Origin of the sequence: Achromobacter sp. ACM02 (genome assembly GCF_014851605.1) — a bacterium.
Taxonomy (GTDB): Bacteria; Pseudomonadota; Gammaproteobacteria; order Burkholderiales; family Burkholderiaceae_B; genus Achromobacter; species Achromobacter aegrifaciens.
This window is the reverse complement of sequence record NZ_JACUZY010000001.1, coordinates 228,533-339,344: the sequence shown is the minus strand read 5'-3', so window position 1 is coordinate 339,344 and position 110,812 is coordinate 228,533. Positions and strand designations below refer to the sequence as shown.

Sequence of the window (110,812 nt, the reverse complement as noted above, 5' to 3'; positions counted from 1 at the left end):
AACCGCGGCGGCGCTGACCGGAACAACGCGGACCACGGCGACATGCAACGCGGACGCGATATGTCTGCCGGGCAGACAGGCCGCCCCCAGCAGCCGCAGGGGCAACAGGCGCGAGAGCAACAGCAGCGCGATCAGCAGGCGCGTCAGCAACAGCAACGTGACCAACAGGCCCAGCAGCAGGAACGCCAGCAACAGCAACGCGACCAGCAGGCCCAGCAACAGGCGCGTCAGCAACAGCAACGTGACCAACAGGCCCAGCAGCAGGAACGCCAGCAGCAGCAACGCGACCAGCAGGCCCAGCAACAGGCGCGTCAGCAACAGCAGCGCGACCAGCAGGCTCAGCAGCAGGCGCGTCAACAACAGCAGCGCGACCAGCAGGCCCAGCAGCAGGCGCGTCAACAACAGCAGCGCGACCAGCAGGCCCAGCAGCAGGCGCGTCAACAGCAGCAGCGCGACCAGCAGGCCCAGCAGCAGGCGCGTCAACAACAGCAGCGCGACCAGCAGGCCCAGCAGCAGGCGCGTCAACAACAGCAGCGCGACCAGCAGGCCCAGCAGCAGGCGCGTCAACAGCAGCAGCGCGACCAGCAGGCCCAGCAGCAGGCGCGTCAACAACAGCAGCGCGACCAACCGCGCGGAGACGGCAATGGCAACGGGAATGGCCGCGGCGGCTCCGGACGCGACTAGAACGGGCGACGCCGCCGCGCCGCTTACTGGACCCTCGCCTCCTGCACGGCTACAGTAGACCCGTTGCCGCGCGGCCCCTGAAATTCCTGGAGATTCCGATGAAGCGCATTGCCCCCTGGTTACTCCTCTGCGGCCTGCTGGCCGGTCCCTCGGCCCAGGCCGCGCTGGACGTGGGCGCGCCCGCCCCGGACTTCAGCACCCAGGCATCGCTGGGCGGCAAGGTCTACACGTTCTCGCTGAGCGAGGCGCTCAAGCAAGGTCCGGTGGTCTTGTATTTCTTCCCCGCCGCGTTCACCCAGGGCTGCACGATAGAGGCGCACAACTTCGCCGAAGCCACCGATGATTACAAGTCCCTGGGCGCTACCGTCATCGGTGTGTCGACCGACAATATCGACACCTTGAACAAGTTCTCGGTCAGCGAATGCCGCGGCAAGTTCGCGGTAGCGGCCGACGGCGATGGCAAGATCATGAAGGCCTACGACGCGGTCCACGACAAGCGTCCCGAGTACGCGCAGCGCATCTCCTACGTGATCTCGCCGCAAGGCAAGATCCTGTATGAATACACCGACATGAATCCGGACTCCCACGTGGCCAACACCATGCGCGCACTGCGCGACTGGAAGGCCAAGCAGTAGGCGGCGCTGGCGGGCATGCGCCGCTACTGTTCGGCCGCAAGTCCGTCCATGACGGCAGTCCCGCATTTATCCGCGCACATGCCTGCTCATTGCCATGGCCGCGGCGGGATCGTACTCGACGATATGAACTCCACGCGCACGGTCTTGCCCCCGTCCGCCGCGATTGCCCTCGCGGTAAGCACGGCGATACCTGGAGCGCCTGGCGCGCGCAGTTCCATCGTGGCAACGCCATTGCTATCCGTACTGCTGGTTGCCGAGGCCAGCGTGCCGAGGTTGGTCCGCCAGTTGACCGTGACGCCCGCGACCTCCAGATTGCCGTTGGCATCCTTCACGGTCGCCTTAAGGATCAGCTTTTCCTGACCGTCAGCCCGGGCAGAGGTCTTGCTGCTGGCCAGGGAAGCGACGCGGGCGGTTATCGGATCAGCGGTCAATGCCACGCGGAAGGCACGGCCCGAATCGTCTGCGCCCGTCTTGGCAGTCACCGTGGCCTGCCCCGCGAGCTTTCCCGCCGTCAGCACAACCGTGGCCTCGCCCTTGGCGTTGGTCCTGGTGGATGACGCCTCCAGCGTGCCGAGATCGGTGCTCCAGTTGACCACGTGGCCTGCGCCTCCTGAATTGCCGTTGCCGTCCAGCACTACCGCCGTGAAGATCACGGTATCGCGGGCATTGGCCACGATGCTGGTCTTGCTGGCCGAAGCGCTGCCGACGCGGGTGCGGGGCGTGGCGGCCGCAAAGGTCACGCTGGCTGTCCGGCCCGCATCCCGCCCAGGGGCCATGGCGGTGACATTCACGCTGCCGGCAACCTTCGGCGCGGTCAATACCATTGTGGCCTTGCCGGTCTCATCGGTGCTGCTGGCAGTTGCGGCCAGCCTGCCGCCGGAAGTGGTCCAATTGACGGGAATGTCGAGCGGCCTCGGCGTGCCGTTGACGTCCCACCTCATCATCGCATTGCCGTGTGCGTCCTGTACCGTGGCCGTAAATCTCACCGTATCTGCGCCATCGGCGACGCCATTGGTCTTGTTTTGCGTAAGCACGACCACGCGGGCGGTGGCGGGATCGGCCACGAAGGGACCCACGCGCAAGATCTTGCCCGGATCCGCCGCCCCTGCCTTGGCCGTGGCGACAACTTCACCGGCGGTGGTGGACACCAGCTTGACAAGAGCCTCGCCAGTGACGTCGCTAACGCTTGTCGCGCTAGCAAGGCTGCCCAGGCTGGTGGTCCAGTCGACCGTCGCCCCGGCCACGCGATTGCCCATGGCGTCTTTCACGTGGGCCCTGAGGATAATGGCGTCTACGCCATTGGCCCGTACCGGCGAGCTATTGCTACTGAACGCCCAACTAACCACTCGGGCGCTGGAAGCGTCGGCCGTAAAGGCTATCGTGGCAGTCTGGCCCGCGTCGCCGCCCGCGGCCCGGGCGTTGACGGTCGACGTGCCCACCGCAGTCGGCGCGGTCAATACAGCCGAGGCCTGGCTGTTGGCGTCGGTCTTGCTGACCGTCGCAGCCAGCGTGCCCAGACTGGCGCCCCAGTTGACCGGGACGCCCGCGCCCACCGGATTGCCCTTGGCGTCCGCAACCGTGGCCGTGAAGGTCACGGTATCCGTGCCATCGGCCAAGCCGCTCGTCTTGCTCGCCGCGACTGTCGCCACACGGGCGGTCGACGCGTCGGCCATGAAGGTGATAGACACCACCTGCCCCGCATCGCCGCCCGCAGCCTTGGCGGTAACCGTCGCGACGCCCGTGGAAGTCGGCGCGATCAGGACGGCCGAGGTTTCGCTCTTGCTATCGGTCGTGGTGGCCGCCGGGAGCTGGCCCAGACTTGTACTCCAGTTGACGGTAACACCTGCGCCCACCCGATTGCCTTGCTTGTCGACGACGACGGCCCGGAGGGTCACGGTATCGGCGCCGTTAGCCACCGCGTCGGTCTTGCTCGCGGCCAGCTCGATGACGTGGGCGCTGGAGTCGTCAGCGATGAAATCGACGGCGGCGGTCTTGCCGGGATCTCCGCCGGCGCTCTTCGCCTGGCGGGCCGGCGCGCACTTGGCGGTAACAGTCGCCGCTCCGGTCGCGGTAGGCGCGGTCAGGACGACGGTGGCCTGGCTGCTGGCATTGGTGATACTGGAAGCGCCTATCGAGCCCCGATCGGCGCTCCAGTTGACGACGATGCCCGCCCCCAACGGATTGCCTCTGCCATCATCGATCGTGGCCGTGAGTGTGACGGTGTCAGTGCCGTTGGCCAGGCCGGTGGTCTTGCTTGGGCTTAGCGCGGCCACGCGGGCCCTCAGTTCGTCTGCCGTGAAGACGGCTGACGCGGTCTTGCCGGCATCGCCACCCGCCGCCCGGGCCGTGACGGTTGCCGTGCCGGGAACGATCGGCGCGGTCAGCAAGGCGGAAGCCTGGCCGCTGGCGTTGGTGACACTGGTAGCGGCGAGCGTCCCAAGACTGGCGCTCCAGTTGACGGTGACGCCTGCCCCCACCGGATTGCCGCGGCCGTCTTCAACCATGGCGGTGAAAACCACGGCATCCGCGCCATTGGCCGTGCCCCTGGCCTGGCTGGGCGTGAGCTGGACGACGCGCGCGTTAGCGACATCCGCGACGAACGCGACCGCGGCGGTCTTACCCGGATCGCCGCTTGCGGCCCTGGCGGTGACGGTCGCCGCGCCAGCCGCGGTCGGCGCGGTCAGTACGACCGTGGCCTGGCTGCTCGCGTCCGTGTTGCTGGAAGCGGCGCCCAGCGTGCCCAGGCTGGCGCCCCAGTTGACGGCGACGCCCGCTCCCACCGGATTGCCGCGGCCATCCGCGACGGTGGCGGTGAAGGTCACCGTGTCCAGGCCATCGGCCAGGGCGGTGGTCTTGCTTGGCGTGAGCCGCAACACCTGGGCATCGGACGCATCGAGCAGGAATGCAACGGATCCCGTCTTGCCCGGATCCTCGGCTCCGGCCCTGGCGGTGATGGCCGCAAGGCCTGGAACAGTGGCGGACAGCAATTCCGCCACGGCAATGCCGCTCGCGTCGGTATTGCTGCTGTTGCTGGAAAGCCGCCCGCCGGTGGCGGTCCAGTTCACCGCAACGCCCGCGCCCACTGCGTTGCCCTTGCCGTCCTTGACTGTCGCCTTCAATACGGTCTTGTCCCTGCCGTTTGCAAGAATGGACGCGGGCTGCGCAACGAGCAGCGCCACGCTGGCCGTGCCCGGCGCGTCAAGGAACTCTGCCTCGCTCCTGCCCTTGAACCCGTGCGCCTCCATTGCCTCGACCCCGATCGTGCCCGAGACAGTGCTGCTGACCAGGGCGTACGCCACGCCATCGGCATCGGTACGGTCCGAAGACTCCCGGATCGTGCCGGCCCCCTGCAGTACCCATGTGACGGTGCGCCCCCCCATGGGTTCGGCCTGGACGCCGCGAACCTGGGCCGTGAATCTGACGTTGTCCACGCCGTCCGCCATGGCGGCGGCCTTGGAACGCGCGACGCTGACGCTGAGCGGGTTGACGCTCACGGTCATGACGTTGGACCTGATCTTGCGGCCGTGCACATCCGTAGCGGACGCCATCAGCTGATAGCTGTTGATGCCGCCGCTGCGGTAATCGGGCAGCATCAGCGATGCGGACGCGCCGCCGCTGTATGGCATCGCAAACGGCGCCGCGGAACCGGACCATTCGATCCGAGGCGCGGCATCCGCGCCCGTCAGCGTTACCGGAAAGCTGAGGGCCGTCCGAGGATATCCGGAAGCAGCCGCCGGCAGCTGTATCGTCATGGGATCGTTCTTCTTGTATTCCAGGACGATTTCGTTGTTGCGTTCGACCAGATCCATGCGCATGCCGGCCAGCTTGCGGCTGCGCGCGACTTCACCCGGCTGCAACTGCTTGGCCAAAGGCACGCCAAGCGCGTACTTCAGGCCCAGCTTGAAGCTGGTGTCGGACTGCCCGCCCTGCCCCATGCGATGGTCCAGGCCCAGCGTGACCAGCGGCGCCGGCGTATAGGAAACACCCAGGGTCCAGGCGCTGGGATTTCTTTGCCGGTTGCTGGCGCCGAACAGCCCGACCTCGTCGCCGTAGTACTTCTCGAACATCAGCTTGCCGCCCAACTGCGGATACTGCGGCAGATAGCCTTCGGTCCGGATGTCCCAGCCGCTGGCCGGGCGTTCCTGATAGTCCCGCGCATCGGGCGAACGCTTCCAGCCGCTCAGCCGGAAATAGCCGTTCACGCTGAGCTTCAGATAATCCGCCCACCATTCGCCGCCCAGACCCAGACGCCGATGGCCGCGCGACACGTCCTGGTCCAGGAATGCGTTGACGCCAGCCATGTAGCCATCGCCGAAATGGCGGTAGCCCAGCCCGAGGTTGACCGTGGTCCGATATGACTCTTGCAGCAGATTGGTCCGGCGCGCGCCGAATTGGGAAAAAATCAGACTCGTCCCGGAATCGCGCAGCGGGAACAACATATCCAGAGCGCCGCCATGGAAGCTGCCCAGCAGGTCCAGCCTGGCCGTGCCGAACTGGCGCAGCCAGCTTTCCGCCGCTTGCTGGGCTGCACCGATGGCCTTGCCGCTGGCCGTCGACCTGGCGTCCGCGCTCGCCATTTGGTTGGGATTGGCGGGCAAGGGGCGTCCCTCCAGATCGGGCGCGGGATCCATGCCGCCGGGGATAGGCGCGCTGGCCGCGGCCGCGCTTGGATCCATCGCCCGCGCCCGGTCCTGAACGGCAATGCTGGCGGATGCGGCTCGGCCTTCGGCGTCGGGGAGCGGCTTGCGGTGTTCGCCGGCTAGCGGCGCGGCGCAGCCCTGGAACAGGAGCAAACTGGAAAGCGCCACGCACAGCGCCTTTCTGACTTGGCGCGCAGCCGCTATGCACCAAGCGTGTGCCTTGGATGGCTTCAGCATCGTCATGACCTTGTCTGAAAGGAATCCCGCGGGCGGGAGATGCGCCGGCCAGGCAAAGTCGCCAAGCTACTGAACTGCGGCGTCGGCGGATCCGTTCTGAGCCACATCCAGGACGAAGTCCTGCGCGCACTCCCAGCGACTACACCCGGGGATTCTGGTTGTTACTTAAAAATGACAAAATATGACGACATGCTATTTATATGACTGTTGATATCAATATGTAATTTATTGATTCCATAACAGAAAACCCGATAGCTGCGCATGGCGGTATCGGGCGGACTTGCGTGGGAAGAGATGGAAGCGCCTCAGCCATGGCTGGACGCAAGAAGTGCAGGCAGAGCGCCGGCCGCAGGCTCCGGGGCCGTGCTGAGGCGCTTACATGAAAATCAGACAGAACCGCAGATAAAACCGCGGCCCTTGCTTGGAAACGCGCTGCTTCCAGCCAGACGCCGGCGGCGCGCAGGCTTGAGCGGGTGTTCCTAGTTGAAAGGCCAGACCGGCGGATGCGTGCCGGGCGGGCTGGACGGACGCGTCCAGCGGGCCGGCGTATCGGAGAACTGCGCGGCGTGGCGCAGAGCCACCAGTTCGCCAAAGCCGGAGGGCTCGGTTTCCAGCAGGCCGTCGAAACCCGGCATCGGACAGGCCAGGCCGCCCTCGACACGGCCCAGGCCGCGCAGCCAATGCGCGGTCTGCGCCAGCGACACGCGCACATGCCAGCTGCCGCCTTCGGTCATTTGGCGCGCCAGCGCGGCTTGCGCGCCAAACGCCATCAGGTAGCCCGAGGCATGGTCCAGGATCTGCATGGGCATGGGCTTGGGCGTGTCCTGGCCCGCGGCCTGCGCCTCGGCGTGGTTGAAGCCCGTAGCGGTCTGCACCAGGGAATCGAAGCCGCGGCGGCCGGCCCAGGGACCTTTGTCGCCATAGGCGGTCAAGGACACGTAGACAATGCCCGGACGGATGCGCGCCGCGTCCTGCGGGCCGAAGCCCAGCGCGGCCAGGCCGCCGGGGCGGTAGCCCTGCACGAACACGTGCGCGCTGCGCAGCAGGTTGCCCAGCGCGATGCGGCCGTCGGCCGTATCCAGATCGGCCAGCACCGACAGCTTGCCGCGGCTGGTATCGATGATGTTGTCGATGTTGGGCAGATGCGGGGAATTGAGCAGCATCACATCGGCGCCGTACGCCGCCAGCGCCCGTCCGCAGACCGGGCCGGCGATGATGCGGGTCAGGTCCAGCACGCGGATGTCCTTGAGCGGCCGGGCGCCATTGCCGTACTTGGGCAAGGGACGCGGATCGGCTTCGCCGATGCGCTCGATGGTCAGCAGGGGCTGCGCGGCCACCGCCAGGGCTTGGGGGTGGCGGTCCCATTCGTCGAAGCTGCGCATGGCGGCCACGGGCAGGCCCGCGTCGGCGGCCACCTGTTCGAAGTCCAGGGCCTTCCAGCGGCTCAAGGCGCGCTCGACCATCGCGCGGGTGGTGTCTTCGCCGGCCGGACAGCCCAGCAGCGCCAGCGCGCCATCGCGGTGATGAGCGAAATTGGCATGGATGCGGACCCAGCCGCCGTCGCCGCAGCGGTACAGCCCGGTGATGGGGTCCCAGGGATTGGGCGTGATGCCGTTGATGGTGTAGTGGCTGCGGCATTCCTGCGCGGCGTGCAGCATGTCGACGCCGACCTGCTGCCTGGCGCCGCCGCGCAGATTCCAGATCTCCGCGGCGGCCAGCGCGGCCGCGGCCATGCTGGTCTGCGCCGCCATGCCGACAGCGAAGGACGATGGGAGTACCGGATCGGCGCCAGTCAACACCACATGGTCCAGCGATTCGCCGGGCAGATCCACCGAGCGCCAGAGCTTTTGCAAGACGTCGCGGGACGCGTTGCCTGCGGGTGTGCGGCCCCTCAGAAAAGACGGGCGTAGGTCCATCAGATTTCCCATAGCGTTCATCTTGCTCTAGTCGTTTATCTGAATTACAGGGCGGGGACCAGGCGGCGTCAATATCCGCGGCGCGCCAGCGTGTTTCATGGTTTGACCGCAAAGCGGCGCAATCCGGCCGCGCCGGCCGCTTTCCCCCGCGAGGCCCGCGGCGCCAGCCGGCGCAAGCCAGGACACATCTACTCGTAGTTTTTACATCGTCTTCCAAGGCCGGTCTGCCGGCGCGTCCGCGCGGCGGGCGCAATATAGAATGCCAGCCTCGCCGCCCCTGCCCTGGACCACCCATGAACACGCTGCTTTGGCTGCGCACCGACCTGCGCGCGCATGACAACCCTGCCCTGGCCGCGGCCGCCGAAGCCGGCACGGTCACCGCCCTGTTCCTGGCCGCGCCCGGCCAATGGCGGCAGCACGGCGACGCGCCGGCCAAGGTGGATTTCTGGCTGCGCAATCTGCGCGAACTGTCTCGCGAACTCGGCCGCCTGGGCATTCCGTTGCGGCTGCTGACGGTGCCTGACTGGAGCGAGGCGCCGGACGCGCTGGCCGCTTTCTGCCGCGACCACGCCATCGGCCAGGTCCACGCCAACGCCGAATGGGCCGTCAACGAACGCCGCCGCGATGCCGCGGTCGCCGCCAGCCTGCGAGCCCTGGGCGTGGACTGGACCCTGCATCATGGCGCTTCGCTGCTGCGGCCCGGCACGGTGCTGACCGGCAAGGGCGAGTGCTACCGCGTCTATACCCCATACGCGCGGGCCTGCCGCGAACGGCTGCGCACGGCGCCGCTGCGCGCCCTGCCCGCCCCGCGCGCGCAGACCCCGCCGCCCTGGCCGGCGGATCCGCTGCCCGCGGCCTTCGAGGGTTTCGATGCGCCCGCCGAGCCTGTGCGCGCGCTCTGGCCCGCTGGCGAGGACGCGGCCAGCGAACGCCTCGAAGCCTTTGCCGACGGCGTCATCGACGCCTACCAGGAAGAACGCGATTTTCCCTCGCTGCCCGCCACCAGCTGCCTGTCGCCCTATCTGGCGGCGGGGGTGCTGTCGCCGGGCCAGGCCTTGCGCGCGGCGCAGGCCGCAAACCACGGGGAAATAGAGGGCGGGAAGCGCGGCGCCGCCACCTGGATCAACGAATTGCTGTGGCGCGAGTTCTATCAGCATCTATTGGCCGCCTACCCGGCGCTGTCCATGCACCAGCCCATGAAGCCGGAGACCGCCGCGGTGCCCTGGCGCGACGCGCCTGAGGACCTGCATGCCTGGCAGCAGGGCCAGACCGGCATTCCCATCGTCGACGCGGCCATGCGGCAGTTGCTGGCGCTGGGCTGGATGCACAACCGCCTGCGCATGGTGACGGCCATGTTCCTGTCCAAGAACCTGCTGATCGATTGGCGGCTGGGCGAAGCCTGGTTCATGGCGCAGCTGGTGGACGGCGATCTCGCCGCCAACAACGGCGGCTGGCAATGGAGCGCGTCCACGGGCGCGGACGCCGTGCCCTACTTCCGCATCTTCAATCCGCTGTCGCAGTCGCGCAAGTTCGATCCGGACGGCGTGTTCCTGCGCGAATGGCTGCCGGAACTGGCGCATCTGGACGGCCGCGCCATCCATGATCCCAGCCCGATGGAGCGCGCCGCCGCCGGCTATCCGCTGCCCATTGTCGACCTGGCCCAGAGCCGGTTGCGCGCGCTGGAGGCGTTCAGCGGGCTGCCGCCGGCCTGAGACGCTGGCCGCGGGCGGGAACGACGTCGGCCCCGCTTGACCTAGGTCAACGCCGCTTCCGTCCGCGTCCCGGATGATCGGTCTACGACATTCCGCCAACGCCGATCGCAGGACGACACAGCCATGCGCGACCATCCGCAGGTCCACGACCAGGAATACACGCTGCACGACGAGCAGTGCCTCATCACCCGCACCGACGCGCGCGGCCGCATCATCTACGCCAATCCGGCGTTCCTGGAGGTCAGCGGCTACACGCAGGCGGATCTGATGGGCAAGGGCCATGACACCATGCGGCATCCCGACATGCCGCTGGCCGCCTACGACGACTTGTGGCGCACGATACAGCGGGGCCAGTCATGGACGGGCGTGATCAAGAACCGGCGCAAGCATGGCGGCCACTATTGGTCGCTGGCCAGCATCACCCCGGTGGTGGAGCGAGGCGTCACCGTCTGCTATGCCTGCGTGCGCGTCAAACCAACGCGCGCCCAGATCGACACCGCGGACAGCGCCTACCGGCGCCTGCGCACCGGCATTACCGGCGGCTTGCGGTTGCGCGCGGGGCGGATCCTGCCGGGAGGCCCGCTGGCGCGTCTGCGCGACTGGCGGGCGTCGGGCATACGCGCGCGCATGCTGGCCTGGGCGGGACTTTCGTCCGCGCTGTTCCTGGCCGCCGGCGGCTTCGCGCTGCATGGCATGGCGGCCAATCTGAATATCGAGCAACTGGCCTTGGCCACGGCAGTGCTGGCCGCTGGCGTCTGCCTGATCTTCGCATCGGGTTGGGCCTATGGCCGCTCCCTGTCCGGCCTGTTGGCCACGGCCACCGACTTCACGCGGCAGATCGCGGCCGGCAATCTGGGCACGCCGCTGGCGCCGGGCAATCCGGACGATGAGATCGGCGCATTAAGATTTTCGCTGGAGGCCACGCGCAGGAATCTGGTCGGCCTGGCCCGCGACGTGCACACCGGCATCGCGGATGCGCCTGGGACGGTTGCGCAGCGGGCCGAAACCGAGGAGCTGCGCCACGCCATCGAGGTATTCCGGCTCACGCGTGCCCAGCCGCAGCCTCCTTGTCCAAGCGCTTGATGAACACCTGCAACTCCTTCACCACCTGCTGATCGCCGCGCGCCTGCGCGGCCTGCAGGCCCGATTCCCAGGCGGCGCGCGCGCCGCTCTTGTCGCCCTGTCCCAGGCAAGCCTTGCCCAGCCATTTCCAGGCCACCGAATAGGCGGGATCGAACGCCAGCGCCGCGCGCAGATGGGGCTCGGCATCGGCGAAGCAATCCTGCTCCGCGTAGGCCTTTCCCAGCGAAAAACGCAGCAGCATGTTGTCCGTGCCCTTGGCCAGCATCGCCTCCAGGCGTTCAATCATTCCTTCCATTGCCGATTTCTCCTACAGCGCGCGCATTTGGATCTGATGGACATGATAGGACGGCTGCGGCGAAACCCGCCCAATGGCCCCGCGCCGCGCAAGCCCTTGGCGACGTCGCGGCCGGTCCGGACCAAAGGCCCGCGTCGCGTCAATTTAAGGGTATACCCTTATTCAGAATAGGGCTTTCCCCCGACGCTTGCGCGGCGCTGCCCTAGAATTCCGCCCTTGCCTTCTCTTTGCGCCGGCGCCTTCCTTTCGTCCCGGCCCTGTCCCATGCCCCTGCACCTTATCGCGCTGGCCGCCGCCGCTTTCGGCATCGGCACCAGCGAGTTCGTCATCATGGGCCTGCTGCCCAACGTCGCCGCCGACCTGCAAGTCAGCATTGACGTCGCAGGCCTGCTGATCACCGGTTACGCCATGGGCGTGGTGATCGGCGCGCCCATCATGGCCATCCTCACCGCCAGGCTGCCGCGCAAGGCCACGCTGATCGGCCTGGCCAGCACCTTCGTGGTGGGCAACCTGCTGTGCGCGCTGGCGCCGAACTACGCGCTGCTGATGGCGGCGCGCGTGTTCACCGCCTTCTGCCATGGCGCTTTCTTCGGCCTGGGCGCTGTGGTGGCCGCGGACCTGGTGCCGCGCAACCAGCGCGCCAGCGCCATTGCGCTGATGTTCACCGGCCTGACGCTGGCCAACGTGCTGGGCGTGCCGTTGGGCACGGCGCTGGGCCAGGTGGCCGGATGGCGCTCGACTTTCTGGGTGGTCAGCGGCATCGGTTTGCTGGCCGTGGCCGCGCTGGCCGCCTGGCTGCCGGCCCGCATCCCCATGCAGCCCGGCAACATCCTGCGCGAATTCAAGGTGCTGCGCGACGTGCGCGTGGTCTGGCCGCTGGCCGCCAGCGTGCTGGCCTCCGCGGCGCTGTTCTGTGTGCTGACGTACATCGCGCCGCTCTTGCGCGAAGTGACCGGCGTGTCCGAACGCGGCGTCACCGGCGTGCTGCTGCTCTTCGGCGTGGCGCTGACCGTGGGCAGCACCCTGGGTGGCAAGCTGGGCGACCGCAACCTGGAAGTGTCGCTGCGCCGCATTTTCATCGGCCTGCTGCTGGTCTTCCTGGCGCTCAGCCAGGCCATCCACGCGCTGGCGCCCATGCTGGTCATGACCTTCATCTGGGGCGTGCTGGGCTTTGCCGTCGTGCCTTTGCTGCAGACGCTGATCGTGGACCAGGCGGCCGACGCGCCCAACCTGGCGTCGACCCTCAATCAGGGCGCCTTCAACCTGGGCAATGCGGGCGGCGCCTGGCTGGGCAGCGTGGCCCTGGGCCACGGCCTGCCGCTGACGGACCTGCCCTGGATGTCGGCCGGCATCACCGCCGCCGTCCTGCTGCTGACCTTGTGGGGTACGCGCTACTACGGCCGCGATGCCGGGGCTACACTCGCTGGACAACAAGCCGGCGCGCTGACGCCCTCGCGTTCGGACGCCTAAGGAGCCCGCATGAGCACCCTCTACGATTTTTCCGCCCGCGCCATCGACGGCACGGAACAGTCCCTGGACACGTACCGCGGCCGCGTGCTGCTGGTGGTGAACGTGGCCTCCAAATGCGGCTTCACGCCGCAGTACGCCGGCCTGGAAGAACTCTACCGCTCGTTCCACGACGATGGTTTCGCGGTGCTGGGTTTTCCTTGCGACCAGTTCGGCCACCAGGAACCCGGCGACGAAGCCGAAATCCGCAATTTCTGCAGCACGCAGTACGACATCACCTTTCCGCTCTACGCCAAGATCAACGTCAACGGCGAGGACGCCCACCCGCTCTACCGCTGGCTCAAGGGCGAGAAGCCCGGCGTCTTCGGCACCGAGGGCATCAAGTGGAACTTCACCAAGTTCCTGGTGGGCCGCGACGGCCAGGTCATCAAGCGCTACGCGCCCACCGATACCCCGGCCGGCATCAAGGACGACATCGAAAAGGCGCTGTCCGCGCCGGTCTGAGCCGCGCGTCAGCGCAGCGGCGGCAGCCGGCGGCGCACCGTGTGGGACTTGACGATGGCGGTATTGGTTTCCGCAAATTCGGTCACGCGCTCCAGGATGCCGTCCAGATGCGAGATCGAGCGCAGCACCACGCGGGCGATGAAGCAATCGTCGCCCGTCACCTTGTCGCATTCCACGAATTCCGGAATCTGCTGGATCAGGCCTTCCACGTGGCGCAGCTGCCCGGGCAAGGGGCGGATGCGGACGATGGCCTCCAGCGCGTAGCCCAACGCGACCGGGTCCACGTCCAGGGTGTAGGCCCGGATCACGCCCGATTCTTCCAGCCGCCGCAGGCGGTCCGCGACGCTGGGCGCGGACATCCCGACCTGGCGCGCCAGGTCGGCCGTGGTGGTGCGCGCATTGGTGGTCAGCATCTCCACCAGGCGGCGGTCGATACCGTCCAGGACCGGGTTTTCACTTTTTAGGTCGTTTTGCATAAATTCCACCTAAACAAAGGTTTCGGAATCGATTCACCACATCAACATCATATAACCAGCTTGATCCGCCTGGGATAATTTCTCCATCGAATATCGTGGCCGCAAGGCCCTGGAGAACCCTCATGAATCCCTCATCAGAACGCGTGGGCCTGGCCCAGATGGCCGCGGCGATGACCCTGTCCGGCACCCTGGGCGTGTTTGTGCTGGAGTCGGGGCAAAGCGCCTGGAACGTGGTCTTCTTCCGCTGCGTGTTCGGCGCCCTCTCCCTGTTTGTGTATTGCTGGGCGCGCGGCCTGCTCAAGCCGGGCCTGTTCACCGCCCGCACGCTGATGCTGGCCCTGGCCGCGGGCGCTGCGCTGGTGCTGAACTGGGTGCTGCTGTTTTCCGCCTATCGGCTGGCGTCCATTTCGCTGGCCACCGCGGTCTACAACGTGCAGCCCTTCTTCCTGATCGGCCTGGGCGTGCTGTTCCTGGGCGAGCGGCCCACGCGCGGCAAGCTGGCCTGGTCGGTGCTGGCCTTCGCCGGCCTGATGCTGGTGCTGCGCCTGTCCGAAGCTGGCGGCGCGGACGGCCGCGCCTATCTGTCGGGGCTGATGCTGGGGCTGGGCGCGGCGGCGCTCTATGGCGTCACCGCCATCATCGTCAAGCGGCTCAAGCACATTCCGCCGCAGGTGCTGGCGCTGGTGCAGGTGACGCTGGGCGCGGTGATGCTGCTGCCCATGGCGGACTTCAACGCCCTGCCCGCCGCGCCCCTGCAATGGGGCTACCTGGTGGCCCTGGGGCTGATCCACACCTGCCTGATGTACATCCTGATGTATTCGGCCATCCAGAAGCTGCCTACCACGTCCACCGCCGCATTGAGCTTCATCTATCCTGCCGTCGCGATCCTGCTGGACTTCATGGTCTACGGCCACCGCATGGACGCCACGCAGATCGCGGGCGTGGCCATGATCTTCCTGGCGGCGGCGGGCGTAAGCCTGAACTGGAGCTGGCGCCTGCCGGGGCGGCCGCGCGCGGGCACGGCCTGAACGCGGGCCGCTGCCAGGGCAAGCCCCCGGGGCAAACCCGTACCCGCCCCCCGGTTATTGGGGCCGGCGCGAAGCCGGCCCCGCTATCATGGCCTTTCCCTGCGCCGGCCGCCGCCGGCGCGACGCACAGGACATCCCATGATCGATCTCTACTACTGGACCACCCCCAACGGCCACAAGATCACGCTGTTCCTCGAAGAAACCGGCCTGCCCTACAAGATCCATCCGGTGAACATCAGCCGCGGCGATCAGTTCAAGCCCGAGTTCCTAGCCATTGCCCCGAACAACCGCATTCCCGCCATCGTCGACCAGGCCCCGGCCGGCGGCGGCGCGCCGATCTCGCTGTTCGAGTCGGGCGCCATCCTGCTGTATCTGGCCGAGAAAACCGGCCGATTCCTGCCCGCCGACGTGCGCGGCCGCGCTGAAGTGTCGCAGTGGCTCTTCTGGCAGATGGGCGGCCTGGGTCCCATGGCCGGCCAGAACCACCACTTTTCCGGCTACGCGCAAGAGCGCATCCCTTACGCCATCGACCGCTACGTCAAGGAAACGAACCGCCTCTACGGCGTGCTGAACAAGCGCCTGGCGGACCGCGAGTTCGTCGCCGGCGACTATTCCATCGCCGACATGGCGGCCTATCCCTGGATCGTGCCGCACGCCAAGCAGGGGCAGGACCTGAACGAGTTCCCGCACCTCAAGCGCTGGTTCGACGCCATCGCGGCCCGCCCCGCCACGCAGCGCGCCTATGCCCTGGCCGACACCATCAACACGGCGCCGTCCATCAGCGACGAGGAATCGCGCCGCATCCTGTTCGGCCAGACCGCCCAGAACACCACCCGCTGAAGGAGCCGCCATGCCCGACCCGCAACTGGTTTTCCGCCGCGCGCGCCTGGGGGATCTGCCGGCCATCGTCGCCCTGCTGGCCGACGATGAACTCGGCGCCACGCGCGAGAATCCCGCGCTGCCGCTGGACCCGCGCTATGCTGCCGCCTTTGCCGCAATCGGCCAGGACCCCAATCAATTCCTGGCCGTGGTCGAGCAGGACTCGAACCTGGTCGGCTGTTTGCAGTTATCGTTCATACCCGGCCTGTCGCGGCTGGGCCAATGGCGCGGACAGATCGAGAGCGTGCGCATCGCCTCGTCGTCGCGCGGCGCGGGCCTCGGACGCAAGATGTTCGAATGGGCGATCGAGCAATGCCGCATCCAGGGCTGCAGCCTGGTGCAGCTGACCACGGACCGCGCCCGGCCCGACGCGCGCAGGTTCTATGAAAGCCTGGGCTTCAAAGCCAGCCATGACGGCATGAAGCTCAGCCTGTAGTTTTTGGTACTGATACAGCAAGGAGCGCCCATGCATGGCGAATACAAAGTCCCCGGCGGCAAACTGGTCGTCGCGGATCTGGAAGTGCGCGACGGCCGCCTGGCCGACGTGCGCATCAGCGGCGACTTTTTTCTTGAGCCGCCCGAGGCGCTGGACGCCATCAATAGCGGCCTGAACGGCCTGCCGGCCGACGCCGGCGAACTGGAACTGGCGCTGGCCGTGCAATCGGCCCTGCCCGCCGATGCCGAAATGTTCGGCTTCTCGGCCGAGGCCGTTGCCGTGGTGCTGCGGAGGGCGCTGGCATGACGCGCACCGACTGGAACGACTACGACTGGCAGCTGATCCATGAAGGGCCGCAGGACCCGGTGCTGCACATGGCGCTGGACGCCGTCATCACCGACGAGGTCGGCGCCGGCCTGCGTCCGCCCACGCTGCGCATCTGGGAATGGGCCGCACCCGCGGTCGTGATCGGCCGCTTCCAATCCTTGAAGAACGAAGTCGACCCCGAAGGCGCGCGCCGCCATGGCATCCAGGTCGTGCGGCGCGTGAGCGGCGGCGGCGCGATGTTCATGGAACCCGGCAACTCCATCACCTATTCGCTCAGCGCCCCCCAGGCGCTGGTGCATGGCATGAGCTTCCAGGAGTCCTACGCCTTCCTGGACGCCTGGGTGCTGACCGCCCTGCAGGGCCTGGGCATCAAGGCCTGGTACCAGCCGCTCAACGACATCGCCTCGGACATCGGCAAGATCGGCGGCGCGGCGCAGGCCCGCCGCGGCGGCGCAGTGCTGCACCACGTCACCATGTCCTACGACATCGACGCGGATAAAATGGTCGAGGTCCTGCGCATCGGCCGCGAAAAACTGTCCGACAAAGGCACCACCAGCGCCAAGAAGCGCGTCGATCCCCTGCGCACCCAGACCGGGCTGGCGCGGGAAGTGATCATCGACCGCATGGTGGAAACTTTTGCCGGCCTGCACCGTCTGACCCCCGGGCAGATAGGCAGCGACACGCTGGCTCGCGCGCAGGCGCAGGCGGCCGAGAAGTTCGCCACGCCCGAGTGGACCGGCGTGGTGCCCTGAACGGCCGCGCCCCGATTTTCTGGAGGTAGTTTCAATGCGTCGCACATTCACGCCGCAAGGCGCGATAAGCGGTCTCATCCTGGGCGCGGCCCTGCTGGCTTTGGCGGGCTGCGGCAGTACGCCGCCCGCGGACATCACCCTGGCCACGCAGGCTCCGGCCTCGGCGTCCACGCCGGAAAAAGTCGGCGACCTGTCCACCGAGCGCATCAAGTGGGCGTCCAGCAAGCCAGGCTGCGAGGGCGATTGCCCCCGCATCGAAATCGACAGCGTCGCGTTTCCCGGCATCCCCAAGCTGACCGCGCTGGTAGACCACGTGCTGGCCTACATGACCGGCACCGATGCCAACCGCCGCGGGCCCTATGACACGCTGTCCGAATACACGCAGTATTTCTGGTCGGTGGCTCGCGCGCGCGACGCCACCTATTTCAAGGCCAGCGTGAAGGACACGGTAGGCGACATCGTGGCCGTCGAACTGCACACCGAGCAATTCCTTACTGGCGCGGCGCACGGCATTCCGGCCACCCAGTACCTGAACTGGGAGCGCAGCCACGGCCGCGTGATGAGCCTGGAAGAAGCCTTGATACCGGGCCGCCATCCGCAGTACGTGGCGGCGCTGCGCCAGGCGCATGCCAAGTGGCTGGCCGGCAATCCGGATGCGCGCCGCGATCCGACGGCTTACAACAAGATGTGGCCGTTCCAGGAAAGCGATAACTATGCGCTGACGCGCGAGGGCATCGTGGTCAAGTACGACGCCTATTCCATCGCGCCGTACTCGCATGGCGAACCCGAGCTGAACATTCCGTATTCGGAACTGCGCGGGATCCTGAAGCCTGAGCTGCTGCCGGCTTCATAAGCCGCCCCTGGAAACGCCCGCGGCCTGCGCGGGCGCTCCCTGCGGCAGCAAGCCGGGGTTCGGTTGAGCGGACTGAGGATGGAGCTAGGGAGGTGGCCGCTTTTTTCGCGTCTGTGGCCGGGTAAGACGCCCAGTCCGCTCAGTGCAACCGCGGCGGCAGGGCGGCGCCCAAGCGCCGCCCATGCGCGCCTCTCGTCTTAGAAGCGGTGACGCACGCCCACCATGGCCACGGTGCTCTTCACGCCGTCGGTGAACGCGAAGTTGGTGGCATACGAACCCAAGGCGTACAGGTTGGTGCGCTTGGACAGGTTGTAGGTGTAGCCCAGGCTGTAGATGTTCATGGTGGCGTCGTCGCCGGTCAGCTTGGTGCTGTCGGTGTCGGCGCGCTGCCACGAAGCCAGGATGTTGCTGGCGCCGCCGATCGGCACGCTCAGGCCCACCAGGTAGGAATTGGCCTTGAAGCCCGACACCGCAACGTTGGTGCCAAAGCCCTTGGCCGTGGGGCTGCCGCTGCCGAAGGCATTGGCGCCCTGGCCGGTGAACCAGCCGTCACGCGTCTGGCCGTAGGCCAGCGCCAGCTTCAGCACTTCGAAGTCGTACGAACCGCCGATCATCCACGACTTGGGCGTGGCGTCGGTGTTCAACTGGTTCGCGGGGTTCAGCTGGTCATACGTCAGCGCCACGTTCACCGGGCCGCTGACATAGCGCAGGCCGGTCGTGATGGCGCGGGTGTTGTCGGCGGTCTTGAAGCCGGTCTGCGCGGTGGTCGTGTCGGAGGCATTGAACGAGTAGCCGATGCCGAACTGCAGGCCGCTGAACGACGGCGTCGAGTACTGCACCATGTTGTCGTAGCGGACCGTGTTGGCGGCGCTGAAGGCCACGCCGACGTTGGCCTGGCCGTAGCTGCCGCCGAACGGATCGATCGCGGCGAAGTACTTCGAGGCGATGTTGGTCTGACGACCCAGTTCCAGAAGGCCCCACGAGGTGCTCTTCAGGCCGATGGTGGCTTGGCGGCCGAACAGGCGGCTGTTCTGGCCCGACGTGCCGTTGGCCGAGTTGAAGCCGCTTTCCAGCGTGAACACGGCGCTCAGGCCGTCGCCCAGGTCCTCGGCGCCGCGCAGGCCCCAACGCGAACCGCTGGACACGCCATTGACCATGCCAACCTTGGACTCATGGTAACCATCGCCCTTGATGCGCTGGTAGCCGATACCCGTATCGATCAGGCCATAGAGCGTCACCGAGGTTTCCGCTTGCGCCGTTGCGCCGAACGCGGCCAGCATGGCGGTGACGAACAAAGTCTTTTTCATTGCAAATTCCCATTGATTGAACAGACATGCGCATCCGGGCTGGCACGCATCGCGTGCGGCGCGCTCGGCGCATGGCAGGAACGAATTCTAGGGACGCAATGTGTCAGTTCTTGTAACGCAAGCTGGGAAATTCCCTAGGCCGCAAAAAAGTGAGGGGGATGTGGCGTCCTGCCGACAGCCCCCACGTAGGGCGCGGCGCCCGCAGGCCTGCAATGTCGGTGTGCTATCCATGCGCGCAACGTGATGCGCTTGCAGCCACGCAAATGGAAATCGCCCCTTGCGGGGCGATTTCCGTTTTTGTCTCCTGCCCTCCTCGGCGTGACGTCCGGGGACGCCCCGCCGTATCGGGTATCAGGGGTACAGGCCGCGCACCTGGCGCGCTTGCAGGATGCGCGTGCAAGCGACGATGAACGCCGCCGTGCGCAGGGTGACCTTGTGTTCCTTGGCCACTTGCGACACCGACGCGTAGGCTTCGCGCATCAGGCGCTCCAGGCGCTGGTTGATCTCGTCCTCGCTCCAGAAGAAGCTGGAGAAGTCCTGCACCCATTCGAAGTAGCTGACCGTCACGCCGCCGGCATTGGCCAGCACGTCCGGCACCACGTAGACGCCATGTTCGGCCAGGATGTCGTCGGCTTCCGGCGTGGTCGGGCCGTTGGCGCCTTCCACGACGATCTTCGCGCGCACCTTGGCGGCGTTGTCGACGGTGATCTGGCTTTCCAGGGCGGCCGGGATCAGGAATTCGGTTTCCAGCGTCCAGAACTCGTTCTTGTCCATCGCCTGGCCGCCGGAGAAGCCGCCCACGCCGCCATGTTGCGACACGTAGGACAGCAGCTTGTGCACGTCCAGGCCCGCGGGATTGTGGACGGTACCGGTGTGGTCCTGCGCGGCGATGACCTTGGCGCCGGCTTCATGGAACAGGCGGGCGGCGGTGCCGCCCACGTTGCCGAAGCCCTGCACCACCACGCGCGCCTTGGACACGTCGATATTGAGATCGCGCGCGGCTTCGCAGCCCACCACGAACACGCCGCGGCCGGTGGCTTCCACGCGGCCCAGGCTGCCGCCCAGCGCGATCGGCTTGCCGGTGACCACGCCGGTGGCGGTGGCGCCTTCGTTCATGGAGTACGTGTCCATCATCCAGGCCATGGTCTGGGCGTTGGTGTTCACGTCAGGCGCCGGGATGTCCTTGGACGGTCCGATGATGACGCCGATTTCCGAGGTGTAGCGGCGCGTCATGCGCTCGAGTTCGGAGGCCGACAGCTTGCGCGGATCGACGCGCACGCCGCCCTTGGCGCCGCCGTAAGGCAGGTTCACCGCAGCGTTCTTGATCGACATCCAGGCTGCCAGCGCCATCACTTCGGAGAGCGTGACGTCCTGGTGGAAACGCACGCCGCCCTTGCCGGGGCCGCGCGAGGTGTTGTGCTGGACGCGGTAGCCCTCGAAGTGGGCAATGCTGCCGTTGTCGAGTTCGATCGGCACATCGACGATCAGGGAACGCTTCGGGCGCTTCAGGGTCTCGACCCAACGCGCCAGCGAACCAAGATACGGGGTTACCCGGTCGACTTGTTGCAGATAGTTGCCCCAGGGGCCGAGGTCCTCGGCGTTCAGATAAGACGGCAATGCGTGGGTGGGAGTTTGAGACATGAGCTGGCTCTCCTGACAAAGTTGCGCCATTTTATCCACGAAAGTTATAGCGTCCCCATTTAAAACGAAAATATTTTAATTGGGGACACATAACTGTTGCGGCGGTTGAACGGGCCGCAAACCCAAGCCTGATGCTGCCCTTATCCTAAGCCGCCAAATCGGCAGCGTCCAGCCTGCCAGCCATAAGCTGCAAGCCCTGCCGCCCGCCATAAGGAGGACGAAAAACGGGGCGGTTTCCTCCCAGGAAACCGCCCCGTATGGTCCTGCCCCCATCCGAAGGATGAGACGTCGGTCCGCTCAATCGTTCAACAACTGCCAGGCCAGGCGGGCAGCCGCCCGCGCGCCGTGGCCGTCCACGTCAAACCGCGGGTTGAACTCCGCCATGTCCGCCAGGCGCAGCTTGCCGCTGGCCTTGACCCGCAGCACGATTTCCTCGATCACCGCCAGCGGCACCCCATAGGGCGCCGGCGCCGACACCCCGGGCATGACCGCCGCGGGCAGCACGTCCAGGTCTATGGTCAGGTAGACGTGCCGGGCCCGGGCCAGCAAGGCGTCGACGTTGGCCAGGCGCGCGGCCAGATGGCGCTCCTGCATGTCGCGGTCCTCGACCCAGACCGCGCCGACTTCGGCGGCGCGCGCGTACAGCGCCGGCGTATTGGCCAGCCGCGATACGCCCAGGCAGGCGTATTGCAGGGCCCGGCCGCGTTCCTCGCAATAGCGCGAGATCTGGTCGAAGGGCGTGCCGGAACTGCCGGGCCGCCCGGTACGCAGGTCGAAGTGCGCGTCCAGGTTCAGCACCAGCACGGGTTCCGTGTCGCCGCGGGCGTCCAGCCAGCGCGCCAGGCCCTGGAAGCTGCCCCAGGCGATCTCATGGCCGCCGCCCAGCACCAGCGGGCGTGCGCCCTGCTCCATCAGTTCCGCCACGCGCAGGCCGAGTTGCTCCTGTGCGTCCTCCAGCCGGTCGCCCTCGCAGGCCACGTCGCCCGCGTCCAGCAAGCGCGTGAGGCCGTGGGCCGGCAGGCCCGCCAGGAACTTGCGGATGGCCGACGGGCCTTCGGCCGCGCCGATGCGGCCCTGGTTGCGGGCCACGCCGGCGTCGCAGGCAAAGCCCAGCAGCACCGCCTCGCCCTTGCGGGCTTGGCCACTGGCCGCTTCGACGATATGCGCCAGGCGGCGCGTGTCGCCCTGTTCGGCGCTGTCGTCGCGGGCCTTCCAGAGACTTGGGTCGAATTGCGCCACGCTCATGCCGCCCCCTGCCCCGCGTTCAGCACCGCCTGCAGGAACTCGCGGGTGCGCGGCTCCCGCGGCTGCGTGAAGATCACGTCGGGCGAACCGGATTCCAGGATCACGCCGCCGTCCATCACCGCCACCACGTCGGCCACGTCACGGGCGAAGCCCATTTCGTGCGTGACCACCATCATGGTCATGCCTTCCTTGGCCAGCAGCTTCATGACCTGCAGCACTTCGCCCACCAGCTCCGGATCCAGCGCCGAGGTCGGCTCGTCGAACAGCATGACCTTGGGCTGCATGGCCAGCGCGCGGGCGATGGCCACGCGCTGCTTCTGCCCGCCGGACAGGCTGGCCGGCATAGCCGACATCTTCTGGCCCAGGCCGACCTTGTCCAGCAGGTCCGCCGCCAGCGCATGCGCTTCTTCGCGGCCCATGCCGCGCAGCTTGCGCGGACCGACCGTCACGTTGTCCAGCACCGACAGGTGCGGGAACAGGTTGAAGCCCTGGAACACCATGCCCACCTGCATGCGCAGCTGGTTCAGCTCGGCCTCGGGCAACAGCTCGCCGTGGTCCAGCAGGGTCTGGCCGCAGATGTCGATGGTGCCGGTCTGCGCCACTTCCAGGCCGTTGCAGCAGCGCAGCAAGGTGCTCTTGCCCGAGCCGCTGGGCCCGATCACCACCACCACCTGGGACGGCAGCACGTCGAAGTCGATGCCGCGCAAGACCTCGTGGTCGCCGTAGGACTTGCGCAGGCCGCGGATGCGGATCATTTCTTGCGGATCCGCGGCCCGGGTCGTAGCGGAGTTCATTGCGGAGTTCATTGCACCATCCCTCCCGCGCGCAGGCGGTGTTCAACCTTGCGCAGCACCAGCATGGTGGCCGTGGTCAGGATCAGATAAATCAGCGCCACCACCAGATAGGTTTCCAGCGAGCGATAGGACACGCTGATGATCTTCTGGCCTTCATGCATCAGGTCATGGATCGTCAAGAGCGACACCAGGGCCGAGTTCTTGATCAGCGCGATGAATTCATTGCCCAGCGGCGGGATCATGCGCACCACGGCCTGCGGCAGCACGATGATGCGCATGGCCTGGCCGGACGACATGCCCAGCGAGCGCGCCGCTTCGGTCTGGCCGCGGTCCACCGACTGGATCGCGCCGCGCACGATTTCGGACACGTAGGCGCCCGAGTACATGCCCAGGCCCAGCACGCCGCAGGCGAACGCCGGCAGGGTGATGCCGAAATGCGGCAGGCCGAAGAACCAGATGAACAGCTGCACCAGCAAGGGCGTGCCGCGGAACAGCAGCAAATAAACGCTGCACAGGTTGTAGATGACGTAGCGCTTGGGGTTCAGGCGTCCCACGCCCACCAGCAGGCCGATGACGCAGGCCAGCAGCAAGGCGCCCGCGGTCACCTCGACGGTGACCACGGCGCCATTGATCAGCGCGCCGAAGTCGGCAAAGACGGGAGAAAAATCCAGGTTCATTTCGCGGGGGCCTCGAACCACTTGTTGACGATGGCCTGGTAGCTGCCGTCGGCCTTGAGCTTCTGCAGCGCGGCGTTCAGCTCACGGGTCAGCTCCGGCTTGTTCTTGGGCACGGCGATGCCGTAGTCCTCGGTGGTGATCTGGTCGTTCAGCACCGTCAGGTCCGGCGTGCTCTGGGCGAACAGCTTGGCGGCAGGCTTGCCGGTCACGGCGGCTTCGGCGCGTCCGATCTGCACCAGGTTGAACATCTCCTGGTTCTTCTCGACTTCCACGCGCTGCACCGCCGGGTAGTGTTCCTTCAGGTAGTTGACCGACTTGGTGCCCACCTGCACCGACACCTTGCGGCCGTCCAAGTCCTTCAGGGTCTTGACCGGGCCGTCCTTCTTGGTCATCACGACCAGGCCGCCCGCGTAGTACGGATCGGTGAAGTCCACCACCTTGGCGCGTTCGGGCGTGATGTAGATGGCGGACACGGCAATGTCGGCGCGGCCGGCCTGCAGCGCGGGAATCAGGCCCTTGAAGTCGATGTCGATCCATTCGACCTTCTTGCCCATGGCGCCGGCCAGGGCTTCCACCAGTTCGATGTCGAAGCCGGTGCGCTTGCCGTCCTTGACGAACTCCATCGGCGGGAAGGTCGCGTCGGTGACGGCGCGGATGGTGTCCTGGGCAAACGCCGGGGCGGCGCTCCAGGCGAGGCCCAGCGTCAGGGCGGCGGTCAGCAGTGTGCGGCGAGTGGTCATGGTGGGTCCTCTATGGAATATGGATACGGCAGTCGGGTGTCTACGGGTACGGCGTGGAATGGAAGAATGCGGTCTTAATGAGCTTGCAGCTTCGCCGAGATGCGCCGGGCCGCGGCCACGGTCATTTCGGTCAATGCCTCGGGCCGCTGGGCGGCCCGGGTCGACGGCGCCATCAGCGTGATCGAGGCCACGGCCTGGTTGGCGCGTTGAAAAATGGGGACGCTGACGCCCCAGACGCCGGCATCGACTTCGCTGTCGGTGACGGCATAGCCCTGGGTGCGGATGGCTTCCAGTTCGTGGCCCAGCCGGCCGGCGTCCACGTCGGCCTCGGCCGCCAGATACGCCAACGCGGCCTGCTGTCGGGCAAGCGGCATGAAAGCCAGCAGCGACTTGGCCGAGGCGCCGCGCGCCAGCGGCAGGCCGCGCCCCTTGGTGAAGGAACAGCGCAGCGGATGCTGGCTCTCGATCATGTCCAGGCACACGGCCTGATCCTTGACCGCCACCAGCAAGCCTATGGTTTCGCCAGAAGCGGCGGCCAGCGCGGCCATGTCGGGCTGCGCTTCATGGATCAGGAACGAGGATTGGTCAAAGCCCCAGGCCAACTGCACGCACAGCGGGCCGGGACCGTACTCGCCATCGTGCTCGGCGACGAAGCCCCAGCGCTTGAGCAGCGCCACCTGGCGGTAGAGGGTGCTTTGCGCCAGGCCGGTCTGTTCGGCCAGCGCGGCGATGCTGAGGGGGCCGTCGTGCCTGGCCAGGGTGGCCAGCACATACAGCACGCGATCCGCGCCTGCCCCCACTGATAGATCCGCTTTCAACATTTGGCTCCAAGCTAACGGAGCGCAGATTATCAATTTATGGCTCTTACCCTGCTTTTTATTCCCGAATACTGAGAATGAATAGGGAAAACCCCAGAGCCCAGACGCAAAAAAGGCGCCCGAAGGCGCCAAAGCATCCGCCGCGCCCCGGCGGCGCACGGCGGCGCAAGCCGCGGCCAGAGGCCGGTCAGGGCTGGTGCGCGGTCGACCCCAGGATGCGCTCGGCGCAACGCGCCCAGTACAGCAGCCGCGCGTCCTCCTTCACGAAGCCGACCATCTGGAAGCCCAGCGGCAGGCCATTGGGGCCGCGCGCCACCGGCAAGGTGATGGACGGGTTGTGCAGCAGCGACCAGATGCGGATGAAGGCGGAGCTGCCGGTGGAGCTGGCCGGCGGCGCCTCGCCCAGCGTGGACGGCATGGCCACTGCGTCGACTTCGCGCGCAACGTCGTAGAACGCCCGGCGGCATGCGTCGGCGGCATCCAGCGCCCCCGCGTACTCGGCCGCGGACAGGCCCTCGCCCATCGTCAGGTACGCGATCAGCCCGGGATCGCACAGCGCCGCATGATCGCGCTTGATGGCGGCGTACTCGCGCGCCAGGTCGTAGGCCATGATCACGTCCTGCGCCTCGCCCATGGTGTCGAAGGCTGCGGGCATGGCCAGTTCCGTGACCTTGACGCCTGCGGCCGACAAGGCGCGCAGATTGGCCTCGAAGCTTTCGCGCATGCAGGGCTCGGTGTCGGCCCAGTCCTTCGGCCGCCAAACGCCCAGGCGGAAATCGCTGCGCAATGTGGAGGCCGGATCGAACCGGGGATCGCCGGTAAACGCCCGCATGAACAAGGCCGCGTCGTCGACCGAACGCGAGATCGGTCCGATCACGTCCAGCACCCGCGAATAGCGCCGGATCGCCACGTAGGGAATGGCGTCCAGCGTGGGCTTGAAGCCCACCGCGCCGCAGAACGCCGAGGGCCGCAGAATCGAACCCGCCGTCTGCGTGCCGATGGACAGCGGCGCCATGAAATCGGCAACGGCCGCCGCCGAACCGGCCGAGGACGCGGCCGGTGTGCGGGTCAGGTCATGCGGATTACGCGCAGGCCCCGGCAGCATGATGGCGTGGCGCGACACGGTGTTCTTGCCCAGCACGTTGAACCCCAGCTCATGCGCCTGCGTCACCACGGGCGCGTCGGCCTCGGGCTGGCGGCCGGGGAAGATCTCGGGGTCGCCCAATTCGGTGGGCATGGCCGCCGTGTCGATGGTGTCCTTGATGCCCAGCGGCACGCCGTCCAGCGCGCGCCGCCGGCCGTGGCGGTCCCATTCACGGGCGCGGGCCAGCGCGCCCTCGGCGTCCACCCGGACCCAGGCCTTGACGCCGCCGTTGCGCTCTTCGATGCGGTCCAGGCAGGCGCGCGCCCAGGCTTCGCAGGTCAGCGTGCCCTGCTCCAGCGCGGCCAGGCCCTGGGTGGCGGTCAAGGCGGCGATGGCGTCGGGCGCCGGGCGGCGCGCAACGGACGCCGGGGAAACCATGGTTTCGGAAGTGGGCAAGATACGGCTCCTGCAAAGGGATATGGAAATATGGATTTGCCATCCGCGACGGCGGCTGCCGGCGGGATGGCTCTGGCGGTTTCAAGCGGGGATGCTGCCGCCGGGCGGACGGTCCGCGCCCGCGTGGCCGCCCCGTCCTATGTACAGGTCGCTCATATGCTGGTTGGCCAGCAGCGCCTGCCCCGTGTCGGTCAGCACGATGCGGCCGGAATCCAGGATGTAGCCGCGATCGCTGAACGCCAGCGCCTGGCGCGCGCGCTGCTCCACCATCAGCACGCCCACGCCGATCTGCGGCAACCGCCGCACTTCGGCGAACACCTGCTCGGTCAGCGCCGGCGACAAGGCGGCGGACGGTTCGTCCAGCACCATCAGGCGCGGCGAGGACATCAGCGCCCGGGCGAAGGCCAGTTGCTGGCGTTCGCCGCCGGACAGGTTCTCGGCGTGGGTCTTGCGCCGCCCGGCCAGCGCCGGGAACAGCTCGAACATGTCGCGAATGCGCTTTTCACGCGCCTGCACGTGTTCCACCACCTGCAGGTTCTCCAGCACGGTCAGCGCGCCGAACACATTGCGCACCTGCGGCACATAGGAGATACCGATGCGCACGCGCTCCTCGACCGGCAGCGTGAGCAGGTCGCGGCCGTCAAAGGCCATGGTGCCGGCGATGCGCGGCAACAGGCCCATCACCGCCTTGACCAGCGTGGACTTGCCTGCGCCGTTGGTGCCGGCGATGGTAACGATCTCGCGCGGCGCCACGTGCATGTCGATGCCGGACACGATATCGACCTCGCCGTAGCCGCCGGACAGGCCTTGCATGACGAGCTGGCTCATATCACTCCCCCCATGTACGCCTCGCGCACCTGTTCATTGGCCAGGACGCTGTCGGGCGTGCCTTCGGCGATGACGCGGCCGCGGTCCATGACGTACATGCGCGGCACGATGCGCGACAGCTCTTCCAGGTTGTGTTCGATGATGGCGACGGTCAGGCCGCGCTGGTTGAGTTCCACGATGCGCGCCGACAGCTCCTCGATCAGCACCGGGTTGACGCCGGCGAACGGCTCGTCCAGCAGGATGCAGCGCGGCTCCAGCATCAAGAGCCGTCCCAGCTCCAGCAGCTTCTTCTGGCCGCCCGACAGTTTCCCGGCGGGCTCGTCCGCGACCCGCGACAGGTTCAGGAAGGCCAGCAGTTCATGCACGCGCTCGGCGTTGCGCGCCTCTTCGCGGGCCACCTCACGGCGGGCGAACACCAGCGCCGCCAGCTTTTCGCCGCGCTGGTCCGGCGCCGCCGCCATCATGTTGTCGAAGACCGTCAGCTGGCTGAACTCGCGCGGCACCTGGAAGGTGCGGGCCAGGCCCCGGCGCACGCGCTGGTGCACGGCCACACCCGTGATGTCCTCGTCCGCGAAGCGCACGGACCCGGAACTGGGCGGAATGTAGCCCGTGACCACCGAGAACAGCGTGCTCTTGCCCGCGCCGTTGGTGCCTATCACCCCCACCATTTCACCCTTGCGCACTTCCAGCGACACGTCGTCCAGCGCCTTGAAGCCGCCGAAGCTGGCGCTCAGCCCTTTGATGCAAAGCAGCGTCATGCCTTTCTCCTGCGGGTAGCGGCAGCATTGCCGAAAATGCCCTGGGGCCGGTAAAGCACCACGCAGATGAGCGCCAGGCCGATGACGCCGATGCGCACGCTGGCCATCTGCACCTCCGAGATGCCGCCGACGAAGTCCCGCACGAAGCGCGAACCTTCCAGGAATCCGACCAGCAGCACCGTGCCGGCCACCACGCCGCTCAAGCGCCCCACTCCGCCCAGGATGATGGCGATCCAGATGTAGAAGGTGATCAGCGGCACGAACTGCTCGGGGCTGATGAAGGTCAGGTAGTGCGCCTGGAAGGCGCCCGCCAGGCCGGCCAGGCCCGCGCCCAGCATCAGCGAACGGGTCTTGAAGCGGGCCGGGTCCTTGCCCAGCGCCCGCACCGCGACTTCGTTGTCCCGCACCGCCTCGATCACGCGGCCAAACGGGCTGCGTATCACCAGATGGATGAGGAACAACGCGCCGGCGTTGACCGCCAGAAGCAGCAGCATGATCCACAGGTCCACCGTCTGCGGCGAGGCCCAGCCCGCGAACAGCCGCGGGATGCCTGGCAGGCCGTGCATCCCGCGCGTCAGCCATTCCTCGGTCTGCAGCATCATGCGCACCGACTCGGAGAAGCCCAGCGTCACGATGGCAAGGTAGTCGCTGCCCAGCCGCAAGGCGATCATGCCCAGCGGCCACGCGGCCAACGCCGCGAAGGCCGCGGCCGCCGCCATGGAGATGGGGATGGGCACGCCCTTGAGCGACAGCAGGGCCGAGGTATAGGCGCCGATGGCGAAGAAGCCGACGTGGCCGAAGTTGATCAGTCCGGTGAACCCGTAATGCAGCGACAGACCGAAGGCCAGCAGCATGTAGATCAGGATCCCGATGGCGATAGCAATCAGATAGGCTTCCATGATTTCACCTCGCCGCCATCGGACGGCCGAAGATGCCCTGGGGACGCAGCAGCAGCACGCACAGCAGCACCGCGAAGGCGAACACGATCTTGTAGGCAGGTCCCACCACGAGGCTGGCGATTTCCTGCGCAATGCTGAACACCATGATCCCGACGATGGCGCCCACCGGATTGCCGATGCCGCCCAGGATCACGGCCGCGAACATGGGCATCAACAGTTCCCAGCCCAGTTCGGGGATCACCACTGCCTTGATGCCCAGCAGCACGCCGCCCAGCCCGCAATAGGCGCCCGCGATGCTCCACAGCGTGATCATCACGCGCCGTCCGCGTATGCCGCTGGCCGCGGCCAGCTCCGGGTTGTCGGCCACCGCCCGCATGCGCCGCCCAGTGGGCGTCATGTGCATCAGCGCGAACACCAGCGCCAGCGCCGCCACCGCCGTGCCGACGATGTAGAGATCGGTAGGCAAAATGCGCACGCCGCCGAAATTCCAGGCGCGCGTAAGCGGCAGGTCGAAGGTGTACTGGTCCTGCCCGGCGAAGAAAGTGATCGTGCTGCGCAGCGCGAACGCCACGCCGATGGACGCGATCAGGCGCGACACGTTGGAGCGCGACTCCAGCGGCCGGAACACCCAGGCATAGAAGAACAGGCTGACCAGGGTGGTGCCGGCGACGGCGGCCAGGCCGCCCGCCAGCATCGAGCCGCCGGCCAGCGCCTGCGTGAAGACGGCGGCGTAGGCGCCCAACGTCATGTAGTCGCCGCTGGCGGCATTGGGAAAGCGGGCGATGCCGAACACCAGCGTGATCGCCAGTGCCGGCAAGGCCAGCAGCATCCCGATCACAACGCCGTTGATCCCGGCGTTGATGACGGTGATTGCATCCATACTTGTGTTCCCCTAGTGTTTTTATCGTCAGACTTTGCCGGCGATGACTTCATTGAGCACCAGCTTGCCGTCGCGGATGTCGAAGACGCCAAAGTCCGGCACGGTCTCGCCCTGCTTGCCGAAGTCCAGGCGCGAGGACGCGCCGTCGTAGTCCACCGGCTTGCCTGCGCGCAGCAACGCCTGGCCTTGCGCAAAGCCGCTGACCTTTTCACCGCCGCCCTGCGCGGTCACGGCGCGGATCTTGCCGTTGATGGCGGCCACGTCCGCGGTGGCCCCTGCCGCCTCGATCGCCAGCGCCAGCGTGATCACCATGTCGTAGGACTGCGAAGCAAAGATGTCCGGCTCGCGCTTGGTGCGCTTGCGGAATTCGGCGGCGAAGGTCTTGTACGCCTGGTGCTCGTGGGCCGCGACGTTGGAGATCGAGATGATGCCCTCGGTGGCTTCCTTGCCCAGCGCCTTCACCAGGTCTTCGTTGGCGGTCCAGCCGGGCATGATGAACTTGCAGTCCTGGCCGGTCTGGAACCACTCCTTCAGGATGATGGTGGCGTCGGGCCGGTAGGCGCTCAGCGAGATCACGTCGGGCTTGGACGCCAGCACCTTGGTCAGCTCGGTGCGGTAGGTGGTCTGGTTGGGTTCGTAGATGGTGAAGGCGCTGACCTTGCCGCCCTTCTCCTGCCAGGCATCACGAAAGTAGTTGGCCTGCCCCACGAAGGTGGAGTTATTGAAAGCCATGACCGCCGGCCGCTTGAAGCCGCGCTGGCGCGCCACTTCCGCAAAGGCGCGGCCGAACACGGCGTTGGACGCCTGGAACATCCAGGCCAGCCCCTGCTTGTTCTCGGTCAGCATTTCCGGCGCGCCGCAGGTGTTCATGGTGATGAGGCCCGCGGCATTGGTGATGGGCATGGCGGCCAGGCCCACCGACGACGGCCAGATGCCGACCACCGCCTCGACCTTGTTGATCTCGATCAGCTTCTTCACGGCCAGCACGGCGGCGTCGGGCTTGGTCTGGTCGTCTTCGGCGTAGAGCTGGATCTTGCGGCCGGCGGCGCCGCCGGCGGCGTTGACCTCGTCGATGGCGATCTTGATGGCTTCCAGCATGGCCGGCCCGTAGGGGCCGCCGACGCCGGTGATGGAATTGAGCGCCCCCAGGCGGAACGGCTGGGCCGACTGCGCCCGGACCAGGGAGGGCGCGGCGGCGCAGGCGGCCAGCGCGGCGCTGGCCGCGATAAAGCCGCGGCGGGAGAGATGGATGGGCTGTGTCATGAAGGTTCCTTGCGGCGTGAACATCTTTGTTCAACTTCGAATAGCCGCCGGCGTCAGCAACGCCGGCGTCCCCTTGTAGCTTGGATGCGACTTCGATACTGCCTGCTGCGGTTTGCCTGCTACGCGATGACTCCTCGGGCGCGCATGCCTGCAATTCTGTCTTCCGCCACGCCAAAGCGGCGCAGCACCTCGTCGGTGTGCTGGCCCATCAGCGGCGCCGCCGTGCGCAAGGCTCCTGGCGTTTTGGAAAACTTGGTCGGAATGCCGATGGTCTTCATCTTGCCCAGCGCGGGATGGTCCAGTTCCTGCACCATGCCGCGCGCCAGGTAATGCGGGTCCTGCATGGCCTGGCCGAAATCGTTGATCGGACCGCAGGGCACGGACGCCCGTTCGCAGCGCTCGATCCATTCGGCCGCGTCGGCGCGCGCAAACTCCGCTTCCAATATGGGTTCCAGCTCGGCAATGTGGGTCAGCCGGTCGGAGTTGGTGATGAAGCGCGGATCGGTGATCAGTTCAGGCCGTTCCAGCACATCCGCGCACAGGCGTTCCCAGGTGCGCTGGTTGGCCGCGCCTATCATGATGTAGCCCTGGCGCGTGTTGAACGCCTGATATGGCGCCGACACGCGGTGCCGGCTGCCGGTGCCTTCCGGCACCGTGCCGTCGGCAAAATAGGCGGCGGCTTCCCAGACGAACCAGGGCAGTCCGCACTCGGCCAGCGCGATGTCGATGTGCTGGCCCTCGCCCGTCTTCATCTGGTGGATGCAGGCGGCCAGGATGGCGTAGACCGCGGTCAGGCCCGCCCCCACGTCATAGATGGCGATGCCCGACTTCAGGGGCCGCCCGCCGGGTTCGCCCGTCATGCTCATGATGCCGCTCATGCCCTGGGCCACCAGGTCGAAGCCGCCCTTGCCCGCGTAGGGTCCGGAATGGCCGTAGCCGGAGATGGAGCAATACACCAGGCGCGGATTGATGCGCGACAGCGTTTCGTAGTCCACGCCCAGCGACTTGGTCACGCCCACGCGGTAGTTCTCCACCACCACGTCGGCCCAGCGCGCCAGCTCGTACAGCACCTCGCGGGCCTCGGGGTCCTTCAGGTTCAGCGCCACGCCCTGCTTGTTGCGGTTGATCTGGGCGAAACAGGTGGATTCGCCGTTCACATAGGGGCCCATTTCACGGGAGTCGTCGCCGGCGCCGGTCTTCTCGACCTTGATGACCTCGGCGCCCAGGTCGGCCAGCACCATGGTGCAATACGGCCCGGCCATGATCTGCGAAAGATCCAGGATCTTGATGCCGGCAAGGGGGGATGCAGCTTGAGTCATATGCGGTCCGTCTTGGGTCGGTGGCCGGATCAGCGGCCGATGAATTCGGGAATGCGCTTGGCGGCGAAGGCCTCGCGGCCGCGCCGGTAGTCCTCGGTGCCGAAGCATTCGTAGGCTTCGCTGCGTTCGTCCGGAGTCAATGTGCGTCCTTCGCGCAGCTGGCTCACGAAGCGCTTGTGCCAGCGGTTGACCAGCGGCGCCGCCGCGGCGATGCGGCGGGCGGTCGCGTAGGTCTGTTCCGCCACGCGTTCGTCATCCACCACGCGGGTCAGCAGCCCCTTGGACATGGCTTCTTCGGCGCCGAAGATGTTTCCTTCCAGCAGGATTTCCAGCACGCGCGCAGCGCCCACCACGCGGATCAGGTCGGTCAGTTCCTGGTGGTCCACGGTCAGCCCGATGCGATTCACCGGGATGCCGTAGCGGCTGTTGCGCCCGCCGATGCGGATGTCGCACAGGGCGGCCAGCTCCAGCCCGCCGCCCACGCACACGCCTTCGATGCAGGCCACGGTCGGATGGCGCAGGTGCTTGAGCGTGTCGGTCATGGACAGGGTGAAGAGCGCGTATTCGGCCGCTTGCGCGGCGCCGTCGCGGTCTTCCTCGAAGCCGCCGATGTCGCTGCCGGCACAGAAGGCCCCGCCCGCGCCGCGCAGCACCACGCAGCGCACGTCGTCGTCGGCGTCGAGTTCGCGCATGACCCGGCCGAATTCCCGGTACATGTCCAGCGTGAACGCGTTGCGCTTTTCCGGGCGGTTCATCAGCACGGTGGCCACGCCGTCGGCGTCGCGGCTCAGGTCTATGCTCATGCCGCGCCCTCCAGGCGCAGTTCGGTGCCCTTGAGCACCACCCTGCCGTCCAGTTCCAGCGTGGCGTCGGTGACGATGGTGTCGTAGTGCGCCGCCGCCTTGACGGTGCCGCCGATGTAGGCGCTGGTGCCCAGCGCCAGCTGGATCGAGCCGTAGACCGATTCGTCGGACAGCATGGTGCCGTCCAGCTGGCAGCGCGGGTTCATGCCTACGCCCAGCTCGCCCAGGTTGTAGACCAGCGGATCGTTGAAGCTGGCCAGCAGATCGCGGAACTGGCGCGCCACCGCGCCGCCCTCGATCGCCACCGCCATGCCCTTTTCCATATGGATGCGCACGGGTTCGTCGCGGATCAGCGAGACGCCGGGGATGCTGGCGTTGACCACGATCACGCCTTCGGCCGTGCCTTCCACGGGCGCCAGGCTGGACTCCAGGCAATAGCCCGCCGAAATGTCGGTGGTGTTGGCAAAGCCGTGCAGCGCGCGGCCGCGGCGGCCGGCGATGCTCATGGTCACGTCGGTGCCGAGTTCGCTGGTGACGCGGGCGGTGTCGGCGCGGGTCAGCGCGTCGGCCAGCCCCTGGATCTGCGGGCGCAACGCATCGAAATCGCAGTCCCAGCCTTCGGCCAGAAAGAAATCGGGCAGGTGTGATTCGGGCAGCACGATCACGCCGACCCCGGCGCGCGTGGCCTGCTGGCGCGCATCGGTGTGCGCGGCATTGGCGCGGGTCAGCGCGATGACCAGGTCGGCCGCCTGCATGGCCTGGGCCACCACCGGCGACAACTGCCGGCCGTGGCGCGCGGAGCCGGCGATCTGCAGCAGATGCAGGCCGGCGCCCGCCTCGTCCACCGCAATGGCCAGGGGCTCCACGTTATGGTGGGTATGCAGGTCATACAGCACCAGCACTTCCATGCCCGGCTTGGCCGCGCCCAGCTGGCTGACCACCTTGCGCGCGTTCTTCAGTTTCAACAATGTATGCATGGCGCGCTCCTCAAGCCGCTTGCGACGCGCGGGCGTCGGCGATGCGCTGGGCGTCGGCCACCGCGCGTCCGAGGATGTCCAGGCCGCGGGCCAGTTCCTCGTCGGTAATGGAAAGCGGCGCCAGGAAGCGGATCACGTTGCCGTAAAAGCCCGCCTTCACCAGCACCAGCCCGCCCTGGTAGGCGGCCTGCACGATGTGGGCCGCCAGATCGCCAGCGGGACTGTCGTCGCCCGCGCCGCGCACGACTTCGAACGCCACCATGGCGCCCAGGCCACGCACGTCGCCGACGATGCCGTACTGGCCGGCCCAGTCCGCAAAGCGTGTGCGCACCCGGCCGCCCAGGTCGCTGGCTCGCGCCGCGTAGTCTTCGCGCCGCATGACGGCAATGGTGGCGAGCGCCGCGGCGCACGCCAGCGGGTTGCCGCCATAGGTGCCGCCCAGGCCTCCCACGGCGGGCGCGTCCATCAGGTCGGCGCGCCCCACCAGCGCCGCTATCGGCAGCCCGCCGCCCATGGACTTGGCCAGGGTGTAAAGGTCGGCCTCGATGCCGGCATGCTGGGTGGCGAACCATTCACCGGTGCGGCAGAAACCAGACTGGATCTCGTCGGCGATCAGCACGATGCCGTGTTGGGTGCAGTAGGCGCGCAGCGCCTGCAGGAAGGCGGGCGGCGCGGCATGGAAGCCGCCCTCGCCCTGCACCGGCTCGATGATCACCGCGGCGACCTGCTCCGGCGTGACCTCGGTTTCGACCAGGCGGCGGAATTCGTTGAAGGCGGCCTCGGCGCATTCGGCTTCGGTCAGCCCCGAGCGGTAGCGCACCGGGAACGGCGCGCGATAGACCTCGGATGCGAAGGGACCGAAGCCGGTCTTGTAGGCGGGCGCCTTGGCGGTCAGGGACAGCGCCATGTAGGTGCGGCCATGGAACGCGTTCTCGAAGGCCACCACCGCCTGCCGGCCGGTGGCGCGGCGCGCCACCTTGATGGCGTTTTCCACGGCCTCGGCGCCGGTGGTCTGCAACATGGCCTTCTTGGGCCAGGATCCGGGCACCAGGTCGACCAGCGCCTCGGCCAGCTCGATGTACTCCGGATACATGACGATGTTGAAGCAGGTGTGCAGGTAGCGCGCCGCCTGCGCCTGGACGGCGGCCACCACCTCGGGGTGCGCATGTCCCACGTTCAGGGTGCCGATGCCGCCAGCGAAATCGATGTAGGCGTGTCCGTCCAGATCGGTCAGCGTGGCGCCGCGGGCAGCGGCCGCGAACACCGGCGGCCCGTTGGCCACGCCCAGCGCGACGGCGGCATTGCGCCGGGCCAGATATGCCTGGCACTGCGGGCCGGGAAGTTGAGGGGACTGCGCGGCGTCTTTCATTGCCCAGGGCTCCTTGGATGAGTGGGTACGGCGACGAAGTGAAGCCACTATATTCTTGTGCGTTTTATTGTGTCAATGCTGATTTACAACTACGCATTCTAAATTGTGCACAATCTTGCGTTCAAATTGTGATATGCTTTGCCCCACTCAACCCAGGTGCCTACATGCCCACTAAACGCGCGACTGCCTCTGCTGACGCCGCCGCCCCCGAAACACGCAAGGCGGCCTCCACCCACGAAGTCATACTGGATATGCGGGAACGCATTGCGTCGCAGGCCTTGCTGCCCGGCACCCGCGTGCCGGAAGAAGACCTGGCGCAGGCCTATGACATCCCGCGCGCCAAGGCGCGCGAAGTGCTGGCGACGCTGGAAGACCGCGCGCTGGTGGAACGGGTGCCCAACAAGGGCGCCGTGGTGGCCCTGGTCGACATGGAAACCACTTATCGCCTGTATCAGGTGCGCGAAGCCCTGGACGGACTGGCGGTGCGGCTGGCCATGGCCAACGCCACGCCCGCCGACTGGGAAGCGATGCAGGCCCTGCTGGGCGAGCCCTTCGAACAAAGCCTGAAAAGCGGCGACATCGAGGCGCACGTGGCCACGATCGAGCAGTTCCGCAACCACATCAAGGAACTGGCGCGCAATCCGGTGCTGAGCGACATGATCGAGCGCATCTACGACCGCACCCGCGTGTCGATGCGCCGCGTGGCCCTGCTGCCGGGCCGCTCAGAGATGGGGATCAAGCAATACCGCGCCCTGCTGGACGCCATGGTGCGCGGCGACGGCGACGAGGCCGAGCGCTGCGTGCGCGAATTGAACGGCAGCGCCCGCGACTACATCGAGCGCTACAAGAACTACGTGATCTGAATCGGGCCGGCCCCTTGCGGGCCGGCCTTGGGCAAGCCCGCGCCTCAGGGCGCGGCGGGCTCGTCGTAGTTATTGAGCTTCACGCCCGAAACGCCCTGGACCGCGGAAGACGCGGCCGGGGCTTTCTTTTCTGCGGCGGGAGCCTGCGCGGCTGCCGCGCCCTGCACCGCACTGGTCGGCGTGTCCGCTGCCGCGCCCGTCGTCGTCCCCGCCGCCTCGGCGCCTTCTTCGGCCGGCCGCGCCGCCCGCAGCTTGCGGCGGGTTTCTTCTTGTTGCGCGATCAGCTTGTCCAGTTCCGCCGCCACTGCCGTGGACTTGCCCGTCCTGGCCCAATCGGCCGGGGTCTGGCCCTTGGTATCGCGCGACCCCACGTCCGCCCCCGCCTTGAGCAGCAGGTCCACCATGGGCTTGCGGCCCGACAGCGCCGCCATCATCAGCGGCGTTTCGCCATTGGGCGCGGGCGCGTTGACCATGGCCTTGTGCGCCAGCAGCAGGCGCGCCATTTCCAGCTGGCCCTTCGAGGCCGCGTAATGCAGCGGCGTCCAGCCCAGGCGGTTGACCTGGGCGCCGCGCGCGATCAGCTTCTTGGCGCGTTCGGTCTGGCCGGCGATGGCCAGGTACATCAGCGGCGTCTCGCCCGCCGGGTTCTCGGCGTTGACGTCGGTGCGCTTGTCGGCGGCGATTACGTCGAACACCTTCCAGGCGCCGTCCACCACCGCGCGCATCAGCGCGGGCTGGCCATTCTTGTAGCGCACGTTGGGATCTTCGCCGCGCGCCAGCAGTTCCTTGATGTCGTCCGGGTAGTCATTGGCGACGTAGACCCACCAATCGCCGGGATTGGCGGCCTGCGCCGCAGCGGGAACCGCCATGCCCACGGCCAGCGCCAGCAGCGCTCCACGGCAACACGACAAGAAGGCGTTCTGGACGGAAGCGTTGCGGGCAGCCATGGATTTCCTATAAATCACTTTAAATAAATTAGATTAGGTTATTTCTTTATCTTATTGAAAAGACGGAAGAAATTTTCGGTTGATGCACGCGCCACTTCGGCCACGGGTATGCCCCTGAGATCCGCGATCTTCTCCGCCACGTGGATCACCTTGGACGGATCGTTCAGCTTGCCGCGGTACGGCACCGGCGCCAGATACGGCGAATCGGTTTCGATCAGCAAGCGGTCCAGCGGCACCTTGGCGGCCACTTCATGCACGATCTGCGCATTCTTGAAGGTCACGATGCCGGACAGGGAAATATAGAAGTTCTGGTCCAGCGCAGCCTGTGCCACTTCCCAATTTTCGGTAAAGCAATGCATCACGCCGCCGACCTCGGCCGCGCGCTCTTCCCGCAGCATGCGCACGGTGTCCTCGGCGGACGAGCGCGTGTGCACGATCAGGGGCAGGCCCGTGTCGCGGGCGGCGCGGATGTGGCGGCGAAAACGCTCGCGCTGCCAGTCCAGCGGTTCGGACAGGCGGTAGTAGTCCAGCCCGGTCTCGCCGATGGCCACCACCTTGGGATGCTCGGACAGGCGCGCCAGCTCTTCGGGCGTGGGGTCCGGAGTGTCTTCGTAATCGGGATGCACGCCGACCGAGGCCCACAGATTGGCCTGCGGTTCGACCAGCGACATCAGGCCCGGCCATTCCGGCATGTTGACGCTGACGACCAGCGCGTGGGTGACCTGGTTGGCGGCCATCCGGTCAAGAATGGCCGGCAGGTCGGCCGCCAGTTCCGGGAAGTTCAAATGGCAGTGGGAATCGACGTACATGATGAGTCTGGATACAAGTGCCGCGGCGCTGCGCCCTTTGCCGGACGAAGCGCCGCCGGATCAAAGGCTTACGCCAGGCAGGATAGCACCACGCGCTGCAGGGTCGCGTGGGCGAAGAGCTTGGCGTTCAAAGGATGGGTGGCCAGCGCGCGCTGGCGCGTCAGCCAGCGCGCGGCCTCGGCGACCTTGGCCGGATTCATGCGCGCGGCAACCTGCGCGACCGCGCTGCCCAGGGCCGGGAAGTAGCGCGACGGCGCCCCCGCGCTGGCCAGCATCAGGTCGGTGTACAGGCGCTGCAAGGCGTCGATCCACTCAGTGGCCGCCACCTTTTCCAGGGCCTCGGCCAGCGTGCCCACGTCGGGCGACTGGCCCTTGGACAGCGGCCCGACCAGCTGGGTCAGCCAGGGCGGACAAGCGGCCTCGTTAGACTGGGCAAGCCTCAACGCCGCCAGCGGCGCACCGCCGGCGGCCGCCAGCCATTCGCGGGCCGGTTCCACGTTTTGCTCGCGCAGCCATTGCAGCGCGGTGTCCGGGTCGGGCGCCGGCAGCGGCAGGCGGCGACAGCGCGACACCAGCGTGGGCAAAAGGCGGTCCGGCGCGTCCGCGACCAGCAGGAACACCGTGTGCGGCGGCGGTTCTTCCAGCACCTTGAGCAAGGCGTTGGACGACACCACGTTCAGCGCATGGGCCGGGTACAGCAGCGCCACGCGCCAGCCGCCGCGGTGCGTGGCGGTGTTGAACCAGGGCTCCAGGGAGCGGATCTGGTCTATGCGTATTTCCTTGGACGGCGCGCGCTTGGCTGCGCCCGTGGCAGGTTCGGCGTCCTCAGAGGGCTCGGCGGCGTCCGCCCCCTCTTCCACCGCCACGGCTTCGGGCCGGATGCGGCGCAAGTCGGGATGATTGCCGCTGGCGAACCAGGCACAGGCGGCGCAACGGCCGCAGGCCAGGCCGTTGTCCGGGGTTTCGCACAGCAGGCTGGCCGCCGCGGCGACCGCAAAGTCCAGCTTGCCGATGCCGGCCAGCCCATGGATCAGCCAGGCGTGGGCGAAGCGGTCGCGGTTGCCCAGCCAGTTGCGCGCCGTCTCGGCCTGCCAGGGCAGGAACTGCGGCGCGTTGGAAGCCGTGGCGTCCTCATCTTTGGCGGCGCGGGTCGCGTTCATGCCGCCTGCCCCAGCAATTCACGCAGTCCCGCCTCCAGGCCGGTGCGGATCTGGGCAATGGATTGGGTGGAATCGACGATGCGGATGCGCTTCGGATCAGCCTCGGCGCGGGCGTGGTAGGCCTCGCGGGTGCGTTCGAAAAAGGCCGCGCCCTCGCGCTCGAAGCGGTCCGGCTCGCGCGCGTCGGCCAACCGGGCGCGCGCCACTTCCAGCGGCACGTCGAAGAGCCAGGTGCGGTCGGGCTGGCCCGCCTGCATCCAGGCTTCCAGCGCGGCCACGCGCGCCGCGCCCAGGCCGCGCCCGCCGCCCTGGTAGGCATAGGTGGCATCGGTGTAGCGGTCGCAGACCACCCAGGCGCCGCGCGCCAGCGCGGGTTCGATGACCTGGTTCAGATGTTCGCAGCGTGCGGCGAACATCAGGAGCGTCTCGGTGTCCAGCCCCATGGGGTCGGTCAGCAGCAAGGCGCGCAACTTCTCGCCCAAGGGCGTGCCGCCGGGTTCGCGGGTGGACACCACGTCCAGCCCCTGCGCGCGCAGGAAATCGGCGATCCAGACGGTGTGCGTGCTCTTGCCCGCGCCGTCCACGCCTTCCAGCGTGATAAAGCGTCCGCGCGTGGTCATTGGTCTTGTCCTTGTACTTGTGCCTGTCCCTGATCCGGCTCGGGCGCGGCTGCGGGCGTGCCGTTGGCCTGGTTGCCAGTCGCTGCGCCGCGGCTCGAAGCCGGGCCGGGCGCGGCATTCTGGCTTTGGCCCTGGCCCAGGATATAGCGGGAAACGTTGCGGTTGTGCTCGTTCAGGTTGACCGAGAACTCGCTGGTGCCGTTGCCGCGGGAAACGAAAAAGAGGAACTTGTGCTGCTCCGGCTGCACCGCGGCCAACAGCGCCGCGCGGCCAGGCGCCGCGATCGGCGTGGGCGGCAGGCCCGGACGCGTATAGGTGTTCCAGGGCGTGTCGGTCTGCAGGTCGCGCTTGCGGATGCGCCCCTGGTAGGCGTCGCCCATGCCGTAGATCACGGTGGGATCGGTCTGCAGCAGCATGCCGATCTTGAGCCGGTTGGTGAATACGCCGGCCACGCGGCGGCGGTCCGGGCCGTGGCCGGTTTCCTTTTCAACGATCGATGCGAGCACCAGGGCCTCGTAGGGCGTGGTCACCGGCAGGTCCGGCTGGCGCTTGGCCCAGGTGTCCTGCAGGATGCGCTGGCCTTCCTGGTAGGCGCGGCGCAGCAGGTCGTAATCGGTGCTGCCGGGCGTGAAGATATAGGTGTCCGGGAAGAACAGCCCTTCCGGCTGCTTGATTTCCGAGCCCAGGCGTTCCATCAGTTCTTCATCGGTGGTTTCGCCCAGCGTCTGCTTGACGTCGGGATTCGCGCGCAGCGCCTGGCGGATCTGGCGGTAGGTCCAGCCCTCCAGGAAGGTGATCTGCCGCTGCGTCATGTCGCCGCGCGCCAGGCGTTCCAGCAACTTCCAGGGCGAGTCGCCGTTGATGGCCTGGTAGCCGCCCGCCTTCATCTGCTTGTCGAGCTCGGACAAGCGCGCCATCCAGATGAAGCCAGGCTCCCAGACCGGCACGCCGGCATCGTTGAGCACCCGCGCCACCGTGCGCGGGCTGCTGCCCGGATCCACCACGAAATCTATCCTGTCGGCCCTCAGCTGCATGGGCTTGTGCGCCCAATACCAGGCGCCGCCCACGGCTGCGGCGGCAGCCAGTGCGATCAACAGGAAAAACCACAGGACGAAAAAAAAGAGTCGCTTCTTCATAAGTGTCGGAAGTTTAATTGATCGCGCGGACCTGTTGCGGCTAAAGAGGGGCGGAACGTAGCGCGCGGCCCTGCGCGCCGCGGGGCCATGGCCCAGCCCGGAGGGGAACACGGCTATCATCAGCACTTTGATGACGCGATAACACCGCCTCCATGCACGCTTTCCATTCTTCGATTCCCGTCCGCGCGGAAGGTTGCGCGCAAATTGCGCCGCTGGACGACTTCCTGGTCTTTTCCGCATCCGGCGCGGACGCCCTCGGCTTCCTGCACGGCCAGCTCACGCAGGACGTCACCGGCCTGCCCCGGGACGCCGCCCGCCTGGCGGGCTACTGCACCGCCAAGGGCCGCCTGCTGGCCACCCTGGTGATGTGGCGCGCCGCCCCCGGCGCGGACGACGCGCCCCAGCTCTATGGCCTGGTGCGCCAGGATCTGGCGCAGGCGCTGCTCAAGCGCCTGTCGATGTTCGTGCTGCGCGCCAAGGCCAAGCTCGCCGCCACGCCGCTGCATGTGGCGGGCGTGACGGCTTCGGCCACGGACGTGGCCGCGCTGGAAGCCGCCGCCGGCGCGCTGCCGCGCGAACCCTGGCAGCGCGCCGATCTGCCGTCCGGCACCTGGATCGCCGCGCCGTCCGCCGACGCGCGCCTGCGCTGGTGGTGGATCGCGTCCGACGAACAACTGGAACAGTCCGCCGCGCTGGCAGGCGCGCTGGGCCTGGCGCCGGCCGCGCAATGGCACGCCGCCGACCTGGCCGCAGGCATTCCGTGGATCACCGCGGCCACGCAGGACGTCTTCATCCCGCAAACGGTCAACCTGGACCTGATCCAGGGCGTCAGTTTCACCAAAGGCTGTTATCCGGGCCAGGAAGTGGTGGCGCGCAGCCACTACCGCGGCACGGTCAAGCGGCGCATGGCATACGGCACCATTGCCGACGCCGCAATCCAAGGCCAGGCGCTGGCCGGCATGGATGTCTATGACGCCAGCCAGCCCGGCGAACCCACCGGACGGATCGTGGACGCGGCCGCCGCGCAAGGCGCCGTTTCGGTGCTGTTCGAAACCACGCTGGCGGCGCTGCCGGAAGGCGACCTGCGGCTGGGCGCCGCGGACGGTCCGCGCATTGCGGCCGCTGCGCTGCCCTACTCCATCACGCCGTAAACCAAAGGCCGCCGCGCCTGAGCCGGCGCGGTTGCGCCGGGCCGGACGCTCCCAAGCCGGCCCTTACACCGCCACGCCGAACAGCGCGCCCACCCCCGCCGTCACCGCCATCGCCAGGCCGCCCAGGATCGTCACCCGCAACGCGGCCGGCCCCTTGGGCGCGCCGCCTGCGCCCGCAGCCAGAGCGCCCAGGCCGGCCAGACAGGCGACCGATGCGCCGATGACCCACACAATCAATTGCGGCAAAGGCGCTGTCGCCGCCACGGCCAGCGGCAAGGCTGCGCCGCCCGCAAACGAGGCCGCGGACGCCACCGCGGCCTGCACCGGACGGGCGCGGTTATGGATGGAGATACCCAGCTCGTCGCGGGCATGCGCGTCCAGCGCATCGTGGCTGGTCAATTGCCGCGCCACCTGCTCGGCCAGGTCGCGGGTCAGGCCGCGCGCCACGTAGATGTCGATCAGTTCGGCCAGTTCCTCGCCGGAATTGCGCTTGAGCGAGCGCTGCTCCATGCGCAGGTCGGCGGCCTCGGTATCGGCCTGCGACCGCACCGACACGTATTCGCCCGCCGCCATCGACAGCGCCCCCGCCACCAGTCCGGCCACGCCCGAGGTCAGGATGGCGTCATGCGTGACCTGGGCCGCCGCCACGCCGGTAATAAGGCTGGCGGTGGACACGATCCCGTCGTTGGCGCCCAGGACGGCCGCGCGCAGCCAGTTGCTGCGGAAAATCCGATGATGTTCTTTTGAAGGCATTGCCAGAAACCCATGCGCCGCGCGATGAACGCGTGGCGGGTCCGGCTTGCGCAGGACCCGCCACGCGCGGGATTCAGCGCGGCGTCACGCGCACCGCGGTAAGCAAGCCTATCACGCAAAGCGTGGCTTGCTCGCCGTCGTACGCATGCACCTCGACCTGGCAGACGGACAGGCGCTTGCCCGGCTTGACCACGCGGCCGCTGGCCACGTAGCGGCTACCCTTGGCGGGCGCCAGGAAGTTCATCTTGAACTCCGAGGTCAGCACGTCCTCGCCAGGCCCAAACAGCGTGTAGGCGGCATAGCCGCCGGCGCTGTCGGCGATGGTCGTGGAAATGCCGGCGTGCAGAAAGCCGTTCTGCTGGCACAGGTCGGCTCGGTAAGGCAGCACGATGTCCACCCTGCCCGGCTCGACCACGTCCAGTTGCGCACCCAGCAATGTCATGATGCTTTGCCGGGCGAAGCTCTCCTGGACCCTAGCGGCCGGGTCCAGCGGCGCTTGCGATGACGCCATGTCAGTCCTGCTCGCGCTTGACCAGGTTGACGATGCTGGAGAAGTCCAGCTTGCCCGAACCGCCGGAGCTATGCAGCGAATACAGGTTGCGCGCCAGCTCCCCCAGCGGGATCGAGGCGCGCGCCGACAGGGCGGCCTCGGCCGCCAGGCCCAGGTCCTTGAGCATCAGGTCCACGCCGAAGCCGCCGGCGTAACCCTTGGAGGCCGGCGCGTGCTCCATCACGCCGGGCCAGGGGTTGTAGAGTTCCGTGGCCCAGTTGCGCCCGGAGCTCTTGGCGATGATGTCCGACAGCACCTTGGGATCCAGCCCGTTGGCCACGCCCAGGGCCAGGGCTTCGGAGGTGCCCGCCATCAGGATGCCCAACAGCATGTTGTTGCAGATCTTGGCCACCTGGCCGGCGCCGGCCGGGCCTGCGTGGAAAATGTTCTTGCCCATTTTTTCCAGCACCGGACGGGCGCGCTCCAGCGCCGCGGCCTGGCCGCCGACGATGAAGGTCAGCGTGCCGGCTGCTGCGCCACCCGTGCCGCCGGACACCGGCGCGTCGATCATGGCGATGCCGCGCACCTCGGCCGCCTGCGCCACTTTGCGCGCCGAGTCCGGCGCGATGGTGCTGCATTCGATGACCAGCGCGCTGGACGGGATCTTGCCCAGCAGGTCCTCGCCCAGGTACAGCCCTTCGACGTGCTTGCTGGCGGGCAGCATCGAAACCACCACCTCGGCGCCCTTGACGGCTTCCGAAGCGGACGCGGCGGCGCGGGCACCGGCGTCCGTCAGGGTCTTCACCGCTGCCGGCACCAGATCGAAAACCGTCACGCTATGTCCGGCCTTGACCAGATTCAATGCCATGGGCGCGCCCATATTGCCCAAACCGATAAACGCGATGCTGCTCATGATGTCTTGTCTCCTGTTGCTATTGCTATAGGTGTGAAACCATCGTGGTACTAGCGTTGCCGCGCCGGCGGGCGGCGGCCGGTCCGCCGCCGCGTCGCGCCTAGCGGCCTTCCTGGCCCAGGTCCGCCAACGGGTGGGGCTCGCCCTCGGGCCAGGGTTCGTCAAAGAATTTCTGCACCCAGGCGTCGGTCGCCATGTCGATGACGGCGGGATTCCAGCGCGGCTTCTTGTCCTTGTCGATCAGCAAGGCGCGGATGCCCTCGGCGAAATCGCCATGGGCGGTGCAGGCCAGCGCCGCGATGTACTCGGCACGGAAAACGTCGTCCAGCGAGCGCAGGCGCAGCCGCTGCTGCAGCGCGAACGACAGGCGCACCGATCCGGGCGAGCCGGCCAGCATCGTCTGCGCCGCGCGCGCCAGCCACGGATCCTCGTGGTCCTTCAGCGCGGCCAGTTCTTCGTAGATGTCGTCCAGGCGATTGCCGCTGCACAGGCTGTTGATCAGGAACGAGTGCTGCCGCAAGTTGCCCGGCGCCAGCGGCGTCTTGGGCTCCAGCGCCGTCAGGGCGCGGCGCAGCAGGCCGTCGTTGATCGCGCGCGGAGGAATGGCATCCTCCGCCGCGCCGGCCGCCTGGCCGGCCCAGGGCTGCTCTTCCAGCGAAGCCAGCAGCTTGGGCCAATCCGCGTGATCCAGGCGGAAGTCCGCCAGGCCCGCGAAGAAAGCGTCCGACGTGCCCAGCTGCGCGCCGGTCAAGGCCAGGAACAGTCCGATCCTGCCTGACATGCGGTTCAGCAGCCAGCTGCCGCCCACGTCCGGGAACAGGCCGATCGTGACCTCCGGCATCGCCAGGCGCGAGGTCTCGCTGACCACGCGGTGGCTGGCGCCCATCATCAGGCCGATGCCGCCGCCCATGACGATGCCATGGCCCCAGCACAGCACCGGCTTGGGATAGGTGTGGATGCGGTAGTCCAGCCGGTACTCGTGCTCGAAGAAGCGGCGCGCGTAGGCGTTGTTCCAGCCCGGCTTGCCGGCGTTTTCCGTCATGCTGCGGTACAGGCCATGCAGGTCTCCGCCCGCGCAGAAGGCCTTGTCGCCCGCACCCTGCAGGACCACCAGGGCCACGCCGGGATCGCGGGCCCAGGCGTCCAGCCGTTCGGCCAGCAGGTCCACCATTTCCAGCGACAGGCCGTTCAGGGTCTGCGGCGAATTCAGCGTCGCGATCCCGAACCGTACTCCATTGGCAGCGGTTTTTTCTTCGAACAGCACCGGTGCATTCATCTTATGTCGGCTCCTTTTTCCAACAATTGGCGGGCGATGATCACGCGCATGATCTCGTTGGTCCCCTCCAGAATCTGATGAACGCGAGTATCGCGCACCAGACGCTCCAAGGGATAGTCCCGCAGGTATCCGTAGCCGCCGTGGATCTGTTGCGCGTCCAGGCAGATCTGGAAACCCATGTCGGTGGCGAAGCGCTTGGCCATGGCGCAGTAGGTCGCCGCGTCCGGCGCCCCCGCATCCAGCTTGCAGGCCGCCAGGCGCACCATCTGGCGCGCCGCCACCAGGTGCGTCGCCATGTCGGCCAGCTTGAATTGCAGCGCCTGGAACTCGGCCAGGCGGCGGTTGAACTGCCGCCGTTCGTCCATGTAGCGCCGGGCGGCGTCCAGCGCGCCTTGCGCCGCGCCGACCGAGCAGGTGCCGATGTTGATGCGTCCGCCGTCCAGGCCCTTCATGGCGATCTTGAAGCCCTCGCCCTCCTGGCCCAGCATGTTGGCCGCCGGCACGCGCACGTTCTCGAAGGTGATGGGGCGCGTGGACTGGCTGTTCCAGCCCATCTTCTCTTCCTTGCGGCCATAGCCTATGCCCTCGCTGTCGGCCGGAATGGCGAACGCGCTGATGCCGCCCGCGCCCTCGCCGCCGGTGCGCGCCATGACCACCAGCAGGTCTGTGTCGCCGCCGCCCGAAATGAAGGCCTTGGCGCCGTTGACGATGTAGTCATCGCCCTGGCGCTGCGCCCGGGTCGACAGCGATGCGGCGTCCGAACCGGCGCCCGGCTCGGTCAGGCAATAGGACGCCAACTTCTGGCCGCTGGCCAGCAACGGCCCCCAGGCTTCGCGCAGCGCGGGCTGGCCCCACTTGCCGACCATCCAGGTGGCCATGTTGTGGATCGTGAGAAAGGCCGTGGTCGACGGGTCGACCGCCGCCATTTCCTCGAACACCAGGGTGGCATCCAGGCGCGGCAGGCCCAGCCCGCCGATGTCCTCGCTGGCATAGATGGCGCAAAAACCCATTTCGCCCGCACGGGCGAAGGCCTCGCGCGGGAAGATGCCTTCGGCGTCCCAGCGCGCCGCGTTGGGCGCCAGTTCGCCCTCGGCGTAGTCGCGCGCCGCCTGCGCAAAAGCGCGTTGCTCGTCGGTCAGTTCCAAGTCCACAGCCTGTCTCCTGTTGTACTGAGTATTGTCTGTTGGCGTTGCTGCCGTCTCGTGAACGCCAGCTCGTCGATTTTGACATGACGTTGACGTAAACGTAAATGCGTGACGGTGCCTATGTTACGCCGGAAGCGGCAAAGGAATTTGTCCTATTTGCGACATTGTGCGGGGCGGCGCGCCACCCCTCGGAGCGCTTCCCTACAGCAGCCCGGCCGGGCGCACCCTGCCGTTCTTGGCCGTCTTGGCGCGGCGGTGTTCGGCGCGGCGGCGCCGCGATTCCTTGGGATCAAAACTCAGGCCGCGGTAGATTTCCACCCGGTCGCCATCGGCCAGCCTGGCCTGCGGCTCGGTGGCGCGTCCGAAAATACCCACGCCCCGGCTCCAGGGCTGCACCACCGGAAAAGCCTGGGCAAAGCCGCTGGCCGCGAGCGCGTCGGCCACCGTGGCGCCGTCGGGCAGGCGCAATTCACGCAGCCAGACATGGCCCGGCAGGGCATAACAGACGCTGACGCCGATCTGCGCCGCGGACGGCTCATTCGCCATACTTGGCCTGCGCGCGCTTGGTGAAGGAATCGATGAAGCTGGTGGCGATGCGGTTGAACACCGGGCCCACCACCATTTCCAGCGCGCGGTTGGAAAACGCGTACTCCATGGTGAACAGGACCTTGCAGGCGTCCTCGGCCAGCGGCTGGAACTCCCAGTGCCCGACCAGACTGGAGAACGGGCCGTCGACCAGTTCCAGGTCGATCCGGTCGGGATAGGCATGGGTGTTGCGGGTGGTGAAGCGCTGCTTCATGCCCGCGAAGCTGATCAGGATGGAGGCCTGCATGCCGTGCTCGTCGCGGGTCTGCACCTCGGCGCCGCCGCACCAGGGCATGAACTCGGGGTACTTCTCCACGTCGGCGACCAGATCGAACATCTGGGCGGCGCTGTAAGGCACCAGGACGGATCGTTGTACTTTGTGCATCGACTATCGCAAATGGCTAGAATGGCACGATTTTACCGGCACAACACGACCTGGGGCCAAAATACGCCTAGCGCGGGCCCGCGGCACCCAGGCACAAGGGCTTTATGAGCATTATCGACAATCGCAAGGCCACGCACGACTATTTCATCGAAGACCGCTACGAGGCCGGCCTGGTGCTGCAAGGCTGGGAAGTCAAGGCGATCCGCGATGGCCGCGTGCAGCTCAAGGAAAGCTACGTCATCGTGCGCGACGGCGAGCTCTACCTGCTGGGCATGCACGTCAGCCCCCTGCCCACGGCCTCCACCCATATCCACCCCGACGCCATGCGCACGCGCAAGCTGCTGCTCAAGGCCGAGGAAATCAGCAAGCTCATCGGCAAGGTCGAGCAACGCGGCTACACGCTGGTGCCGCTCAACCTGCACTACAAGAACGGGCGCATCAAGCTGGACTTCGCGCTGGGCCGCGGCAAGAAGCTGTTCGACAAGCGCGATACCGCGCGCGAGAAAGACTGGCAGCGCGAGAAAGAGCGCATGATGAAGCACGACACCCGCGCCCCTCGCAAGGGCAAGGACGACTGATCAGGCGGCCTCGGGCAGCGTCTGGCGCTCGGCCTCCTGCCCCGGTCCCGTGATGCGGTTGCGCCCGGCCGACTTGGACGCATACAGCTTGCGGTCGGCCCGCTCGAAAAACGCCTGCAGGCTCTCTCCGGGCATCCAGTCCGCGACTCCGGCGCTGAACGTATAGGAAATGGTGCTGCCGCCGTGCGCACAGGGCGTGCGCCGCACCGAATCCAGCAGCCGCTCCGCCACATCCATCACTGCATCGCTGCGCATGTCCGGAAACAGCACCGCGAACTCCTCGCCGCCGACGCGCCCGACGTGGTCGCCAGTGCGCAGCGTGGCGGTCGCCAGCAGGCCGAAATGGCGCAGCACCGCATCCCCGGCCGCGTGGCCATGGGTATCGTTGATGCGCTTGAAATAGTCGATGTCCAGCAACAACAGCGTCAGCGGCCGCCGCGTGCGCAGCGCCTGGGCGCAATAGCGCTCGGCCTGCAGCCACCACGCCTTGCGCGACATCAGGCCCGTCAGGAAGTCGGTGCTGGCCTCCTGTTCGCGGTCGGCCAGCATGCGGTCGTGGATGATCATGATGGTGCCCAGGGTCAGGCATGGCATCGTCAGCACGCCCAGCGTCATGAACGCGACGTTCCATGCCGTGGGCAGCAGCAGGGCCTGCGCGATGGCGATGTCGAACATGTAGACGACGGCCCGCGTTGCGCACACCAGCGCGGAGATCAGGGCCACCACGCGCACGAAATGGTAGCTGTAGCGCGACCGGTTCATCGGCATGCCGCGCTTGACCGTCATGGCAATGGCCACCATGAACCCGAACATCAGCCAGGACATGACCACCATGCGCGGCCCGACCTGGGGATCGATATAGGTGTAGTACGCCAGCGCCAGCAGCGCCGTACAGGAAGCCAGCGCCATGAGACGCTTGGGCACGGTCAGGCCGACCAGCCGGCGCAATCCCGTGTAGTAGGCGCAAAGCGCCAGGGCAACGGCGGTGTTCGCCGCCATCACCGACACCCACAGCGGCGCCTCGGTGACCTGGAAGGCGTAAAGCCCGAAAGCCGCCAGCGTCAGCAGGTTGGCGCGTATCGCCTCCTTGATGCCCGCCATGCCGCTGCGGGCCAGCGACCCCAGCACGCACAGCGCAAGCACTCCCGCCAATGCTGCTATCAAAAGCAAGTTAACGGGAGCGATCATCGTTAGGCGCCGCCAGGCGCGGTTATCAGCTGTTGCGGGTGGACTTCACGATGGTCATGGCGGAGGCGATCATGCCGCCCACGTCCGCCAGGTTCGCCGGCAGGATCAAGGTGTTGCCTTCCTTGGCGACATTGCCGAAGGCCTCGACGTAGCGCTCGGCCACCTTCAGGTTCACCGCTTCCATGCCGCCCGGCTGGCGCACGGAGTCCGCCACCTGGGTGATGGCCTTGGCGGTGGCCTCGGCGATCGCCAGCACCGCGGCGGCCTCGCCCTGGGCCTGGTTGATCTGGGCCTGCTTCTCGCCTTCGGAACGGGCGATGGCGGCTTCGCGCTCGCCGGTGGCGATATTGATCTGTTCCTGGCGGCGGCCTTCCGAGGCCGCGATCAGCGCGCGCTTTTCACGTTCGGCGGTGATCTGCGCCTGCATCGCGCGCAGGATCTCGTTGGGCGGCGTCAAGTCCTTGATCTCGTAGCGCAGCACCTTCACGCCCCAGTTCAGCGCCGCCTCGTCCAGCGAAGAGACGATGTTGCTGTTGATGGAGTCGCGCTCTTCGAAGGTGCGGTCCAGTTCCATCTTGCCGATGACCGAACGCAGGGTCGTCTGCGCCAGCTGGGTGATGGCCGAGATGTAGTTCGACGAGCCATACGACGCGCGCATCGGATCGGTCACCTGGAAATACAGCACGCCGTCGACCTGCAGCTGCGTGTTGTCGCGCGTGATGCAGACCTGGCTGGGCACGTCCAGCGGGATTTCCTTGAGCGAGTGCTTGTACGACACGCGCTCGATGAACGGAATGACGAAGCCCGCGCCGGGCGACAGGACCCGGTCGAACTTGCCCAGGCGCTCGACCACCCAGGCGTGCTGCTGAGGCACGATGGCGATCGCCTTGATGACTATCAGTATCGCCAGCGCGACGATGACGAGCAGGACGATGGTGGATGTATCGATCATCATGATTCGGAGCCTCTCCTTCTGGTAAATACATATGCGGGAAACGTCCGGACCTTGCGGACGCCCGCAGCCGGTCCCGCCCGCGGCGGGATGGCCTTCGTCAGACCGAACCCGGCACGCCCCTGGGGGCCAGCACCAGGATCGAGCCGCGCATTTCGATGATGGTTTGTTCTCCGGCCACGGGCGGCTGGCCCTGGGCCAGCTCTGCCTGCCAGTGCGCGCCGCGGTACCAGACGCGCGCGGTGCCCTGGTCGGACCAGGCTTCTACCGACACCGTCTGGCCGATGTCCAGGTTGACGTCGGCATTGCGGGCGGAATCGACCTCGCGCTTTTTCAGCACGCGGGTCTTGCGCAGCACCAGCAAACCCAGCAGCAGCACGATGCCGCAGCCTACCAGTTGCCATTCCAGGCCTGCGCCGAACCATGCGGCGACACCCCCCGCCGCCAGCCCCAGGGCCACCAGCAGCAGATAGAAAGTGCCGGTCGCCAATTCCCCGATCAGGGCCAGCGCAGCCAATCCCAGCCAAATCCACATAGTCTTCGTTCGCCCGAAAGGATGAGTCTCTGAGCGGAATTGTACGTATTTCCGGGACGGAACGGAAAAGCGCCTTTCATCACGGATCGGAGGGCTGGATTATGATGTGCGCTGGCGGTGGATCTCCCCCTGGAACCCGGCGCCCGCATCCTTTACGCACAAGCCCCCAATGACCGCTGCAATACCCACCGCTCTCCCCGTCCTGATCCTGCACACCGGCGATCCGGACGACACGCTCAAAAGCCAGTTCGGCGGCTATGCCGAACAACTCGCGCAGGCCGCCGGCCTGACCGCCGAGGCCATGGAAATCGTGCCCGTCCATGAAGGCAAGCGGCCGCAGGCTCCCGCCCGTTATCGCGCCGCGCTGATCACGGGTTCGCCCGCCATGGTGACCGACAAGGAACCCTGGAGCGAGGACACCGCCGCCTGGCTGCGCGAAGCCGCCGCAGCCGGCCTGCCCATGTTCGGCGTCTGCTACGGCCATCAGTTGCTGGCCTACGCGCTGGGCGGCAAGGTCGGCTACAACCCCGCCGGGCGCGAAGTCGGCACCCAGACCGTGGAACTGCTGCCGCCCGCGGCCGGCGACAAGCTGCTGGCCGGACTGCCGTCCACCTTCCCCGCCCAGATGCTGCATGCGCAGACCGTGCTGCAGCCGCCGCCTGGCGCCGCCGTGCTGGCGCGCTCGGACCTGGACGAACACCAGATGATCCGCATCGGCCGCAACGTGTTCTCGACCCAGTTCCATCCCGAATTCGGCCCTGACTTCATCCGCGCCCATCTGGAACGCTTCGGCCGCCGCTATGCGGCTGAAAATCTCGACGTCCCGGGGCTGTCCGCCAATGTCCGCGCCACGCCCGTCGCGGGCGGCCTCCTGCGGCGCTTTCTGGACGCCTACGCACCCGCGTAGCGCCCCGCGCGGCCACCGCGCAATATACGGAGTGCGGCGGCGGAAGGCTTTTGAGACGATGGGTCCAAGCGCGCGAATCCACGCGCAACAGGAGCTTTTTCATGAACCAAGCCGCCGCCCTGAGCAAACAGCACGCCGCCGCCATCGAGCGCGCCTGCCGCGCCCTGGAAGCCGAGCAGCCGCCGGATCTGTCCACCCTGGCCGAACAGGCCGGCATGAGCCGCTTCCATTTCCACCGCGTCTTCAAGGCGGCCACCGGCATCACCCCCAAGGCCTACGCCGACGCCCTGCGCGCCAGCCGCGCCCGCCAGCATCTGAAGCAGAGCGCGAGCGTCACGGACGCCATGTACGACGCCGGCTTCAATTCCAGCGGCCGCTTCTACGAAGCCGCTCCCGCCATCCTGGGCATGACGCCCACCGCCTTTCGCAAGAGTGGCGAGGGCGTGGATATCCGCTTCGCGGTGGCGCAATGCTCCCTGGGCGCGCTGCTGGTGGCGGCAAGCGATACCGGCATCTGCGAAATCGCGCTGCACGAAGACCCGGAACAATTGGTGCGCAACCTGCAGGACCGCTTCAAGGCCGCCCGCCTGATCGGCGCGGACGCGCAATTCGAAGGCTGGGTGGCGGCCGTGGTGGGCTTCGTCGAAGACCCCTCTCGCGGCCTGGACCTGCCCCTGGACGTACGCGGCACGGCCTTCCAGCGCCAGGTATGGCAAGCCCTGCGCGAGATCCCCGTGGGTGAAACCGCCACCTATACCGACATCGCCGAACGCATCGGCTCCCCACGCGCCGTGCGCGCCGTGGCCCGCGCCTGCGCCACCAACAACATCGCGCTGGCCATTCCCTGCCACCGGGTGGTGCGCACGGATGGCTCGCTGGCTGGCTACCGCTGGGGCATAGACCGCAAGCGCGAATTGATTGCGCGCGAAGCGCTGGCGGCGTAGCCCTTTCCCGCCTGCACGCATAAAAAAACCCCGCGCCCTTGCAGGCGCGGGGTTTTCACATCGGCAAACCGATCAGCTCTTGGCCAGGCGCTGCCAGGTATCGACAACGGTGTCCGGGTTGAGCGACATCGACAGGATGCCCTCTTCCTTCAGCCATTGCGCGAAGTCCGGGTGATCGCTGGGGCCTTGGCCGCAGATGCCCACGTACTTGTTGGCGGCCAGGCAAGCCTTGATCGCGCGGCGCAGCATGAACTTCACGGCCTCGTCGCGTTCGTCGAAGTCGGCGGCCAGCAGCTCCATGCCCGAATCGCGATCCAGGCCCAGCGTCAGCTGGGTCATGTCGTTCGAACCGATCGAGAAGCCGTCGAAGTACTGCAGGAATTCGTCGGCCAGGATGGCGTTGGACGGCACTTCGCACATCATGATGAGCTTCAGGCCGTTTTCGCCGCGCGCCAGGCCGTGCTTGGCCAGCAGGTCCACGACCTTGGCCGCCTGGCCCAGGGTGCGGACGAAGGGCACCATGATCTCGACGTTGGTCAGGCCCATTTCATCGCGCACCTTCTTGAGCGCTTCGCATTCCATGCGGAAGCACTCGGCGAAGTCCTCGGCGATGTAGCGCGACGCGCCGCGGAAGCCCAGCATGGGGTTTTCTTCCTCGGGCTCGTAGCGCGAACCGCCGACCAGCTTGCGGTACTCATTGGACTTGAAGTCCGACATGCGCACGATGACGGGCTTGGGGTAGAAGGCGGCGGCGATGGTCGCCACGCCTTCGGCCATCTTCTCGACGAAGAAGGCGCGCGGGCTGGCATGGCCGCGAGCGGCCGATTCCACGGCCTTCTTCAGTTCGCCATCAACGTTCGGGTAGTCCAGCACCGCCTTGGGGTGGATGCCGATGTTGTTGTTGATGATGAATTCCAGGCGGGCCAGGCCCACGCCGCCGTTGGGGATCTGGGCGAAGTCGAAAGCCAGCTGCGGGTTGCCCACGTTCATCATGATCTTCAGATCGATGGGGGGCATGTCGCCGCGACGCACTTCTTCCACTTCGGTTTCGATCAGGCCGTCATAGATGCGGCCTTCGTCGCCCTCGGCGCAAGACACGGTCACGGCCTGGCCTTCCTTGAGCAGGTCGGTCGCGTTGCCGCAGCCCACGACTGCCGGAATGCCCAGCTCGCGCGCGATGATCGCCGCGTGGCAGGTGCGGCCGCCGCGGTTGGTGACGATGGCCGAGGCGCGCTTCATCACGGGCTCCCAGTTGGGATCCGTCATGTCGGTGACCAGAACGTCGCCGGGCTGGACCTTGTCCATGTCGGAGATGTCGCCGACCACGCGCACCGGACCCGCGCCGATCTTCTGGCCGATCGCGCGGCCGGTGATCAGGACCTGGCCGGTGGCCTTCAGGCGGTAGCGCTGCTGCACGTCGTTGGCGCCCTGCTGCGACTTCACCGTTTCCGGACGCGCCTGCAGGATGTAGATCTTGCCGTCGATGCCGTCGCGGCCCCACTCGATGTCCATCGGGCGGCCGTAGTGCTTTTCAATGATGACGGCGTAGCGAGCCAGCTCGTTGACCTCGTCGTCGGTCAGCGAATAGCGGTTGCGCTCGGACACCGGCACGTCGACCGTGCGCACGGCGCGGCCTTCGGGACGCTCGGGATCGAACTCCATCTTGATCAGCTTGGAGCCGATGCGACGACCCACGATCGGGTAGTGGCCCTGGGCCAGCGTCGGCTTGAAGACGTAGAACTCGTCGGGGTTGACCGCGCCCTGCACCACCGTTTCGCCCAGGCCGTAGGACGAGGTGATGAAGACCACGTCCTGGAAGCCCGATTCCGTGTCGATGGTAAACATGACGCCGGCGCTGCCCTTGTCGGAACGCACCATGCGCTGGATGCCGGCCGACAGCGCGACGTCGGCGTGGGCGTAGCCCTTGTGCACGCGATAGGAAATGGCGCGGTCGTTGTACAGCGACGCGAACACGTGGCGGATCTTGTCCAGCACGTCGTCGATGCCGACGACGTTCAGGAAGGTTTCCTGCTGGCCGGCGAACGAAGCGTCGGGCAGGTCTTCGGCGGTGGCGGAGGAGCGCACGGCGAACGAGCCCTTGCCATCAGCGTCGAGCTTGGCAAAGGCGGTACGGATCTGCGATTCGAACTCGGGCGAGAACGGCGCGTCGATGATCCATTGACGGATCTGCGAGCCGGCGTTGGCCAGTTCGCGCACGTCTTCGGGGTTCAGCGTGGTCAGGCGTTCGGCGATGCGCTTGTCCAGGCCGGAGGCCTTGAGGAAGTCGCGGAAAGCATCAGCGGTCGTGGCAAAGCCGCCCGGCACGCGGACACCCGCGCCAGACAGCTGGCTGATCATTTCCCCTAGTGATGCGTTCTTGCCTCCTACCGAGTCCACGTCCGTCATGCGGAGCTGCTCGAACAAAACAACGTACGACATTGAAGTCACCTTTTACAATGGAATGAAAGCGAGTTTGGTCAATGCGTCGGAAAGCTGGATCACAGCCCCGATTTACGCGCTGACCAAACTGGCCTTGGACCGCCCTTGGGGTGACTTATAGGGGCCTGATTGTACTCGGTGGAGTGCGTCCGGCCATCTGCCTGGTTGGAATTTTTTACACATGACATCTACCCCGATCGTACGCACGGTATACATCGTTTCCGACAGTACCGGCATCACCGCAGAAACCTTCAGCCAGTCAGTGCTTTCGCAGTTTGAAGAGGTCAATTTCAAGCCTGTCCGCCTGCCCTTTGTCGACACGCTGGAAAAGGCCGCGGAAGTGGCCATGCGCATCGATCGCAGCGCCCAGGAGGCCGGTGTTCCCCCGATCGTGTTCAGCACCCTGGTCAATCCGGACATCCTGGCACGCGTTCGCCAGGCGAACGGCGTTTTCCTGGACCTGTTTGGCACTTTCGTCAGCCACATCGAGCAGGCGCTGGGCCTGAAGTCCAGCCATTCCATCGGCCGCTCGCACATGCAGGCCAATTCGGAAAAATACCGCAACCGCATCGACGCCATCAACTTCAGCCTGGCGCATGACGACGGCCAGTTCGTCAACCAGCTGGACCAGGCGGACGTGATCCTGGTCGGCGTATCGCGCTGCGGCAAGACGCCCACCAGCCTGTACCTAGCCATGCAATACGCCATCAAGGCCGCCAACTTCCCGCTGACGCCGGACGATTTCGAGCGCGGCACCCTGCCCTCGACCATCGCCCCGCACCGCGGCAAGCTGTTCGGCCTGTCGATCCAGCCCGAGCGCCTGGCCGAAGTCCGCAACGAGCGCCGCCCCAACAGCCGCTACGCGCAGCTGGAGCAATGCCGCTACGAAGTGGCCGAGGCCGAACGCATGATGCGCCGCGAGGGCATTTCCTGGCTGTCCAGCACCACCAAATCGATCGAGGAGATCGCCACCACGGTGCTGCAGGAAGTCGGCCTGGACCGGGGCTGAAAACGACAAGGGCGCGCCCATGGCGCGCCCTTTCCTGCAACGTGCTCCGGATCAGGGACGCAGCTTGACGCGTTCGCGCGAGCCCGCGCCCCAGTACTTCAGCGGTCCCATTTCCTGTTGGGCGGTCGCCTCCGAGTCTTCCAGGCGCATGTCCTGGCGACCCATATTGGACGAATTGCCGCTCACGCCTTCGATGCTCAAGCGCACGTAACGGGTCTGGCCCGGGGCCAGCGTGAACGACAGTTGTTCGTCGTCGCGCAAGGTGTCGACCACGTACTGGCCGGCAGGCCGGTTCACGTAAAAGAAGCTGCCCGGCTTGGAACGGCCGACCTTGACGCCGTTCACGCGCAGGTATGGCTGGGCCGACACCACGCCAACCGGCGCCGGCGGCTGGTAGAAGTAGATCCGCCCCGTTTCCGGCACCATCATGGGGATGGTGCTGGCGACGTCCTTGTACCGGGGTCCGCCGCAACCTGCCAACAAGGCCGCGCCCAGCACGGCGGCAGCCACCATCTTGAACCTGCGCTTCATTCCGTCTTCTCCGATTTGCCGATCCCGCTGGCCACCCAACATGATTGGTCCAGGCGCGAAAGTATGTGAATGAATTTAAACACTACATATTGTAATTTTACTCATAGCGCAGCGGCTCGCGCTCGCGGCGTCCCGCACCCCAATAGCGCAGGTCAGACATCGCCTGCACGGCTACGTCAGCGGAGCCCTCCAACCTCAGGACCTGCCTGCCGCCCGCAATATCGACGCGCACGTATTGGGTCTGCCCGGCGGCCAGCGGAACCTTGAGCGCGTCCTTGCGCTCCTTGCGGTCAGTGGCGGTGATCACTTCCACCTCGCCGGGCGCGCGGTCCACGAAGAAGAAACGACCGGATTTGGAGCGACCGACCTTGCGGCCGTCGACCAGGATCGCGGGCTGCGCGACCTTGTCGCCGTTGGACGTCACGGGCTGGTAGAAGTAAATCCGGCCTTCCGCAGCCTCCAGCGCCGGGATGCGGTCCGCCACATCGCCATACCGGGGACCGGCGCACGCAGAAAGCAACACCGCCGCGCCCAGCGCGGCAAGACTCGATTTGATCCAGCTTTTCATGTCCCGTCCTTGATCGGATCCCGGCCGCCAGACGCGGCTCAGGACCGCTCCGGCTCGGGCAAACGGGGCAGTATAAACAGGGGACGGTGCCCGCAATCCGCGGAAAAGCGGCGAAACGAAGGGCAGATCGGCGTTCAGTCCGGCTTGCCGCGCAAAGCCTGGCGCCGCTGCTCGAAAAGGCAGATCGCGGCTGCGGCGCCCACATTGAGCGATTCCACCGCCACCATGTCGTGCGGAATACGCACCTTGAGGCTGGCGGCGGCAATCAGCTCCGCTGCCACGCCCTGGCCTTCGTGGCCGAACACCCAGGCGCAACGTTCCGGCAACAAGCCTTCGTACAGATCGCGCGCGCCGTCCAGCGCGGTCGCCACCAGCGGCACCTTCAGCCGCGGCAGCAAGGCAGCCAGATCCACGTGTTCGTGGATGGCCAAGGCGAAATGGGCGCCCTGGCCGCTGCGCAGCACCTTGGGAGACCAGGCCGCGGCCGTGCCCGTGGCCAGGAAGACGCGCTTCACGCCCGCTGCGGCGCAGGTGCGCAGCAACGTGCCGACATTGCCGGGATCCTGGATGCGGTCGAACAGCACGCAGTTCTCGTCCACAGCGTCAGGCAAGTCCAGAACCGGCGGCGTCACCTGAAAGGCCACGCCCTGCCCGCTTTCCACGGCTGCCAGGGACTGCATCAAGCGCGCGTCCAGGGCCAGGCAGTCGCGGTCCGGCACAGCGGCCGCAAGCGCCGCTATGTCGGGCTGGGACAAGCGCTCCACATCGAAGATGGCCTGATCGGGCGCGCCGTGATGCTGCAGCCAGGCCTGGCACAGGTGGACGCCATCCAGCAGCACCGGCGCGCCGCGCTTGCCCGCCGTGCCGGCCAGCTTGGCCAGCGCCTTGACTGCGGGATTGTCGCGAGAACTGATGTGCTTCATGAAGTCAGGCCGAAGGCCTTGATGGGGGCGAAGCTGCGCCGATGTTCGGCGCAGGGGCCGTGCTCGCGCAGCATCTCCAGATGCAGCGGGGTGCCATAACCCTTGTGCTGATCGAAGGCATATTGGGGATAGAGGGCATGCAGGCGCAGCAGGTCTGCATCGCGCGCGGTCTTGGCAAGAATGGAAGCCGCGGAAATCGCGGGCACCAGGGCGTCGCCCTTGATGACGGTCTGCACGGTGCAGCCGAGCTTGGGAGCCTGGTTGCCATCCACCAGCGCCAACTGCGGCAAGGTGGACAAGCCCTGCACCGCGCGCTGCATCGACAGCATCGTGGCGCGCAGGATGTTCATGCTGTCGATCTCGGCAACGCTGGCGCTGGCGATGCACCAGGCCACGGCAAATTCCTGGATCTCGAGCGCCAGCGCCTCGCGCGTGGCGGCCTTGAGCACCTTGGAATCCGCCAGGCCCGCGATGGGCCGGCCCGGATCCAGAATGACCGCCGCCGCGTACACGGCGCCCGCCAGCGGGCCGCGGCCCGCCTCGTCCACGCCTGCCGTGATCATGACGGGCTGTTCAGGAGCCGCGAACAGGTCAGGCTGCTCCACCGGCCACCTCCAGGATCGCCTGCGCAGCCAGCGCGGGCGTGTCGCGCAGCAGCTCCTGATGCAGGGCGGTAAAGCGGGCTTCGATGCGCGCCCTGCCCGCGTCGTCGGTCAGGGACGTCCAGGTCGCCTCCGCGAGTTTCTCGGGCGTGGCGTCGTCCTGCAGCAGCTCCGGCACGGCAAAATCGCGCAGCAGTACGTTCGGCAACCCCACCCAGGGCAGGTAGGGACGCTGCTGGCCGGACTTCCAGGCCATGATGCGGCGCATCCAGGGCGACAGCACGTAGGAAATCACCATGGGCCGCTTGTACAGCGCCGTTTCCAGGGTGGCGGTGCCGCTGGCCACCAGCACTGCCGTGGCCGCTTCCATGACGGACCAGGCCACGGGCGCCTGGCGCTCTCCGCCCTCGCCGTGCAGATCGTTCGCGGTGACGCAGCGCAGTCCAGGCACGGGGTATTGGGCCAGGATGGCCTGGAACTCCGCGCGCCGCTGGTCGTTGACCATGGGGACGACGCATTGCAGGGCCGGATCCTTCTTCTGCAGGATCTGCGCGGCTTGCAGGAAGCGCGGCGCCAGCAGACGGATCTCCGACGAGCGGCTACCCGGCAGGATCGCCAGCACGCGCGCATTCTGGTCGATGCCCAGGCGCTCGCGCGCCGCGGCGCGGTCGGGCTGCATGGGCACGGCGCCAGCCAGCGGATGGCCCACATAGGTGACCGGAATGCCTTCCTTGCGGTAGATCTCTTCCTCGAACGGGAACAGCACCAGCATGTGCGACACCGACTCGCGGATCTTATGGATCCGCTCATAGCGCCAGGCCCAGATCGACGGTCCGACGAAATGCACGGTGGGCGTGCCCGCCTGGCGCAACTGGTGTTCCAGCCGCAGATTGAAGTCCGGCGCATCGATACCGACGAACACGGCGGGCGGCTGCGCCAACCAGCGCCGCTTGACGTCGCGATAGGTGCCAAGCAGGCTGGGCAGGCGCTTGAGCGCGTCGACATAGCCGAACACGGTCAAGGCATGCATGGGGTGCCAGGTATCGAAGCCGCGGGCCTGCATTTGCGGCCCGCCGATACCCTCGCAGCGCACGCCGGCGTCGCGCGCTTGCAGACCGGCAATGATGCGACCGGCCAGCAGGTCGCCCGAAGGCTCGCCGGCCACCATGCCGATCCGAGCGTTCATGGACGGATGATGCCGCGGCTCGCGACGTCCAGGAAGTCGAGCATGGTCTGCAGGTGCGGGGCGACCTCGGGCTCCGCCTGCTGGCGGGCGCGCAGTTCGGCCCGCGCCGCGTCCAGGGACAGGCCCCGGCGGTAAATGATCTTGTAGGCGTCGCGCAGCGCCGCAATGTCGGCGGCCGTAAAGCCGCGGCGCTTCAGTCCTTCGACGTTGACGCCCACCGGACGGCACGGATTGCCCGCAGCCAGCACGAACGGCGGCGTGTCCTGCATCAGGGAGCTGTTGCCGCCCGTCATGCTGTGCGCGCCGATGCGCGAAAACTGGTGCACGCCGGTCAGGCCGCCCACGATGGCCCAATCGCCAACGTGGACGTGGCCGCCCAGCTGCACCGAATTGGCCAGGATGGTGTTGCTGCCGATGTGGCAATCGTGTGCAACGTGCACGTACGCCATGACCCAGTTGTCGTCGGCAATCGTCGTAACGCCGCCGTCCTGCACGGTGCCCGTGTTGAGCGTGACGAATTCCCGGAACGTATTGCGGTCGCCGATTTCCAGGCGGGTAGGCTCGCCCTGGTACTTCTTGTCCTGCGGCATGCCGCCAATCGAGCAGTACCGGTAGAAACGGTTGTCGCGCCCGATGGTCGTCACCCCGTCCACCATGCAGTACGGGCCGATCTCGGTGCCCGCGCCTATGGTCACGTTGGGACCGATGGTCGCGAACGGACCGACCACGACGGTCGGGTCGAGCTTTGCCGCCGGATCAACGACGGCGGTGGGGTGAATGTTTCCTGCCATTTACTCTTCCAGGCTGCGAATCGCGCACATCAGCTTGGCCGAAGCGACTTCCTGGCCATCCACCGTCGCGCGCGCTTGATACTTACAGATGCTGCGGCTCAGGCGTTCGGCTTCGACCTCGATGCGCAACTGGTCGCCCGGCACCACGGGGCGGCGGAAACGCGCGCCGTCGATGCCGACCAGGTAATACGCGGTCTTGGAACCTTCGCACTTCAGGCCGCCATTCTCGTCGGTGAACGAGAACAGGGCGGAGGCCTGAGCCATGGCTTCCACGATGAGCACGCCCGGCATCACCGGGTGGTGCGGGAAATGGCCGTTGAAAAACGGTTCATTGATCGAGACGTTCTTGATGGCCACGATGGACTTGCCAGGCACCATTTCGACGACGCGGTCAATCAGCAGCATCGGATAACGATGCGGCAGCCTCTCCATGATCCCCTTGATGTCGAGTTCCATTTTTCTATGCTTTCCTGCGAAGTAAAGTAATTGTGCGGCGCGGACGCGCCAGGGGCGGCGATGCGCCGCCCTAGTCTTTTTCCAGCGTCCGCACGCGCCGGCGCAATTGCGCCAACTGTTGTATCACGGCGGCGTTGCGCTGCCATTCGCCATGTTCCGCGTACGGGAAGACCCCGGTATAGCGGCCAGGCTTCGAGATGCTGGACGTCACCGCGGTGCCGCCGGAGACATGCACATCGTCGCCCAGCGTGAGGTGTCCGGACAGCATGGCCGCTCCGCCTATGGTGCAGCGCTCGCCGATGGTGGTCGAGCCAGCCACGCCCACGCAGGCCGCAATCGCGGTATGCGCGCCGATCCGGCAGTTGTGGGCCACCATGATCTGGTTGTCCAGCTTGACGCCATCGGCCAGGACGGTGTCTTCCAGCGCGCCCCGGTCGACGGTAGTGTTGGCGCCGATTTCGACGTCGTCACCGACCGTCACGCCGCCGAGCTGGGGAATCTTGCCCCAGGCGCCCTTGCCCAGCGTGGGATCCGGCGCGAAACCGAAACCGTCCGCGCCCAGCACAGCGCCGCTATGAATGATGGCGCGTGCGCCCACCTTGACCCCGTCGTACAGCGTGACGTGGGCGTACAGCCGGCTGCCAGGGCCGACGGACGAGCCTGCGCCAATGACGCAGCCAGGTCCGAGCACGGTATCGCGGCCGATGCGGGCGCCGGATTCGACGACGCAATTCGGGCCGATGCGCACGCCTTCTTCGATGATGGCGTCAGCGGCGACCACCGCGGAAGGATGCGTGGACGCGGGCAGCTCGGGCCGTCTCGCGGCATCGAACCATTGCGCCACGCGGGCGTAAAGCAGATAGGGATGCTGACAGACGACCAGCGCGAACGGCGGCCGGGCGTTGCCCTCGGCCTCCAGAGCCTGCGCCACGTCCGGCGAGACGATGACGGCGCCAGCCTGCGTGGCGCCTAGCTGGCTCTGGTAGCGGGGGTTGGCCAGGAAAGCGATTTCCTGCCGACCCGCCGATGACAGGGTTCCGATGCCGCAGACCCGCATGGGGTCCGCGCCGGGAACCGCGCTGATGCGCCAGTCCATCCCCTGGGTGTTGGCGGCGCTCAACAGTGTTTCCAGCGTTGGCGCGCGGGCAAGATCCAGTAGAACCGGCATAACGTGACGGGTGCTGCTTACTTGCCCAGGCTCTGGATCACCTTGTCGGTGATGTCGATGCGCGGGTTGACGGTCACTGCGTCCTGGATGATCAGGTCGTAGTTTTCCTGCTCGGCGATGCGCTTGATGGCGTCGTTGGCCTTCGTCACGATGCCCGAGAATTCTTCGTTGCGGCGGCGGTTGAAGTCTTCCTGGAACTCGCGGCGCTTGCGCTGCAGGTCGGTATCCAGGTTGGACAGTTCACGCTGGCGCTTGACGCGATCGGACTCCGACAGGACGGGCGCGTCCTTGTCGAACTTCTCGGCTTGCGAACGCAGGCTGTTGTTCAGGCGCTGAAGCTCGTCGTCGCGCTTCTTGAATTCAGCTTCGATCTTGCTTTGCGCTGCCTTGGCCGGACCCGACTCGCGCAGGATCCGCTCGGTATTGACGAAACCGATCTTCGTGCCTTGGGCCTGCGCGGGAATCGCAGCAGCCGAACCGAGAATGAGCGCACCTACCAGGGCAATGGAGCCGCCCAGTTTGCCGCGGCGCGTGGTGCGCAGCGATTTCGAGGTTTTAAGTGCGGAATCAGACATCATGAAAATCTCACCTTCCAGTAAGGCAAAGCCAAAGTGTGTATTGTGCCACTAAACAGCAAGGGAGCCGGTCGTGTGCCCTTCTCCCTTGTTTTCAAGCGTAACGGCGCGCTTAGAAACCAGTCCCGATCTGGAACTGGAAGCTCTGCTTGTCGTCGCCCGACTTCGAATTGAGCGGACGGGCATAGGACAGCTGCAGCGGTCCCATCGGCGACTGCCACGACAGACCGATACCGGCCGAGAAGCGCCAGCCGCACGGATCCTCGACCTCGCTGCCAGGCTTGCCGCCGGTGCAGCTCTGGCCGCTGCCGGCCGAAACCTGGCCCGCGTCCGAGAAAATGAACCAGCGCAGGGTGCGGTCCTTCGACGCGCCCGGGAACGGCAGATAGAGCTGCGCGTTCGCGATGACGCGCCGCGTGCCGCCCAGGTAGTCGCCCGTCTTGGTATCGCGCGGGCCCAGCGACGAGCCCTCGTAGCCGCGTACCGTGCCAATACCGCCGGCATAGACGTTCTTGATGATCGGGTAATCCTTGCTGCCGTAGCCCTGCCCCCAGTCGACCATGCCGTTCAAGGCCAGGGTGTAGGAGCCGCCCAGCGGCACGAAATACTGCTGCTGGGCCGTCAGCATCGTGTACTGCAGATCGATGGTCGACAGGTCGGCCTTCAGGCGGGTGTACCCGCCCTTGGTCGGCGCCAGGCCGCTGTCGCGGGTGTCCTTGGTCCAGCCGGTGGTGAAGATCACCGAGTTGGTAGCGTCGCCATAGTCCTTGACGAACTTCTCGTAGGCCGCCGGCGAGTTGGTGAACAGGTCGATCTGGTTACGTTCGACGTTCGCGCCCAGCATGATCCGGTCGTATTCCGAGATCGGCACGCCGAAGTTCATGCCCAGGCCCATGGCCTTGACGCGGTAGTCGCCGTCGTTGTTATTCCAGGGCTCGGTCACGCGATAGTAGGCGGACGTGGTGCGGCTGATGCCGTCCTTGGTCCAGTACGGATCGGTATGCGACAGCACGATGGCGCGGTTGGTCTTGCTGGTGTTCAGTTGCAGGGTCAGGTTGGTACCGCTGCCAAAGACGTTGTCTTCGCTGATACCGGCAGACAGAATGGCCTTTTCCGACGAGCCGTAACCCACGCCCAGGTTGATCATGCCGGTGGGCTTTTCCTTGACGTCGACGTTGACGTCGACCTGGTCGGGCGAACCCGGAACCGGATCGGTCTTGACGTTGACGTCGCTGAAATAGCCCAGGCGGTCGACACGGTCGCGCGAGGCCTTGATGTCCTTGGCGTCGTACCAGGCGGCTTCCTGCTGGCGCATTTCGCGGCGCACGACTTCGTCGCGCGTGCGGGTATTGCCGCCGATCTGGATGCGGCGGACGTACACTCGGCGGCTGGGATCGACGTAGAACGTCAGGTCGGCCTCATGCTTGGCGCGGTCCAGCTGCGGGTTCGGGTTGACGTTGGCAAACGCGTAGCCCAGTTCGCCCAGGTAGTCGGTGATGGCCTTGGCCGAACCGTTGGCCTTGGCGGCCGAGAACGTTTCGTCCGGCTTGATTTCCACCAGCGCGTTGATTTCCTTGTCCAGGCCCAGCAGGTTGCCGGCCAGCTTCACGCTGCGCACCTTGTAGGGCTCGCCTTCGTGCACGGTAATCGTGATCCGGATGTCCTTGCGGTCGGGCGAAATCGTGACCTGGGGCGGCTCGACCGAGAATTCGAGGTAGCCCTGGTCCAGGTAGAAGGAGCGCAGGCGCTCCAGGTCGCCCTCGAGCTTTTCGCGCGAGTACTTGTCGGTATCGGTATACCAGGTCAACCAGCCCGGCGTGGTCAGCTTGAATTCGTCGAGCAGATCGCTCTCCGAGAAAGCCTTGTTGCCCACGAAGCGGATTTCCTGGATGCGCGCGACCGAGCCTTCGAACACGTCGAAGCTCACGCCCACGCGGTTGCGCGGCAGCGGGGTCACGGTGGAGGTCACTTCGATGCCGTACTTGCCCTTGGACAGGTACTGCTGCTTCAGTTCGTATTCGGCGCGCTCGAGCATGGAGCGGTCGAAGATGCGGCCTTCGGCGAAGCCCACTTGGGCCAGCGACGTGGTGATGGCCTTGGAGTCGAACTCGCGCATGCCGTTGAAGTTCACCGACGCGATCGTGGGGCGTTCCTGCACGACCACCACGACGACGTTGTTGTCCGTCTGGATCTGTACGTCGGTGAAGAAGCCGGTGCCGTACAAGCGGCGGATGGCTTCAGTGGCTTCTTCTTCGGTGAACTTTTCGCCCACTTTGACGGGGAGATAGCCGAAGACGGTGCCGGCGTCAGTTCTTTGAATACCCTCTACGCGGATATCCCGCACGACAAAAGGGTCGAAGGCGTGGGCGATGGCCGGAACCAGCAGTGCGGCGATCAAACCCGGCAGTACACCCTTTTTGTGATGAAACATCCGGCGAAAAGACATCCTTGAGTATCCTCGGTCGTGCAAATGGCGGGGGATTTTATGCTAAATCGCGTTCAAGTGAACAAACGCGTGAAATCATTGAACAGCGCAAGCCCCATCAGGCTTGCCAATAAACCTATGCCGGCGCGCTGTCCGATATCGATCCACCTTGCTGGCGGCGGGCTACCCCGCACAATTTCGACGAGATAGTACAGCAGATGGCCACCGTCCAGCATGGGAATAGGCAGCAAATTTAGTACGCCCAGGCTGATGCTGATCAAGGCGATATAAGCGATATACGCAACAATTCCGATTCTGGCGGTCTGGCCGGCGTAGTCCGCGATGGTCACGGGACCGCTGACATTGCGCCAGGAAACGTCGCCCGTGATCATGCGCCCCATCATGCGCAGCGAGAACCAGGCGGTATCCCAGGTGCGCACGGCGCCCTTCCACAGGCTTTCGAATACGCCATAGCGCACGGTCACCATGGGAACGTCGCCACCCAGCTGGACGCCCAGGCGGCCGATCACCTGGCCGTTGACGGTCTCGGCGCGGGGCGTGGCGTTCAGGGAGATATTGGCGCCGTCGCGCGCCAGCGTAAGCGCCAAGGTCTTGCCGGCGCTTTCTTGAATCTGCCGCACCAGCGCGCCGGTATCCGGGGTGGGAACGCCGTTCACGGCCAGGATGAGGTCGCCCGTCCGCAGCCCGGCCGCCTGCCCTTCGCCGCCATCATTGACGACACGCACTGCGGGCTTGGGCTGAGCCAGGCGCACGCCGGCCGCGGCCAGCGGGTCGCCGCCGGCCGGATCCATGGTGTTGGACGGCAGGACCAGTTCACGCTGCTGGACGGCGCCCGCAGGGGTCTTGACCTCGATCCTGGCGCTGCCGCCAGTAGCCATGACGTCCATCAGGCGCCAGCGCGCGTCGGACCAGGAAGCGACCTCTTCGCCGTCGATGGCCAGGATGCGGTCGCCAGAGAGCAGGCCGGCGCGCGCGGCAGGCGTGTCCGCCGCGGGCTGGGCGATGACGGCCACGGGCTCCTCGGTGCCGGCCATGTTCAGGCCGGCATAGAGGAAGACCGCGAGTATCAGGTTGAAAATGGGGCCGGCGGCAACGATGGCGATACGCTGGCCGACGGGCTTGCTATTGAAGGCCCCTGCCACTTCCGCCGGGCTCGCGCCGGCGGGGGGATCGTCCTGCATCTTGACGTAGCCGCCCAGCGGCAGCGCCGAGACCGCCCATTCCGTGCCGTGGCGGTCGGTGCGCCGCAGGATGACCTTGCCGAACCCCACCGAGAAGCGCAGCACTTTCACGCCACACAGGCGGGCCACCCAATAGTGCCCCAGTTCATGGAAGATGATCAGGGTGCCAAGCGCAACCGCAAAGGCCAGCAGGGTGAAAAGCATCGGAATCGAAGAAATCTAGGAAATCAGAGGCCGGCGGACGGGCGACCGAGCCCGCATCAGGCCAGGCCCAGGTTGCCAGCGAAGACGCGCGCGTCAGAATCCAGCGCGAGCACGTCGTCAAGACTGTTGAGCGTAACAGATGCTTGCCGTGCCTGCCACTCCAGGGAAGCCTCGATTACCCGCGGAATCCAGGTATAGGGCAGCCGGCCGCTCAGGAAGGCCTCCACGGCGATCTCGTTGGCGGCATTCAATGCCACGCAGGCCCCCTGCCCGGCTCGCAGCGCCGCAAACGACAAGGCCAGGCACGGAAAACGCGCCAGATCGGGCTTCTCGAAGTCCAGACGCCCCAGCCGCGTCAGATCCAGCGGGCCGACGCCGCTGTCCAGGCGTTCGGGAAAGCCAAGGCCATAGGCAATGGGCGTGCGCATGTCGGGCTGACCGAGCTGCGCCAGCACGGAGCCGTCGTCGTACTCGACCATGGAGTGCACCACGCTCTGGGGGTGCACCACCACCTCGATGCGATCAGCAGGCATGGCGAACAGCCAATGCGCCTCGATCACCTCGAGCCCCTTGTTGAGCATGGTGGCGGAATCGACCGAAATCTTGCGGCCCATGCTCCAGTTCGGGTGGGCGCAAGCCTGGGCCGGCGTCACGTCGTGCAGGTCTTCCAGGTCGCGCCCGCGGAACGGACCGCCGGAAGCGGTCAACAGCAGCCGGCGCACGCCGGGTGCGGGGCTATCCGGCGCGACGGCTCGACCGCCGTGAGGCAGACACTGGAAAATGGCGTTATGTTCGCTGTCGATAGGCAGCAGTTCGGCGCCGTTGTCGCGTATGGCCTGCATGAAAAGCGAGCCGGCCGCAACCAGCGCTTCCTTGTTGGCCAGCAAGACGCGCTTGCCGCTGCGGGCAGCCGCCAGGGCGGCGGGCAGGCCCGCGGCCCCCACGATGGCCGCCATGACGGAGTCGCATTGGGGATCGGCGGCGGTATCGGCCAGCGCCTGGGCGCCGACGCGGATTTCCGGCATGGACTGGCCGCCAGCCCATGCAGCAATGAATTTCTCGCGCGCCGCAGAGTCGGGCACCACCACGACCGCGGCGCGGCTGGCCTGTGCCTGCTCCGCCAGGCGCGTCATCTGGCTGTACGCCGATAGCGCATAAACCGCCAGGCGCTCGGGGTGGCGGGCGATCACATCCAGCGTGCTTTCACCGATCGAACCGGTCGATCCCAGCACGACGACGCGTTGAAAAGCCGTCAAAACAACACTCCAGACAAAAGTAGCGCAAACGGCGCGACCGGGAGAATCGCGTCGATGCGGTCATAGACCCCGCCGTGGCCAGGCAGCAGCGTGCTGGAATCCTTGCGTCCGGCGCGCCGCTTGAGCAGCGATTCGAACAGGTCGCCCACGATCGACAGCACGCCAAGCACGGCGGCAATGGGCAGCGCCAGCCAGAAGGTCCAGCGTTCGACCAGCGCGTGGCCGTACGTGCCTTCCCACAGGCTGGAAAGACCGATCCAGACCACCGCCCCCAGGACGCCAGCGACCGCGCCTGCGATCGTTTTGCCCGGGCTGACCCGCGGGGCCAGTTTACGCTTGCCGAAGGCTCTGCCGGCAAAATAAGCGGCGATATCGGCGACCCAGACCAGCGCCAGCAGCGACACTACGAAACCGGCTCCATGCGCCACGAACATCTGCGCCAGCACGGCCCAGGCGGCAAACGCCGCGGGCACGGAGAAAATCGACCAGCCCACACTGGCGGGAGGCGCATCGGAACGCCCGCGCACCACCGCCGTCAGGCCGCCGAACAGCCAGACCGCGGCCACCGCCGGCACTACGTAGCGCAGCACCCAGACGGGATCTGCGATTCCGGCATTCTGTCCCGCGAGCCATGCGGAGGCCAACGTCAGCATGCCCGCGAACAGCAGGACGGCAACGCCGACGGCAATGAGAGGGGAAGGCGGTTGCGGCAAGGTCAGGCGGAGCCACTCCCAATTGGCGCAGGCGGCCGCCAGAGCCAGAAGCGCAACGAACCACCACGGGTTCGCGCTGATCATCGCGGCAGCCAGAACGGCCAACAGAACGACTGCGGTAACGATACGCTGGCCCAACATATGACGGTCTCCTCGTGTACAGCCCTGGAAAGACGCGCTAGTCGCCGTCCGTTTTATTTCGCGCCGTTTTCGCTGAGTTGCGCGCTGGTACGGCCGAAACGGCGTTCGCGCGTGCGGTACCAGTCAAAGGCGGCCGCGAGCTCGGCGGCGCCGAAATCCGGCCAGTAGCGGTCCGTGAAGTAGAACTCCGCGTAAGCCATCTGCCAGATCAGAAAATTGGAAATGCGCTGTTCGCCGCCGGTGCGGATGAACAGGTCGGGTTCTGGCGCCCAGGCCATGGACAGATGGCGCGCCAGGCGCTCCTCGTCCACCAACTGGGGCTGCGTGGCCAGTGCGGGCTCGGCGGCCAGCATGGCGCGGGTGGCCTGCAGGATGTCCCAGCGTCCGCCATAGTTGGCGGCAACCGTCAGGTGCAGGCGGTCGTTGTGGGCCGTGCGCTCCTGCGCCGCGAAGATCAGCTCTTGCAAACGGGGCTCGAAGGCCGACAGGTCGCCGATGACGTGCAGACGCACGCCCTGCTCTTCCAGCTTGCCGATCTCGCGCTCCAGCGCCTGCACGAACAGGCGCATGAGCAGCGACACTTCCTCGGCGGGGCGGCGCCAGTTCTCGGAACTGAAGGCGAACAGCGTCAGATAGCGCACGCCGGCGCGCCCGCACGCCTCGACCACGCGCCGCACCGCCTGCACGCCCTTGGCATGGCCCGCAGTGCGCGGAAGCAGCCGCCTCGTCGCCCACCGGCCATTGCCATCCATGATGATGGCGACGTGCTCGGGAATGTCGCGGGTAGCGGGAACCGCCTGGGTCGAACTGGTTGCCATTGGTCTGGGGTTGCGCGCGGTGAAACGGCGAAAACGGAACTACGTGAAGAAAAGCCTGCGCCGTCGTTCCACCGCTAAGCAGCAATGCTGCGAACCAATGGACAGGACGGCGCTCAGGCAGGATATCCTGGTCGCCAGGGGGATACGGACTAGCCTATCACCCTGACGGCATCCAGGAATTATACGGTCATGATTTCCGCTTCTTTCTGCGTAACCATCTTGTCGATTTCGGCCACGCTGCGATCGGTCAGTTTCTGGACGTCGTCCTGCGAACGGCGTTCGTCGTCCTCGGAGATTTCCTTGTCCTTGACCAGCTTCTTCAGCGCTTCGTTGGCTTCGCGGCGCAGGTTGCGCACGGCCACCTTGGCGTCCTCGCCTTCGCTGCGGACAACCTTGGTCAGGTCGCGGCGGCGCTCTTCGGTCAGCGCGGGCATCGGCACGCGGATGGTGTCGCCCATCGACATGGGGTTCAGGCCCAGGTCCGATTCGCGGATCGCCTTTTCGATCGCGGAGGCCATGCTCTTCTCGTAGGGCTGCACGCTGATGGTGCGGGCGTCCACGAGGTTCACGTTGCCAACCTGGCTGATCGGCACGGGCGAGCCGTAGTACTCGACCTGCACGTGGTCCAGGATGCCGGTATGGGCGCGGCCCGTGCGGATCTTGGCCAGGTTGGTCTTGAGCGTGTCAAGCGACTTGGCCATCCTGGCTTCGGCGGATTTGCGGATTTCTGCGACGCTCATGGAATTTCCTTTTCTTTAGACGTGTACCAAGGTGCCTTCGTCTTCGCCGCTGACGACCCGCTTGAGGGCGCCGGACTTATTGATCGAAAACACTTTGATCGGCAGCTTCTGGTCACGGCACAGCGCAAAGGCGGTGGCGTCCATGACTTCCAGCCGGCGGACGATCGCTTCGTCGAAGCTGATGCGCGAGTAACGCGTGGCGGTGGGATCCTTGTTGGGATCCGCGCTGTAGATGCCGTCGACCTTGGTGGCCTTCAGCACGATCTCCGCCCCGATCTCGGCGCCGCGCAACGCAGCGGCCGTGTCCGTGGTGAAGAAGGGGTTGCCGGTACCTGCCGCGAAGATGACGACCTTGCCCTCTTCGAGGTAGCGCAGCGCCTTCGGGCGGATGTACGGCTCGACGACCTGATCGATGTTCAAGGCCGATTGCACGCGGGTGTCGACACCCTTGTGCTTGAGCGCGTCTTGCAGCGCAAGCGCGTTCATGATGGTGGCCATCATGCCCATGTAGTCGGCGGTTGCGCGGTCCATGCCCTGCGCGCCCGGGGCGACGCCACGGAAAATATTGCCCCCGCCGATGACGATGGCCAGCTCGACGCCCGTGGCGGCGACTTCAGCGACCTCATCGGTCATGCGGACGATGGTGGAGCGGTTGATGCCAAATGCATCGTCGCCCATCAGCGCCTCGCCGGAAAGTTTGAGAAGAACCCGTTTGTATGCTCTGCTGCTCATAGGTGATATCCCGAAGAACAATCCGACGAAAGTGTAAGACAAGAAATAGGCCGGACTAGAATTTAATCTAGCGCCGGCCCTTAAGCACTACCCTGGGTCAGGCGCGGCCGGCGGCGGCAGCGGCGACCTCAGCGGCGAAATCGCTGGTCTTCTTCTCGATACCTTCGCCGACAACGAACAGCACGAACTTGCTGATCGAAGCGCCCTTTTCCTTGAGCATCTGCTCAACGCTGTGCTTGTCGCTCTTGACGAACGGCTGCGACAGCAGGGTGACTTCCTTCAGGAACTTGGCGACCGAGCCTTCGACCATCTTGGCGACGATGTCAGCCGGCTTGCCCGATTCGGCAGCCTTCTGTTCGGCGACCGAGCGTTCGGCGGCGATGTCGGCGGGGTTCACGCCGTCGGCGTTCAGGGCCTTGGGCTTGGTGGCGGCGATGTGCATCGCCAGGTCCTTGCCCACTTCTTCCGCGCCGGTGTATTCGACCAGCACGCCGATCTTGCCGCCGTGCACGTAGCTGGCCAGCGAGTTCGGGGTCTCGATGCGCTCGAAGCGGCGGATCGAGATGTTTTCGCCGATCTTGCCGATCAGGGCGGTACGGGTGCTTTCGACCGTGCCGTCGCCGTAGGGCAGCGCCGACAGGGCTTCCACGGTGGCGGGGTTTTGCGTGGCGACCAGCTCGGCCAGCTTGTTCACGAAGCCGACGAAGTCGTCGTTCTTGGCGACGAAGTCGGTTTCGCAGTTGATTTCGATGACGGCGCCCTTCTTGGCGTCGGCGGAGATGAACAGACCGATCAGGCCTTCAGCGGTGACGCGGGCGGCAGCCTTGCTGGCCTTGTTGCCCAGCTTGACGCGCAGGATTTCCTCGGCGCGGGCCAGGTCACCCTCGGCTTCCGTCAAGGCCTTCTTGCACTCCATCATGGGCGCGTCGGTCTTTTCGCGCAGTTCCTTGACCAGGGCAGCGGTAATTTCAGCCATGTTTGCTCCAATTTGCTAGAACATGCCCCGGGAAACCGGGACAGTGGTTTGATTCGATGGGACATCCGCGACTAGCGGATCAGGAAGATGGGAGCCCACCTTCGCATTGCCGGCGAGGCGGGAGCGGACCGATTTCGGCACCGCTCCCAGACGCTAACCGCCGGACATGACAACAGGCTTAGGCCTGGTTGTCCTGCACTTCGACGAACTCTTCCTGGCCTTCGCCCAGTTCTTCGACCAGACCGTTCAGGTTCTGTTCGCGGCCTTCCAGCACGGCGTCGGCGATGCCCTTGGCGTACAGCGCGATGGCCTTGGCCGAGTCGTCGTTGCCGGGGATGACGTAGTCGATGCCTTCGGGCGAGTGGTTGGTGTCAACCACGGCGACCACGGGGATACCCAGGGTCTTGGCTTCGGCGATGGCGATCTTGTGGTAGCCGACGTCGATCACGAAAATGGCGTCAGGCAGACCGTTCATGTCCTTGATGCCGCCGATCGACTTGTTCAGCTTTTCCAGTTCGCGCTGGAACAGCAGGCCTTCCTTCTTGATCATGCGCTCAGCGCCGCCTTCGGCGACCACGGCTTCCATGTCCTTCAGGCGCTTGACCGAGGTCTTGACCGTCTTGAAGTTGGTCAGCATGCCGCCGAGCCAGCGGGCGTCGACGAAGGGCATGCCGCAACGGGAGGCTTCAGCGGCGACCAGCTCGCGAGCAGCGCGCTTGGTGCCGACGAACAGGATGTTGCCGCCGCGAGCAGCCAGCTGCTTCACGAACTTGGTGGCTTCCTGGTACTTATCAACCGTCTTTTCCAGGTTGATGATGTGAATCTTGTTGCGATGGCCGAAGATGAAGGGGGCCATCTTGGGGTTCCAGTAGCGGGTCTGGTGACCAAAGTGGACACCCGCTTCCAGCATTTCGCGCATCAAAGACATAACTTTCTCCAAGGGTTGATTTCTTGCGCCGCACCTGCATCAGCCTCTGGCTGACACCCTGGGTGGTGTTGCGCGCGATTTCCCGCAAATGCGGGATGACAAAATTTTAACCGGGCCGACCGATCACTGCCGCAATAACTGCGACGCCCTGGGGCGCCTTCTACTACGCTGCCGCGATAAACCCAGACGGCCGCCACGACCAAGAGCCTTGCACCGCATGCTTGCAGGCGCTTTTCCAGACCCACCAGGAATTTCCTGGAAGTTTCCGGCGGTTTCCCGAAAGCGCACCCGGACCTGTTTTGTTGGCGGCGAAATCCAGCTCTGGAAAATCCAGCTCTTCGCGTTCAAGCGCGGGGTTGTCACACCCTGGCTTCAGTTCGACCGCGCATCAGACCACCGGGGCATTTCTTAAGAAAACGCGAACGTTTCCAAGAACTTAAGCCGACATCCATACCGAGTCCAAACCCTGAGCCTGCATCGCCGCTCTAAAACATGACCGGGCTTACAAGCACGCCGCGTCCCCAGCCTGGCGCCTGCATCGGATTTGCCGCCGCTCCGCCCGCCCGACTGGTTTCCTGCCTGCGTGCCCACCCACGGAACCAACGACCTGCCCGATTTCGCTCCACAACCTTCGCTTGCGGTGAAACTTCAGGGCGCGCCGCCGATCACTATGAAAGGACCTGCTGCCAGACTACCTGCCGGGTTTGCGTGACATCGGTTCCGCTGCCTGCACCCGCCGGGTTCGGCCTTTGCCGTAACCCGATTGCTCCCCAAAATTTTAGGGAAGCCTATAATTCTACTATTCTTTCAAGCAGACATTCAAGCGAGACATCGCCAAGCTATTCCATGGGCACTATCACCAATCAAGCCGACCTGGCCAAGATGCGCGCCGCCTGCCAGGATGCGGCCAAAGTCCTCGATTTCATCACGCCGCACGTCAAGCCTGGGGTCACCACCGGAGAGCTGGACCGCCTCTGCCTGGAGTACCTGACCGATGAGCTGGGCGTGAAATCGGCCACGGTGGGCTATGCGCCCCCGGGCTACCCGCCCTTCCCCGGCGCCATCTGTACCTCGGTCAACCACCAGGTCTGCCATGGCATCCCGGGCGACAAGGTGTTGAAAAACGGCGATTCGCTGAATATCGACGTCACCATCATCAAGGATGGCTGGTTCGGCGACACCAGCCGCATGTACGCAGTGGGCGAACAATCCATATTGTCGCGCCGCCTGACCGAGATCACCTTCGAGTGCATGTGGAAGGGCATCCAGCAGGTGAAAAACGGGGCCACGTTGGGCGACATCGGCAACGCGATCCAGAAGCACGCCGAGGCCAACGGCTTTTCAGTGGTGCGCGAGTTCTGCGGCCACGGCATCGGCCAGCGCTTCCACGAAGACCCGCAGGTGCTGCACTATGGCAAGCCGGGTACGGGCGTGAAGCTGACGACGGGCATGCTGTTCACCATTGAACCGATGATCAATGCGGGCCGCCGCGAGATCCGCCAGCTGTCCGACGGCTGGACGGTCGTCACCCGCGACCACAGCCTGTCGGCCCAATGGGAGCATGCTGTCTGTGTCACCGAGACCGGCTACGAAGTGTTGACCCTGTCGCCGGGGATGCCCAAGCCGCCCGCCTTCGTCACCGAACCCCTGGTCATCCCAGCCGTCTGACACACAACCTTAGCCACCATGACCGCCGCCATTCTCAGCGCCCTGCGCGAACGCATCCAGGAAGCCCGGCGGACCGCGGTGGCGCAATTCCGCACGCACCTGCGGCCAGACACCCTGCTGTCCGAGCTGCGCCGCATCGTCGACGCCGCGCTGCGCGACCTGATCAAGCATTGCCCCCTGCCCGCCGGCGCCACGCTGGCGGCCGTGGGCGGCTATGGCCGGGGCGAGCTTTACCCGCACTCCGACGTGGACCTGCTGATCCTGCTGCCGCACGCTCCCACGCCCGAGGACGAGTCGGCCATCGAAAAGCTGGTGGCCTCGCTGTGGGACCTGGGCCTGGAGCCGGGCCATAGCGTGCGCACCATCGAGGACTGCGAACGCGAGGCGGACGCCGATATCACCGTGGAAACGGCTTTGCTCGAATCCCGCTGGCTGGCGGGCAGCCGCACGCTGATGAAGGCCTTCGAAGCCGCGACCAAGTCGCGCCTGGACCCGCGCGCTTTCTTTCGCGCCAAGCGCGTCGAAATGCAGCAGCGCCACGCGCGCTACCAGGACACGCCCTATGCGCTGGAGCCGAACTGCAAGGAGTCGCCGGGCGGACTGCGCGACCTGCAGGTCATCCTGTGGATGGCCCGGGCAGCTGGCTTTGGCAACAGCTGGCGCTCGGTGGCGCAAGCCGGCCTGCTGACCTCGTCCGAGGCGCGCGACCTGCGCAAAGCAGAACAAGCCTTCAAGCGCCTGCGCATCGAATTGCACCTGCTGGCGAACCGGCGCGAAGACCGCGTGCTGTTCGACCTGCAGCCCGCCCTGGCCGAAGTCTATGGCATCCACGCCACCGCCACCCGCCGCGGCAGCGAGCTGCTGATGCAGCGCTACTACTGGGCGGCGCGGCTGGTGACCCAGCTGAACGGCATCCTGGTGCAAAACATCGAGGAACGGCTGTTCCCGCGTCCGGACAGCGACGCGCGCGACATCGACGACGACTTCCGCAATCTGCGCGACCGCCTGGACATCATTCGCGACGACGGTTTCGAGCGCAATCCCACCCTGCTGCTGCGGGCCTTCCTGGTGATGCAACAGCATCCGGAACTGACCGGCATGTCGGCGCGCACGCTGCGCGCCATCTGGCATTCGCGCCACCGCATCGACGCGCAATTCCGCCGCAACCCGGTCAACCGCAAGCTGTTCCTGCAGATCCTGCAGCAGCCGCGCGGCATCGTGCATGAGCTGCGGCGCATGACCATGCTGAACATCCTGCCGCGCTATCTGCCGGTATTCCGCCGCATCGTCGGCCAGATGCAGCATGACCTGTTCCACGCCTATACGGTGGATCAGCACACGCTGGCGGTGGTGCGCAACCTGCGCCGCTTCACGATGCCGGAACATGCCCAGGAGTATCCGCTGGCCAGCCAGCTGATCGCCGGCCTGGACCGGCACTGGCTGCTGTATGTGGCCGCGCTGTTCCACGACATTGCCAAGGGCCGCGGCGGCGACCATTCCGAACTGGGCGCGCGCGAAGTGCGCAAGTTCGCCCAAGACCACGGCATGGAGCCCGAGGACGCCAAGCTGGTCGAATTCCTGGTCCGCCAGCACCTGCTGATGTCGGCCGTGGCGCAGAAGCGCGACCTGTCCGATCCGGCCGTGGTGCAGGACTTCGCCGCCACCGTGAAGGACGAACGCCACCTGACCGCCCTGTACCTGCTGACGGTCGCCGATATCCGCGGCACCAGCCCCAAGGTCTGGAATGCCTGGAAAGGCAAGTTGCTGGAAGACCTGTACAAGCTGACGCTGGCCGCCCTGGGCGGCGCCCACGCCGACGCCCACACCGTCCTGACCGAGCGCAAGGAAGAAGCCGCCCGCCTGACCCGACTGGCGGGCCTGCGCGACGATGCCCGGGAAGCCTTCTGGAACCAGCTCGACGTGGCGTATTTCCTGCGCCACGACGCCTCGGACATCGCCTGGCACACGCGCCATCTTTATCATCAGGTCGCGCCAGCGCAGGCGGTGGTCAAGGCCCGCCCCACCGAACATGGCGAAGGCCTGCAGATAATGGTGTACACCCGCGATGCGCCCGACCTGTTCGTGGCGATCTGCGGCTATTTCGACGCCAAATCGCTTTCCATTCAGGATGCGCGCATCCACACCACGCGCCACGGCTGGGCGCTGGACAGCTTCATCGTGCTGTTGCCGGAAGGCGCCAGCGACCTGCGCGCCCAGGCCACCCTGGTCGAACACGAGCTGGCCGAACGCCTCAAGGACCCGCACGCCGCCGCCTTGCAACAGCCCGCGCGCGGCGGCTACTACGGCCGCGGCCGGCAGTCCCGCGTGTCACGGGTGTTCCCGGTCATGCCGCAGGCCGAACTGCAGCCCGACGAGCGCAGCACCTCCTGGCGCCTGTCGGTAACAGCGACCGACCGCCCCGGCCTGCTGCACGCGCTGGCGCGCGTCTTCGCCGGGCACGAAGTGAACCTGCTGATGGCCAAGATCATGACGCTGGGGGACCGGGTCGAGGACGTCTTCATCGTCGACGGTTCGGCGCTGACGCGCCCGCGCAGCCAGATGCAGTTCGAACGCGACGTCCTGGACGCCCTGGCGGGCGAGGAAGCCCAGCAGCGCGCCGCCTGATCACGGGTGCCTGGCATCGCCAGCGCCGCCGGGACCGCATACAATCCCGGTTTTCGGCCAGGCGATACCCTCCCCATGGAGCTAAACGATTATCTGCGCGTTTTCGGCACCAGCTTCTTTTTCGCGCTGGCCACCCTGCTGCCCTTTCTGAACCCGCCCGCGATCGCGCCGATCTTCCTGTCGCTGACCGAGGGCGCGTCATCATCCACCCGCATGGTGCTGGCCAAGCGCGTGGCCATCAATGTCTGCCTCATGTTGATCGTCGCCATGGTCGCGGGCAACGTGCTGCTTAGTTTCTTCGGCATTTCGCTGTCCATCGTGCGGGTCGGCGGCGGCATGCTCGTGATCGCCAGCGCCTGGCGGCTGGTGAATTCGCCCGACGCCGATACCGAGCGCGTGGCGCGCATGGCCGAGTCCTTCACCCCGGAGATGGCCAAGGCCCGCGCGTTCTATCCGCTGACCTTCCCCATCAGTTGCGGTCCCGGATCCATCGCCGCGGCCATCACCGTGGGGGTGTCGCTGCGCGATCAGAATCACGTGCTGAGCCTGGTGCGGCTGGGCGGATCCATTCCGGGCATCATCGTCGTATCGGTCACGCTCTACATCTGCCTGCGCTTTGCCGCGCAAATGCTGCACCGCCTGGGCGACAATGGCACCGCCGTGTTCATGCGCCTCTCGGCCTTCATCATGCTGTGCCTCGGCGTACAGATCTTCTGGGAAGGCTCGCGCGAACTGCTGCTGGGCGTGTTGCAGCAAGTGATGCAACCAATTCCGATTCCCAAGGCCTAAGCCTGGCTCGGGGCCGCGTCCGGCCCCTTTTCCAACCCTTGCAAAGCAACAATGACCTCTCGCTCAGAACGCCTGCTCCGCCTGATCGCCCTCTTCTGCTTCGGCGCCGTCGGCCTTGCCCTCGTTTCCCAGCACGTCTTCGACATGCCGCCCTGCGCCTGGTGCGTCATGCAGCGCCTGATCTACCTGGTGATCGGCGTGATCGCGTTGGTGGGCGGATTCGGCGGCGGACGCGCCCTGACGCGCCTGTGCGGCGCGCTCACCGCGCTATTGTCCCTGGGCGGTATCGCCGCGGCCTGGTATCAGTACAGCGTAGCGGCCAACATGCTGTCCTGCGACCAGACCTTCGCTGACCGCTTCATGACCGGCATCGGCCTGGAAAGCGCCGTGCCGTGGCTGTTCGGCATCTATGCCACTTGCATGGACGCCAAAGTGCCGGTGCTGGGCATCGAATATGCACTGTGGAGCCTGGCGCTCTTCGTCATCATTTTCTTCATGGCGCTGCCGGTCGTGTTCCGGCGCGGCGGATCGCAGTAACAGCCCTTCCTGACGCCGCCCGCAGCATCGCGGGCGGCGCCCAAACGCGGGGAAGCCTGGTCTCGCTCCGGCGCCGTCCCCGCCTTGATCATGTCCAATCTGAAATACCTGACCGGATACCCGGAATCCCTGCTCGCCCAGGCCCAAAAGCTGCTCGACCAAGGCAAGCTGGGCGCGGCGCTGCAGGCGCGCTACCCTGCCGGTCCCCACGACGTGCGCACCGACCGGGCGCTCTACCAATACGTAACGGACCTGAAGAACAGCTACATGCGCAACGGCGACCAGATCAACAAGGTCGCCTTCGACAGCAAGATCCATGTGATCCAGCACGCGCTGGGACAACACACGTATATCTCGCGCGTGCAGGGCGGCAAGCTGAAGGCCAAGCACGAAATCCGGGTGGCCACATTGTTCAAGACCGTGCCGGCGGAATTCCTGAAGATGATCACGGTGCATGAACTGGCCCACCTGAAGGAAAAGGACCATAACAAGGCCTTCTACAACCTGTGCCTGCGCATGGAACCGCAGTACCACCAGTATGAGTTCGACTTGCGGCTGTATCTGACTCACCTGGAGGCGACACGCGAAACCTTGTGGAAGGCCGCGGCCTGATATCGCAGTGCAGGCGCCCAGTACCCCGCAATAAAAAATGCCGTCCCGAAGGACGGCATTTTCTTGCTATCAGACAAACGCGTCAGGCGTCGCTGGCGGCGTAGCCCATGTTGAACTGCAGGCCGCTGGCCCCGCCTTCCTCGCCCGGTTCGCCACGGGACTGGCCCAGGCGAGCCAAGTATTCAGGGGTGATGTCGCCCGTGACGTACTGGCCGTCAAAGCACGAAGCCTCGAAGCGCGACAGCTTGGGGTTGATGTCCCGCACCGCCTGCTGCATGTCGTGCAGGTCCTGGTAGACCAGCGAGTCGGCGCCGATGGCGCGGGCAATTTCCTCGTCGCTGCGGCCGGTGGCGATGAGTTCGCTCTGCGTAGGCATGTCGATGCCGTAGACGTTCGGGAAACGCACCGGGGGAGCAGCCGAGGCGAAGTAGACCTTGTTGGCGCCTGCGGCGCGAGCCATGTCCACGATCTCGCGGCTGGTCGTGCCGCGCACGATGGAGTCGTCCACCAGCAGCACGTTCTTGCCCTTGAATTCCATGCCGATGGCATTGAGCTTCTGGCGCACGGACTTACGGCGCACGGCCTGGCCCGGCATGATGAAGGTGCGGCCCACGTAGCGGTTCTTGATCAGGCCTTCGCGGTAGTCCAGGTTCAGGCGGGCGGCCAACTGCATGGCTGCGGGACGCGAGGAGTCCGGAATCGGCATGACCACGTCGATATCGCCCAGGCGCATGTTGCGCGCGACCTTGTCGGCCAGGTACTCGCCCATGCGCAGACGGGCGTCATACACCGACACGCCGTCGATCAGGGAGTCCGGACGCGCGAAGTACACGTACTCGAAAATGCAGGGCACCAGTTGCGGATTGTCGGCGCACTGGCGGCTGACGAAGCGGCCGTCCAGGTCGATGAACACGGCTTCGCCGGGCTCGACGTCGCGCACGAAGGCAAAGCCGCTGCCTTCCAGCGCCACCGATTCCGACGCGACCATCCACTCCACGCCCTCTTCGGTTTCCTGGCGACCGATGCACAGCGGACGGATGCCGTTGGGATCACGGAAGGCCAGCAGGCCGTAACCAGAAATCTGCGCCACCACGGCATAGGCGCCGCGCACGCGCTTGTGCAGGGCCGATACGGCGCGGAAGATGGCGTCGTCGTCCAGCGACACGCCGCTGGCCGCCGATTGCAGCTCGTGCGCCAGCACGTTCAGCAGGACTTCGGAATCGGAGTTGGTGTTGATGTGGCGGCGGTCGACGCGGTAGAGCGATTCGCGCAGTTCGCGCCAGTTGGTCAGGTTGCCATTGTGGGACAACATGATGCCGAACGGCGCGTTGACGTAGAACGGCTGGGCCTCTTCCTCGCTGGCGCTGGAGCCCGCGGTGGGATAGCGGACCTGGCCGACGCCCGACGTACCCGGCAGCGCGCGCATGTTGCGCGTGCGGAAGACGTCGCGCACCAGGCCGTGAGCCTTGTACATATTGAATTGGTTACCTTGCGATGTCGCGATGCCCGCGGCGTCCTGCCCGCGATGCTGCAACAGCAGCAAGCTGTCATAGAGCAGCTGGTTGACCGGCCCGCGCCCGATGACCCCTACGATTCCACACATGGTGAGATTTCCTGGTTGATTTAAAGCTAATCAATACGGCAGCCACGTCGCCAGGGACGGCGGCAGCCACGTCTTGATATGTTTGATGGCCTCGATGGCCGAATGCGAAAACATGGCGTCCTTCCACCACGGCTCCTGCGGCAGCGGCGTGTAGCCTGCGGCGGCGACCAGCGCCAGCACGATCAACAGGCCACGGGCCAGCCCGAACATCCCGCCCAGGCCGTGGTCGGCGGGACTCAGTCCGGTGCTGCGGATCAGGGCGGCAAGCGTCATGTTGACCAAGCCCACGCCGAGCAGCACGATGATGAACACCGCGGCGTACGAGACTCCCATGCGCAGCAGCGTCGTTTCAATATAGGGCTCCAGCCAGGCATAGACCGTGGGCCCCCACCATATCGCCGCCACGAAGGCCAGCAGATAGGCGACCAGCGACAGCACCTCTTTGAGCAGGCCGCGCACCAGGCCCAGCACACCCGAAACCACCAGGATGGCCAGCACGACGAAGTCGAAGCCGGTCACTATTGGGCGGCGATGAAACCATTGTCATAGCCCAGGGTGCGCAACCGCGCCTGGGCCGCCTGCGCCGCCTCGCGCGAGGGGAACGGCCCCACCCGCAGACGGTACTGCTGTTTGCCATTGATGGTGGCTTGTTCCACGAATGCGTTGGTGACGCCGGCCTGGTGCAGCTTGCCGCGCCGCGACTGGGCGTCCTCGGCGGTCGTATAGGCGGCGATCTGCAACACGAAATTGCCCTTGGCGGCGGGCTTGGGCGCGGGCGCCGAAGCCGCTGGCGCCGAACGCCCTTCCAGCAAGGCCAGCGCGCGCGCGCCGTCATCCGATCGGTTATCGGGCTTGGCCGGCGTCGCGGGCTTGGGGTCCGGCTTGGGCGGCGTAGCCGGCTTGGGCTCGGGCTTGGGCGGCGTGACGGCCGCCGTCGCGGGCGGCGTCGCAGGTTGCGCGGCCGGAGGCGTCGTCGTCGCCGGCGGCTGCACGGACGTCACGGGAGGCGGCGTCGGGATGGCCGAAGGATCCGTCGGCGCAGCACTGCCCGGCGCGGGCGTCTGCGGCGCGGCGACTTGCGGTTCGGTCACTTGCGGCTGGAACGGCGTATTGCGTTCCGGCACCCTGATGGGAATGTTGTCGTCCACAGGCGTGGGCTGCGAATCGAGCACCATGGGAAGGATGATGACGGCTGCCAGCACCAGCGCGACAGCGCCTGCCAGCCTGCGCCGCGCGCGACCGCGCAGCTCCGCAGCCTGCACCTCGCTGGGCACAGCCGCCCGCTTGGAGGACTGCGCCTGGTCGGCAGGATCTTTGCGTTTGAAAAAACCCATGGAGGAGAATTCCTTGCGGCGATATGGCGGCGGGCCGCCGGACGCGACTGACCCGCTGCTGCCTATGCCTTGCGACCCAGAGCCTGCAAAACCGAGGCTACGGTGAGAAACGAGCCGAACACCACGATTCTATCATTCTCCCCTGCCCGTTCGCGCGCTGCTGCAAAGGCCTGGGCGGGATCCGGGTAAGCGGAGATACCTGGTTTTTCGCCATCCGCCGGCGCAGGCGGCAGCGCGGCGGCGACCTGCTCCGCCAGCGCGTCTCCAGAGGTGCCGCGCGGCCCCGGCAAGCCGGCGCAGTACCAGTTGTCTATGCGCGTGCCGAGCTTGGCGATGACGCCGGCCAGATCCTTGTCGTTGAGCATGCCGAACACCGCGTGGGTGTAGGGATGAAAGCCCATGTTGTCCAGGTTCTGCGCCAGCACCGCCGCGGCATGCGGATTGTGCGCCACGTCCAGGATGACCGCGGGCTGGCCCGGCAGGATCTGGAAACGGCCCGGCAGGGACGCCTGCAGCAAGCCCAGGCGCACGGCCTGTTGCGGCACCGGCAGGCGGTCGCGCACCGATTCCAGCGCGGCCAGCGCGGCCGACGCGTTCAGCAGCTGGTTGGCGCCGCGCAGCGCCGGATAGGCCAGCGAGTTGCGCCGCTGTTCGCGGCCGCCATAGGCCCATTGCTGGCGGTCGCCGGAATAGTTGAAGTCGCGTCCGAACAGCCACAGGTCCGCGCCGATTTCCTGGACGTGGTCCAGCAGCGATTGCGGCGGCATGGGATCGCTGCAGATCGCCGGCCGGCCGCTGCGGTAGATGTGGGCTTTCTCGAAGCCGATCTTCTCGCGCGTATCGCCCAGCCAGTCGGTGTGGTCCAGGTCCACGCTGGTGACGACGGAGCAATCCGCATCGACGATATTGACGGCGTCCAGCCGTCCGCCCAGGCCGACTTCCAGCACCACGGCGTCCAGTTTCGACTGCGAGAACAGTCGCAGGATTGCCAGCGTGGTGAACTCGAAGTACGTCAGCGACACGTCGCCGCGCGCGGCTTCGACCGCCTGGAACTGGGCAATCAAGGCCTCGTCCGTGGCGATCTGGCCATTGATGCGGGCGCGTTCGTTGAAATTGATCAGGTGCGGGGACGTGTACAGCCCGACCTTGTAGCCGGCCGCAAGCAGGATTGCCTCCAGCATGGCACAGGTGGAACCCTTGCCGTTGGTGCCGCCGACGACGAACTTCACGCCGGACAGCTCCAGCCCCAGGCGCCCCGCCACCTCGCGCACCCGGTCCAGACCCATGTCGATGGCGGTGGCGTGGATCGATTCCAGGTACTGCAGCCAATCGGACAGGGTGGCGGAAACGTCGGGCGTGCGGGCAGAAGACATGACAAAGCCGGTAGTGAGATCAGCCTTCGATTTTAGCAGTCCGCGCCCGGTGTTTTCCCTAATCCCCCAGGGAGCGGCAAGGTATCCGCAGCGAAAAACTGCTTGCCACTATTTTTCTCATACATAAAAATAATTTCACGTATGAAAATTTAAACGGATCAACCATGACGCAAAGCAAGACTCCCGCCTGGCTGGTGCGCGAGGCCGACGTGCCCGGCTACCACCCCGCCAATCACACCGGCACCCTGAACCGGCGCCTGATCGGCCCGGACACCGTCGGCTCCCGGGGCGTGGAAGTGCTGCTGGGCGTGATCGACAAGGGCAAGGGCGCCCTGCCGCACGCCCACCCCGGCATCGAGCAGGTCTGCTATCTGCTGTCCGGAACGGCGCGCGCGCAGGTGCAGGACGAATGGGCCGACATGGGACCCGGCGACTGCTGCTATTTCCCCCCGGACATTCCGCACGTCTTCACCGTCACCAGCGACGAGCCCGCCCGCCTGCTGGTGATCTATACGCCCCCTTATGAAGAATCCCCAGACCGCGTGATACGCGGCTTTCCGGCGCCATCCCCAGCCGCTTGACGCGGCGCAGCCCCGGGCAGCGGACGCAGAAGCCGCGCCTGGACCCGAAGCACACAGGAGACAAACCATGAGACCCCTAAGCCTGCTGGGCGCCGCCCTCATCGGCGGCGCAGCGCTGTTCGCCGGCCCCGCCGCCCACGCCGCCGACTATCCCGCGAAACCCATCACCCTGATCGTCCCCTTTCCCGCCGGATCCGGCACCGACGCCGTGGGCCGCATCTTCGGCGCCGAGCTGGGCAACATCCTCGGCCAACAGGTCGTGGTGGAGAACAAGCCCGGAGCCAACGCCACCATCGCCGCCAACTACGTGGCGCGCGCCAAGCCCGACGGCTACACGCTCTTCGTCACCACCAACACCTCGCATTCGGCCGCACCCTGGCTGATGAAGAACGTGCCCTACGATCCGGTCAAGGACTTCACCCCCATCGCCCGCGGCGGCAACCTGCCCTTCATCCTGGTCGTGAACCCGAAACGCCCGTGGAAGACCGTGGGCGAACTGGTGGCCGACGCGCGCCAGCGTCCCGGCCGCATCACCTACGCCAGCGGCAACAGCACGGGCATCGTCGCCGGCGCCACGCTGGCCAACCGCGCCAAGATCGACATCCTGCACGTACCTTATAAAGGCACGCCGCAAGGGCTGACCGATGTGGTCGGCGGGCAGGTCGATTTCATGTTCACCGACCTGGCTTCCGGCCTGCCCTTCGTGCAATCGGGCCAGTTGCGCGCGCTGGCCGTGTCGACCGCCGAACGCAGCGCCATCGTCCCGGACCTGCCGTCCATGGCCGAATCCGGCGTGCAGGACTTCGACCTGAACTCCTGGAACGGCTACTTCGGCCCGGCGGGCATGCCCCCAGAGATCGTGGCCAAGCTGAATGCCGCGATCAATCAGGTCGTCGCCAAGCCTGACGTGCAAAAGCGCTTGGCCGGCCTGGGTTTCGACGCCTTTTCCAGCACGCCCGAGGCCTTTTCCCAGTTCGTCGGCTCGCAGCTGGACCTGTGGGGAAAACTGATCCGCGACGCGGGAATCGAGCAGCAATGAGCGACCGGCCGCAATCCGAAACTCCCGGCGGCCCGCTGGCGGGCGTGCGCATCCTGGACCTGAGCACCGTCGTGATGGGGCCCTATGCCACCCAGGTCCTGGCCGACCTGGGGGCGGACGTCATCAAGGTCGAGCCGCCGGCAGGCGACAACATGCGGGCCGTCGGCCCCATGCGCAACCCCGGCATGGGCCATATCTATCTGCACCTGAACCGCAACAAGCGATCGGTGGTGCTGGACCTGAAGACGCCGGAGGGGCTTGAGGCCTGTTTGAAACTGGCCGAAAGCTGCGACGCCCTGCTCTACAACATCCGCCCGCAGGCGATGGCCCGACTGGGCTTGTCCTACGAAACGGTCGCGGCGCGCAATCCGCGCATCGTCTACCTGGGCGCCTACGGCTATGGCGAGGCCGGCCCGTACGCCGGCCGTCCCGCCTATGACGACCTGATCCAGGGCCAGACCGGCATCGCCGCCCTCTCCGCCCAGCAGAGTGGAGATGTGCCGCGCTACGCGCCGCTGACCCTGGCCGACCGCGCGGTCGGACTGCACGTCGGCATCGCGCTCGTCTCCGCGGTGCTGCACGCCCGCAGCACGGGACAAGGCCAGCAGGTGGAAATCCCCATGTTCGAGGGCATGGCCCACCTCGTGCTGGGGGACCATCTCGGCGGCGCCACCTTCGATCCTCCGCTCGGCCCCACGGGTTACGCGCGCCTGTTGGCGCCGCATCGCCGCCCTTACGCCACGGCCGACGGCTATATCAGCCTGCTGATCTATAACGACAAGCACTGGCGCAACTTCTTCGACCTGATCGGCCGCCCGGAATTGTCGCGGGATCCGCGTTTCTGCACCCACGGCGCGCGCGCCGCCCATATCGGCGAGGTCTACGCCTTTGTCGCCGACGTCATCGCCACCCGGAGCAGCCAGGACTGGCTGGAAGGCTTGGCGCGGGCAGACATTCCCGCCTCGCCGCTCTATTCCGTGGACGATCTGCTGCAGGACGAGCACCTGGCCGCGACCGGCTTCATCCGGCCCATGGACCACCCCAGCGAAGGCCGGATCCGCACGACCGCGCCGTTGGGCAGATACGAAAACACCCCCACCTCGATACGCCGCCCCGCCCCCAGGCTGGGCCAGCATAGCCGCGAGGTGCTGGCCGAAGCCGGCTATGACCCTGCCCGGATCGACGCCATGACGGCCCGCGGCATCACCCTGGATGGAAACGACTGATGGACTTTGAATTCACCCCCGACCAGTTGGCCCTGCGGGACGCCGTGTCCCGCATCTGCGAACGCTATCCGGACGAATATTGGCTGGAACGCGACCGCGAAGGCGGCTTTCCGGAACCCCTGCATGCCGATCTGGCGCGCGACGGCTGGCTGGGCATCGCCATGCCGCAGGAATATGGCGGCGCGGGTCTGGGCATGACCGAAGCGGCGCTGATGATGCAGACCATCGCGGCTTCCGGCGCGGGCTTCACCGGCGCCTCGGCGGTCCACATGAATATCTTCGGTCTGAACCCGGTAGTGGTATTCGGCAGCGACGAGCAGCGCCAGCGCTGGCTTGCCCCCCTGATCGCGGGCCGCGAAAAGGCCTGCTTCGCCGTCACCGAACCCGATGCCGGACTGGACACCACCAAGCTCAGCACCCGCGCGGTGCGCCAGGGCGACGAGTACGTGGTGCATGGCCGCAAGATCTGGATCTCGACCGCCCAGGTCGCCCACAAGATGCTGCTGCTGGCCCGCACCACCCCGCTGTCAGACGTCGAAAAGCCCACGCAGGGCCTGTCGCTCTTCTATACAGACCTGGACCGCAGCAAGATAGAAGTGCGCGAAATCGAGAAAATGGGCCGCAAGGCGGTGGACTCGAACATGCTGTTCATCGACGGCCTGCGCATCCCCGTGGCCGACCGCATCGGCGAGGAAGGCCGGGGGTTCGAGTACATCCTGCACGGCCTGAACCCCGAGCGCATCCTGATCGCGGCCGAGGCGGTGGGCATCGGCCGAGCCGCCCTGGACCGGGCGGTGAAATACGCCGGAGAACGCACCGTATTCGGACGTCCCATCGGCCAGAACCAAGGCATCCAGCACCCCCTGGCCCAGGCCTGGATGCAGCTCGAAGCCGCCGACCTTATGGTATTCAAGGCCGCCAGCCTGTATGACGCGGGCAAGCCCTGCGGCCCCTACGCCAACTCGGCCAAATACTTGGCGGCCGAGGCCGGCTATAACGCCTGCCAGACCGCGGTCATGACCCTGGGCGGCATGGGGTACGCCAAGGAATACCATGTGGAGCGCCTGCTGCGCGAAAGCTTCATTCCGCGCATCGCGCCGGTCAGTCCGCAGCTGATCATGTGCTTCATCGCGGAGAAAGTGCTGGGACTGCCCAAGTCCTACTGAGCGACGGCGTTCGATAGGCGCCCAGGCCTGCCCGTCAGGCCTGCTGCTCCAGCGCGGTGCAGGCCGAGCGCAGGATGCGCGCGTAGGCCTCCTGCTGTGGCTCGATCCGGTAGATCGGCCCGCCCACCGAAATCGCGTAGTGTTCGCCGGACAGCGTAACGGGCCAGGCGATGGCGCCCACGTCCGCAATGGACTCGCCGCTGTTCATGAACCAGCCGCGCTGGCGCGACAGCTCCAGGTCCGCCAGCAGCGCCTCGCGCGTGACCAGGGTGCGCTCGTTGTGGCGGGTCATGGTCATATCCGCGAGCATGGCGTCGCGGGCCGGTGTGTCCAACAGGGACAGCAGCGCCTTTCCGAGCGAATTTGCGTGAACGTCCTTGAACTCACCCGCAACCGGCGCGTATCTGATCGTATGTGGGGAATCCAGCACATCCAGGTAGACCACCCGGCCGTCCTGGCTCAGCTTGGCGAAAACAATCGTTTCGCGGGTGGCGTCCCTTAATTCGGTAAGGCTGGGATAGACCCGATCCAGCACCGGATCGGCGCGGGCGATGCGCTGCGCCATGGCCAATAGCCTGCCGGTCGGGTAGTAGCCCTGGCGACGGCCGGTTTCATACAGGTAACCCAGGCCGGTCAGGGTGCGGATCAGGGCCAGGCAGCTGGACACCGGCACATCCAGCAGCCGGGCCAGTTCCGATAGCGGCAGCGCGCGCTTTTCGCGGGCATAGGTTTCGATGATTTCGATAACTCGCAGCGCCGTCTTGACACTCATTACCTGGTCCGAACTGTTTAGCACGTGAAACATCTGGCTCGCCGGCGGCTAAAGTTCCCTGCGGGCCTGCCGTAATGGTAGCTGAGAATTCCCTGAAAACAGCGCGTTCCTCCGAGACGCCCACATCGCCGTTGGAGTGATCATGGCCGTAACCCCCCTAGCCCCCGCATCGTTTGCACCAGCGCCGGTCGCGGCCGCGCCGGTTGCGCCGGACCCCTCCGTGAGTGTGGCGCCCGCAGCTGCCGCAACGAACAGCGGAGCTTCAGACAGCGCGACATCGGATCAATCCGATTCGCAAAAGCTTCCCCTGGACAAGGCTCTGGACGAAATCAACGACCAGATGAAGGCTTGGTCGACGCAGCTCCAGTTCGAGATCGACCCCAACGTGCACCAGGTAGTGGTATCGGTGATAGACGCGGAATCGGGCGACGTCATACGTACGATCCCCAGCGAAACCCTGCTGAAAATCGCCAAAATGATCGTGAACATGCAAGGAAACGGCATCAAAACCACAGCCTGATTCGACCCCGATTTCAAGCGCCGGCCACCGCCATCAAGCGGGCCAGCCATGGAAGCGTCGAATTAGGCCCGCCTAATGCCCTTACCCGGCCAATCGCCGCCACCGTATTTTTGACAGAATCGCATCGCTAGGAAGGAATTTCACATGGCCTCTATCACCAACCTCGGCTCGACCACCGGCTTGCCCCTCGAAAAGATCCTGACCGATCTCCAGGCGGCCGAGGACAAGAAGCTCAGCCTGTACACGAATCGCCAAGCCAGTTACGAGGCCCGTGTAAGCGCCTTTGGCCAGATTCAAAGCGCGGTTGAAGCCCTGCAGAAAGCAGCAGCGGCATTGGGTAAGTCGTCCACGCTGGACGCCGTAAAACCCAATGTGATCGGCGACGGCCTGACGGCGACCATCGGCGAAAATGGTGCCACGATGGGTGAGTACACCATCAAGGTAAAGACTTTGGCGGCAGCTCAAACCCTGCAATCTGGCAAGGTCGCCGACCGCACCGCCTCCAACGGCGCCACTGGCTCATTCGAAATTCAGCTGACCAATGGCGATAAGCACACCGTCAATCTGACGGACGACACCTCCCTGAACGGTATCGCCAAAGCTATCAACAGTGATGACAAAGCCGGCGTTCGGGCGACCATCATCACCAACGAGAGCGGCAGCTATCTGATGCTCAGCGCCAAAGACACGGGCGTGCAAGCATCGGTAAGCTCCATCACGGTGACGGGCGACCAGAAACTGCAGGACATCCTGAGCTACAACTCAGGCACCGGCGCTCAGCTGACACAGCAAACCCAGGCAGCTGATGCTGAAGTCGAAATCAACGGCATCGTGGTCAAGAGCGGCAGCAATAATATTTCCGACGCAATCGACGGCGTCACGCTAAACCTCACGGCCACGACGCCGGCAGACAAGACGGTGACCCTGAAGCTGCAAAGCGACACCAGTCTCGCCAGCAAGGCAGTCCAGGATTTCGTCAGCGCGTACAACTCGCTGCAAAGCACGATCTCCAAACTGACTGCGTTTGACGTTACCGCACAAACGAATCAGGCGCTGACGGGCGACAGCACGACACGCAGCATACAGTCGTCAATGTCGAGCGCCCTACAGGTCATAACAGGTGAAGGCTCGCTGCGTTCGATTGCCGACCTTGGCATCTCCATGGATCCCAAAACCGGCGTCCTGAAGCTCGATCAAACCGCACTCGATAAGGCTTTGACGACCAACCCGGCCGACGTCAAGCGCATCATGACTTCGTCCGATGGACTCGCCGCGAAGTTTGACGCCGCCGCCAAGGGCATCCTCGGCAGCAATGGCTCCATCAAGATCAGCCAGGATGGCCTGAACGAATCGATCAAGGACGTGAAGGAGCAACTGGTCCGCGCAAAGGCGTCGAGCGTAGCATCCATGGCAGCCATGCGTGCCCAGTTCGTCGCGCTCGACAAGTTCGTTTCGCAGCAGACTGTTACCGCCAACTACCTGACCCAGCAATTCGCGGCCATGAGCAAGTCCAAGTAATTTATAGAAGATGTATTGATGACTTACGCCGCCCGACGCCCAACCGGATCCCATTCCGTACGCTCCTACACCGATATCGGTCTGGAGACCCAAATCCTGGGAGCCAGCCCTGAGCGACTGATTTCGCTGCTGTACATGGGAGCCCGGGCAGCGATCGGGCAGGCACGCCTGCACTTGCAGGAGGGCAGAACCATGGACCGAGGAGCTGCCATCTCGAAAGCCATCAGAATCGTCGACGAAGGCCTGAAAACCGGACTGAATATGGAGGCGGGCGGCGAAATCGCCGCAAATCTCGCTCTTCTATACGACTACATCGTCCGCACGCTGTTGATGGCTAACCTTAAAGCAGACGCGGAAGCGCTCGAAACGGCAGACCGCCTCTTGGCCGATCTGGCCGAGGCCTGGCAAACATCCATTGATCGCCCTGCCGGGGGCGTGCAGCCTTGACGGCATCGCATAAGCCCCAGCCAGCCATCGAACGCCCGAGATTTCCATGACGTCCACGACCCAGTACACCTCCCCCATCCTGGAACACTACCAGGAGATCGCTCTCATCACGGGAGAAATGCTAGTGGCGGCGCAAGCCGGCGACTGGGACGGCGCCATGGTCCATGGACAGCAATATTGCGAACTGGTGGAACGACTGCGCCAGACCGAACATTCGGCGCCACTGGACGAAGCCGGCCGCGCCATGAAATACGACCTGCTCGTGCGCATCCTGGAAAACGACGCGCTCACCCGGGATCTGGCGCTGCCGCAGCTGGCCCGTCTGGGCGACCTTCTGGGACGCATGAAGCGCCAGCAGACCCTGCTGTCCGCCTACGGTTACCAGCAGGCGCCTGAAGAATGAGCGTAGGTCCCGCCGCACTCGGCAACGTCCTGGTGCAGCGGCTGGACGCCGTGCTGGGCACGACGATGTCCGCCGCCAGCGCCAACCAGGTATCCGGCGCCCGCCCCGACGCAGTCAGCCAGCCCGGCAGCCTGGAAAAGCCCGGCGCCTCGGATGGATCAACACGCGACCCGCGGCAAGGCATACAGCCCGGCGGCGCCCGCGGCGACCGTCCGAATACTGTCGTCGACCCCAAAACCGCTGCAGCGCTGGCGCTGGCCGCCCGCGGCCTGGTGACCAGCAGCGACACCACCGCCTCGGCCCCGACAACACTGGGCACGACGGCGCGTACGATTCTTGCCTTGCTCGCCCAATTCCCAGAGGCCGCACCTGCGGTCCAGGGCCGTGCCCCCTTATGGACCGCGCATGCGCAGCCGGGCCAATCCGGCGGTGGCGCTAGCGCCGGCCCCTTGCCGGCAGCGCAAGCAGGCCAACAAACGGCACAGGCCACTGCGCAAGCATCCCAGCCATTGCCTGGCCAAACGCCGGCGCCGGCCCTTCCCCAGCAAGCCGGCGCGCTCGCGGCTTCGGCCGCGGCGGCGCTTGACGGCGACACTCCGGCAACCGGTGCAACACAGGACCGGCCGGCCGGACCGAGCGTCAATCCCAGCGCCGCCAAAGGACCCGACGCTGCCGCGCATGCCGCCCTGGCGGCTGGCGGACCTTCGGCGCGCGCGCTGGGACAGGCTCTGCGTCAGGCGCTTCAAGGCAGCGGCCTGTTTTACGAGTCCCATCTGACGGACATGGTCTTCGGCCGCGCCAACCCCGAGCAATTGCGCAACGAGCCGCAGGCGGTGCTCGGCAAGAATCCGCCCGCGCAGGATGCCGCGCCTTCGCGGCCGCGGGCGGACGCAGCCCCCAACGGCCGCACTGGCGTCGACGCCACACACGGCGGCGCAGGCTCCGCCAGCTCGTCCGCCTCCGGCACGCCTGCTCCCGGCACGCCCATCACCGGCATACACCAGGACCTGACCGTACTCGTTCGCCAACAACTGGACGTGCTGGCCAATCAGACGCTGACCTGGCAAGGTGAAGCCTGGCCCGGCACACCTATGGAATGGGAGGTCGAGCGCGACCCATACGGCGGCGACCCGGACTCCGCAGTTTCCACCTGGGCCACGCGCCTGAAGCTGGACCTGCCCCGCCTGGGCCTGGTCGATGCCCGACTGAATCTGGCCGGCGATCAGATCGTCCTGCAACTCATTGCGCCGCACAGCGCGGCCGAGATCAATGACTCCTCGGACACGCTGCGTTCGCGCCTGCTGGCCGCGGGCCTGACCTTGAGCAATCTGACGGTGAGCGTGGTCGAACCGCGCGCCGACATTCCCGCCGATATCTGATGAGCCGCCTGCCCCCCCATCCGGAATCGGATCCGAACGCCGGCCGCAACGCGGCGGTAGCCATTTCGTACGAAGAAAAGGACGGCGCTCCGCGCGTCGTCGCCAAGGGCTACGGCCAGTTGGCGGACACCATCGTCCGGGCCGCGCAGGAAAACGGCCTCTACGTCCACGAGTCGCGTGAACTGGTCGGCCTGCTGATGCAGGTGGACCTGGACGCACATATTCCTCCCCAACTCTATGTAGCGGTGGCAGAATTGCTGGCCTGGCTCTATCGCCTGGAATCGCGCGAGTTCCCCGAACCCGCTACGCCCGCCTGACCCTATTACCTGAGGAAGACCAAAGTGTTGGATGCCAGCGATCCGGAGTTCCTGCTGACCCGGCCTGACGAGATGCGTTCGGCCCTGTTCGAGCTGACGCACCCTGACAGCCACATCCTGGTGCGCGACGCCGCGGACCGGGAGATGGCCGTGCTGATCCTCGGCGTGGACAAGCAGGCGGGCGAGTTCTTCTGGAGGCCGCGCGATTACGCCGGGGCAGACTTCGAGCAGTCCGACTCCATGGGCTTGCTGAGCGGCACCACCTTCCACTTCCATGCCACCGCCTACGGCGGCGTGCAGATCCGCTTTCGTGTGCAGCGCCCCCAGATCATTCATTTCGACGACGGCAGCGCCGCGCTGGTATCGCCGTTTCCAGAACGCCTGGCCCGTATCCAGCGCCGCAAGATGTTCCGCGCGTCCCTGATCGCGGCCGCCAATGTATGCCGCGCCAGTTGGCAAGCCACCCTCAACGACAAGCCCTATTCGTTCACGATACGCGACATCTCGGTGGACGGCGTAGGCCTGCGTGCCGGGCTGGCGGTTCCCGCCCTGCCGGAGCGCGGTACCGTGATGGAAAACGTGCAACTGGATTTTGGCGACCATGGCAAGCTCAACGCCAGCCTGGAAGTGCGCAATGTATATCCCGTCTCGGGGCAGCCCATGGTTTCGTCCGCCAATCCGGACGAACCGCCGGCCAAGCACGTTTCGCTGACTGGCGAGCCGCCGGTCAGCCATCTGGGGGCCATCTTCCTGAATCTCGATGCGCGCCAGGAAAACTGGCTGCAGCAGGTGGTCTGGCGCCTGGAAAGAGGCGCCCAGCGCAATTGATGGATAGACGCGGGGCCACGCGTTGCAAGCGCCTCGCCTGATGCCTGCTGCGCTTGCGGTGTATATGCAAGCGCAGTTCCCGCGATGGGACTCAGACCGCCATCGAAGAAATTTCCTTGTAAGCCGCAACCAGCTTGTTGCGCACCTGCACCGCCGTCTGGAAGCCAATACTGGCCTTCTGCATGTCGATCATGACGTCGTTGAGGGAAATATCGGGAGCCCCCAACTCGAACGCCTTGGCCTGGGCCGTGGCGGCGTTCTGGGCGGAAGTGACGCGACGGATGGAACGTTGCAGTTCCGCGGCGAAGCCATCCGGCTGACCGACCATTTCACCCGCGCTGAGGTTACCGGTCTCCGCCTTGCTCACTACCGCGCGCATCTGCTGGAGCATGCTTTCGATGCCGGACAAGCCTGATACAGCCATTACCTGATTTCCTTGCTGTTTGGGATTACACCAATAGTGCGCCCAGCGTAACGCCAACCCCGCCGGTTCATAGCTGACAAGAACCGCCAAAAAACCCGACATTTCCACGAATGCAGCCGCTTGCAGCCAGGGCGACGGCGGCTCGGTTCGCCTTGTCGGGGACATAGGAGATAAGTAACGCCAAAAACCGGCTGTTTTCAACGATTGGGATGGACGTCTCAGGGGCAATAATCCACGCTCTCCCCAGACCAGAAGCACGTTGCATGTGTAATCTGCCCTACCCAGACATGAAGTCCCAATTCCAGCTCCGCGTGGCCAGCGGGGGCCGCCAATGAACCAGCAGGCCACCCTGAGTTCGTCGCTGTTGACGAAGTTCCCCGTGCTGGAGAAGGTGCGCGCACTGCCCAAGCCTGTCCTGCTGGGCGCGGCGGCGGCTCTCGTCGCGGTCATCGTCGCCGTGGCGATGTGGAGCAGCGAACCCAAATACAAGGTGCTCTTCTCAAACCTGGACGACCGCGACGGCGGCGCCATCGTGGCAGCGCTCGGGACCATGAACGTGCCCTACCGCTATAACGAAACCGGCACCGCCGTGCTGGTTCCGGCCGACCGCGTGTACGACGCGCGTCTGCAATTGGCGTCCCAGGGATTGCCGCGCGGCGGCTCCGTCGGTTTCGAACTGATGGACAACGCCCGCTTCGGCGCCAGCCAGTTCACGGAACAGATCAACTACCAGCGCGGCCTGGAAGGCGAGCTGGCGCGTTCGATCGAAGCCATGCACACCGTGCAGCACGCCCGCGTCCACCTGGCCATGCCGCGCCAGTCTCTCTTCGTGCGCGAACGCCAGGCGCCCACCGCCTCGGTGCTGCTGAACATGCATCCGGGACGCAGCCTGAGCGACGCCCAGGTCTCCGCGATTTCCTGGCTGGTGGCCTCGAGCGTCCCCGAACTCACCGCCGAGAACGTATCCATCGTGGACCAGAACGGCCGCCTGCTGTCGGCGCCGATGGGCGAAGGCCGCGGCATGGACGCCGACCAGATGCGCTTCGTGCGCGAAATGGAACAGCGCACGGTCGAACGCATCCTCACCATCCTCAATCCGCTGGTTGGTCCCGGCAACGTGCACGCACAGGCCAGCGCCGACGTCGACTTCGCCCGCCGCGAAGAAACGTCCGAGGTCTACCGCCCGAACCAGGAGCCCGGCCAGGCCGCCGTGCGCAGCCAGCAAACCAGCGACTCGACCCAGCGCGGCATCAACCCCGCGCAAGGCGTGCCCGGCGCGCTGTCGAACCAGGCGCCGGCCAACCCCCAGGCCCCCATCGCCAACCCGCCGCAACCCCAGCCGCCCCGCCCCGGCCAGCCGCAGCAACCGGCCAACGCCCAGCAGCAGACCAGCACGCAAGCGGTCACCGGCAACCTCAACGAACGCCGCGACGCCACCACCAACTACGAAGTGGATCGCACGATCAGCCACATCAAGCAGCCGGTAGGCAACCTCAAGCGCCTGTCGGTGGCCGTGGTGGTCAACTACATGCGCGACAAAGACGGCGAACTGCAGCCCCTGCCGGCCGAAGAGCTGAACAAGCTGACCAACCTCGTGCGCGAAGCCATGGGCTACTCCGAGACCCGTGGCGACTCGCTCAACCTGGTCAACAGTCAGTTCAACGATGGCCCGCCGCCGGTGCCGATGTGGCGCGATCCGGAAATGATCTCGCTGTTCAAGACGATCCTGGCCTGGCTGGTCGGTGGCGTGCTGGCACTGTGGCTGTATCGCCTGCTGCGCCGCACGGTGGGCGACTACCTCTACCCGCCGGTCGATCCGGAACAGGCTGAAGCCGAACGCATCGAAGCTGCACGCGAGGCCCAGGACGCGGCCCGCGCCAAGGAAGTGGACCGCTACCAGGACAACCTGGAACGCGCCCGCACGATGGCCAACAAGGATCCGCGCGCCGTCGCGATGGTTCTGCGCACCTGGATGAATAAAGATGAAAAATGATTCCACCCCGCTGGACGGCATGACGCGCAGCGCCGTGCTGATGATGTCGCTGGGCGAAGATGCGGCGGCCGAGGTCTTCAAATACCTCGGCGCCCGTGAAGTCCAGCAGGTCGGCGCCGCCATGGCCAGCCTGAAACAGGTCACGCGCAGCGACGTTGCGGTGGTACTGGAAGAGTTCCGCCAGGAAGCCGACCAATTCATGGCCGTCACGCTGGGCTCGGACGACTACATCCGCACCGTGTTGACCAAGGCACTGGGCAGCGACCGCGCAGCCGGCCTGATCGAAGACATCCTGGAAGCCGGCGAAGGCGGCAGCGGCATCGATGCGCTGAACTGGCTGGATCCGAACACCGTGGCCGAACTGATCGGCGACGAACACCCGCAGATCATCGCGACCATCCTGGTGCACCTGGAGCGCGACCGCGCCGCCGGCGTACTGGCGCTCCTGACGGACCGCCTGCGCAACGACGTGATGCTGCGTATCGCCACGTTCGGCGGCGTGCAGCCCGCAGCGCTGTCCGAGCTCACGGAAGTCCTGAATTCGGTCCTGGCCGGCCAGGGCGCAAAGCGCAGCAAGATGGGCGGCGTGCGCACCGCGGCCGAGATCCTGAACATGATGAACTCGACCCAGGAAGAAACCGTGGTCGCCAGCCTGCGCGAGCGCGACAACGATCTGGCACAGAAGATCATCGACGAGATGTTTGTCTTCGACAACCTGCTCGACGTCGAGGATCGCGCCATCCAGCTCATCCTCAAGGAAATCGACAACGACACGCTCATGGTTGCGCTCAAAGGCGCCCCGGAAGAGCTGCGCGCCAAGTTCCTGCGCAACATGTCCAGCCGCGCCGCCGAAATGCTGCGCGAAGACCTGGACGCGCAAGGTCCGATCCGCATGTCCAAGGTCGAGACCGAGCAGAAGAAGATCCTGCAGATCGCGCGTCGCCTGGCCGAAAGCGGCCAGATCGTCCTGGGCAACCAGGGAGACGACACCTATGTCTGAGGTGGACAGCGGCGCCACGACGCTCATCTCGCGCAGCGCCGCCTGGCGGCGCTGGCAGATGCTGTCGTTCGACGAGCCCGCGGTCGTCGAGGCGGAGCCGGAACCCGAACCCGACCCCGGACCGGATCCCGAAGTGGTGATGGCCCAGCTGCGCGCCCAGGCGCTTGTCGAAGGCCGCGAGGAAGGCCACGCGCAGGGCCATGCCGCCGGCCTGGAAGTTGGCCAACAGGCTGGCTACGAAGCCGGCCTGGCCGCCGGCCGCGAACAAGGCTACGCAGAAGGTCTCGTCCAGGCGCGTGAACAGGGCGCCGCGGAAGCACAGCGCCTGCATGCGCTGGTCGAAGCCTGCGCCGCTTCCCTCGGCTCGCTCGAAGAAAAAATGGGCCAGGGCCTGCTGACCCTCGCCCTGGACATCGCCCAGCAGGTAGTGCGCACCACGCTCGCAGACCAGCCGGAAACCGTTATCAACGCGGTGCGGGAAGTGCTGCACATCAACCCCACCGCCGGTGGCCAGATGCGCCTGTGGGCCAACCCCGAAGACATCGAACTGATCCGCCTGCATCTGGCGGATGAGCTCAAGGAAGGCCACTGGCGCGTCCTGGCCGATGAGTCCATCTCGCGCGGAGGCTGCCGCGCCGAAACGCCCTTTGGTGACATCGACGCCACCTTGCAGACGCGCTGGCGCCGGGTCGCGGCCTCCTTGGGCCGCAACGTATCCTGGGAGGAACCGGTGTGAGCGCCAATCCGGCCTCCCTCCAGCCAGGCCAACCGGCTGCGCCCGCTATTACGGTTCCGGTCATCGACCGCTGGCAGACCCAACTGCAAATCGGCTCCATCCGCGCGGGCTCGACCGATCCGTGGCTCGTCAGCGGCAAGATCACGCGCGCCACAGGTCTGGTGCTGCACGCGACCGGCCTGCGTCTGCCCGTCGGAGCAGCCGCCCGCATCGAAATCGCTCGCGGCCACGACCACTGGGCGGATGCCGAAGTCGTGGGTTTCGACGGCCACACGCTCTACCTGATGCCGCAGGCTGATATCTCGGGCCTGCCGCCCGGCGCCCGCGTCGTGCCTGGCGAGCCCCCCGTGCAACGCCAGATTCCGTTGCCGCGCAAGGCCGAACTGAACGGCAACGCCAAGCCGCAGCTGGGCCGCCACCTGCCGGTGGGCAACGCCTTGCTGGGCCGGGTCCTGGACGGCGCCGGCCGCCCGCTGGACGGACTGGGCCCGCTCACGGGCGCCGAACTGGCCCCCCTGTCCGCCCAACCGATCAACCCGCTATCCCGCGCCCCCATCGATACGGTGCTCGACACCGGCGTGCGCGCCATCAATGGCCTGCTCACCGTCGGCCGCGGACAGCGCATGGGCCTGTTCGCAGGGTCTGGCGTCGGCAAGAGCGTGCTGCTCGGCATGATGGCTCGTTACACCAAGGCCGACGTCATCGTCGTCGGCCTTATCGGCGAACGTGGACGCGAAGTCAAGGAATTCATCGAACACAACCTGGGCCCGGAGGGTCTGGCGCGCTCCGTCGTGGTGGCTGCGCCGGCGGACGTGTCGGCGTTGCTGCGCCTGCAAGGCGCCGCCTACGCCACGCGTCTGGCCGAACACTTCCGCGATCAGGGCCTGGACGTGCTCCTGATCATGGATTCGCTGACCCGCTACGCCATGGCGCAGCGCGAGATTGCGCTGGCCATCGGCGAGCCGCCGGCAACCAAGGGCTATCCGCCCTCGGTCTTCGCCAAGCTGCCGACGCTGGTCGAGCGCGCCGGCATGGGCGCGCCTGGACCATCCGGCAAGGCCGGCTCGATCACCGCCTTCTACACCGTGCTGGCCGAAGGCGACGACCAGCAGGATCCGATCGCCGATTCGGCTCGCGCCATCCTGGATGGCCACGTCGTGCTGTCGCGCCACCTGGCCGAAGCAGGCCATTACCCGGCCATCGACATCGAAGCGTCGATCTCGCGCGCCATGACTTCGCTGATCACGCCCGAGCAGTTCGCCGTGGTGCGCCGCTTCAAGCAAAGCCTGTCGCGCTACCAGCGCAACCGCGATCTGATCGCGGTGGGCGCCTACGCTGCCGGCAACGATCCGCAGCTGGACGAGGCCATCGCCCGCTATCCACGCCTGGAAGCCTTCCTGCAACAAGACATCGGCGAAAACGTCGGCTATGAAGCCGCCGTCAGCCAATTGCGCGCCAGTTTCGAATTGAGGGACGCTTATGCCTAGCCAATTGCCTTTGGACATGCTGATCAACCTGGCCAAAGAGAGCACGGACGAAGCCGCCCGCCTCCTCGGCAGGCTCAGCGCCGAACGCACCAACGCCGAACGCCAGCTGTCCATGCTGCACGACTACCGTCAGGACTACCTGGAACGGTTGCAACAGGCAATGACCAGCGGAATGTCCGCCAGCGACTGCCATAACTACCAGCGCTTCATCAGCACGCTGGACGACGCCATCAGCCAACAACAAGGCGTGTTGCGCCAAGCCGACGACAACCTCGCCAAGGGCCGGCTCTACTGGCAACAGGAAAAGCGCAAGCTCAACTCCTACGACGCCCTGGCGCAGCGCGAACTGCGCGCCCAGGCCGTGGTGGAATCCCGCCGCGAACAGCGCGCCAACGATGAATATTCCGCCCGTCTGGTCCAGCGCCAGACCGGCATGCATTAAGCAATACCTAACAGGAAGCCCCAGATGAACGCTCCCCTGCCCCTGCCCTCCATCGCGCCCGCCGCACCCTCGTCGATCGCCGACGCGCTCGGCGCCAAGAGCGCGCCTGTAAACAACAAGAAGGGCCCCAGCTTCTCCGACGTGCTGGCCCAGCAGCGTCCCGCGCAACAACGCCCCACCCAGGCCGCCGACTCGCGCCCCGCGAACAACGGCTCCAAGACGCCGGCTGATGGCAAGACATCCAGCGACCCAGCCGCCCGCGCCGAAGGCGCCGCCGCCGGCGCCATCGACGAGGCGGTGCAAGCCGCCGCGCAGGCCGAGGCAGGCGCACTCGCCGTTGCGGCCGCGCAACCCGCGGTCATACTCCCGCAGCAAGCCCTCGAAATCGCGGCCCAGGCCGCAGAACAAGTGCAGCTCGCGCGCGGCAACGCCACCGCTGCCGCCGCAGCGATGAGCAGCGGCGCCGCCGTTCTGACCGCCGCATTGAATGCCGCCGACGCGGCACCCGCGACGCAGGCGCAGGCCGCTGCCATCGCAGCCTCTGGCGCTGTCGGCCTGACCGCTCCGCAGGCAGAGGCTGCCGCCGCGTTGGCCGCCCGCGAGGCAGAAATCGCCGTACCGGTCGTCACCGCGGCAGCCAAGCCCGGCACTGACGCCGCGGCCGTCGCGCAAACGCCGGTCCGCACCCCGGCCGCTACCGCGCCCGTCAAGGCCGAAACGCCGCGACTCGCTGCGGAGGTCGCGCTGCCCCGTCCCGCGCGCGACGCACGCCCCGCCGCGGACCATGGCACCATGCCAGAACAGACCGACGAGACCCCTGCCCTGGCCAGCGCGCAACAGCAATTCCAGGCACCCCAGCATGGCGCCTCGGCCCAGGACCATCTGGCCCAGGCGCTTGCCGCAGCCGCGCAGCGTCCTGCCGCCGCTCCCATTGCAAACCCTGCAGCGGTCGCCGCTCCGGTCGTGCCGGTCGTGCTGCAAGTCGCCACTCCCGTCGGCGGCACCCACTGGGGCACGGAGCTCGGCCAACAGGTCGTCATGATGAGCCACAACGCGCGCCAAGGCATGCAAACTGCCGAACTGCGCCTCGATCCGCCCGATCTCGGCCCGCTGCGCGTCAGCCTGAACCTGTCGGACGGCGTCGCCAGCGCTTCGTTCGTGTCGGCCCACGCCTCGGTACGCCAGGCGATCGAAACCGCCATCCCGCAACTGCAGCAGGCGCTGGCCCAGGCCGGCATCTCGCTGGGCCAGACCAGCGTGGGTGAACAAGCCGCCCAACAGGAGTTCGCGCAACAAGGCGGCAACGGCTCGCAACGCCATGCCGGAGGCGCCCAGACTGGCGCCGAAGCCGTGGCTGAAGCACCGGCTGCGGTAACGGCCCCGCGCAACGCCAACGCGCTGGTGGACACCTTCGCCTGACAAAGCAACGCATCGCTCCCGGCCACGGCTGCGGGCGGTGCAGCAATAGCTTGAGATACGCGGCTTTCGCCCTGTTTTTCGCCTCCAAGCGGAAGCGGCATTTGGGGCAGAATGCTTTCATCCACTAAGAACCCGTTTTCATCAGCGGCAAAACACGCATCGACACCGAGATGGCGACTTCCAAACCTTCACCCATGCCTGCGCGCGGCGCGCCTTCTTCCCGCTCCGGCGGCATGGGCCGTATTCTTCGCCCCTTGCTGGCAATCCTGGTCCTGCTCATCGTTGCCGCGGCCAGCGCCGGCGCAACCTGGTTCATCACCCAACGCATGCAGCCGCAGAACAGCGCAACCGTGCAGCTCGGCGTTGGTCAGGTGCCGGCAGGACAGCCTGGCCAACCCGGCCAGCCCGAACAAGGCCAGCAAGCCACCCAGACCACCTTCGTCGCGCCGCCGGCCAACCCGGTCGCCGTGCCCGCCCCGATCTTCGTACCGATCGAACCCTTCACCGTCACGCTGCAGAATCCGGATACGGAACGCATCATGCATGTGGGCCTGACGCTGCGCGTCAGCGATGAGCAGACCCGCTCGCGCCTCGAAAAGTACATGCCTGAAGTGCGCAGCCGCATCCTGATGGTGCTGTCGTCGCAATCGCCCACCGGCGTGCAGACTCAACAAGGCAAGACCGACATGGCCAACGCCATCAAGCAGGCCGTGAATCGCCCCTTCTCGCCCCTGCCGGACGGCCAGTATGTCACCGACGTACTGTACACGGCGTTCGTGGTGCAATAAGCATGGCCTACGAGGCATTTCTTTCGCAGGACGAGGTTGATGCGCTGTTGGCGGGCGTCACCGGCGAAAGCGACAGCAAAGCTACCGCCGCGGACCCGAACGCCGGCGCCCGCGCCTACGACCTGAGTTCGCCCGAGCGCGTCGTGCGCCGCCGCATGCAGACGCTGGAGCTCATCAACGAGCGTTTCGCCCGGCAGATGCGCCACGTGCTGCTGAACTTCATGCGCCGCAGCGCGGACATCACCGTAGGTTCGATCAAGATCCAGAAGTACGCGGATTTCGAACGCAACCTGCCCGTGCCGAGCAATCTGAACATGATTCAGATGAAGCCCCTGCGCGGCACGGCCCTCTTCACCTATGACCCGAACCTGGTGTTCCTGGTCATCGACAGCCTGTTCGGCGGCGATGGCCGCTACCACACGCGCGTCGAAGGCCGCGACTTCACCACGACTGAACAGCGCATCATCCGGCGCCTGCTCAACCTGACCCTGGAAAGCTACGGCAAGTCCTGGGATCCCGTCTATCCGATCGAATTCGAGTACGTGCGTTCGGAGATGCACACCAAGTTCGCCAGCATCACCGGCAACAATGAAGTGGTGGTCGTCACCTCGTTCCACATCGAATTCGGCGCGACCGGCGGCGACCTGAACATCTGCCTGCCCTATTCCATGATCGAACCGGTGCGCGATCTGCTGACGCGCCCGCTGCAGGAAACCACGCTCGAAGAAGTGGACCAGCGCTGGGCGCAGCAGCTCTCGCGCCAGGTACGTAGCGCCGACATCGACGTGGTAGCGGAATTTGCCCGCATCCCCTCGTCGATCCGCGAACTGATGAGCCTGAAGGTCGGTGACGTCCTCCCCGTGACCGTACCCGAAACCATAGTCGCCAGCGTCGACGGCGTGCCGCTGATGGAATGCGGCTACGGCGTCTTCAACGGCCAGTACGCCCTGCGCGTACAGAACATGTTTACCCACGATACAGAATCCAACGAGGCCTCTGACCATGACTGACAAGAACGAGCCCGGTACCGGCTCGTCCCCGGCCGACGACTGGGCCGACGCGCTCGCCGAACAATCCCGCGCCAATCCGCCCACCCAGGCCGACGGCCTGAAGCCGCAGGACGACTGGGCCGCCGCCATGGCCGAGCAAACCAGCGCGGCCGCTCCCGCGGCCGCGCCGACCCCTGCCGCGGCGGCACCTGCAGCTCCTGCCGCAGCAGCCCAACCGGCTGCGCAATCCGTGTTCAAGCCCCTGGCCGGCACCGCCGGCGGCGCTGGCGCCGACATCGACCTGATCATGGACGTACCCGTCCAGCTGACGGTCGAGCTGGGCCGCACCCGCCTGACCATCAAGAACCTGCTCCAACTGGGCCAGGGTTCCGTGGTCGAGCTGGACGGCCTGGCAGGCGAGCCGATGGACATCTTCGTCAACGGCTACCTCATCGCCCAGGGCGAAGTCGTGGTCGTGGAAGACAAGTACGGCATCCGCCTGACCGACATCATCACGCCGTCCGAGCGGATCAACCGCTTGAACAACCGCCGTTGATCCTGGCGTCATGGACGATTCCGCCCTCTTGCGCGTCTTTGCCGGCCTGATCCTGGTCGTGGCCGCCATCCTGGCCTCGGCCTGGCTGGCGCGCCGCGCCGGGCTGACACAACGCGGCGGCGGCAACCTGCTGCGGCAGGTCGCAAGCCTGCCCGTCGGTCCGCGCCAGAGCATCGTGGTGGTGGAAGTCGAGAATACCTGGCTGGTGGTGGGCGTCGGCCCGAACCAGCTCAATACCCTGCATACCCTGCCCGCCGGCCAGTTGCCGGAGGCTTCGACCTTGCCCGCGGCCGCCTTCGCGGCCAAGCTGGGCCAGGCGCTCAAGCGCCGCTAGCGCTGCCGCGCCCTCCAAGCGACACCCATGAGTTTGCCCACAAGCACGACATCCGTCCGCGCCCGGCCCGGCGCACTGCACCTGCTCGGCGCCGCCGCCCTGCTGGGCCTTACCCTGTTTCCCGCGGGTGTCGTCGCGCAGGCCACCTTGCCCGCGCTGACCGCCACGCCGGGTCCGAACGGTTCCGAAACCTATTCGCTCAGCATGCAGACCTTGCTGCTGATGACGTCGCTGTCGTTCCTGCCTGCCGCGCTGCTGATGATGACGGGCTTCACCCGCATCATCATCGTGCTGGGCCTGCTGCGCAGCGCCATGGGCACGGCCATGTCGCCGCCCAACCACGTGCTGATCGGCCTGGCGCTGTTCCTGACCTTCTATACGATGTCGCCGGTGTTCGACAAGATCTACACCGACGCCTACAAGCCGCTGTCCGAAGGCTCGATCCAGTTCGAGGCGGCCGTCGAGCGCGCCGCCGCGCCGCTGCGTACCTTCATGTTGCACCAGACGCGCGAAAACGATCTGTCGCTGTTCGCCAACCTGGCCAAGCAGCCGGCGCTGGAAGACCCTACTCAGGTGCCCCTGCGCATCCTGGTGCCGGCGTTCATCACCAGCGAACTCAAGACCGCGTTCCAGATCGGCTTCACCATCTTCATCCCCTTTCTCATCATCGACCTGGTCGTCGCCAGCGTACTGATGGCGCTGGGCATGATGATGGTGCCGCCAGTGACGGTGGCCCTGCCCTTCAAGCTGATGCTTTTCGTGCTGGCCGACGGCTGGAACCTGCTCATGGGCTCCCTGGCCCAGAGCTTCTACCAATAACGCCTGGAGGAAAATCGCCATGACCGCCGAAACCGTCATGACCATGACCTACCAGGCGATGAAGATCGTGCTGGCGATGGCCGGGCCCTTGCTGCTCGTGACGCTGGTGGTCGGCCTGGTCATCAGCATCTTCCAGGCCGCCACGCAGATCAACGAAATGACGCTGTCGTTTATTCCCAAGCTGCTGGCCATGTGCGGCGTGCTGGTGCTGCTGGGCCCCTGGCTTATCGGCGTCATGGTCGACTACATACGGCAGCTGATCGGCCAGATCCCCATGCTGGTGTCCTGAGCGGCCCTCGCCGCCGGACACCGGACTTCTCCCATGATCGCCTTCACGCTCGAGCAGCTCAACGGCTGGATCGGCCAGTTTCTCTGGCCGTTCGTGCGCATCCTGGCGCTCGTGGGCACCGCCCCGCTGTTCTCCGAATCGCTGATTCCCATCAAGGTCAAGGTTGGACTGTCCTTCGTGCTGGCCGTCGCGATCAGTCCGGCGCTCGATCCCGTGCCGCCCATTGCGCCCGGTTCGTTTACCGGGCTGTGGATGGTCATGCAGCAAGTGCTGATCGGCATCTCGCTGGGCTTCACGATGCGCCTGGTGTTCGCCGCCGTGCAGACCGCCGGCGAATTCGTCGGCCTGCAGATGGGCTTGTCCTTCGCCTCGTTCTTCGACCCGGCTTCCGGCGCCAACACCGCGGTGCTGTCGCGCCTGTTCAACATTATCGCGATGCTGACTTTTCTAGCCCTGGACGGCCATCTGCTGGTCCTGGCTGCGCTGGTTCGCTCTTTCGACACCTTGCCCGTCGCCATGATCCAGTTGCATCAGAACGGCTTTGGCGTGGTGGTGGAATGGGGCAAGACCATATTCGTATCGGGCCTGTTGCTGGCCCTGCCCCTGATCTGCGCGCTGCTGACCATCAACCTGGCCATGGGCATCCTGAACCGCGCCGCGCAGCAGCTGTCAGTGTTCTCTATCGGCTTTCCCGTAACGCTCATCATCGGCGTCACCATTCTGACGGTCGTGCTGCCGCACGCCGGGCCCTTCCTGGAATCGCTGTTCGAATCAGGGCTCACGGCGATGAGCCGGGTCGCCGACGCTCTGGCGGGCAAATAGGACTGGACTGGTGGTGGATGCCGGGCGGCGCGTAACACCGCCCGTTCCCGTTTACTGCTGCCCGGTAAGACGGAACACCCGGATCGTCTCGCGCAGCGCGCCGGATTGGTTGCCCAGCTGCATCACGGCGCCACCCAGATCCTGAACCAGCGCGGTGTTCTGCACCGTCATCACGTCCATCTGCGACACCGCCGTATCCACCTGCTCGATGCCGCTGGACTGTTCCTGCGAAGCCTGCGAGATCTCGCCGATGATGTCGGTGACACGATGCACGGCGGCCACGATGTCCTGCATCGTCGCGCCCGCCTGCTCGGCCTGCTGGGAGCCTTCGGTCACGCGCTCCACCGAGTCTTCGATCAGGCCCTTGATCTCTTTGGCTGCCTGCGCGCTCTTCTGTGCCAGGCTGCGGACCTCGCCCGCCACCACCGCGAAGCCCTTGCCGGACTCCCCGGCGCGGGCCGCTTCCACGGCGGCGTTCAGGGCCAGGATGTTGGTCTGGAACGCGATGCCTTCGATGATGCTGACGATATCGGCGATCTTGCGGGAGCTGTCCGAAATGCCGTGCATGGTGCTGACCACCTGCCCGACCGCCACGCCGCCCTTGCGCGCCACTTCCATGCTGCTGGCCGCAAGCTGGTTGGCCTGACGCGCGTTGTCGGCGTTCTGCCGCACCGTGGAGGTCAGCTGTTCCATGCTGGCCGCGGTCTGCTGCAAGGACGCCGCCTGGCCTTCGGTACGGCCCGCGAGTTCCTGGTTGCCGCGCGCGATATGCGCTGCGGCATGGGTCGTGCCTTCAATGCCGCGATACACGTCCTGTGCAATCCCGATCAGGCTCTTGCGCATCACTTCCAGCGAGAACTTCAAACTTCCGACTTCATCGTCGGAATCCGCCACGATCTGCGTGGTCAGATTGCCCGCGGCCACCTGACGCGCCATATTGGCGGCATCCACCATCGGATCCAGCAGCGAGCGCGACAGGCGCCAGCCCATGCCAAAGATGGCGATGACGCCCAGCGCAATGGCCGCGCAGCCAACGCTCGCGCCCAAGGTGCCCAGTTCCGCCCAATTGGCCCGCAGGCCGTAAATGCCCGCGCCAGCCATGATTGCGGATGACAGCAGCGCGTGACGCAGCATGCGGCTGCGGACATTGCGCCGGAATGGAAATGCCAGCACGTCCACGCCGCGCCGCCAGCCCGCCCGCACGGGACGCCCGCGCAGGATGCGCACGCCCTTGGCCGTGCCCTCGCGAATTCGGGCATACAAATCCTCAGCCATTTCGATCTGTTCTTCGGAGGGGCGCACCCGTACCGAGGAATACGCCACGACCTCGCCGTTTTCGACGATGGGCGTTGCATTGGCCAGCACCCAGTAGTAACCGCCGTCCTTGCGCCGATTCTTCACCAGGCCCAGCCACGACTCTCCGGCCTGCAGCGTTTCCCACAGGTCTTCGTAGGCTTCGGGCGGCATGTCGGGATGGCGCACGATGTTGTGCGGTTTGCCGATGAGTTCTTCGCGGGAGAAACCGCTGACTTCGACAAAAGCCGGGTTCGCATAGACGATCCGGCCCTTGGTATCAGTACGCGAGATAAGGTATTGATCCTCGCGCAGCTTGGTTTCTACATTGTGGACGGGTAGGTTGACGCGCACAGCTTGCCTCCGGATACATCATGTCGAGCAGCGAATGAATATCGGCGAGCAAACCGGATCTGACGCCCCGCATAGACGTGTTCCCCCGCCAGGTTCGTCAGGCTCCGGGACGGCACGGCCCCGCATTTTCGAACACTGTTCACCGCCCTTTTCAGGCGTTATTGTTGTTAACGACCAAATTTTCGAAAACTTAACGTGCGCATGAATTTGCGCACGCCAAGGCGCAAAGCATATGGACCGCGGCCGCGCATCAGCGCGGCCGCGGTCCTGTTACTGACGTCAGACGACGGGCATCAAGCCTGCGTCAGCGTCGGCGCGGCGTAACCGCCTGACAACTGGTGCGCAGGAACTTCGATCACTTCGCCCGTGTTGATCTTGAACACGGCCACTGCTTCGGCCAGGCGCTGGGCCTGCTCCTGCAGCGAACCCGCGGCAGCCGCCGCCTCTTCCACCAGCGCCGCGTTCTGCTGCGTCACCTCGTCCATCTGCGACACGGCACGGTTCACCTGGTCGATGCCGCTGGACTGCTCTTCGGAAGCGGCCGAGATCTCGCCCATGATGTCGGTCACCCGCTTCACCGAGGCCACGATCTCCTGCATCGTCGCACCCGCACGCTCTACCTGCTGCGAGCCCGCGCCGACCTTGCTCACCGAATCCTCGATCAGGCCCTTGATTTCCTTGGCCGCCTGGGCGCTGCGCTGCGCCAGCGAGCGAACCTCGCCCGCCACCACGGCAAAGCCCTTGCCCTGCTCACCCGCGCGCGCTGCTTCCACCGCCGCATTCAGCGCCAGGATGTTGGTCTGGAACGCAATGCCGTCGATCACCGACACGATCTCGGAGATCTTGCGCGAGCTGGCCGAAATGCCTTGCATCGTGCTGACCACTTCCGACACCGCCGAACCGCCGCGCTCGGCCACATCGGAAGCGCTGGCCGCCAGCTGGTTGGCCTGGCGCGCATTGTCCGCGTTCTGCTTCACGGTCGACGCAAGTTCTTCCATCGAAGCCGCGGTTTCCTCCAGCGAAGCCGCCTGCTCTTCCGTGCGGCTGGACAGATCCGTATTGCCGGCCGAGATTTCGCGCGAACCCACCGTGATTTCGTCCACGCCGCTGCGCACCGCGGATACGGTACGGGTCAGGCTTTCCTGCATGCGCTTGAGCGCGGCGAACAACTGGCCGATCTCATTGTGAGAACGCACTTCCACGCGGCTGGTCAGGTCTCCGGCTGCAATCTTGTCGAAATGCTGGCCGGCTTCCACCAAGGGGCGCACCACCAGGCGGCCGAACACCAGACGCGCCAGAATCATCAGCAGCACAGCCAGGCCGACCGCGACACCCACCGCCACCATGGCGAGGTTGAAATTGGCTTCGGCCTTTTCGATCGTGGCTTGCTGCTGGTCACCGATGTACTTGCCAAACTCGCTGAGCGCCTCGATGAAGGCTGCGCTGCGCGGCGTGCCGTACTCGTTGTTCACCATATAGAAGGTGGAATAGTCTTCGCTGCGCAGGGCTTCGACCATGGTATCCACGCCGTCGTCGATGTAGGAACGATAACGACGGACCAGGTTCATGGACAGCTGGCGGCCCGTATCGTCCTGCAGCATGTTCTTCTGGAAATCGGCGAAACGGCTGCGCACGCCGGTCAGCAGGTCCGTGGCGCCCTTCAAGGCCGCCGCGGCATCGCGGGCCGAGTTCTCGCCGCTGCCCCAGCCGGATTCCTGCAGGTGGCGCGCGGCGACCATCAAGGCAACCCGCGCGCGCAACATGTCGCTGTTGATCACTTCGACCTGCTTCGAACGTTCGGTCAGTGCATTGACCTCGCGAATCGACTCATAGTTGTTCTGCAGGAAATACGCGGCCAGACCGCCCACCGCCGCGATCAACACGGCGAAGAACGCCATGACCCACAGCAACATGGTGCCGACGCGGGCATCGCGCAACCGCAGCTTGCGCTTCACCTTGGGTGCGCGCGCGGCCTTCTTCTTGCCGACCTTTCCGGACTTCGTACCGGACTCGAGACTCGCTTCCATATTATTTCCCCATCCCTCAGGAACTACTCTGACCAAATAAAAAACCACCCGATGGACATGCCTTGTTACACGAGACATGCACTCCGGGCGACGTACATCGCGGCTCGCGCCGCGATGCTCCCCGCTGGACTACAGGGCGCTATTTGCCCTGAGGCTGCAATCCGGCCGGTTCACCCGGACCCGGTATGTAGATGGTCTGCACCTCGGGGGCCGCGGCGGGCGGCGCCATGTCCTGACGCAAGTCAGGCATAGGCGCGGGTCCCAGCAGCTTCTGGCGTTCCCAGGGTTCCAGCAAGATATTGGTGCTGTCGACGAGGCGCAGCAGTCGGCCGTCCGGACCGAATTGCAGCAGCGCTTCCTTGCGGCTATACAAGCCGTCCGCGACGAAGGTGATTTTGAAGGCCCAGAGCGCGAGCAGCGTACCGTCGGTCTGCTTGTAGAGTTTGTCGGGCGGGGCGGTCAGTGCACGTGAAGCCTCTTCCAGCGTCGTTTGCCCAGGGGTCAAGGTCGACAGCTTGTCCGGGTCGAAATTGTGCCCGGACGCCGCGCAGCCGACCAGAAGAACCGCCACCACGGCCGTCGCCAGAAGATGTATATAGCCTCGCATACCCTACCCATTTACCGGCAACGCCGGTGTCAGAAAGATTCCCAGTCGTCATCCGCAGGCGCTGATCGGCGGCCAGCCGTCGCGGCGGGCTTGGCCGCCGGTGCAGCAGCCGGACGTACCGTGGGACGGCGCAGCGGCCGCGCCGCTGTCGCCCCTTCAGCCGCAGCCGGCTTGGTCCGGGTGGAATGCGTCAA

General features: G+C 66.2%; 112 protein-coding genes (2 of these 112 cut by a window edge). 47 read left to right on the top strand and 65 right to left on the bottom strand.

Going from position 1 to position 110,812, the window contains the following annotated elements; genetic code table 11:
• Both IB258_RS01550 and IB258_RS01545 read left to right on the top strand, forming a co-directional pair.
• Window positions 1-684: the end of an adenylate cyclase gene (locus IB258_RS01550; RefSeq protein WP_192352021.1), read on the top strand. 840 nt of this gene lie to the left of the window's left edge; only the last 684 of its 1,524 coding nucleotides appear in the window; its start codon lies beyond the left edge, outside the window; its stop codon occupies window positions 682-684.
• Between the two features lie 98 nt (window positions 685-782).
• Window positions 783-1,319, top strand: coding sequence for a peroxiredoxin (locus IB258_RS01545; RefSeq protein WP_119451100.1), 537 nt, complete (start codon window positions 783-785; stop codon window positions 1,317-1,319).
• Between the two features lie 86 nt (window positions 1,320-1,405).
• Here the strand turns inward: IB258_RS01545 and IB258_RS01540 are convergent, their stop codons facing one another.
• Both IB258_RS01540 and IB258_RS01535 read right to left on the bottom strand, forming a co-directional pair.
• Window positions 1,406-6,127, bottom strand: a complete 4,722-nt coding sequence (locus tag IB258_RS01540; RefSeq protein WP_192352020.1) for an Ig-like domain-containing protein — start codon at window positions 6,125-6,127, stop codon at window positions 1,406-1,408.
• Between the two features lie 548 nt (window positions 6,128-6,675).
• A complete protein-coding gene (locus tag IB258_RS01535; RefSeq protein WP_175163773.1) occupies window positions 6,676-8,124 on the bottom strand; it encodes a CoA transferase in 1,449 nt (482 codons plus the stop codon).
• 281 nt (window positions 8,125-8,405) lie between these two features.
• Between IB258_RS01535 and phrB the strand changes: the two genes are divergently transcribed.
• Both phrB and IB258_RS01525 read left to right on the top strand, forming a co-directional pair.
• The gene (gene phrB, locus IB258_RS01530) at window positions 8,406-9,824 is read left to right on the top strand and encodes a deoxyribodipyrimidine photo-lyase (protein ID WP_192352019.1); all 1,419 of its coding nucleotides are present in this window, start codon (window positions 8,406-8,408) and stop codon (window positions 9,822-9,824) included.
• A gap of 123 nt (window positions 9,825-9,947) precedes the next feature.
• The gene (locus IB258_RS01525; protein WP_119451096.1) at window positions 9,948-10,907 is read left to right on the top strand and encodes a PAS domain-containing protein; all 960 of its coding nucleotides are present in this window, start codon (window positions 9,948-9,950) and stop codon (window positions 10,905-10,907) included.
• Here the strand turns inward: IB258_RS01525 and IB258_RS01520 are convergent.
• The gene (locus tag IB258_RS01520) at window positions 10,867-11,202 is read right to left on the bottom strand and encodes a tetratricopeptide repeat protein (protein WP_082401201.1); all 336 of its coding nucleotides are present in this window, start codon (window positions 11,200-11,202) and stop codon (window positions 10,867-10,869) included. The genes IB258_RS01525 and IB258_RS01520 overlap by 41 nt on opposite strands.
• Window positions 11,203-11,466: 264 nt before the next feature.
• Between IB258_RS01520 and IB258_RS01515 the strand changes: the two genes are divergently transcribed.
• Both IB258_RS01515 and IB258_RS01510 read left to right on the top strand, forming a co-directional pair.
• Entirely contained in the window at window positions 11,467-12,672 is a 1,206-nt protein-coding gene (locus tag IB258_RS01515; RefSeq protein ID WP_054456775.1) for an MFS transporter, read from the top strand.
• Between the two features lie 9 nt (window positions 12,673-12,681).
• Window positions 12,682-13,173: a glutathione peroxidase gene (locus IB258_RS01510; protein WP_059380299.1), complete on the top strand. Its 492-nt coding sequence runs from the start codon at window positions 12,682-12,684 to the stop codon at window positions 13,171-13,173.
• An 8-nt stretch (window positions 13,174-13,181) separates the two neighbouring features.
• Here IB258_RS01510 and IB258_RS01505 read toward each other — a convergent pair whose 3' ends face one another.
• A complete protein-coding gene (locus IB258_RS01505) occupies window positions 13,182-13,649 on the bottom strand; it encodes an Lrp/AsnC family transcriptional regulator (protein ID WP_054456773.1) in 468 nt (155 codons plus the stop codon).
• A gap of 122 nt (window positions 13,650-13,771) precedes the next feature.
• Here IB258_RS01505 and IB258_RS01500 point away from each other — a divergent pair, with 122 nt between their 5' ends.
• The 6 genes from IB258_RS01500 (at window position 13,772) to IB258_RS01475 (ending at window position 17,924) form a co-directional block, all read left to right on the top strand.
• Window positions 13,772-14,677: a DMT family transporter gene (locus IB258_RS01500; RefSeq protein WP_054456772.1), complete on the top strand. Its 906-nt coding sequence runs from the start codon at window positions 13,772-13,774 to the stop codon at window positions 14,675-14,677.
• 138 nt (window positions 14,678-14,815) lie between these two features.
• Window positions 14,816-15,517, top strand: a complete 702-nt coding sequence (locus IB258_RS01495; RefSeq protein WP_119451095.1) for a glutathione binding-like protein — start codon at window positions 14,816-14,818, stop codon at window positions 15,515-15,517.
• 10 nt (window positions 15,518-15,527) lie between these two features.
• Window positions 15,528-15,992 (top strand): GNAT family N-acetyltransferase, encoded by a 465-nt coding sequence (locus tag IB258_RS01490; protein WP_054456770.1) that lies wholly within the window; start codon window positions 15,528-15,530, stop codon window positions 15,990-15,992.
• 30 nt (window positions 15,993-16,022) lie between these two features.
• Window positions 16,023-16,298, top strand: a complete 276-nt coding sequence (locus IB258_RS01485; RefSeq protein ID WP_013393496.1) for a lipoate protein ligase C-terminal domain-containing protein — start codon at window positions 16,023-16,025, stop codon at window positions 16,296-16,298.
• Window positions 16,295-17,071, top strand: a complete 777-nt coding sequence (locus IB258_RS01480) for a biotin/lipoate A/B protein ligase family protein (protein WP_054456769.1) — start codon at window positions 16,295-16,297, stop codon at window positions 17,069-17,071. The genes IB258_RS01485 and IB258_RS01480 overlap by 4 nt, the downstream gene beginning before the upstream one ends.
• Before the next feature lie 34 nt (window positions 17,072-17,105).
• A complete protein-coding gene (locus IB258_RS01475; RefSeq protein WP_054456768.1) occupies window positions 17,106-17,924 on the top strand; it encodes an RsiV family protein in 819 nt (272 codons plus the stop codon).
• Window positions 17,925-18,121: 197 nt separating this feature from the next.
• On the opposite strand, the gene IB258_RS01470 is transcribed toward IB258_RS01475, so the two are convergent.
• From IB258_RS01470 to gabT, 17 genes are all read right to left on the bottom strand, one after another.
• Window positions 18,122-19,231: a porin gene (locus IB258_RS01470; protein ID WP_054456767.1), complete on the bottom strand. Its 1,110-nt coding sequence runs from the start codon at window positions 19,229-19,231 to the stop codon at window positions 18,122-18,124.
• A gap of 351 nt (window positions 19,232-19,582) precedes the next feature.
• The gene (locus IB258_RS01465; RefSeq protein ID WP_054456766.1) at window positions 19,583-20,872 is read right to left on the bottom strand and encodes a Glu/Leu/Phe/Val dehydrogenase; all 1,290 of its coding nucleotides are present in this window, start codon (window positions 20,870-20,872) and stop codon (window positions 19,583-19,585) included.
• Between the two features lie 297 nt (window positions 20,873-21,169).
• Window positions 21,170-22,117: a formimidoylglutamase gene (gene hutG / locus IB258_RS01460; RefSeq protein ID WP_054456765.1), complete on the bottom strand. Its 948-nt coding sequence runs from the start codon at window positions 22,115-22,117 to the stop codon at window positions 21,170-21,172.
• Window positions 22,114-22,872 carry an amino acid ABC transporter ATP-binding protein gene (locus IB258_RS01455; RefSeq protein WP_175162966.1) on the bottom strand — a complete coding sequence of 253 codons (759 nt, stop codon included), beginning with the start codon at window positions 22,870-22,872 and terminating at the stop codon, window positions 22,114-22,116. The genes hutG and IB258_RS01455 overlap by 4 nt, the downstream gene beginning before the upstream one ends.
• Before the next feature lie 47 nt (window positions 22,873-22,919).
• Window positions 22,920-23,588, bottom strand: coding sequence for an amino acid ABC transporter permease (locus IB258_RS01450; protein ID WP_013393489.1), 669 nt, complete (start codon window positions 23,586-23,588; stop codon window positions 22,920-22,922).
• Window positions 23,585-24,328: a transporter substrate-binding domain-containing protein gene (locus IB258_RS01445; protein WP_119451092.1), complete on the bottom strand. Its 744-nt coding sequence runs from the start codon at window positions 24,326-24,328 to the stop codon at window positions 23,585-23,587. The genes IB258_RS01450 and IB258_RS01445 overlap by 4 nt, the downstream gene beginning before the upstream one ends.
• A gap of 74 nt (window positions 24,329-24,402) precedes the next feature.
• A complete protein-coding gene (locus tag IB258_RS01440; RefSeq protein ID WP_054456762.1) occupies window positions 24,403-25,149 on the bottom strand; it encodes an IclR family transcriptional regulator in 747 nt (248 codons plus the stop codon).
• A 184-nt stretch (window positions 25,150-25,333) separates the two neighbouring features.
• Window positions 25,334-26,686 (bottom strand): amidase, encoded by a 1,353-nt coding sequence (locus IB258_RS01435; RefSeq protein WP_192352018.1) that lies wholly within the window; start codon window positions 26,684-26,686, stop codon window positions 25,334-25,336.
• Window positions 26,687-26,767: 81 nt separating this feature from the next.
• Complete coding sequence (locus IB258_RS01430) at window positions 26,768-27,514, bottom strand: ABC transporter ATP-binding protein (protein ID WP_054456760.1); 747 nt, start codon at window positions 27,512-27,514, stop codon at window positions 26,768-26,770.
• Window positions 27,511-28,272 (bottom strand): ABC transporter ATP-binding protein, encoded by a 762-nt coding sequence (locus tag IB258_RS01425; RefSeq protein WP_054456759.1) that lies wholly within the window; start codon window positions 28,270-28,272, stop codon window positions 27,511-27,513. Before IB258_RS01425 ends, IB258_RS01430 begins: the two co-directional genes overlap by 4 nt.
• Complete coding sequence (locus tag IB258_RS01420) at window positions 28,269-29,171, bottom strand: branched-chain amino acid ABC transporter permease (protein ID WP_088140207.1); 903 nt, start codon at window positions 29,169-29,171, stop codon at window positions 28,269-28,271. The genes IB258_RS01425 and IB258_RS01420 overlap by 4 nt, the downstream gene beginning before the upstream one ends.
• 4 nt (window positions 29,172-29,175) lie before the next feature.
• The gene (locus tag IB258_RS01415; RefSeq protein ID WP_054456757.1) at window positions 29,176-30,051 is read right to left on the bottom strand and encodes a branched-chain amino acid ABC transporter permease; all 876 of its coding nucleotides are present in this window, start codon (window positions 30,049-30,051) and stop codon (window positions 29,176-29,178) included.
• Between the two features lie 27 nt (window positions 30,052-30,078).
• Window positions 30,079-31,314, bottom strand: coding sequence for an ABC transporter substrate-binding protein (locus IB258_RS01410; RefSeq protein ID WP_225588714.1), 1,236 nt, complete (start codon window positions 31,312-31,314; stop codon window positions 30,079-30,081).
• Between the two features lie 119 nt (window positions 31,315-31,433).
• On the bottom strand, window positions 31,434-32,633 hold the full coding sequence (locus tag IB258_RS01405; protein WP_054456755.1) for a CaiB/BaiF CoA-transferase family protein: 1,200 nt from the start codon (window positions 32,631-32,633) through the stop codon (window positions 31,434-31,436).
• A gap of 29 nt (window positions 32,634-32,662) precedes the next feature.
• Window positions 32,663-33,436 carry an enoyl-CoA hydratase/isomerase family protein gene (locus tag IB258_RS01400; protein WP_175180817.1) on the bottom strand — a complete coding sequence of 258 codons (774 nt, stop codon included), beginning with the start codon at window positions 33,434-33,436 and terminating at the stop codon, window positions 32,663-32,665.
• Window positions 33,433-34,413, bottom strand: coding sequence for an aminopeptidase (locus tag IB258_RS01395; protein WP_175180816.1), 981 nt, complete (start codon window positions 34,411-34,413; stop codon window positions 33,433-33,435). Before IB258_RS01395 ends, IB258_RS01400 begins: the two co-directional genes overlap by 4 nt.
• 10 nt (window positions 34,414-34,423) lie before the next feature.
• On the bottom strand, window positions 34,424-35,782 hold the full coding sequence (gene gabT, locus IB258_RS01390; protein WP_192352017.1) for a 4-aminobutyrate--2-oxoglutarate transaminase: 1,359 nt from the start codon (window positions 35,780-35,782) through the stop codon (window positions 34,424-34,426).
• Between the two features lie 164 nt (window positions 35,783-35,946).
• On the opposite strand from gabT, the gene IB258_RS01385 reads away from it, so the two are divergent.
• On the top strand, window positions 35,947-36,645 hold the full coding sequence (locus IB258_RS01385; RefSeq protein ID WP_054456751.1) for a GntR family transcriptional regulator: 699 nt from the start codon (window positions 35,947-35,949) through the stop codon (window positions 36,643-36,645).
• A 44-nt stretch (window positions 36,646-36,689) separates the two neighbouring features.
• Here IB258_RS01385 and IB258_RS01380 read toward each other — a convergent pair whose 3' ends face one another.
• From IB258_RS01380 to mltG, 5 genes are all read right to left on the bottom strand, one after another.
• Window positions 36,690-37,592, bottom strand: coding sequence for an ankyrin repeat domain-containing protein (locus tag IB258_RS01380; protein ID WP_192352016.1), 903 nt, complete (start codon window positions 37,590-37,592; stop codon window positions 36,690-36,692).
• A 38-nt stretch (window positions 37,593-37,630) separates the two neighbouring features.
• A complete protein-coding gene (locus tag IB258_RS01375) occupies window positions 37,631-38,401 on the bottom strand; it encodes a TatD family hydrolase (protein ID WP_054456749.1) in 771 nt (256 codons plus the stop codon).
• Window positions 38,402-38,469: 68 nt separating this feature from the next.
• A complete protein-coding gene (gene holB, locus IB258_RS01370) occupies window positions 38,470-39,561 on the bottom strand; it encodes a DNA polymerase III subunit delta' (protein WP_192352015.1) in 1,092 nt (363 codons plus the stop codon).
• A complete protein-coding gene (gene tmk / locus IB258_RS01365) occupies window positions 39,558-40,181 on the bottom strand; it encodes a dTMP kinase (RefSeq protein ID WP_192352014.1) in 624 nt (207 codons plus the stop codon). The genes holB and tmk overlap by 4 nt, the downstream gene beginning before the upstream one ends.
• Window positions 40,178-41,317 carry an endolytic transglycosylase MltG gene (gene mltG, locus IB258_RS01360; protein ID WP_192352013.1) on the bottom strand — a complete coding sequence of 380 codons (1,140 nt, stop codon included), beginning with the start codon at window positions 41,315-41,317 and terminating at the stop codon, window positions 40,178-40,180. The genes tmk and mltG overlap by 4 nt, the downstream gene beginning before the upstream one ends.
• A 152-nt stretch (window positions 41,318-41,469) precedes the next feature.
• Between mltG and IB258_RS01355 the strand changes: the two genes are divergently transcribed.
• Window positions 41,470-42,468 carry a folate-binding protein YgfZ gene (locus IB258_RS01355; protein ID WP_192352012.1) on the top strand — a complete coding sequence of 333 codons (999 nt, stop codon included), beginning with the start codon at window positions 41,470-41,472 and terminating at the stop codon, window positions 42,466-42,468.
• 63 nt (window positions 42,469-42,531) lie between these two features.
• On the opposite strand, the gene IB258_RS01350 is transcribed toward IB258_RS01355, so the two are convergent.
• From IB258_RS01350 to IB258_RS01320, 7 genes are all read right to left on the bottom strand, one after another.
• The gene (locus IB258_RS01350) at window positions 42,532-43,221 is read right to left on the bottom strand and encodes a VIT family protein (RefSeq protein ID WP_054456744.1); all 690 of its coding nucleotides are present in this window, start codon (window positions 43,219-43,221) and stop codon (window positions 42,532-42,534) included.
• 73 nt (window positions 43,222-43,294) lie between these two features.
• On the bottom strand, window positions 43,295-43,732 hold the full coding sequence (locus IB258_RS01345) for a PaaI family thioesterase (protein WP_054456743.1): 438 nt from the start codon (window positions 43,730-43,732) through the stop codon (window positions 43,295-43,297).
• Window position 43,733: 1 nt separating this feature from the next.
• The gene (gene mmsB, locus IB258_RS01340) at window positions 43,734-44,624 is read right to left on the bottom strand and encodes a 3-hydroxyisobutyrate dehydrogenase (RefSeq protein WP_054456742.1); all 891 of its coding nucleotides are present in this window, start codon (window positions 44,622-44,624) and stop codon (window positions 43,734-43,736) included.
• 100 nt (window positions 44,625-44,724) lie between these two features.
• Complete coding sequence (locus tag IB258_RS01335; protein ID WP_054456741.1) at window positions 44,725-45,900, bottom strand: enoyl-CoA hydratase/isomerase family protein; 1,176 nt, start codon at window positions 45,898-45,900, stop codon at window positions 44,725-44,727.
• Complete coding sequence (locus tag IB258_RS01330) at window positions 45,897-47,051, bottom strand: acyl-CoA dehydrogenase family protein (RefSeq protein ID WP_054456740.1); 1,155 nt, start codon at window positions 47,049-47,051, stop codon at window positions 45,897-45,899. The genes IB258_RS01335 and IB258_RS01330 overlap by 4 nt, the downstream gene beginning before the upstream one ends.
• 195 nt (window positions 47,052-47,246) lie before the next feature.
• The gene (locus tag IB258_RS01325; RefSeq protein ID WP_054456739.1) at window positions 47,247-47,591 is read right to left on the bottom strand and encodes an RnfH family protein; all 345 of its coding nucleotides are present in this window, start codon (window positions 47,589-47,591) and stop codon (window positions 47,247-47,249) included.
• Entirely contained in the window at window positions 47,581-48,015 is a 435-nt protein-coding gene (locus IB258_RS01320; RefSeq protein WP_042793335.1) for a type II toxin-antitoxin system RatA family toxin, read from the bottom strand. Before IB258_RS01320 ends, IB258_RS01325 begins: the two co-directional genes overlap by 11 nt.
• A gap of 104 nt (window positions 48,016-48,119) precedes the next feature.
• Here IB258_RS01320 and smpB point away from each other — a divergent pair, with 104 nt between their 5' ends.
• Entirely contained in the window at window positions 48,120-48,593 is a 474-nt protein-coding gene (gene smpB / locus IB258_RS01315; RefSeq protein WP_054456738.1) for an SsrA-binding protein SmpB, read from the top strand.
• Here the strand turns inward: smpB and IB258_RS01310 are convergent, their stop codons facing one another.
• The 3 genes from IB258_RS01310 to IB258_RS01300 form a co-directional block, all read right to left on the bottom strand.
• The gene (locus IB258_RS01310; protein WP_054456737.1) at window positions 48,594-49,781 is read right to left on the bottom strand and encodes a GGDEF domain-containing protein; all 1,188 of its coding nucleotides are present in this window, start codon (window positions 49,779-49,781) and stop codon (window positions 48,594-48,596) included.
• A gap of 25 nt (window positions 49,782-49,806) precedes the next feature.
• Window positions 49,807-50,733: an SPFH domain-containing protein gene (locus IB258_RS01305; RefSeq protein WP_054456873.1), complete on the bottom strand. Its 927-nt coding sequence runs from the start codon at window positions 50,731-50,733 to the stop codon at window positions 49,807-49,809.
• A gap of 100 nt (window positions 50,734-50,833) precedes the next feature.
• Complete coding sequence (locus tag IB258_RS01300) at window positions 50,834-51,268, bottom strand: NfeD family protein (protein ID WP_054456736.1); 435 nt, start codon at window positions 51,266-51,268, stop codon at window positions 50,834-50,836.
• A 169-nt stretch (window positions 51,269-51,437) separates the two neighbouring features.
• On the opposite strand from IB258_RS01300, the gene IB258_RS01295 reads away from it, so the two are divergent.
• Window positions 51,438-52,175 (top strand): glutamine amidotransferase, encoded by a 738-nt coding sequence (locus IB258_RS01295; RefSeq protein ID WP_054456735.1) that lies wholly within the window; start codon window positions 51,438-51,440, stop codon window positions 52,173-52,175.
• A 101-nt stretch (window positions 52,176-52,276) separates the two neighbouring features.
• A complete protein-coding gene (locus IB258_RS01290) occupies window positions 52,277-53,119 on the top strand; it encodes a bifunctional transcriptional activator/DNA repair enzyme AdaA (RefSeq protein WP_054456734.1) in 843 nt (280 codons plus the stop codon).
• Between the two features lie 72 nt (window positions 53,120-53,191).
• Here IB258_RS01290 and ppsA read toward each other — a convergent pair whose 3' ends face one another.
• Complete coding sequence (gene ppsA, locus IB258_RS01285) at window positions 53,192-55,558, bottom strand: phosphoenolpyruvate synthase (protein WP_054456733.1); 2,367 nt, start codon at window positions 55,556-55,558, stop codon at window positions 53,192-53,194.
• 181 nt (window positions 55,559-55,739) lie between these two features.
• Between ppsA and IB258_RS01280 the strand changes: the two genes are divergently transcribed.
• Window positions 55,740-56,567 (top strand): pyruvate, water dikinase regulatory protein, encoded by an 828-nt coding sequence (locus tag IB258_RS01280; RefSeq protein WP_042793329.1) that lies wholly within the window; start codon window positions 55,740-55,742, stop codon window positions 56,565-56,567.
• Window positions 56,568-56,618: 51 nt separating this feature from the next.
• On the opposite strand, the gene IB258_RS01275 is transcribed toward IB258_RS01280, so the two are convergent.
• The 18 genes from IB258_RS01275 to rpsB form a co-directional block, all read right to left on the bottom strand.
• Window positions 56,619-57,098, bottom strand: coding sequence for a DUF2846 domain-containing protein (locus IB258_RS01275; RefSeq protein ID WP_054456732.1), 480 nt, complete (start codon window positions 57,096-57,098; stop codon window positions 56,619-56,621).
• 97 nt (window positions 57,099-57,195) lie between these two features.
• Window positions 57,196-57,666 (bottom strand): DUF2846 domain-containing protein, encoded by a 471-nt coding sequence (locus tag IB258_RS01270; RefSeq protein WP_054456731.1) that lies wholly within the window; start codon window positions 57,664-57,666, stop codon window positions 57,196-57,198.
• A 134-nt stretch (window positions 57,667-57,800) separates the two neighbouring features.
• Complete coding sequence (locus IB258_RS01265) at window positions 57,801-58,589, bottom strand: RNA methyltransferase (RefSeq protein ID WP_125470833.1); 789 nt, start codon at window positions 58,587-58,589, stop codon at window positions 57,801-57,803.
• Window positions 58,586-59,194, bottom strand: coding sequence for a ribonuclease HII (gene rnhB, locus IB258_RS01260; protein WP_370539799.1), 609 nt, complete (start codon window positions 59,192-59,194; stop codon window positions 58,586-58,588). Before rnhB ends, IB258_RS01265 begins: the two co-directional genes overlap by 4 nt.
• The gene (gene lpxB, locus IB258_RS01255; protein ID WP_125470834.1) at window positions 59,181-60,377 is read right to left on the bottom strand and encodes a lipid-A-disaccharide synthase; all 1,197 of its coding nucleotides are present in this window, start codon (window positions 60,375-60,377) and stop codon (window positions 59,181-59,183) included. Before lpxB ends, rnhB begins: the two co-directional genes overlap by 14 nt.
• Window positions 60,374-61,168 (bottom strand): acyl-ACP--UDP-N-acetylglucosamine O-acyltransferase, encoded by a 795-nt coding sequence (gene lpxA / locus IB258_RS01250; RefSeq protein WP_125470835.1) that lies wholly within the window; start codon window positions 61,166-61,168, stop codon window positions 60,374-60,376. Before lpxA ends, lpxB begins: the two co-directional genes overlap by 4 nt.
• Window positions 61,169-61,624 (bottom strand): 3-hydroxyacyl-ACP dehydratase FabZ, encoded by a 456-nt coding sequence (gene fabZ, locus IB258_RS01245; protein WP_008167730.1) that lies wholly within the window; start codon window positions 61,622-61,624, stop codon window positions 61,169-61,171.
• A gap of 70 nt (window positions 61,625-61,694) precedes the next feature.
• Entirely contained in the window at window positions 61,695-62,792 is a 1,098-nt protein-coding gene (gene lpxD, locus IB258_RS01240) for a UDP-3-O-(3-hydroxymyristoyl)glucosamine N-acyltransferase (RefSeq protein ID WP_118933669.1), read from the bottom strand.
• A gap of 17 nt (window positions 62,793-62,809) precedes the next feature.
• Complete coding sequence (locus IB258_RS01235; protein WP_054456725.1) at window positions 62,810-63,370, bottom strand: OmpH family outer membrane protein; 561 nt, start codon at window positions 63,368-63,370, stop codon at window positions 62,810-62,812.
• A 109-nt stretch (window positions 63,371-63,479) separates the two neighbouring features.
• Window positions 63,480-65,813 (bottom strand): outer membrane protein assembly factor BamA, encoded by a 2,334-nt coding sequence (gene bamA / locus IB258_RS01230; protein WP_175213243.1) that lies wholly within the window; start codon window positions 65,811-65,813, stop codon window positions 63,480-63,482.
• A 53-nt stretch (window positions 65,814-65,866) separates the two neighbouring features.
• Window positions 65,867-67,198: an RIP metalloprotease RseP gene (rseP, locus tag IB258_RS01225; protein ID WP_054456723.1), complete on the bottom strand. Its 1,332-nt coding sequence runs from the start codon at window positions 67,196-67,198 to the stop codon at window positions 65,867-65,869.
• Between the two features lie 56 nt (window positions 67,199-67,254).
• A complete protein-coding gene (locus IB258_RS01220) occupies window positions 67,255-68,454 on the bottom strand; it encodes a 1-deoxy-D-xylulose-5-phosphate reductoisomerase (protein ID WP_054456722.1) in 1,200 nt (399 codons plus the stop codon).
• Window positions 68,451-69,308: a phosphatidate cytidylyltransferase gene (locus IB258_RS01215; RefSeq protein ID WP_054456721.1), complete on the bottom strand. Its 858-nt coding sequence runs from the start codon at window positions 69,306-69,308 to the stop codon at window positions 68,451-68,453. Before IB258_RS01215 ends, IB258_RS01220 begins: the two co-directional genes overlap by 4 nt.
• Before the next feature lie 53 nt (window positions 69,309-69,361).
• Entirely contained in the window at window positions 69,362-70,126 is a 765-nt protein-coding gene (gene uppS, locus IB258_RS01210) for a polyprenyl diphosphate synthase (RefSeq protein ID WP_054456720.1), read from the bottom strand.
• Window positions 70,127-70,305: 179 nt separating this feature from the next.
• Window positions 70,306-70,866, bottom strand: coding sequence for a ribosome recycling factor (frr, locus tag IB258_RS01205; RefSeq protein WP_054456719.1), 561 nt, complete (start codon window positions 70,864-70,866; stop codon window positions 70,306-70,308).
• 15 nt (window positions 70,867-70,881) lie between these two features.
• Entirely contained in the window at window positions 70,882-71,598 is a 717-nt protein-coding gene (pyrH, locus tag IB258_RS01200) for a UMP kinase (protein ID WP_013393440.1), read from the bottom strand.
• Between the two features lie 97 nt (window positions 71,599-71,695).
• Window positions 71,696-72,574: a translation elongation factor Ts gene (gene tsf, locus IB258_RS01195; RefSeq protein ID WP_119451963.1), complete on the bottom strand. Its 879-nt coding sequence runs from the start codon at window positions 72,572-72,574 to the stop codon at window positions 71,696-71,698.
• 178 nt (window positions 72,575-72,752) lie between these two features.
• Entirely contained in the window at window positions 72,753-73,502 is a 750-nt protein-coding gene (gene rpsB, locus IB258_RS01190; RefSeq protein ID WP_054456717.1) for a 30S ribosomal protein S2, read from the bottom strand.
• Window positions 73,503-74,348: 846 nt separating this feature from the next.
• Here rpsB and map point away from each other — a divergent pair.
• The 5 genes from map to IB258_RS01165 all read left to right on the top strand — a co-directional run bounded on the left by map (window position 74,349) and on the right by IB258_RS01165 (window position 79,733).
• Window positions 74,349-75,170 carry a type I methionyl aminopeptidase gene (gene map / locus IB258_RS01185; RefSeq protein ID WP_119451964.1) on the top strand — a complete coding sequence of 274 codons (822 nt, stop codon included), beginning with the start codon at window positions 74,349-74,351 and terminating at the stop codon, window positions 75,168-75,170.
• Window positions 75,171-75,188: 18 nt separating this feature from the next.
• Window positions 75,189-77,795: a [protein-PII] uridylyltransferase gene (locus IB258_RS01180; protein ID WP_054456715.1), complete on the top strand. Its 2,607-nt coding sequence runs from the start codon at window positions 75,189-75,191 to the stop codon at window positions 77,793-77,795.
• 75 nt (window positions 77,796-77,870) lie between these two features.
• On the top strand, window positions 77,871-78,584 hold the full coding sequence (locus IB258_RS01175) for a MarC family protein (RefSeq protein WP_013393435.1): 714 nt from the start codon (window positions 77,871-77,873) through the stop codon (window positions 78,582-78,584).
• Between the two features lie 51 nt (window positions 78,585-78,635).
• Window positions 78,636-79,121 (top strand): disulfide bond formation protein B, encoded by a 486-nt coding sequence (locus IB258_RS01170; RefSeq protein WP_054456714.1) that lies wholly within the window; start codon window positions 78,636-78,638, stop codon window positions 79,119-79,121.
• 90 nt (window positions 79,122-79,211) lie between these two features.
• Complete coding sequence (locus tag IB258_RS01165) at window positions 79,212-79,733, top strand: M48 family metallopeptidase (protein WP_192352011.1); 522 nt, start codon at window positions 79,212-79,214, stop codon at window positions 79,731-79,733.
• Between the two features lie 82 nt (window positions 79,734-79,815).
• Here the strand turns inward: IB258_RS01165 and purF are convergent, their stop codons facing one another.
• The 4 genes from purF to folC all read right to left on the bottom strand — a co-directional run bounded on the left by purF (window position 79,816) and on the right by folC (window position 84,043).
• Entirely contained in the window at window positions 79,816-81,336 is a 1,521-nt protein-coding gene (gene purF / locus IB258_RS01160) for an amidophosphoribosyltransferase (protein WP_054456711.1), read from the bottom strand.
• Window positions 81,337-81,366: 30 nt separating this feature from the next.
• A complete protein-coding gene (locus IB258_RS01155) occupies window positions 81,367-81,855 on the bottom strand; it encodes a CvpA family protein (protein ID WP_054456710.1) in 489 nt (162 codons plus the stop codon).
• The gene (locus IB258_RS01150; RefSeq protein ID WP_119451967.1) at window positions 81,855-82,670 is read right to left on the bottom strand and encodes an SPOR domain-containing protein; all 816 of its coding nucleotides are present in this window, start codon (window positions 82,668-82,670) and stop codon (window positions 81,855-81,857) included. Before IB258_RS01150 ends, IB258_RS01155 begins: the two co-directional genes overlap by 1 nt.
• A gap of 62 nt (window positions 82,671-82,732) precedes the next feature.
• Window positions 82,733-84,043, bottom strand: coding sequence for a bifunctional tetrahydrofolate synthase/dihydrofolate synthase (gene folC / locus IB258_RS01145; protein ID WP_054456708.1), 1,311 nt, complete (start codon window positions 84,041-84,043; stop codon window positions 82,733-82,735).
• A 164-nt stretch (window positions 84,044-84,207) separates the two neighbouring features.
• Here folC and IB258_RS01140 point away from each other — a divergent pair, with 164 nt between their 5' ends.
• From IB258_RS01140 to IB258_RS01125, 4 genes are all read left to right on the top strand, one after another.
• On the top strand, window positions 84,208-84,624 hold the full coding sequence (locus IB258_RS01140; protein WP_054456707.1) for a cupin domain-containing protein: 417 nt from the start codon (window positions 84,208-84,210) through the stop codon (window positions 84,622-84,624).
• 67 nt (window positions 84,625-84,691) lie between these two features.
• Window positions 84,692-85,663, top strand: coding sequence for a tripartite tricarboxylate transporter substrate binding protein (locus IB258_RS01135; protein ID WP_175164531.1), 972 nt, complete (start codon window positions 84,692-84,694; stop codon window positions 85,661-85,663).
• On the top strand, window positions 85,660-86,889 hold the full coding sequence (locus tag IB258_RS01130; protein ID WP_192352010.1) for a CaiB/BaiF CoA-transferase family protein: 1,230 nt from the start codon (window positions 85,660-85,662) through the stop codon (window positions 86,887-86,889). The genes IB258_RS01135 and IB258_RS01130 overlap by 4 nt, the downstream gene beginning before the upstream one ends.
• The gene (locus tag IB258_RS01125; protein WP_054456705.1) at window positions 86,889-88,055 is read left to right on the top strand and encodes an acyl-CoA dehydrogenase family protein; all 1,167 of its coding nucleotides are present in this window, start codon (window positions 86,889-86,891) and stop codon (window positions 88,053-88,055) included. The genes IB258_RS01130 and IB258_RS01125 overlap by 1 nt, the downstream gene beginning before the upstream one ends.
• Window positions 88,056-88,089: 34 nt before the next feature.
• Here IB258_RS01125 and IB258_RS01120 read toward each other — a convergent pair whose 3' ends face one another.
• Window positions 88,090-88,827, bottom strand: coding sequence for an IclR family transcriptional regulator (locus tag IB258_RS01120; protein ID WP_054456704.1), 738 nt, complete (start codon window positions 88,825-88,827; stop codon window positions 88,090-88,092).
• A gap of 142 nt (window positions 88,828-88,969) precedes the next feature.
• Here IB258_RS01120 and IB258_RS01115 point away from each other — a divergent pair, with 142 nt between their 5' ends.
• The 7 genes from IB258_RS01115 to IB258_RS01085 all read left to right on the top strand — a co-directional run bounded on the left by IB258_RS01115 (window position 88,970) and on the right by IB258_RS01085 (window position 94,239).
• The gene (locus IB258_RS01115; protein WP_054456703.1) at window positions 88,970-89,347 is read left to right on the top strand and encodes a flagellar protein FlaG; all 378 of its coding nucleotides are present in this window, start codon (window positions 88,970-88,972) and stop codon (window positions 89,345-89,347) included.
• A gap of 144 nt (window positions 89,348-89,491) precedes the next feature.
• A complete protein-coding gene (fliD, locus tag IB258_RS01110; protein WP_192352009.1) occupies window positions 89,492-90,865 on the top strand; it encodes a flagellar filament capping protein FliD in 1,374 nt (457 codons plus the stop codon).
• 18 nt (window positions 90,866-90,883) lie between these two features.
• Window positions 90,884-91,312, top strand: coding sequence for a flagellar export chaperone FliS (gene fliS, locus IB258_RS01105; RefSeq protein WP_192352008.1), 429 nt, complete (start codon window positions 90,884-90,886; stop codon window positions 91,310-91,312).
• Window positions 91,313-91,358: 46 nt separating this feature from the next.
• On the top strand, window positions 91,359-91,715 hold the full coding sequence (locus tag IB258_RS01100) for a flagellar protein FliT (RefSeq protein ID WP_054456700.1): 357 nt from the start codon (window positions 91,359-91,361) through the stop codon (window positions 91,713-91,715).
• Window positions 91,712-93,094 carry a flagellar hook-length control protein FliK gene (locus tag IB258_RS01095; protein WP_192352007.1) on the top strand — a complete coding sequence of 461 codons (1,383 nt, stop codon included), beginning with the start codon at window positions 91,712-91,714 and terminating at the stop codon, window positions 93,092-93,094. The genes IB258_RS01100 and IB258_RS01095 overlap by 4 nt, the downstream gene beginning before the upstream one ends.
• Window positions 93,094-93,411, top strand: a complete 318-nt coding sequence (locus IB258_RS01090; protein WP_054456698.1) for an EscU/YscU/HrcU family type III secretion system export apparatus switch protein — start codon at window positions 93,094-93,096, stop codon at window positions 93,409-93,411. The genes IB258_RS01095 and IB258_RS01090 overlap by 1 nt, the downstream gene beginning before the upstream one ends.
• A gap of 24 nt (window positions 93,412-93,435) precedes the next feature.
• A complete protein-coding gene (locus IB258_RS01085; RefSeq protein ID WP_054456697.1) occupies window positions 93,436-94,239 on the top strand; it encodes a flagellar brake protein in 804 nt (267 codons plus the stop codon).
• A 91-nt stretch (window positions 94,240-94,330) separates the two neighbouring features.
• Here IB258_RS01085 and fliE read toward each other — a convergent pair whose 3' ends face one another.
• Window positions 94,331-94,663, bottom strand: coding sequence for a flagellar hook-basal body complex protein FliE (gene fliE, locus IB258_RS01080; protein WP_054456696.1), 333 nt, complete (start codon window positions 94,661-94,663; stop codon window positions 94,331-94,333).
• A gap of 331 nt (window positions 94,664-94,994) precedes the next feature.
• On the opposite strand from fliE, the gene fliF reads away from it, so the two are divergent.
• The 13 genes from fliF (at window position 94,995) to fliR (ending at window position 106,337) form a co-directional block, all read left to right on the top strand.
• On the top strand, window positions 94,995-96,656 hold the full coding sequence (fliF, locus tag IB258_RS01075; protein WP_054456695.1) for a flagellar basal-body MS-ring/collar protein FliF: 1,662 nt from the start codon (window positions 94,995-94,997) through the stop codon (window positions 96,654-96,656).
• Window positions 96,646-97,656, top strand: coding sequence for a flagellar motor switch protein FliG (fliG, locus tag IB258_RS01070; RefSeq protein ID WP_054456694.1), 1,011 nt, complete (start codon window positions 96,646-96,648; stop codon window positions 97,654-97,656). Before fliF ends, fliG begins: the two co-directional genes overlap by 11 nt.
• Entirely contained in the window at window positions 97,649-98,392 is a 744-nt protein-coding gene (fliH, locus tag IB258_RS01065; RefSeq protein ID WP_054456693.1) for a flagellar assembly protein FliH, read from the top strand. The genes fliG and fliH overlap by 8 nt, the downstream gene beginning before the upstream one ends.
• Window positions 98,389-99,879: a flagellar protein export ATPase FliI gene (fliI, locus tag IB258_RS01060; protein WP_175180796.1), complete on the top strand. Its 1,491-nt coding sequence runs from the start codon at window positions 98,389-98,391 to the stop codon at window positions 99,877-99,879. The genes fliH and fliI overlap by 4 nt, the downstream gene beginning before the upstream one ends.
• Window positions 99,872-100,321: a flagellar export protein FliJ gene (fliJ, locus tag IB258_RS01055; protein WP_054456691.1), complete on the top strand. Its 450-nt coding sequence runs from the start codon at window positions 99,872-99,874 to the stop codon at window positions 100,319-100,321. Before fliI ends, fliJ begins: the two co-directional genes overlap by 8 nt.
• A 24-nt stretch (window positions 100,322-100,345) precedes the next feature.
• Window positions 100,346-101,740, top strand: coding sequence for a flagellar hook-length control protein FliK (locus IB258_RS01050; protein ID WP_192352006.1), 1,395 nt, complete (start codon window positions 100,346-100,348; stop codon window positions 101,738-101,740).
• Between the two features lie 170 nt (window positions 101,741-101,910).
• On the top strand, window positions 101,911-102,528 hold the full coding sequence (fliL, locus tag IB258_RS01045; protein WP_192352005.1) for a flagellar basal body-associated protein FliL: 618 nt from the start codon (window positions 101,911-101,913) through the stop codon (window positions 102,526-102,528).
• A gap of 2 nt (window positions 102,529-102,530) precedes the next feature.
• The gene (fliM, locus tag IB258_RS01040) at window positions 102,531-103,538 is read left to right on the top strand and encodes a flagellar motor switch protein FliM (protein ID WP_054456688.1); all 1,008 of its coding nucleotides are present in this window, start codon (window positions 102,531-102,533) and stop codon (window positions 103,536-103,538) included.
• Window positions 103,531-104,073 carry a flagellar motor switch protein FliN gene (gene fliN / locus IB258_RS01035; RefSeq protein ID WP_054456687.1) on the top strand — a complete coding sequence of 181 codons (543 nt, stop codon included), beginning with the start codon at window positions 103,531-103,533 and terminating at the stop codon, window positions 104,071-104,073. Before fliM ends, fliN begins: the two co-directional genes overlap by 8 nt.
• Before the next feature lie 10 nt (window positions 104,074-104,083).
• On the top strand, window positions 104,084-104,407 hold the full coding sequence (gene fliO / locus IB258_RS01030) for a flagellar biosynthetic protein FliO (protein ID WP_059380380.1): 324 nt from the start codon (window positions 104,084-104,086) through the stop codon (window positions 104,405-104,407).
• Window positions 104,408-104,434: 27 nt separating this feature from the next.
• Window positions 104,435-105,226, top strand: coding sequence for a flagellar type III secretion system pore protein FliP (gene fliP / locus IB258_RS01025; RefSeq protein ID WP_192352004.1), 792 nt, complete (start codon window positions 104,435-104,437; stop codon window positions 105,224-105,226).
• Between the two features lie 19 nt (window positions 105,227-105,245).
• Entirely contained in the window at window positions 105,246-105,515 is a 270-nt protein-coding gene (gene fliQ, locus IB258_RS01020) for a flagellar biosynthesis protein FliQ (RefSeq protein ID WP_008163193.1), read from the top strand.
• A 33-nt stretch (window positions 105,516-105,548) separates the two neighbouring features.
• Window positions 105,549-106,337, top strand: a complete 789-nt coding sequence (fliR, locus tag IB258_RS01015) for a flagellar biosynthetic protein FliR (protein ID WP_054456684.1) — start codon at window positions 105,549-105,551, stop codon at window positions 106,335-106,337.
• A gap of 51 nt (window positions 106,338-106,388) precedes the next feature.
• Here fliR and IB258_RS01010 read toward each other — a convergent pair whose 3' ends face one another.
• The 4 genes from IB258_RS01010 to IB258_RS00995 all read right to left on the bottom strand — a co-directional run.
• A complete protein-coding gene (locus IB258_RS01010; RefSeq protein WP_054456683.1) occupies window positions 106,389-107,984 on the bottom strand; it encodes a PAS domain-containing methyl-accepting chemotaxis protein in 1,596 nt (531 codons plus the stop codon).
• A 293-nt stretch (window positions 107,985-108,277) separates the two neighbouring features.
• Complete coding sequence (locus tag IB258_RS01005; RefSeq protein ID WP_054456682.1) at window positions 108,278-110,011, bottom strand: methyl-accepting chemotaxis protein; 1,734 nt, start codon at window positions 110,009-110,011, stop codon at window positions 108,278-108,280.
• A 139-nt stretch (window positions 110,012-110,150) separates the two neighbouring features.
• Window positions 110,151-110,618: a hypothetical protein gene (locus tag IB258_RS01000; RefSeq protein WP_054456681.1), complete on the bottom strand. Its 468-nt coding sequence runs from the start codon at window positions 110,616-110,618 to the stop codon at window positions 110,151-110,153.
• Window positions 110,619-110,647: 29 nt separating this feature from the next.
• Window positions 110,648-110,812, bottom strand: partial view of a methyl-accepting chemotaxis protein gene (locus tag IB258_RS00995; RefSeq protein WP_175163438.1) — the end only. It continues 1,686 nt past the right edge of the window; only the last 165 of its 1,851 coding nucleotides appear in the window; its start codon lies beyond the right edge, outside the window; the stop codon is at window positions 110,648-110,650.

Excerpts from the sequence above, each read along its gene's own strand:
- IB258_RS01545 (WP_119451100.1), top strand. The coding sequence starts at position 783 with ATGAAGCGCATTGCCCCCTGGTTACTCCTCTGCGGCCTGCTGGCCGGT.
- mmsB (WP_054456742.1), bottom strand. The coding sequence starts at position 44,624 with ATGAGCAGCATCGCGTTTATCGGTTTGGGCAATATGGGCGCGCCCATG.
- mltG (WP_192352013.1), bottom strand. The coding sequence starts at position 41,317 with ATGAAGAAGCGACTCTTTTTTTTCGTCCTGTGGTTTTTCCTGTTGATC.
- IB258_RS01350 (WP_054456744.1), bottom strand. The coding sequence starts at position 43,221 with ATGCCTTCAAAAGAACATCATCGGATTTTCCGCAGCAACTGGCTGCGC.
- smpB (WP_054456738.1), top strand. The coding sequence starts at position 48,120 with ATGAGCATTATCGACAATCGCAAGGCCACGCACGACTATTTCATCGAA.
- IB258_RS01100 (WP_054456700.1), top strand. The coding sequence starts at position 91,359 with ATGACGTCCACGACCCAGTACACCTCCCCCATCCTGGAACACTACCAG.
- IB258_RS01215 (WP_054456721.1), bottom strand. The coding sequence starts at position 69,308 with ATGTTGGGCCAGCGTATCGTTACCGCAGTCGTTCTGTTGGCCGTTCTG.
- IB258_RS01320 (WP_042793335.1), bottom strand. The coding sequence starts at position 48,015 with ATGCACAAAGTACAACGATCCGTCCTGGTGCCTTACAGCGCCGCCCAG.
- fliN (WP_054456687.1), top strand. The coding sequence starts at position 103,531 with ATGACTGACAAGAACGAGCCCGGTACCGGCTCGTCCCCGGCCGACGAC.
- IB258_RS01090 (WP_054456698.1), top strand. The coding sequence starts at position 93,094 with ATGAGCCGCCTGCCCCCCCATCCGGAATCGGATCCGAACGCCGGCCGC.
- IB258_RS01385 (WP_054456751.1), top strand. The coding sequence starts at position 35,947 with ATGCCCACTAAACGCGCGACTGCCTCTGCTGACGCCGCCGCCCCCGAA.
- IB258_RS01345 (WP_054456743.1), bottom strand. The coding sequence starts at position 43,732 with ATGGCGTCATCGCAAGCGCCGCTGGACCCGGCCGCTAGGGTCCAGGAG.
- IB258_RS01520 (WP_082401201.1), bottom strand. The coding sequence starts at position 11,202 with ATGGAAGGAATGATTGAACGCCTGGAGGCGATGCTGGCCAAGGGCACG.
- tsf (WP_119451963.1), bottom strand. The coding sequence starts at position 72,574 with ATGGCTGAAATTACCGCTGCCCTGGTCAAGGAACTGCGCGAAAAGACC.
- IB258_RS01380 (WP_192352016.1), bottom strand. The coding sequence starts at position 37,592 with ATGGCTGCCCGCAACGCTTCCGTCCAGAACGCCTTCTTGTCGTGTTGC.
- IB258_RS01275 (WP_054456732.1), bottom strand. The coding sequence starts at position 57,098 with ATGAAGCGCAGGTTCAAGATGGTGGCTGCCGCCGTGCTGGGCGCGGCC.
- IB258_RS01500 (WP_054456772.1), top strand. The coding sequence starts at position 13,772 with ATGAATCCCTCATCAGAACGCGTGGGCCTGGCCCAGATGGCCGCGGCG.
- IB258_RS01270 (WP_054456731.1), bottom strand. The coding sequence starts at position 57,666 with ATGAAAAGCTGGATCAAATCGAGTCTTGCCGCGCTGGGCGCGGCGGTG.
- frr (WP_054456719.1), bottom strand. The coding sequence starts at position 70,866 with ATGAGCGTCGCAGAAATCCGCAAATCCGCCGAAGCCAGGATGGCCAAG.
- IB258_RS01300 (WP_054456736.1), bottom strand. The coding sequence starts at position 51,268 with ATGTGGATTTGGCTGGGATTGGCTGCGCTGGCCCTGATCGGGGAATTG.
- IB258_RS01355 (WP_192352012.1), top strand. The coding sequence starts at position 41,470 with ATGCACGCTTTCCATTCTTCGATTCCCGTCCGCGCGGAAGGTTGCGCG.
- IB258_RS01410 (WP_225588714.1), bottom strand. The coding sequence starts at position 31,314 with ATGACACAGCCCATCCATCTCTCCCGCCGCGGCTTTATCGCGGCCAGC.
- fliP (WP_192352004.1), top strand. The coding sequence starts at position 104,435 with ATGAGTTTGCCCACAAGCACGACATCCGTCCGCGCCCGGCCCGGCGCA.
- IB258_RS01475 (WP_054456768.1), top strand. The coding sequence starts at position 17,106 with ATGCGTCGCACATTCACGCCGCAAGGCGCGATAAGCGGTCTCATCCTG.
- map (WP_119451964.1), top strand. The coding sequence starts at position 74,349 with ATGGGCACTATCACCAATCAAGCCGACCTGGCCAAGATGCGCGCCGCC.
- fliJ (WP_054456691.1), top strand. The coding sequence starts at position 99,872 with ATGCCTAGCCAATTGCCTTTGGACATGCTGATCAACCTGGCCAAAGAG.
- fabZ (WP_008167730.1), bottom strand. The coding sequence starts at position 61,624 with ATGGAACTCGACATCAAGGGGATCATGGAGAGGCTGCCGCATCGTTAT.
- fliF (WP_054456695.1), top strand. The coding sequence starts at position 94,995 with ATGAACCAGCAGGCCACCCTGAGTTCGTCGCTGTTGACGAAGTTCCCC.
- fliR (WP_054456684.1), top strand. The coding sequence starts at position 105,549 with ATGATCGCCTTCACGCTCGAGCAGCTCAACGGCTGGATCGGCCAGTTT.
- fliS (WP_192352008.1), top strand. The coding sequence starts at position 90,884 with ATGACTTACGCCGCCCGACGCCCAACCGGATCCCATTCCGTACGCTCC.
- IB258_RS01510 (WP_059380299.1), top strand. The coding sequence starts at position 12,682 with ATGAGCACCCTCTACGATTTTTCCGCCCGCGCCATCGACGGCACGGAA.
- IB258_RS01525 (WP_119451096.1), top strand. The coding sequence starts at position 9,948 with ATGCGCGACCATCCGCAGGTCCACGACCAGGAATACACGCTGCACGAC.
- fliM (WP_054456688.1), top strand. The coding sequence starts at position 102,531 with ATGGCCTACGAGGCATTTCTTTCGCAGGACGAGGTTGATGCGCTGTTG.
- folC (WP_054456708.1), bottom strand. The coding sequence starts at position 84,043 with ATGTCTTCTGCCCGCACGCCCGACGTTTCCGCCACCCTGTCCGATTGG.
- IB258_RS01420 (WP_088140207.1), bottom strand. The coding sequence starts at position 29,171 with ATGGAAGCCTATCTGATTGCTATCGCCATCGGGATCCTGATCTACATG.
- IB258_RS01335 (WP_054456741.1), bottom strand. The coding sequence starts at position 45,900 with ATGAATGCACCGGTGCTGTTCGAAGAAAAAACCGCTGCCAATGGAGTA.
- IB258_RS01515 (WP_054456775.1), top strand. The coding sequence starts at position 11,467 with ATGCCCCTGCACCTTATCGCGCTGGCCGCCGCCGCTTTCGGCATCGGC.
- IB258_RS01135 (WP_175164531.1), top strand. The coding sequence starts at position 84,692 with ATGAGACCCCTAAGCCTGCTGGGCGCCGCCCTCATCGGCGGCGCAGCG.
- IB258_RS01005 (WP_054456682.1), bottom strand. The coding sequence starts at position 110,011 with ATGGAAGCGAGTCTCGAGTCCGGTACGAAGTCCGGAAAGGTCGGCAAG.
- IB258_RS01455 (WP_175162966.1), bottom strand. The coding sequence starts at position 22,872 with ATGATCCGCATCCGCGGCCTGCGCAAGTCCTACGGCGACCACGAGGTC.
- rpsB (WP_054456717.1), bottom strand. The coding sequence starts at position 73,502 with ATGTCTTTGATGCGCGAAATGCTGGAAGCGGGTGTCCACTTTGGTCAC.
- IB258_RS01470 (WP_054456767.1), bottom strand. The coding sequence starts at position 19,231 with ATGAAAAAGACTTTGTTCGTCACCGCCATGCTGGCCGCGTTCGGCGCA.
- IB258_RS01480 (WP_054456769.1), top strand. The coding sequence starts at position 16,295 with ATGACGCGCACCGACTGGAACGACTACGACTGGCAGCTGATCCATGAA.
- IB258_RS01375 (WP_054456749.1), bottom strand. The coding sequence starts at position 38,401 with ATGTACGTCGATTCCCACTGCCATTTGAACTTCCCGGAACTGGCGGCC.
- rseP (WP_054456723.1), bottom strand. The coding sequence starts at position 67,198 with ATGCTTTTCACCCTGCTGGCCTTTGCGGTTGCGCTTGGCACCCTGATC.
- hutG (WP_054456765.1), bottom strand. The coding sequence starts at position 22,117 with ATGAGCGTGGCGCAATTCGACCCAAGTCTCTGGAAGGCCCGCGACGAC.
- IB258_RS01050 (WP_192352006.1), top strand. The coding sequence starts at position 100,346 with ATGAACGCTCCCCTGCCCCTGCCCTCCATCGCGCCCGCCGCACCCTCG.
- IB258_RS01415 (WP_054456757.1), bottom strand. The coding sequence starts at position 30,051 with ATGGATGCAATCACCGTCATCAACGCCGGGATCAACGGCGTTGTGATC.
- IB258_RS01485 (WP_013393496.1), top strand. The coding sequence starts at position 16,023 with ATGCATGGCGAATACAAAGTCCCCGGCGGCAAACTGGTCGTCGCGGAT.
- IB258_RS01305 (WP_054456873.1), bottom strand. The coding sequence starts at position 50,733 with ATGATCGATACATCCACCATCGTCCTGCTCGTCATCGTCGCGCTGGCG.
- IB258_RS01000 (WP_054456681.1), bottom strand. The coding sequence starts at position 110,618 with ATGCGAGGCTATATACATCTTCTGGCGACGGCCGTGGTGGCGGTTCTT.
- gabT (WP_192352017.1), bottom strand. The coding sequence starts at position 35,782 with ATGAAAGACGCCGCGCAGTCCCCTCAACTTCCCGGCCCGCAGTGCCAG.
- IB258_RS01395 (WP_175180816.1), bottom strand. The coding sequence starts at position 34,413 with ATGCATACATTGTTGAAACTGAAGAACGCGCGCAAGGTGGTCAGCCAG.
- IB258_RS01170 (WP_054456714.1), top strand. The coding sequence starts at position 78,636 with ATGACCTCTCGCTCAGAACGCCTGCTCCGCCTGATCGCCCTCTTCTGC.
- IB258_RS01125 (WP_054456705.1), top strand. The coding sequence starts at position 86,889 with ATGGACTTTGAATTCACCCCCGACCAGTTGGCCCTGCGGGACGCCGTG.
- IB258_RS01495 (WP_119451095.1), top strand. The coding sequence starts at position 14,816 with ATGATCGATCTCTACTACTGGACCACCCCCAACGGCCACAAGATCACG.
- IB258_RS01280 (WP_042793329.1), top strand. The coding sequence starts at position 55,740 with ATGACATCTACCCCGATCGTACGCACGGTATACATCGTTTCCGACAGT.
- tmk (WP_192352014.1), bottom strand. The coding sequence starts at position 40,181 with ATGACCACGCGCGGACGCTTTATCACGCTGGAAGGCGTGGACGGCGCG.
- fliH (WP_054456693.1), top strand. The coding sequence starts at position 97,649 with ATGTCTGAGGTGGACAGCGGCGCCACGACGCTCATCTCGCGCAGCGCC.
- fliQ (WP_008163193.1), top strand. The coding sequence starts at position 105,246 with ATGACCGCCGAAACCGTCATGACCATGACCTACCAGGCGATGAAGATC.
- fliG (WP_054456694.1), top strand. The coding sequence starts at position 96,646 with ATGAAAAATGATTCCACCCCGCTGGACGGCATGACGCGCAGCGCCGTG.
- pyrH (WP_013393440.1), bottom strand. The coding sequence starts at position 71,598 with ATGAGCAGCAGAGCATACAAACGGGTTCTTCTCAAACTTTCCGGCGAG.
- IB258_RS01115 (WP_054456703.1), top strand. The coding sequence starts at position 88,970 with ATGGCCGTAACCCCCCTAGCCCCCGCATCGTTTGCACCAGCGCCGGTC.
- IB258_RS01465 (WP_054456766.1), bottom strand. The coding sequence starts at position 20,872 with ATGTCTCAAACTCCCACCCACGCATTGCCGTCTTATCTGAACGCCGAG.
- IB258_RS01310 (WP_054456737.1), bottom strand. The coding sequence starts at position 49,781 with ATGATCGCTCCCGTTAACTTGCTTTTGATAGCAGCATTGGCGGGAGTG.
- IB258_RS01235 (WP_054456725.1), bottom strand. The coding sequence starts at position 63,370 with ATGATGTCTGATTCCGCACTTAAAACCTCGAAATCGCTGCGCACCACG.
- IB258_RS01535 (WP_175163773.1), bottom strand. The coding sequence starts at position 8,124 with ATGGGAAATCTGATGGACCTACGCCCGTCTTTTCTGAGGGGCCGCACA.
- IB258_RS01505 (WP_054456773.1), bottom strand. The coding sequence starts at position 13,649 with ATGCAAAACGACCTAAAAAGTGAAAACCCGGTCCTGGACGGTATCGAC.
- IB258_RS01140 (WP_054456707.1), top strand. The coding sequence starts at position 84,208 with ATGACGCAAAGCAAGACTCCCGCCTGGCTGGTGCGCGAGGCCGACGTG.
- holB (WP_192352015.1), bottom strand. The coding sequence starts at position 39,561 with ATGAACGCGACCCGCGCCGCCAAAGATGAGGACGCCACGGCTTCCAAC.
- IB258_RS01325 (WP_054456739.1), bottom strand. The coding sequence starts at position 47,591 with ATGGCGAATGAGCCGTCCGCGGCGCAGATCGGCGTCAGCGTCTGTTAT.
- IB258_RS01400 (WP_175180817.1), bottom strand. The coding sequence starts at position 33,436 with ATGAGCATAGACCTGAGCCGCGACGCCGACGGCGTGGCCACCGTGCTG.
- IB258_RS01295 (WP_054456735.1), top strand. The coding sequence starts at position 51,438 with ATGACCGCTGCAATACCCACCGCTCTCCCCGTCCTGATCCTGCACACC.
- bamA (WP_175213243.1), bottom strand. The coding sequence starts at position 65,813 with ATGTCTTTTCGCCGGATGTTTCATCACAAAAAGGGTGTACTGCCGGGT.
- fliD (WP_192352009.1), top strand. The coding sequence starts at position 89,492 with ATGGCCTCTATCACCAACCTCGGCTCGACCACCGGCTTGCCCCTCGAA.
- IB258_RS01405 (WP_054456755.1), bottom strand. The coding sequence starts at position 32,633 with ATGACTCAAGCTGCATCCCCCCTTGCCGGCATCAAGATCCTGGATCTT.
- IB258_RS01425 (WP_054456759.1), bottom strand. The coding sequence starts at position 28,272 with ATGACGCTGCTTTGCATCAAAGGGCTGAGCGCCAGCTTCGGCGGCTTC.
- IB258_RS01440 (WP_054456762.1), bottom strand. The coding sequence starts at position 25,149 with ATGTTGAAAGCGGATCTATCAGTGGGGGCAGGCGCGGATCGCGTGCTG.
- IB258_RS01445 (WP_119451092.1), bottom strand. The coding sequence starts at position 24,328 with ATGACCACTCGCCGCACACTGCTGACCGCCGCCCTGACGCTGGGCCTC.
- IB258_RS01265 (WP_125470833.1), bottom strand. The coding sequence starts at position 58,589 with ATGAAGCACATCAGTTCTCGCGACAATCCCGCAGTCAAGGCGCTGGCC.
- IB258_RS01120 (WP_054456704.1), bottom strand. The coding sequence starts at position 88,827 with ATGAGTGTCAAGACGGCGCTGCGAGTTATCGAAATCATCGAAACCTAT.
- fliE (WP_054456696.1), bottom strand. The coding sequence starts at position 94,663 with ATGGCTGTATCAGGCTTGTCCGGCATCGAAAGCATGCTCCAGCAGATG.
- IB258_RS01180 (WP_054456715.1), top strand. The coding sequence starts at position 75,189 with ATGACCGCCGCCATTCTCAGCGCCCTGCGCGAACGCATCCAGGAAGCC.
- lpxA (WP_125470835.1), bottom strand. The coding sequence starts at position 61,168 with ATGGCAGGAAACATTCACCCCACCGCCGTCGTTGATCCGGCGGCAAAG.
- lpxB (WP_125470834.1), bottom strand. The coding sequence starts at position 60,377 with ATGAACGCTCGGATCGGCATGGTGGCCGGCGAGCCTTCGGGCGACCTG.
- uppS (WP_054456720.1), bottom strand. The coding sequence starts at position 70,126 with ATGGCAACCAGTTCGACCCAGGCGGTTCCCGCTACCCGCGACATTCCC.
- IB258_RS01095 (WP_192352007.1), top strand. The coding sequence starts at position 91,712 with ATGAGCGTAGGTCCCGCCGCACTCGGCAACGTCCTGGTGCAGCGGCTG.
- IB258_RS01490 (WP_054456770.1), top strand. The coding sequence starts at position 15,528 with ATGCCCGACCCGCAACTGGTTTTCCGCCGCGCGCGCCTGGGGGATCTG.
- IB258_RS01130 (WP_192352010.1), top strand. The coding sequence starts at position 85,660 with ATGAGCGACCGGCCGCAATCCGAAACTCCCGGCGGCCCGCTGGCGGGC.
- IB258_RS01290 (WP_054456734.1), top strand. The coding sequence starts at position 52,277 with ATGAACCAAGCCGCCGCCCTGAGCAAACAGCACGCCGCCGCCATCGAG.
- lpxD (WP_118933669.1), bottom strand. The coding sequence starts at position 62,792 with ATGCCGGTTCTACTGGATCTTGCCCGCGCGCCAACGCTGGAAACACTG.
- fliO (WP_059380380.1), top strand. The coding sequence starts at position 104,084 with ATGGACGATTCCGCCCTCTTGCGCGTCTTTGCCGGCCTGATCCTGGTC.
- IB258_RS01165 (WP_192352011.1), top strand. The coding sequence starts at position 79,212 with ATGTCCAATCTGAAATACCTGACCGGATACCCGGAATCCCTGCTCGCC.
- IB258_RS01175 (WP_013393435.1), top strand. The coding sequence starts at position 77,871 with ATGGAGCTAAACGATTATCTGCGCGTTTTCGGCACCAGCTTCTTTTTC.
- IB258_RS01450 (WP_013393489.1), bottom strand. The coding sequence starts at position 23,588 with ATGAACCTGGATTTTTCTCCCGTCTTTGCCGACTTCGGCGCGCTGATC.
- IB258_RS01430 (WP_054456760.1), bottom strand. The coding sequence starts at position 27,514 with ATGAGCCAGCTCGTCATGCAAGGCCTGTCCGGCGGCTACGGCGAGGTC.
- purF (WP_054456711.1), bottom strand. The coding sequence starts at position 81,336 with ATGTGTGGAATCGTAGGGGTCATCGGGCGCGGGCCGGTCAACCAGCTG.
- fliL (WP_192352005.1), top strand. The coding sequence starts at position 101,911 with ATGGCGACTTCCAAACCTTCACCCATGCCTGCGCGCGGCGCGCCTTCT.
- phrB (WP_192352019.1), top strand. The coding sequence starts at position 8,406 with ATGAACACGCTGCTTTGGCTGCGCACCGACCTGCGCGCGCATGACAAC.
- IB258_RS01150 (WP_119451967.1), bottom strand. The coding sequence starts at position 82,670 with ATGGGTTTTTTCAAACGCAAAGATCCTGCCGACCAGGCGCAGTCCTCC.
- ppsA (WP_054456733.1), bottom strand. The coding sequence starts at position 55,558 with ATGTCGTACGTTGTTTTGTTCGAGCAGCTCCGCATGACGGACGTGGAC.